Annotated in this window: 98 protein-coding genes and 3 tRNA genes (2 of these 101 cut by a window edge); 44 read left to right on the top strand and 57 right to left on the bottom strand. The window is 35.3% G+C overall.

Annotated elements, in window-relative coordinates:
• From infB to M666_RS07585, 4 genes are all read right to left on the bottom strand, one after another.
• Positions 1-1,903 carry the 5' portion of a translation initiation factor IF-2 gene (gene infB / locus M666_RS07600; RefSeq protein WP_029447147.1) on the bottom strand. Its footprint begins 950 nt before the window's first position, so only the first 1,903 of its 2,853 coding nucleotides appear in the window; its start codon is at positions 1,901-1,903; the stop codon falls past the left edge of the window.
• A 43-nt stretch (positions 1,904-1,946) separates the two neighbouring features.
• Positions 1,947-3,179, bottom strand: a complete 1,233-nt coding sequence (gene nusA, locus M666_RS07595; protein ID WP_024481873.1) for a transcription termination factor NusA — start codon at positions 3,177-3,179, stop codon at positions 1,947-1,949.
• Positions 3,180-3,191: 12 nt separating this feature from the next.
• Positions 3,192-3,653, bottom strand: coding sequence for a ribosome assembly cofactor RimP (gene rimP / locus M666_RS07590; RefSeq protein ID WP_024481874.1), 462 nt, complete (start codon positions 3,651-3,653; stop codon positions 3,192-3,194).
• Between the two features lie 188 nt (positions 3,654-3,841).
• Positions 3,842-3,913, bottom strand: a tRNA-Gln gene (locus tag M666_RS07585).
• Positions 3,914-4,080: 167 nt separating this feature from the next.
• Here M666_RS07585 and M666_RS07580 point away from each other — a divergent pair.
• Positions 4,081-7,455 (top strand): glycosyltransferase family 117 protein, encoded by a 3,375-nt coding sequence (locus M666_RS07580; RefSeq protein WP_029447148.1) that lies wholly within the window; start codon positions 4,081-4,083, stop codon positions 7,453-7,455.
• A 59-nt stretch (positions 7,456-7,514) separates the two neighbouring features.
• Here the strand turns inward: M666_RS07580 and M666_RS07575 are convergent, their stop codons facing one another.
• The 3 genes from M666_RS07575 to M666_RS07565 form a co-directional block, all read right to left on the bottom strand.
• Entirely contained in the window at positions 7,515-7,811 is a 297-nt protein-coding gene (locus M666_RS07575; protein ID WP_024481876.1) for a thioredoxin family protein, read from the bottom strand.
• Positions 7,812-7,904: 93 nt separating this feature from the next.
• A complete protein-coding gene (locus M666_RS07570; protein ID WP_025615945.1) occupies positions 7,905-9,134 on the bottom strand; it encodes a metallophosphoesterase in 1,230 nt (409 codons plus the stop codon).
• Between the two features lie 58 nt (positions 9,135-9,192).
• Positions 9,193-9,915: a copper homeostasis protein CutC gene (locus tag M666_RS07565; RefSeq protein WP_024481878.1), complete on the bottom strand. Its 723-nt coding sequence runs from the start codon at positions 9,913-9,915 to the stop codon at positions 9,193-9,195.
• Between the two features lie 43 nt (positions 9,916-9,958).
• Here M666_RS07565 and M666_RS07560 point away from each other — a divergent pair, with 43 nt between their 5' ends.
• From M666_RS07560 to tsf, 6 genes are all read left to right on the top strand, one after another.
• Positions 9,959-10,948 carry an isoaspartyl peptidase/L-asparaginase family protein gene (locus M666_RS07560; RefSeq protein ID WP_029447149.1) on the top strand — a complete coding sequence of 330 codons (990 nt, stop codon included), beginning with the start codon at positions 9,959-9,961 and terminating at the stop codon, positions 10,946-10,948.
• A gap of 59 nt (positions 10,949-11,007) precedes the next feature.
• Entirely contained in the window at positions 11,008-13,842 is a 2,835-nt protein-coding gene (gene polA, locus M666_RS07555) for a DNA polymerase I (RefSeq protein WP_029447150.1), read from the top strand.
• A gap of 180 nt (positions 13,843-14,022) precedes the next feature.
• Positions 14,023-14,478, top strand: a complete 456-nt coding sequence (rplM, locus tag M666_RS07550; protein WP_024481881.1) for a 50S ribosomal protein L13 — start codon at positions 14,023-14,025, stop codon at positions 14,476-14,478.
• Positions 14,478-14,864 carry a 30S ribosomal protein S9 gene (gene rpsI, locus M666_RS07545; RefSeq protein ID WP_024481882.1) on the top strand — a complete coding sequence of 129 codons (387 nt, stop codon included), beginning with the start codon at positions 14,478-14,480 and terminating at the stop codon, positions 14,862-14,864. Before rplM ends, rpsI begins: the two co-directional genes overlap by 1 nt.
• A 222-nt stretch (positions 14,865-15,086) precedes the next feature.
• Entirely contained in the window at positions 15,087-16,136 is a 1,050-nt protein-coding gene (gene rpsB / locus M666_RS07540) for a 30S ribosomal protein S2 (protein ID WP_024481883.1), read from the top strand.
• Between the two features lie 115 nt (positions 16,137-16,251).
• The gene (tsf, locus tag M666_RS07535; RefSeq protein WP_025615949.1) at positions 16,252-17,211 is read left to right on the top strand and encodes a translation elongation factor Ts; all 960 of its coding nucleotides are present in this window, start codon (positions 16,252-16,254) and stop codon (positions 17,209-17,211) included.
• Between the two features lie 724 nt (positions 17,212-17,935).
• On the opposite strand, the gene M666_RS07530 is transcribed toward tsf, so the two are convergent.
• The gene (locus M666_RS07530) at positions 17,936-19,801 is read right to left on the bottom strand and encodes a M61 family metallopeptidase (protein ID WP_029447151.1); all 1,866 of its coding nucleotides are present in this window, start codon (positions 19,799-19,801) and stop codon (positions 17,936-17,938) included.
• A 182-nt stretch (positions 19,802-19,983) separates the two neighbouring features.
• Between M666_RS07530 and pyrH the strand changes: the two genes are divergently transcribed.
• The 6 genes from pyrH (at position 19,984) to M666_RS07500 (ending at position 27,639) form a co-directional block, all read left to right on the top strand.
• Positions 19,984-20,691: a UMP kinase gene (gene pyrH / locus M666_RS07525; protein WP_025615951.1), complete on the top strand. Its 708-nt coding sequence runs from the start codon at positions 19,984-19,986 to the stop codon at positions 20,689-20,691.
• Between the two features lie 44 nt (positions 20,692-20,735).
• Positions 20,736-21,293, top strand: a complete 558-nt coding sequence (frr, locus tag M666_RS07520; RefSeq protein ID WP_024481887.1) for a ribosome recycling factor — start codon at positions 20,736-20,738, stop codon at positions 21,291-21,293.
• Between the two features lie 169 nt (positions 21,294-21,462).
• Positions 21,463-23,862, top strand: a complete 2,400-nt coding sequence (locus tag M666_RS07515) for an efflux RND transporter permease subunit (protein WP_025615952.1) — start codon at positions 21,463-21,465, stop codon at positions 23,860-23,862.
• Positions 23,863-24,030: 168 nt separating this feature from the next.
• Entirely contained in the window at positions 24,031-25,464 is a 1,434-nt protein-coding gene (asnS, locus tag M666_RS07510; protein WP_025615953.1) for an asparagine--tRNA ligase, read from the top strand.
• A 41-nt stretch (positions 25,465-25,505) separates the two neighbouring features.
• Entirely contained in the window at positions 25,506-26,963 is a 1,458-nt protein-coding gene (gene rpoN, locus M666_RS07505; RefSeq protein ID WP_024481890.1) for an RNA polymerase factor sigma-54, read from the top strand.
• Positions 26,964-27,033: 70 nt separating this feature from the next.
• Complete coding sequence (locus M666_RS07500) at positions 27,034-27,639, top strand: hypothetical protein (RefSeq protein ID WP_024481891.1); 606 nt, start codon at positions 27,034-27,036, stop codon at positions 27,637-27,639.
• Here M666_RS07500 and M666_RS07495 read toward each other — a convergent pair.
• The 8 genes from M666_RS07495 to M666_RS07460 all read right to left on the bottom strand — a co-directional run bounded on the left by M666_RS07495 (position 27,634) and on the right by M666_RS07460 (position 32,850).
• Positions 27,634-28,323 (bottom strand): porin family protein, encoded by a 690-nt coding sequence (locus M666_RS07495; RefSeq protein ID WP_052206647.1) that lies wholly within the window; start codon positions 28,321-28,323, stop codon positions 27,634-27,636. The genes M666_RS07500 and M666_RS07495 overlap by 6 nt on opposite strands.
• 91 nt (positions 28,324-28,414) lie before the next feature.
• Positions 28,415-28,897 carry an ExbD/TolR family protein gene (locus tag M666_RS07490; protein WP_024481893.1) on the bottom strand — a complete coding sequence of 161 codons (483 nt, stop codon included), beginning with the start codon at positions 28,895-28,897 and terminating at the stop codon, positions 28,415-28,417.
• 19 nt (positions 28,898-28,916) lie between these two features.
• Positions 28,917-29,543, bottom strand: coding sequence for an ExbD/TolR family protein (locus tag M666_RS07485; protein WP_024481894.1), 627 nt, complete (start codon positions 29,541-29,543; stop codon positions 28,917-28,919).
• Between the two features lie 12 nt (positions 29,544-29,555).
• Entirely contained in the window at positions 29,556-29,993 is a 438-nt protein-coding gene (locus tag M666_RS07480) for a hypothetical protein (RefSeq protein ID WP_024481895.1), read from the bottom strand.
• 23 nt (positions 29,994-30,016) lie between these two features.
• A complete protein-coding gene (locus M666_RS07475) occupies positions 30,017-30,808 on the bottom strand; it encodes a MotA/TolQ/ExbB proton channel family protein (RefSeq protein WP_024481896.1) in 792 nt (263 codons plus the stop codon).
• 78 nt (positions 30,809-30,886) lie between these two features.
• Positions 30,887-30,974: transfer RNA gene (locus M666_RS07470), tRNA-Ser, on the bottom strand.
• Positions 30,975-31,043: 69 nt separating this feature from the next.
• Positions 31,044-32,075 carry an asparaginase gene (locus M666_RS07465; protein ID WP_024481897.1) on the bottom strand — a complete coding sequence of 344 codons (1,032 nt, stop codon included), beginning with the start codon at positions 32,073-32,075 and terminating at the stop codon, positions 31,044-31,046.
• A gap of 7 nt (positions 32,076-32,082) precedes the next feature.
• Positions 32,083-32,850 (bottom strand): TatD family hydrolase, encoded by a 768-nt coding sequence (locus tag M666_RS07460; RefSeq protein ID WP_029447153.1) that lies wholly within the window; start codon positions 32,848-32,850, stop codon positions 32,083-32,085.
• 36 nt (positions 32,851-32,886) lie between these two features.
• Here M666_RS07460 and M666_RS07455 point away from each other — a divergent pair, with 36 nt between their 5' ends.
• Positions 32,887-33,330, top strand: coding sequence for a retropepsin-like aspartic protease family protein (locus M666_RS07455; protein WP_029447154.1), 444 nt, complete (start codon positions 32,887-32,889; stop codon positions 33,328-33,330).
• A gap of 95 nt (positions 33,331-33,425) precedes the next feature.
• On the top strand, positions 33,426-34,778 hold the full coding sequence (locus M666_RS07450; protein ID WP_029447155.1) for a cytochrome-c peroxidase: 1,353 nt from the start codon (positions 33,426-33,428) through the stop codon (positions 34,776-34,778).
• A 76-nt stretch (positions 34,779-34,854) separates the two neighbouring features.
• On the opposite strand, the gene odhB is transcribed toward M666_RS07450, so the two are convergent.
• Entirely contained in the window at positions 34,855-36,075 is a 1,221-nt protein-coding gene (gene odhB, locus M666_RS07445) for a 2-oxoglutarate dehydrogenase complex dihydrolipoyllysine-residue succinyltransferase (RefSeq protein ID WP_024481901.1), read from the bottom strand.
• Positions 36,076-36,127: 52 nt separating this feature from the next.
• Positions 36,128-38,917 (bottom strand): 2-oxoglutarate dehydrogenase E1 component, encoded by a 2,790-nt coding sequence (locus M666_RS07440; protein ID WP_025615960.1) that lies wholly within the window; start codon positions 38,915-38,917, stop codon positions 36,128-36,130.
• 101 nt (positions 38,918-39,018) lie between these two features.
• Here M666_RS07440 and M666_RS07435 point away from each other — a divergent pair, with 101 nt between their 5' ends.
• Entirely contained in the window at positions 39,019-39,546 is a 528-nt protein-coding gene (locus M666_RS07435) for an alpha-ketoglutarate decarboxylase (RefSeq protein ID WP_029447156.1), read from the top strand.
• Here the strand turns inward: M666_RS07435 and M666_RS07430 are convergent.
• The 4 genes from M666_RS07430 to M666_RS07415 form a co-directional block, all read right to left on the bottom strand.
• Positions 39,543-39,896, bottom strand: coding sequence for a hypothetical protein (locus M666_RS07430; RefSeq protein WP_029447157.1), 354 nt, complete (start codon positions 39,894-39,896; stop codon positions 39,543-39,545). The genes M666_RS07435 and M666_RS07430 overlap by 4 nt on opposite strands.
• Positions 39,897-39,937: 41 nt before the next feature.
• Positions 39,938-41,227, bottom strand: coding sequence for a metal-dependent hydrolase family protein (locus tag M666_RS07425; protein WP_029447158.1), 1,290 nt, complete (start codon positions 41,225-41,227; stop codon positions 39,938-39,940).
• Between the two features lie 83 nt (positions 41,228-41,310).
• On the bottom strand, positions 41,311-42,327 hold the full coding sequence (gene galE, locus M666_RS07420) for a UDP-glucose 4-epimerase GalE (protein WP_024481906.1): 1,017 nt from the start codon (positions 42,325-42,327) through the stop codon (positions 41,311-41,313).
• Between the two features lie 57 nt (positions 42,328-42,384).
• Positions 42,385-43,539, bottom strand: coding sequence for a DegT/DnrJ/EryC1/StrS family aminotransferase (locus M666_RS07415; RefSeq protein WP_029447159.1), 1,155 nt, complete (start codon positions 43,537-43,539; stop codon positions 42,385-42,387).
• 94 nt (positions 43,540-43,633) lie between these two features.
• Here M666_RS07415 and M666_RS07410 point away from each other — a divergent pair, with 94 nt between their 5' ends.
• Both M666_RS07410 and M666_RS07405 read left to right on the top strand, forming a co-directional pair.
• On the top strand, positions 43,634-44,869 hold the full coding sequence (locus tag M666_RS07410; protein WP_029447160.1) for a 3-deoxy-D-manno-octulosonic acid transferase: 1,236 nt from the start codon (positions 43,634-43,636) through the stop codon (positions 44,867-44,869).
• A gap of 381 nt (positions 44,870-45,250) precedes the next feature.
• The gene (locus tag M666_RS07405) at positions 45,251-45,748 is read left to right on the top strand and encodes a heme-binding domain-containing protein (protein ID WP_029447161.1); all 498 of its coding nucleotides are present in this window, start codon (positions 45,251-45,253) and stop codon (positions 45,746-45,748) included.
• 81 nt (positions 45,749-45,829) lie between these two features.
• Here M666_RS07405 and M666_RS07400 read toward each other — a convergent pair whose 3' ends face one another.
• The 7 genes from M666_RS07400 to M666_RS07370 all read right to left on the bottom strand — a co-directional run bounded on the left by M666_RS07400 (position 45,830) and on the right by M666_RS07370 (position 58,006).
• A complete protein-coding gene (locus tag M666_RS07400) occupies positions 45,830-47,467 on the bottom strand; it encodes a sodium:solute symporter (RefSeq protein WP_029447162.1) in 1,638 nt (545 codons plus the stop codon).
• Between the two features lie 3 nt (positions 47,468-47,470).
• Positions 47,471-48,937 (bottom strand): hypothetical protein, encoded by a 1,467-nt coding sequence (locus tag M666_RS07395; RefSeq protein ID WP_226989961.1) that lies wholly within the window; start codon positions 48,935-48,937, stop codon positions 47,471-47,473.
• A gap of 70 nt (positions 48,938-49,007) precedes the next feature.
• A complete protein-coding gene (locus M666_RS07390; protein WP_029447164.1) occupies positions 49,008-50,054 on the bottom strand; it encodes a glycoside hydrolase family 130 protein in 1,047 nt (348 codons plus the stop codon).
• A gap of 61 nt (positions 50,055-50,115) precedes the next feature.
• Complete coding sequence (locus M666_RS07385; RefSeq protein ID WP_029447165.1) at positions 50,116-51,633, bottom strand: glycoside hydrolase family protein; 1,518 nt, start codon at positions 51,631-51,633, stop codon at positions 50,116-50,118.
• A 57-nt stretch (positions 51,634-51,690) separates the two neighbouring features.
• Positions 51,691-53,388 carry a hypothetical protein gene (locus tag M666_RS07380; RefSeq protein WP_029447166.1) on the bottom strand — a complete coding sequence of 566 codons (1,698 nt, stop codon included), beginning with the start codon at positions 53,386-53,388 and terminating at the stop codon, positions 51,691-51,693.
• Between the two features lie 11 nt (positions 53,389-53,399).
• Positions 53,400-54,935 carry a RagB/SusD family nutrient uptake outer membrane protein gene (locus M666_RS07375; protein ID WP_226989960.1) on the bottom strand — a complete coding sequence of 512 codons (1,536 nt, stop codon included), beginning with the start codon at positions 54,933-54,935 and terminating at the stop codon, positions 53,400-53,402.
• An 11-nt stretch (positions 54,936-54,946) separates the two neighbouring features.
• The gene (locus tag M666_RS07370; protein ID WP_226989959.1) at positions 54,947-58,006 is read right to left on the bottom strand and encodes a SusC/RagA family TonB-linked outer membrane protein; all 3,060 of its coding nucleotides are present in this window, start codon (positions 58,004-58,006) and stop codon (positions 54,947-54,949) included.
• 282 nt (positions 58,007-58,288) lie between these two features.
• On the opposite strand from M666_RS07370, the gene M666_RS07365 reads away from it, so the two are divergent.
• Entirely contained in the window at positions 58,289-59,161 is an 873-nt protein-coding gene (locus M666_RS07365) for an AraC family transcriptional regulator (protein WP_024481917.1), read from the top strand.
• Positions 59,162-59,245: 84 nt separating this feature from the next.
• The gene (locus tag M666_RS07360) at positions 59,246-60,181 is read left to right on the top strand and encodes a sialate O-acetylesterase (RefSeq protein WP_029447169.1); all 936 of its coding nucleotides are present in this window, start codon (positions 59,246-59,248) and stop codon (positions 60,179-60,181) included.
• Positions 60,182-60,250: 69 nt separating this feature from the next.
• Here the strand turns inward: M666_RS07360 and M666_RS07355 are convergent, their stop codons facing one another.
• The 4 genes from M666_RS07355 to M666_RS07340 all read right to left on the bottom strand — a co-directional run bounded on the left by M666_RS07355 (position 60,251) and on the right by M666_RS07340 (position 66,121).
• The gene (locus tag M666_RS07355; protein WP_029447170.1) at positions 60,251-60,955 is read right to left on the bottom strand and encodes a FadR/GntR family transcriptional regulator; all 705 of its coding nucleotides are present in this window, start codon (positions 60,953-60,955) and stop codon (positions 60,251-60,253) included.
• Between the two features lie 163 nt (positions 60,956-61,118).
• Positions 61,119-62,642 carry a RagB/SusD family nutrient uptake outer membrane protein gene (locus M666_RS07350; RefSeq protein WP_029447171.1) on the bottom strand — a complete coding sequence of 508 codons (1,524 nt, stop codon included), beginning with the start codon at positions 62,640-62,642 and terminating at the stop codon, positions 61,119-61,121.
• A gap of 22 nt (positions 62,643-62,664) precedes the next feature.
• On the bottom strand, positions 62,665-65,682 hold the full coding sequence (locus M666_RS07345) for a SusC/RagA family TonB-linked outer membrane protein (protein WP_039325338.1): 3,018 nt from the start codon (positions 65,680-65,682) through the stop codon (positions 62,665-62,667).
• 357 nt (positions 65,683-66,039) lie between these two features.
• Positions 66,040-66,121, bottom strand: a tRNA-Leu gene (locus M666_RS07340).
• Between the two features lie 190 nt (positions 66,122-66,311).
• On the opposite strand from M666_RS07340, the gene M666_RS07335 reads away from it, so the two are divergent.
• Positions 66,312-67,703: a dipeptidase gene (locus tag M666_RS07335; protein ID WP_029447172.1), complete on the top strand. Its 1,392-nt coding sequence runs from the start codon at positions 66,312-66,314 to the stop codon at positions 67,701-67,703.
• Between the two features lie 72 nt (positions 67,704-67,775).
• Positions 67,776-68,528: an NYN domain-containing protein gene (locus M666_RS07330; RefSeq protein ID WP_024481922.1), complete on the top strand. Its 753-nt coding sequence runs from the start codon at positions 67,776-67,778 to the stop codon at positions 68,526-68,528.
• 134 nt (positions 68,529-68,662) lie between these two features.
• On the opposite strand, the gene M666_RS07325 is transcribed toward M666_RS07330, so the two are convergent.
• Positions 68,663-69,241 carry a PhnA domain-containing protein gene (locus M666_RS07325; protein WP_029447173.1) on the bottom strand — a complete coding sequence of 193 codons (579 nt, stop codon included), beginning with the start codon at positions 69,239-69,241 and terminating at the stop codon, positions 68,663-68,665.
• 209 nt (positions 69,242-69,450) lie between these two features.
• Between M666_RS07325 and M666_RS07320 the strand changes: the two genes are divergently transcribed.
• The 4 genes from M666_RS07320 to M666_RS07305 all read left to right on the top strand — a co-directional run bounded on the left by M666_RS07320 (position 69,451) and on the right by M666_RS07305 (position 73,583).
• Positions 69,451-69,915 (top strand): hypothetical protein, encoded by a 465-nt coding sequence (locus tag M666_RS07320; protein ID WP_029447174.1) that lies wholly within the window; start codon positions 69,451-69,453, stop codon positions 69,913-69,915.
• 130 nt (positions 69,916-70,045) lie between these two features.
• Positions 70,046-70,411: a BlaI/MecI/CopY family transcriptional regulator gene (locus M666_RS07315; protein ID WP_029447175.1), complete on the top strand. Its 366-nt coding sequence runs from the start codon at positions 70,046-70,048 to the stop codon at positions 70,409-70,411.
• A gap of 2 nt (positions 70,412-70,413) precedes the next feature.
• Positions 70,414-72,327, top strand: a complete 1,914-nt coding sequence (locus M666_RS19955; RefSeq protein WP_029447176.1) for a M56 family metallopeptidase — start codon at positions 70,414-70,416, stop codon at positions 72,325-72,327.
• Positions 72,328-72,482: 155 nt separating this feature from the next.
• Positions 72,483-73,583 carry a DUF4407 domain-containing protein gene (locus M666_RS07305; RefSeq protein ID WP_029447177.1) on the top strand — a complete coding sequence of 367 codons (1,101 nt, stop codon included), beginning with the start codon at positions 72,483-72,485 and terminating at the stop codon, positions 73,581-73,583.
• A gap of 33 nt (positions 73,584-73,616) precedes the next feature.
• Here the strand turns inward: M666_RS07305 and M666_RS07300 are convergent, their stop codons facing one another.
• From M666_RS07300 to M666_RS07245, 12 genes are all read right to left on the bottom strand, one after another.
• Entirely contained in the window at positions 73,617-74,618 is a 1,002-nt protein-coding gene (locus M666_RS07300) for a metal-dependent hydrolase (RefSeq protein WP_029447178.1), read from the bottom strand.
• A gap of 12 nt (positions 74,619-74,630) precedes the next feature.
• Positions 74,631-76,403: a MutS-related protein gene (locus M666_RS07295; protein ID WP_029447179.1), complete on the bottom strand. Its 1,773-nt coding sequence runs from the start codon at positions 76,401-76,403 to the stop codon at positions 74,631-74,633.
• Between the two features lie 265 nt (positions 76,404-76,668).
• Complete coding sequence (locus M666_RS07290; RefSeq protein WP_029447180.1) at positions 76,669-77,028, bottom strand: MmcQ/YjbR family DNA-binding protein; 360 nt, start codon at positions 77,026-77,028, stop codon at positions 76,669-76,671.
• Between the two features lie 54 nt (positions 77,029-77,082).
• The gene (locus tag M666_RS07285) at positions 77,083-77,490 is read right to left on the bottom strand and encodes a Dabb family protein (protein ID WP_024481932.1); all 408 of its coding nucleotides are present in this window, start codon (positions 77,488-77,490) and stop codon (positions 77,083-77,085) included.
• Positions 77,487-78,137 carry a DUF4230 domain-containing protein gene (locus M666_RS07280; RefSeq protein ID WP_024481933.1) on the bottom strand — a complete coding sequence of 217 codons (651 nt, stop codon included), beginning with the start codon at positions 78,135-78,137 and terminating at the stop codon, positions 77,487-77,489. Before M666_RS07280 ends, M666_RS07285 begins: the two co-directional genes overlap by 4 nt.
• Positions 78,138-78,488 carry a DUF4260 domain-containing protein gene (locus tag M666_RS07275; protein ID WP_024481934.1) on the bottom strand — a complete coding sequence of 117 codons (351 nt, stop codon included), beginning with the start codon at positions 78,486-78,488 and terminating at the stop codon, positions 78,138-78,140.
• Positions 78,488-79,237, bottom strand: coding sequence for a cyclase family protein (locus tag M666_RS07270; RefSeq protein ID WP_029447181.1), 750 nt, complete (start codon positions 79,235-79,237; stop codon positions 78,488-78,490). Before M666_RS07270 ends, M666_RS07275 begins: the two co-directional genes overlap by 1 nt.
• A gap of 12 nt (positions 79,238-79,249) precedes the next feature.
• Positions 79,250-80,386 carry a radical SAM family heme chaperone HemW gene (hemW, locus tag M666_RS07265; protein ID WP_029447182.1) on the bottom strand — a complete coding sequence of 379 codons (1,137 nt, stop codon included), beginning with the start codon at positions 80,384-80,386 and terminating at the stop codon, positions 79,250-79,252.
• Positions 80,387-80,483: 97 nt separating this feature from the next.
• Complete coding sequence (gene ruvC / locus M666_RS07260; protein ID WP_024481937.1) at positions 80,484-81,038, bottom strand: crossover junction endodeoxyribonuclease RuvC; 555 nt, start codon at positions 81,036-81,038, stop codon at positions 80,484-80,486.
• A gap of 8 nt (positions 81,039-81,046) precedes the next feature.
• Complete coding sequence (locus M666_RS07255) at positions 81,047-81,523, bottom strand: hypothetical protein (RefSeq protein ID WP_024481938.1); 477 nt, start codon at positions 81,521-81,523, stop codon at positions 81,047-81,049.
• A 163-nt stretch (positions 81,524-81,686) separates the two neighbouring features.
• A complete protein-coding gene (locus M666_RS07250; RefSeq protein ID WP_029447183.1) occupies positions 81,687-83,180 on the bottom strand; it encodes a M56 family metallopeptidase in 1,494 nt (497 codons plus the stop codon).
• Positions 83,177-83,539: a BlaI/MecI/CopY family transcriptional regulator gene (locus tag M666_RS07245; RefSeq protein ID WP_024481940.1), complete on the bottom strand. Its 363-nt coding sequence runs from the start codon at positions 83,537-83,539 to the stop codon at positions 83,177-83,179. Before M666_RS07245 ends, M666_RS07250 begins: the two co-directional genes overlap by 4 nt.
• Positions 83,540-83,751: 212 nt before the next feature.
• On the opposite strand from M666_RS07245, the gene M666_RS07240 reads away from it, so the two are divergent.
• The gene (locus tag M666_RS07240) at positions 83,752-84,267 is read left to right on the top strand and encodes a DUF456 domain-containing protein (RefSeq protein WP_029447184.1); all 516 of its coding nucleotides are present in this window, start codon (positions 83,752-83,754) and stop codon (positions 84,265-84,267) included.
• Positions 84,268-84,269: 2 nt separating this feature from the next.
• Here M666_RS07240 and M666_RS07235 read toward each other — a convergent pair whose 3' ends face one another.
• Together M666_RS07235 and M666_RS07230 are read right to left on the bottom strand one after the other, a co-directional pair.
• On the bottom strand, positions 84,270-84,821 hold the full coding sequence (locus tag M666_RS07235; RefSeq protein WP_029447185.1) for a nitroreductase family protein: 552 nt from the start codon (positions 84,819-84,821) through the stop codon (positions 84,270-84,272).
• Positions 84,822-84,862: 41 nt separating this feature from the next.
• Complete coding sequence (locus tag M666_RS07230) at positions 84,863-85,759, bottom strand: LysR family transcriptional regulator (RefSeq protein ID WP_029447186.1); 897 nt, start codon at positions 85,757-85,759, stop codon at positions 84,863-84,865.
• Positions 85,760-85,844: 85 nt separating this feature from the next.
• Here M666_RS07230 and hutH point away from each other — a divergent pair, with 85 nt between their 5' ends.
• The 4 genes from hutH to hutG are packed head-to-tail and all read left to right on the top strand — an operon-like array spanning position 85,845 to position 91,684.
• The gene (gene hutH, locus M666_RS07225; protein WP_029447187.1) at positions 85,845-87,422 is read left to right on the top strand and encodes a histidine ammonia-lyase; all 1,578 of its coding nucleotides are present in this window, start codon (positions 85,845-85,847) and stop codon (positions 87,420-87,422) included.
• A 41-nt stretch (positions 87,423-87,463) separates the two neighbouring features.
• Positions 87,464-88,723 (top strand): imidazolonepropionase, encoded by a 1,260-nt coding sequence (gene hutI, locus M666_RS07220; protein ID WP_029447188.1) that lies wholly within the window; start codon positions 87,464-87,466, stop codon positions 88,721-88,723.
• Between the two features lies 1 nt (position 88,724).
• A complete protein-coding gene (locus tag M666_RS07215) occupies positions 88,725-90,725 on the top strand; it encodes a urocanate hydratase (RefSeq protein ID WP_029447189.1) in 2,001 nt (666 codons plus the stop codon).
• A 5-nt stretch (positions 90,726-90,730) separates the two neighbouring features.
• Positions 90,731-91,684 carry a formimidoylglutamase gene (gene hutG / locus M666_RS07210; protein WP_029447190.1) on the top strand — a complete coding sequence of 318 codons (954 nt, stop codon included), beginning with the start codon at positions 90,731-90,733 and terminating at the stop codon, positions 91,682-91,684.
• 4 nt (positions 91,685-91,688) lie between these two features.
• On the opposite strand, the gene M666_RS07205 is transcribed toward hutG, so the two are convergent.
• Positions 91,689-92,846, bottom strand: coding sequence for a homogentisate 1,2-dioxygenase (locus tag M666_RS07205; RefSeq protein WP_029447191.1), 1,158 nt, complete (start codon positions 92,844-92,846; stop codon positions 91,689-91,691).
• Positions 92,847-93,028: 182 nt separating this feature from the next.
• On the opposite strand from M666_RS07205, the gene M666_RS07200 reads away from it, so the two are divergent.
• Entirely contained in the window at positions 93,029-93,340 is a 312-nt protein-coding gene (locus tag M666_RS07200) for a hypothetical protein (protein WP_025615999.1), read from the top strand.
• Between the two features lie 34 nt (positions 93,341-93,374).
• Here the strand turns inward: M666_RS07200 and M666_RS07195 are convergent, their stop codons facing one another.
• The 3 genes from M666_RS07195 to M666_RS07185 all read right to left on the bottom strand — a co-directional run bounded on the left by M666_RS07195 (position 93,375) and on the right by M666_RS07185 (position 96,304).
• Positions 93,375-93,956: a hypothetical protein gene (locus M666_RS07195; protein WP_029447192.1), complete on the bottom strand. Its 582-nt coding sequence runs from the start codon at positions 93,954-93,956 to the stop codon at positions 93,375-93,377.
• Positions 93,957-94,181: 225 nt separating this feature from the next.
• Positions 94,182-94,628, bottom strand: coding sequence for a DUF3592 domain-containing protein (locus M666_RS07190; RefSeq protein ID WP_029447193.1), 447 nt, complete (start codon positions 94,626-94,628; stop codon positions 94,182-94,184).
• 398 nt (positions 94,629-95,026) lie between these two features.
• Positions 95,027-96,304 carry an NAD(P)/FAD-dependent oxidoreductase gene (locus tag M666_RS07185; protein ID WP_029447194.1) on the bottom strand — a complete coding sequence of 426 codons (1,278 nt, stop codon included), beginning with the start codon at positions 96,302-96,304 and terminating at the stop codon, positions 95,027-95,029.
• Between the two features lie 270 nt (positions 96,305-96,574).
• Here M666_RS07185 and M666_RS07180 point away from each other — a divergent pair, with 270 nt between their 5' ends.
• Entirely contained in the window at positions 96,575-97,759 is a 1,185-nt protein-coding gene (locus M666_RS07180; protein WP_029447195.1) for a hypothetical protein, read from the top strand.
• A gap of 13 nt (positions 97,760-97,772) precedes the next feature.
• On the opposite strand, the gene M666_RS07175 is transcribed toward M666_RS07180, so the two are convergent.
• Both M666_RS07175 and M666_RS07170 read right to left on the bottom strand, forming a co-directional pair.
• Complete coding sequence (locus tag M666_RS07175) at positions 97,773-98,675, bottom strand: universal stress protein (protein ID WP_029447196.1); 903 nt, start codon at positions 98,673-98,675, stop codon at positions 97,773-97,775.
• Positions 98,676-98,784: 109 nt separating this feature from the next.
• Positions 98,785-99,483: a Crp/Fnr family transcriptional regulator gene (locus M666_RS07170; RefSeq protein WP_024481955.1), complete on the bottom strand. Its 699-nt coding sequence runs from the start codon at positions 99,481-99,483 to the stop codon at positions 98,785-98,787.
• Between the two features lie 120 nt (positions 99,484-99,603).
• On the opposite strand from M666_RS07170, the gene M666_RS07165 reads away from it, so the two are divergent.
• The 9 genes from M666_RS07165 (at position 99,604) to M666_RS07125 (ending at position 108,924) form a co-directional block, all read left to right on the top strand.
• Entirely contained in the window at positions 99,604-102,000 is a 2,397-nt protein-coding gene (locus M666_RS07165; protein ID WP_029447197.1) for a heavy metal translocating P-type ATPase, read from the top strand.
• A gap of 73 nt (positions 102,001-102,073) precedes the next feature.
• Positions 102,074-102,277 carry a cbb3-type cytochrome oxidase assembly protein CcoS gene (ccoS, locus tag M666_RS07160; RefSeq protein WP_029447198.1) on the top strand — a complete coding sequence of 68 codons (204 nt, stop codon included), beginning with the start codon at positions 102,074-102,076 and terminating at the stop codon, positions 102,275-102,277.
• A 2-nt stretch (positions 102,278-102,279) separates the two neighbouring features.
• Positions 102,280-104,481 carry a cytochrome-c oxidase, cbb3-type subunit I gene (ccoN, locus tag M666_RS07155; RefSeq protein ID WP_025616008.1) on the top strand — a complete coding sequence of 734 codons (2,202 nt, stop codon included), beginning with the start codon at positions 102,280-102,282 and terminating at the stop codon, positions 104,479-104,481.
• Between the two features lie 72 nt (positions 104,482-104,553).
• Positions 104,554-104,730: a cytochrome c oxidase subunit IV gene (locus M666_RS07150; protein WP_029665108.1), complete on the top strand. Its 177-nt coding sequence runs from the start codon at positions 104,554-104,556 to the stop codon at positions 104,728-104,730.
• An 11-nt stretch (positions 104,731-104,741) separates the two neighbouring features.
• Positions 104,742-105,692, top strand: coding sequence for a cbb3-type cytochrome c oxidase N-terminal domain-containing protein (locus M666_RS07145; protein ID WP_029447199.1), 951 nt, complete (start codon positions 104,742-104,744; stop codon positions 105,690-105,692).
• A 32-nt stretch (positions 105,693-105,724) separates the two neighbouring features.
• On the top strand, positions 105,725-107,143 hold the full coding sequence (ccoG, locus tag M666_RS07140; protein ID WP_029447200.1) for a cytochrome c oxidase accessory protein CcoG: 1,419 nt from the start codon (positions 105,725-105,727) through the stop codon (positions 107,141-107,143).
• 212 nt (positions 107,144-107,355) lie between these two features.
• A complete protein-coding gene (locus tag M666_RS07135) occupies positions 107,356-107,802 on the top strand; it encodes a FixH family protein (protein ID WP_024481961.1) in 447 nt (148 codons plus the stop codon).
• The gene (locus M666_RS07130) at positions 107,803-108,507 is read left to right on the top strand and encodes a sulfite exporter TauE/SafE family protein (RefSeq protein WP_029447201.1); all 705 of its coding nucleotides are present in this window, start codon (positions 107,803-107,805) and stop codon (positions 108,505-108,507) included.
• 27 nt (positions 108,508-108,534) lie between these two features.
• Entirely contained in the window at positions 108,535-108,924 is a 390-nt protein-coding gene (locus tag M666_RS07125; RefSeq protein ID WP_029447202.1) for a group III truncated hemoglobin, read from the top strand.
• A 56-nt stretch (positions 108,925-108,980) separates the two neighbouring features.
• Here the strand turns inward: M666_RS07125 and M666_RS07120 are convergent, their stop codons facing one another.
• The 3 genes from M666_RS07120 to M666_RS07110 all read right to left on the bottom strand — a co-directional run bounded on the left by M666_RS07120 (position 108,981) and on the right by M666_RS07110 (position 111,742).
• Positions 108,981-109,805 carry a universal stress protein gene (locus tag M666_RS07120; RefSeq protein WP_024481964.1) on the bottom strand — a complete coding sequence of 275 codons (825 nt, stop codon included), beginning with the start codon at positions 109,803-109,805 and terminating at the stop codon, positions 108,981-108,983.
• A gap of 23 nt (positions 109,806-109,828) precedes the next feature.
• On the bottom strand, positions 109,829-111,190 hold the full coding sequence (gene hemN, locus M666_RS07115) for an oxygen-independent coproporphyrinogen III oxidase (RefSeq protein WP_029447203.1): 1,362 nt from the start codon (positions 111,188-111,190) through the stop codon (positions 109,829-109,831).
• Between the two features lie 87 nt (positions 111,191-111,277).
• Complete coding sequence (locus tag M666_RS07110; RefSeq protein ID WP_029665109.1) at positions 111,278-111,742, bottom strand: Lrp/AsnC family transcriptional regulator; 465 nt, start codon at positions 111,740-111,742, stop codon at positions 111,278-111,280.
• 554 nt (positions 111,743-112,296) lie between these two features.
• On the opposite strand from M666_RS07110, the gene M666_RS07105 reads away from it, so the two are divergent.
• Positions 112,297-115,221, top strand: a complete 2,925-nt coding sequence (locus M666_RS07105) for a TonB-dependent receptor (RefSeq protein WP_226989958.1) — start codon at positions 112,297-112,299, stop codon at positions 115,219-115,221.
• A gap of 21 nt (positions 115,222-115,242) precedes the next feature.
• A protein-coding gene (locus tag M666_RS07100; protein WP_029447205.1) for a hypothetical protein crosses the window boundary here: on the top strand, positions 115,243-115,343 show its beginning. 397 nt of this gene lie beyond the right edge of the window; the window shows 101 of its 498 coding nt (coding positions 1-101); it begins with the start codon at positions 115,243-115,245; its stop codon lies off the right edge, out of view.

The raw sequence follows: 115,343 nt of genomic DNA, 5'->3' as shown, positions 1-115,343 counted from the left end.
CTAAAAAGGCTTCAACTACTGTACCTGTAGCTAATTTATCTGGATTAGCTTTTAATTCTAATAATTCTGCCTCCAGCAATACTTTTTCTAATAACTCTTTAACCCCTTGACCTGTTTTTGCAGAAATATCATGAGACTGTATCTTACCACCCCAATCCTCTACTAATAGATTCATCTGAGCAAGACCATCTTTGATCTTCTCTACATTAGCCGTAGGCTTATCTACTTTATTTATAGCAAAAACAATTGGCACACCAGCTGCCTGAGCATGACTGATTGCTTCTTTTGTTTGAGGCATGATATCATCATCTGCCGCCACTACAATAATAGCAATATCCGTAACCTGAGCACCACGCGCACGCATCGCTGTAAAGGCTTCGTGACCTGGAGTATCTAAGAAAGCCATTTTTTGACCCCCTTCTAATGTTACTCCGTAAGCTCCAATATGCTGCGTAATACCACCACTTTCACCAGCAATAACATTTTCTTTACGGATATAATCCAATAAAGATGTTTTACCGTGATCCACATGACCCATTACCGTTACAATTGGCGCTCTTTCTTGTAAATCTTCAGGAGCATCAATTTTTTCTTCTATCGCCTCTTCAATTTCCGCTGAAACAAATTCAACTTCGTATCCGAACTCATCTGCAACAATAGACAATGTTTCTGCATCTAAACGCTGATTCATCGTAACCATTATCCCTAATGACATACAAGCAGAGATAATTTGAGTTGTAGAAACATCCATCATCGTTGCTACTTCGTTTGCCGTAACAAACTCTGTAACTTTTAAGATTTTACTTTCCGCTTCTTGCTTCTCAAGATCTTTTTCTGTCTGCTGACGGTGCTGATCTCTTTTATCTCTTCTATACTTAGCCCCTTTTCCTTTTTTAGATTTCCCCTGAAGCTTTTCTAGGGTTTCTCTAACCTGCTTTTGAACATCCTCTTCAGTAGGCTCAACTTTAGCAACAGGATTAAAACGCTGTACAGGACCTCTTCTATTTCCTGGACCACTACCTGGAGGCCTACTAGGACGATTACCTGTATTTGACTGACCAGGGCCAGTAGTATTATTACTTACAATTCTTCTACGACGCTTCTTTTTATCAGCAGCATCATTCTTAGGAGCTTCTTTTTTCTTCTTAGGTTTTTCGAACTTAGAAAGATCAATTTTAGCACCAGTAATTTTAGGACCAGTAAGTTTTTTATATTGTGTCGTGATTGTTTCAGACTCCGCTGTTTTCTCCTCTTCTTTCGGAGCAACAACCTCTTTAGGCTTAGCTTCTTCCTTTTTAACTTCAGCTTTTACCACTGGAGTTGGAGCTGGAGTAACCGCCTTAGGCGCTTTAACTTCCGGCTTAGGCTTATGCTTTGGCGCTAGGTCTATTTTATCAACTACCTTAAATTTAGGTCTATCAGATGCCGAAGCTTTAACCACTTCTGGCTCTTTTTTAACCTCTACTTCAGGAGCTTTTTGCACCGGCTTTTCAACAGGCTTCTCTACCTCTTTTGGTTTTTCTTCTTCCTGCTTTTTGTTTTCTAAATCTATTTTTCCAACAGTTTTAGGACCAGATAATTCGGCTTTACCCCTAATTACCTGCTCAGCAGCGGCTCTCTTTTCTCTTTCGACTCTTCTATCTTCTTGCTCTTGTTCTAGCTGTTGACGAATTGCTTCTTTTTCTTTCCGCTTTTCTTCTCCAACTTCCTTAGATGCAACTTTTTTGCTCATGTCCGTCTGGAACTCATCCAAAAGAACTTGATACACCTCATTAGAAATTTTAGTGGTAGGCCTTGCGTCCACATCGTGACCTTTGGAACCCAAAAAATCTACCGCCCTGTCGAGTGAAATGTTTAGTTCCCTTAGGACTTTATTAAGTCTTATTGTTGCATTATCTGCCATAAATACTTGTTACTATACTTATAAATTTCTGCTAATATATAGCTTAATCTGCTAATTCCTCTTTTAAGATACGCACAACTTCTACAATTGTCTCTTCTTCTAAATCGGTACGCTTCACCAAGTCATCAACATCTTGCTCCAAAACGCTACGAGCAGTGTCCATTCCTATCTTCTTAAATTCTTCTATAATCCATCCCTCGATTTCGTCAGAGAATTCTGTTAACTCAACATCTTCCTCTACTCCTTCACGGAATACATCTATCTCATAACCAGTCAATTGACCCGCTAATCTAATATTATGACCTCCACGCCCAATAGCTTTAGAAACCTCTTCAGGTCTTAAATAAACTTGAGCTGTCATTTTCTCGTCATCCAACTTTACAGAAGAAACACGAGCAGGACTTAATGCTCTTGTTACTAAAAGTTGTGGATTACTAGTCCAGTTGATAACATCTATATTTTCATTCCCTAATTCTCTAACGATACCATGTATACGAGAACCTTTCATACCCACACAAGCCCCTACTGGATCAATACGGTCATCATAAGAGTCCACAGCAACTTTTGCCTTTTCACCTGGAATACGAACTACTTTCTTAACAGTAATTAAACCATCAAAAACCTCTGGAATTTCCTGAAAGAATAATTGCTCTAAAAATGCAGGTGCAGTTCTAGACATTACAATTACAGGTTTATTTCCTTTTAATTCTACACTTTCGATAACACCACGCACATTATCACCTTTTCTAAAGAAATCTGAAGGTATCTGCTTATCCTTTGGAAGAATAACCTCATTACCTTCATCATCTAATAAGATAACAACTTTATGTCTAATATGATGTACTTCTGCCGTATATAACTCACCCTCTAAATCTTTAAAGTGCTTGTATATGGTTGTATTATCATGTTCATGGATTTTAGAAATTAAATTCTGGCGAAGTGCTAAAATTGCTCTTCTCCCTAATTGAATTAACTTAACTTCTTCAGAAACATCTTCACCAACCTCAAAATCAGGCTCAATCTTACGAGCTTCTGTTAATGAAATTTCTTCATTAGGCTCTTCTACCTCACCATCCTCTACTACAACTCTATTTCTCCAAATCTCTAAATCCCCTTTATCAGGATTAATAATGATATCAAAGTTATCATCAGAACCAAATTTCTTTTTTAGAGCGTTTCTAAAAACATCCTCTAAAATCGCCATTAGCGTTACTCTATCAATGAATTTATCGTCTTTAAATTCTGAAAAAGATTCGATCAGCGCTATATTTTCCATGTTGACCTACAATTAAAATTTTATAATAACTTTTGCTTCTTGAATATCAGAAAAATTAAATTCTTGCTTTTTCTGAACTGTAACTTTACCCTTACCTACTGGCTTTGGTTCTCTAGCTTTCCACTCTAAAGTAATTCCTTGATCGTTCGCTGCTGTTAAAATCCCTTCAAATTTACCATCTAAAGTTTTTACTTCCAACTCTCTACCGATATTCTTTTTATATTGCCTCGGCATAACCATTGGCGTAGTCGCCCCAACAGAAGCTACTTCCAAAGAAAAATCTTCTTCCTCACGATCTAAACTTTGATCAATTGCCCTACTAATTGCTATACAATCTGTTAAATTAACTCCTGCATCGCCATCTAGAATAATATTTATTTTATTAGCAGGCCCTATCGTAAAATCAATCAAAAAAAGTGACTCATTTTCCTTCAAAGCATCCTCTAACAACCCTAAAACTTTCTCTTTAAACATAAACTTAAGCAATAAAAGAGGGGACAAATTGTCCCCTCGTATATACTATTGATTCTTACAGTCTTGCAAATATATAACTTTTTTAAACATTAAGCACATATACTTACGATATAAGATTTAACAATTGAAACAATTTTAAAAAAAAATTCCCTGCTCTTTTCAAAAGCAGGGAATTTATTAAATTTCTGTTGGTCCACAAGGACTCGAACCTTGAATGACGGTACCAAAAACCGGAGTGTTGCCAATTACACCATGGACCATTACCTTTAAAAGCGGTGCAAATTTACAACAAAGTTTGACATCCGCAAACATTTTTAAAAATAAATTTAAAAAAATATTACTTCGAGGTGTTAAACCTTTATAAAAAAATGAATTACATATCTATATTAATTACTAAATTCGCCGTAATTGGTAAAATACACAACACATGTTTTCTAAAAATTTTGAGAAATGGGATTCCATTTTAGGATGGACTGCTTTTTCTATTGCCTTAATAACTTATTGGATTACCGTTGAACCCACTGGAAGTTTCTGGGATGCTGGAGAATACATCACTACTGCAGCAAAATTACAAGTAGGGCACCCCCCAGGAGCACCATTATTGCAAATGATAGGCGCATTTTTCTCCTTATTTGCTTTGGACGATAATGAAAAAATAGCCTTGATGGTTAATTATGTATCTGGAGTTTCTAGCGCATTTACCATCCTTTTCATGTTTTGGACTATTACCAACCTTACTAAAAAAATTATTTCTAAAGACGAAGTAATCACCAATAGTAAAGCAATAGCAATTTTAGGAAGCGGACTTGTGGGATCTTTAGCTTTTACTTTCTCTGATAGTTTTTGGTTCAATGCCGTAGAAACTGAAGTATACGCTATGGCAAGTTTAATTATGGCGGTATTATTATGGCTTGGATTAAAATGGGTAGACAACTTAGACCAACCAAGAGGCGATAAATGGCTTGTTGTTATAGCTTATGTCGTTGGGTTAACTTTTGGAATTCAGTTTATGGGATTCTTAGCAATCCCTTCTATAGGCTTACTTTATTACTTTAAAACCTATAAAACTACTACCGTAAAGAATTTTTTATTAGCAAATATTATTGTGGTTGCCATATTAATGCTCGTCTATAAATTTTCACTAACCTACATTTTGGTAGCATTTGGATGGAGCGAAGTATTTTTTATAAACACCATTGGTCTTCCTTTTAATTCCGGATCTATTATCATGGGTCTCGTATTCATTACGGTATTCTATCTCGCATTAAACTACACACGTAAAAACAACTTTAAAACAGCAAACACCATAGTGCTTTGTCTAATGTTTTTATTCTTAGGATTTTCTTCTTGGATTATGTTACCGATAAGAGCAAATGCAAAAGTTGTTATCAACGAAAATGACCCATCTGACGCTAGATCTTTACTTGCTTACTACAATAGAGAACAATATCCTGGAGTAGATAGCCCTTTTTATGGCGCATACTTTTCAAATGCCTTTGCCGGACCAGGGGAAGACAAAGATGACAAGCCTAAATATGAAAAAGATGAGAAGGCAGGTAAATACATAATTGTAAATAAATACAAGAATGCTACTCAAGGCCCTAATAAAAAACACATCGGGTTATTACCTAGAATGTGGAGCGAACAGCATGTAGAAAACTACATGCGTTATTTTGGCCCTCTAGAATTTAAAACAAAAACCAATAGCCCTGAACTTGCAGAAGCCGTTAAACAGTTGCGCGAAGGATACTCTAAAGGTGAAATTGATGAAGCCCAATATGCACAGTTCCTAAACAGGTTTAGCGAATATATAGAAGTACAACCACCTTCTATTTGGGACAACATAGAGTATATGTTTGAATTCCAATTCGGATACATGTACTGGCGTTACTTCATGTGGAATTTTACTGGAAAACAAAACGACAAACAAGGGCGATATGATGACAACGGAAACTGGATTAGTGGCATCAACTTCTTAGACGAATTACGCCCATCTATAGGCTCTCAAGACAATTTACCTAGTGATATTCTGAACAATAAAGGTAGAAATACCTATTTCTTCCTACCCTTACTCTTAGGGATCATCGGAATATTATTTCAAATAGGAAAAAATCCAAAACAATTCTGGGTACTACTGATATTCTTCCTGTTTACAGGATTGGCTATTCAATTTTATACGAACCCATATATTTTTCAACCAAGGGAAAGAGATTATTCTCTCGTGGGCTCTTTCTACATCTTTGCACTGTGGATAGGAATAGGGGTCTATGGTATATTTGATGCCTTCAAAAAGATCATCACTCCTAAAATACTTGCTCCAGCAGTAACTGTGGCTTGTTTATTGGCGGCTCCATTTTTAATGGCATACCAAAACTGGGATGACCACGACAGATCAAACAGGTTTACTGCTAAAACTACCGCAAAAGCCTATTTAGAATCTACACAATCAGACGTAGGAGCCATACTATTTACGATAGGTGATAACGACACCTTCCCACTATGGTATGCACAAGAAATTGAAGGCTACCGTACCGATGTTCGTGTCATCAATACAAGTTTATTTGCTACTGACTGGTATATTGACCAAATGAAACGTAAAGCTTACGAAAGTGAAGCCATACCTTCTCAATTAACGCACAAACAATACCGCGTAGGTTCAAGAGATGCCGTATACTACCAAAACGTAGATCATCTTTACAATAAAAACATCTCAGAATCTAGATGGGACATTAAAGCATTCATGGAATGGATTGCAAGTGATGAACCTAGAACAAAGCTTAGAAGTGTTTTAGAAGCTTCTTCTGATCAAGACATCAGCAATTACCCTGAGAATACTCTTGACATTGTTTTCTACCCAACAAACCACATTAGAATACCTGTTAATAAAAAGAATGTTTTAGAAAGCGGTTTAGTAAAAGAAAAAGATTCTGCTTTAATTGTAGACTATATAGATATTGAACTTCCTAAAAGCGCATTACCTAAAAACCGCTTACTTATGTTAGACATTATTGCTAATAATGATTGGAAAAGACCAATCTATTTTTCTGGTGGTAGTTTTGATGATGGCGAATATATTTGGATGAAAGATTACCTACAATTAGATGGTTTGGTATACAAACTGGTTCCTATCAAAACTGAATTTGACAAGCGTTCTTACGAAATGGGCAGAATAGATAGCGAATTAATGTATGATATCGTTAAGAAATGGGAATGGGGTAACTCAGGAAGCTCAGACATTTACCATGATACACAAACACGTATTCAAGGCCTATCTTTTAGAGGAAATATAGCTCGTCTGGTTGAAACACTATTAAATGAGAACAAAATAGAGAAGGCCAAAGAAATGATTGATATCGCTGTAACAAACATGCCAGTTGATTATTACGAATACTACGCATTTGTGGAGCCTTTTGTAGACGGATACTATAAAGTTGGAGAAACTGAAAAAGCTCAAAAATTATACACCCAACTAAAAACCAAATACCAAGAACACTTAGAATATTATGCTACTTTACCTTTAAATGAGCAATATGAAAGATTAAATGACATTATTGCTGACATGGAAGCTTACAACCGTAATGTTGATATTTTAATTCGCAATGGCGACCGTGAGCTTGCAGAGAAGGAGACTATTATTTTCAATGAATACATTGACAAATTTAGTCGCTTTGTCAACGGTAGCGAGGATCCAATCTTAAGAGAAGAAACTCCTACCCTTGTAGATCCTGATTTAATAGATAGTAGTCAAATAGACACTACCTATATCCCAGATCCTGTTGTCACCCCCATTACTCAAGAATAATACACATAAAAAAACCGAGACTTTCATCTCGGTTTTTTTTATGCTTACGCTATTCTCTTTTACAAGTACTCGTTCAAAATACCAATTAAAGTATTTGCGTCTTGTTCTCCACTTTGACGCCAAACCATTTCTCCATTTTTGTAAATAATCAAAGTAGGCAAACCCTTAACCCTTAAGGCTCTAGAAAGCTCCTTGTTCTTATCTACATCAATTTTTATTACTTTTCCTTTATCTCCTAAAGCTGCCGCAACATCACGTAGCACAGGATGCATGGAAGTCGATTGCTCATTCCACTCCGCATAAAAATCTAACAACACGGGAGCGTTAGAATCAATTAGTTCACCAAATTTAGACATACTTAAATGTTAGGATTCGTAAATCAAATGTAAGAAAAAATGTTAAAAAAATAATTTCTTACCATTTTTTGTGTTTTCCTTAGCATTTACATTTTAAGCAATTGCTTTCTTTTTAAGCGTAATTACGGTTATTTCTGGCCAAATTCCTACTCTCCCCGGATACCCCAAAAATCCAAAACCGCGATTCACATTTATAAACTGACCAAGCTCTTTGTATATACCCGCCCAATATTTATAACGCCATTTTATAGGGCTCCATTTAATCCAACCCGGTATTTCTATTCCAAATTGCATACCATGTGTATGACCACTCAAAGTCAAATGATAATGATACTCATCATGAATAACCACATCTTCCCAATGACTTGGATCATGACTTAATAAGATTTTAAAATCGTTTTTATTAATGTTAAGTGCTGCTTTTTTTAAATCTCCCGATTTTTTAAAACCGCCTCTCCCCCAATTCTCAACACCCACTAGCGCAATTTTTGAATTGTTTCGCTCTAAATATCTACTGTCATTCAAAATAAGATCAAATCCCATTTCTTTCTGTATCTTCTTTAAATCATCCAGATTAGCCGCCTTCTCTTCCTCTGTATCCCAATCTACATAATCTCCATAATCGTGATTCCCTAAAACTGAAAACTTGCCATCTGGAGCCTCTAGCGTTGAGAACAAAGCCATCCAAGGTTTCATCTCTTCCGCTTTATTATTCACCATATCTCCCGTAAAAAATAAGACATCACTCTTTTGCTTATTAATCAGATCGATAGCATATGAAATTTTAGTTTCATCATCAAAACTACCACTATGTACATCCGAAATCTGCGTAAGCGTATATCCATCAAAATCATCTGGAAGATCATCAAACTCTAAATTATACTTCAACACCTTAAAATTGTATTTCCCTTTATACATCCCATACAACAAAGACCCAAAAGGTAATGCCGCAATACCTAAGGCTACTAAACTCAAAAAACGCCTACGCTCTGGCAACGTAAACTCACGATCTACGCCAAATATCTTTTGATACATTCCAGAAAAAAATCGGAATATATCTTCTGAAAAAAGAAAAAGTATGGTTATCAGTTGAAACGATAATAACGCCAGAAAGAATCCGAAGGCATAACTTTTAGGCCTACTTAAGACCCTACCGTCCGATGAACCTAACGTAAACTGAAAAATAAAATTTCCAACTACTATAAGAGATATAACTATAAATGTATAATACACCCAAGCATGACGAGATGCTGTTTTAATAGCTTGCAGAGAATAAAAACCTAAAACAAGGTAAATGATAACAAAAACCACGAAACGTAACATAATGCCTTTTTTATACAAAGGTATTTTTATTTAGACGAAGCAGTAACCCATTTAAACATTATTTAACCCTTACCACAATATCTTGTATCGTCCTATAATCTGACACCGGTGTTTTATCTTCATCTAAAAAAGACATAGAGCTCATGCTTAAATTTTTCCTATTGGCATTTTTAGCACGTAATGTGACTCCTGAAAAATGAATAACAGAAAAGCCATTTTCTTTAAATAGAAGCGCATTATCTATTTTGATTCCACTCCCTGGCATGATTACACAGTTTACTGCTTTTTGATTAAGAGCACACAACAAGTCTATTCCCTCTGATGCTTTTTTTTGTTGTCCAGAGCTTAAAATACAATTCACCCCTATTTGCTCCAATTGAAATAAAGCCTCATAAGGATCTTCCACCCAATCAAAAGCACGGTGAAATGTAAAATGCACTCCTTTTGATGCCGCTATTAATTGTTGCGTTCGCTCAATATCAATAGAAAAATCTGGCAGTAATACACCTGAAACAATTCCGTCTACACCCATTTCTATGCAATTTTCCACATCCTTGAGCATCACTTCAAATTCTAAATCAGAATATACAAAATCACCACTCCTAGGCCTGATGAGTACATGAACAGGAATCTTAATATTCTCCCTAACCGCCTTTAGCAATCCCCCAGATGGCGTTAACCCTCCAACCCCTAATTCCACACAAAGTTCAATTCTATCTGCCCCCGCTTTTTCTGCATTTATAGCCGATTCTAAAGAATTAGCACAAACTTCTACCAGCATATTCTTATATTTAAAACTCTAAAGTAACCAACAAGACCATAGTATGCAAAGAAGAAAATTTCTTAAAAAATCGACGATTGCCACCGCTGGATTAATTTCAGCTCCTTTAATTGCCTCCTATAAAGAAGAAGAAGATCCAATATTAAATTCAGCCAATAAAAACATAAAGCCCATTGTAATTGCAACTTGGAATGTAGAAAATGCCACTGCAAAAGCCTGGGAAGTTTTAGTAAACGGAGGCAGCTCTTTAGATGCCGTAGAACAAGGAGTTATGATAGAAGAGGCTGATGAAAACAATCAATCCGTTGGTAAAGGCGGAAGACCAGATCGTGATGGCACCGTAACTTTAGATGCCTGTATTATGGATTCTGAAGGAAATTGCGGCGCAGTACTTTGCATGGAAAACATAATGCACCCTATTTCCGTAGCCCGAAAAGTAATGGAAGATACGCCACATGTAATGCTTGCAGGAAAAGGGGCCGAAAAATTCGCTTATGAAAAAGGCTTTAAAAAAGCGCACTTACTTACCGAAAAATCTAAACAAGAATGGTTGACGTGGAAAAAAACTTCACACTATAAACCCATTGTAAATATAGAAAATCATGATACCATTGGAATGCTTGCTATTGATAGCAAAGGGGCTATTTCTGGCGCGTGCACCACCAGCGGTATGGCTTACAAAATTGCAGGACGGGTTGGCGACTCTCCCATTATTGGCGCTGGCCTTTTTATAGATAATGAAGTAGGAGGCGCAACAGCCACAGGAGTTGGTGAAGAAGTAGTACGCACTGTTGGCAGTTTTTTAATCGTAGAACTTATGCGACAAGGCAAATCTCCCCAGGAAGCCTGCGAAGAGGGTGTTCGAAGAATTATTGCCAAAAACAAAGACAAGCTTAACTTTCAAATCGGATTTATAGCGATAAATAAAAAAGGAGAAACAGGAAGCTATTGCATTCAACCCGGATTTAGCTACAGAACCTATTCTGAAGCTGGGCATGTAAATAATATCCCCGAATCTTATATTAAAGGATAAATTAATAAATTGAATTGGATAATCTTCGTAGTTTTGAAATTCTCGAATTGAAAAATAAAATGGCAGAACAAAAAAGACTCTTTCTACTAGATGCATATGCATTGATATTTCGTGGTTATTATGCTTTAATAAAAAACCCTAGAATAAACTCTAAAGGCATGGATACATCTGCCATAATGGGGTTTATGAATTCACTGCTTGATGTTATTAGACGTGAAAAACCCGATCATTTAGCCGTATGCTTTGATAAAGGCGGAAGCGCAGAGCGCACCGAGTTATTTCCGGAATACAAAGCTAATCGTGACGCCACACCAGATGCTATACGTATTGCCATTCCTTATATTCAAGATATTTTAAAAGCAATGCATATTCCCGTTGTTGTTTTAGAAGGCTGGGAAGCAGATGATATTATTGGTACCCTTGCCAAGCAAGCAGAAAAAGAAGATTACAAAGTATTCATGGTAACTCCCGATAAGGATTTTGGCCAGCTGGTATCTGAGAATATTTTTATGTACCGCCCAGCACGTATGGGTAATGGTATAGAAATTTGGGGGATTCCTGAAATTCAAAAACGTTTTGGCGTGGAACGCCCAGAGCAAGTTATTGACTACCTAGGTATGATGGGCGATGCCAGTGACAACATTCCTGGTTTGCCTGGCGTTGGAGACAAAACTGCCAAAAAATTTATAGAACAATTTGGTTCTATGGAAAATCTTTTAGCTAATACTGATCAGCTAAAAGGTAAAATGAAAGAGAAAGTAAAAGAGAATGCAGAATTAGGACTTTTATCAAAAAAGCTTGCTACCATATGTATTACTTGCGATGTTACTTTTAATGCGACAGATTATGAATTAACCATGCCTGATGCCGAAAAAGTTCAAGTATTATTTGAAGAATTAGAATTTAGACGATTAAAGGACCAATTCTTAAAACTATTTACGCCTGAAGGAGAAACTACCAGCTCTGAAGAAGAGATCAGCAAACCTAAAGCACAAACAAAAGAAGCTGGCGTTGGCCAATTTTCATTATTTGGTGGCGACCCAAGCACCGCCTCAGAAACTGTAGAAGATTATTCTTCCAGAAAGACAATCAAAGACATTTCTCATGTATACCAAAGTGTTGCACCAGGAATGGCTATGAAGCTTTTTCTTCAAAATCTATCCAAACAAACTTCAGTATGCTTTGATACAGAGACAACGGGCTTAAACCCACTGACTGCAGAATTAGTTGGTATTGCTTTTTCTTGGGAAGCCTCAAAGGGCTTTTACCTTCCTTTCCCTGCCGATAGAACGGAAGCACAGGAACTCATAGAACAACTGCGTCCATTTTTTGAAGATGAGTCTATTGAAAAAATAGGCCAGAATCTAAAGTATGATATCAAAGTTTTAGACAAATACGAGATTAAAGTAAAAGGAAAATGTTTTGACACCATGTTAGCACATTACCTGATTAATCCAGATATGCGTCATAATATGGATGTTTTAGCAGAAACATACCTAAACTACACCCCTGTATCCATAACAGAATTGATTGGAAAAAAAGGTAAGAATCAACTTAGCATGCGTGATGTTCCCCTAAAGGATCAAACAGAATACGCAGCAGAAGATGCTGACATTACCTACCAACTAGCCCAACAATTTAAGCCAGAACTAGAAGAAGCTAAAACTCAGGAATTATTTGATACTATTGAAATTCCACTTTTACATGTTCTTGCAGCCATGGAATTAGAGGGTATTAATTTAGATACAAAATTCTTGAACTCCTTAGCTGAAGACCTAGATAATGATATTAAAAATCTAGAAACAGCCATTTTTGAAGAAGCTGGAGAAGAATTCAATATTGCATCACCAAAACAATTGGGCGATATTCTTTTTGACAAATTAAAGCTGGTTGCGAAGCCTAAAAAGACAAAAACAGGTCAATATTCTACCGCAGAAGATGTGTTATCATACCTAGCAAAAGACCATAAGATTATTGAAAACGTTTTATCTTATAGAGGTTTAGCCAAATTAAAGAGTACCTACGTAGACGCATTACCATCACAGGTAGAGGAAAGCACAGGTAGAGTACATACAGATTATATGCAAACAGTAGCTGCTACAGGCCGTTTAAGTAGTAACAATCCAAACCTACAGAATATTCCTATTAGAACGGAACGTGGGAGACAAGTACGTAAAGCATTTGTACCTAGAAATGAAGACTATGTACTAGTTGCTGCAGATTATTCTCAAATAGAACTCAGAATTATAGCCGCGCTGAGCGAAGAAACTACGATGATTGAAGCATTTAAAAATGGAGAAGACATTCATGCCTCTACCGCTTCAAAAGTATTTAATGTACCTTTAGACGAAGTAACAAGAGAACAACGTAGCAATGCCAAAACAGTTAATTTTGGAATTATCTACGGTGTTTCAGCCTTCGGATTGAGCAATCAAACAGATTTATCTAGAGCAGAAGCCAAAGAACTCATAGATACCTATTACAAAACCTATCCAAAATTAAAAAACTATATGAGTGGTCTCGTAGATTTTGCAAGAGACCATGGATATGTACAAACAGTATTAGGTAGAAGAAGGTATTTAAAAGACATTAATGGTAGTAACGCCATAGTTAGAGGTGCCGCTGAACGAAATGCAGTAAATGCCCCAATTCAAGGAAGTGCCGCAGATATAATCAAAATTGCAATGATTAATATCTACAATAAACTTAAAGAAGGCAATTATAAGACAAATATGTTGTTACAAGTACATGATGAATTGGTCTTTGATGTTTATAAGCCAGAATTAGAGGAGATTAAGTCGCTAATAAAAGCTGAAATGGAAAATGCTTATACGCTAGAAGTACCATTAGACGTTGAAGTTGGCGTAGGACAGAACTGGCTAGAAGCACATTAGAAAATAGCGTATAAAAATATTTTATTCTGACAGAAAACGGGATAAAAACAAAAGGGAAAAACAGGGTCGTTGAAAAAATAAATAAATTATTTAGAAACAACCATTTGTTATTCAAGTTAATAATTGTACATTTGCACCCCATTAAACGGGATTTAAGTGTTTAATAAATAAAAAAGTACTGTGGACACATTAAGTTACAAAACAATTTCCGCGAACAAAGCAACTGTTGATAAGCAATGGGTGTTAGTTGATGCAGAAGGAGAGACATTAGGTCGTTTTGCTTCAAAAGTTGCAAAATTACTAAGAGGAAAATACAAGCCTAGCTTTACACCACACGTAGATTGTGGAGACAACGTTGTTGTTATAAATGCTGAAAAGATTAATTTGACTGGTAACAAGTGGGAAAGCAAAACCTACGTACGCCACACTGGATACCCAGGAGGTCAAAGATTTCAAACAGCGAAAGAGGCAATGGCTAAAAACCCTGTAAGCATTGTAGAGCGTTCTGTAAAAGGAATGTTACCTAAGAACAAATTAGGTGCTGCAATCTTTCGTAACCTTAAGGTTTATGAAGGAGCTCAACACGGTCAAGAAGCTCAGAAACCAACCGTAATTAATTTAAACGACCTTATATAATGGACGTAATTCACAAAATAGGAAGAAGAAAAACTGCTGTTGCACGTATCTATCTTTCAGAAGGAAGCGGTAAAATCACCGTTAACAAAAAAGAATTAGAGGTATACTTCCCTACTGCTACTTTACAATACAAAGTAAAACAAGCTTTCTCATTAACAAATGTTGAAGACACTTACGATGTAACTGTAAATGTATTTGGAGGTGGTATCACTGGTCAAGCAGAAGCAATTCGTTTAGCTTTATCTAGAGCTATGTGCGAAATTGATCCTGAAAACAGATTGATCCTTAAACCAGAAGGTTTATTGACAAGAGATCCAAGAATGGTTGAACGTAAGAAATTCGGTCAGAAGAAAGCACGTAAAAAATTCCAATTCTCGAAACGTTAATCGTAAAGAGATATATTTTAAACTGTTTATTCAGTTTATACAAAAGTTCATTGAAAACCCTGAAAAATATTTTTTCAGGGTTAAATTTTAAAATCAAGTTGTTGTTGTCCAAGAGTATAACAGCTTTTGGAAACTAGTTTAGCATCTAAATATTAGAGGCCACAAAGAATCGTGCCACTTTAGTATTGCTAATTCAACAGAACGTAAACTAAGTACAAAAAAATGGCAAAAAAAATCGTAGTAAAAGACTTACTAGAAGCAGGTGTACACTTTGGTCACCTAACAAGAAAATGGAACCCAAACATGGCTCCATACATTTACATGGAACGTAATGGTATCCACGTAATTAATCTTTACAAAACTGCTGCAAAATTAGAAGAAGCTAATGAAGCTCTTAAAAAAATAGCAGCATCAGGTAGAAAAATACTTTTCGTAGCTACCAAAAAACAAGCAAAAGACATAGTTTCTGAAAAAGTCTCTAATGTAAACATGCCTTACATCACTGAAAGATGGCCAGGTGGTATGTTAACAAACTTTGTTACTATCCGTAAAGCTGTTAAGAAAATGGCTCATATTGATAGAATGAAAAAAGATGGTACTTTTTTAACTTTATCCAAAAAAGAACGTTTACAAGTTGATCGTTTACGTGCAAAATTAGAAAAGAACTTAGGTTCTATCTCTGAAATGACACGTTTACCAGGCGCTTTATTTATTGTTGACACAATGCGTGAGCACATCGCCGTAAAAGAAGCTATCAAATTAAACATTCCAATCTTTGCTATGGCAGATACAAACTCTGACCCAAGATTATTGGATTATATCATTCCTTCTAATGATGATGCTTCTAAATCTATTGAAGCTATTTTAACTCATGTAACTGAGGCAATTGCTGAAGGTTTATCTGAGCGTAAATCAGAAAAACAATCTGGAAAAGAAGGTGAAGAAGCTAAAGCTGCTCCAAAAGCAAAAAAAGCTGCTGAACCTGCAACAGAAGTAAAAGCTGAAGCTAAAACTGAAGCTGTTGATGATTTGACAAAAGTTGAAGGTATCGGCCCAAAAATTAATGAAATCTTCCAAACTGCTGGAATCAATTCATTCAGTGATTTAGCTGGAAAAACAGAAGAAGAATTAAATGTAGTTTTAACTGCTGCTGGTTCTAAATTTGCTTCTAAAAATCCTGCATCATGGCCAAAGCAAGCTCAAATGGCTGCTGACGGTAAATGGGATGAATTAAAAGAATGGCAAGACAATGTTAAAGGTGGTATTGAGTAAATCAAAACCTCTTAACATTATCCTAGTATAAATAAAATTTTTAATTAACACTATCGGCTAGAACTAATCCTTATAAAGTTTTAGTTTTAGCCTAGTTTTTAAAATCATATATAAAATGGCTAAAATTACCGCCGCAGAAGTAAATAAGTTAAGACAAGCTACTGGAGCTGGAATGATGGACTGCAAAAACGCTTTAGTTGAAGCTGAAGGGGATTTTGACAAAGCTATTGACGTTCTACGTAAGAAAGGTCAAAAAGTTGCTGCTAAAAGAGCTGACAGAGAAAATACTGAAGGTGCTGCTATCGCTAAAGTTAACGCTGACAGTACTGCTGGTGTTGCTATCGTATTAGGTTGTGAAACTGATTTCGTTGGTAAAAACGAAAACTTTATTGCATTGGCTAATCAACTTGCAGATAAAGCTATAAACTTTGATTCTAAAGAAGAATTTTTAGCATCAGATTTTGGTGGAATGACTGTAGCTGAGAAACTAGTTGAACAAACTGGTGTAATTGGTGAAAAATTAGATATCACTGCTTTTGAAAAATTAGAAGCTCCTTACGTAGGTAGCTATGTACATATTAACAAAATTGCTGCCTTAGTAGGTTTAACTTCTAAAAACGAAGAAGTAGGTAAAGATGTTGCTATGCAAATTGCTTCAATGGGTGCAACTACGCTATCTTACAAAGATTTTGATCCTTCTTTTGTTGCTGCAGAAACAGAAGCTAGAATCGCAGTTATAGAAAAAGATAATGAAGAATTAGGTAGATTAGGTAAAACACTTAAAAACGTTCCTCAATTCATCTCTATGAGTCAGTTAACTCCTGAAGTTTTAGCAAATGCTGAAGAAGCTGCTAAAGCGGAATTGAAAGCTGAAGGTAAGCCAGAAAAAATATGGGATAAAATTCTTCCTGGTAAAATGGAGCGTTTTGTTTCTGACAACACTACTCTTGATCAAGAGCAATGCCTATTAGATCAAAACTTCATTAAAGATGAAAAAGTAAATGTTGCAACTTATGTATCATCTGCACAAGATGGTTTAGCAGTAACTTCATTTAAGCGTGTTACTCTAGGGTAATATTCTTATCATACATACTTAAAAAGGGTCACAAATTAATTTGTGACCCTTTTTTTATGTCTTCATTTTAAGAAACTAAAAGACTGCGAAAGTAAATAGAAACCCAACTACTACAGCAGAGGCAGAATAGATCTTAAAAAACTAACATCATCTCACAACTCAGCTATCTAAAAGACTCCCAACAACAGCACTAGGATTTATTACCCCCAAAGCTTCGATAAGGATAACGGCCAACTAAACTATTAAAATAGCTCAGAAAAAGCATTTTTAGCACTGCGAATATCCCGAATACTGGCGGCTATCAAACATTTTAAAATTTATACTTAAGTAACATAGCCGTAGAAAAAGGAATTCATATTCTCAGAATTGAAATAATAAAAGGTGGATTGAATATTAATAGCTGGGCTGCATAGCCTACTCCAATTAGCACCAACTTAATTACGCATTATGACACCGAAAATAAATAGAGATATATTCAAATCCGATAGGAAACGAATCCTTAAAAAATTAAATTAAAAGCACTACGACCTATTCCATATGCTATAATTGATGTGAAGCGTAATAGCCCAGCCTATGTAACCACACATAAAGAAAATAAATAACTATCCTCATCATTACAAATGAAAAATATACCTACAACATAAACAACTACACCTTAGACAACACAAAAAAAAGGAGCGCAATAGCGCTCCTTTTTTTTGTGTTAAATTATACGTGAGACGAACTAGCCCTTCATCCAAATTTGTCTTAATTTCAATTGTGCATCCGTTACATTGTCCTTTGACACGATTTTAGCAACCGTCACCATTGGATTTCCTGCAGCACCAGATAAGGTTAACTCCTCTCCGTCACGATCTACAACAACAGTAACCATCTTATCGGCAGGCCAACTGAAGCTTTGTCCAATAATTGGACGTATTGATTCTAGCGTGATTGCAGTGCCATCAATAGACTTAAACACATCACCCCCTTGTAAACCTAAGCTTGTAAAAAAACTATTCAAAGTAATACCCTCTCTGACAAACACCGCATTATCCTTTGTTTGATCCACATCTATATAAGGAACATTTTCTTTTAAAAAATAGCCGCTTTGCTCTTCTACTGTACCAAGCTCTAAACCTACTTTAGACAAATACACGCTATAATCAATTGGCGTTGCCCCTACCACATGTGTAGCGAAGAAATCTGAAACTTCTGGATAAGTCATCGACACAATCTCAGCGATAAGTGCCTCATCTTTAAATGGAATGGCATCCCCATACTTCTTTGACAATTCTTTTAACAACCATAAAACACTTTTCTCGCCACCACTTAATTCTCTCAAGGTAATATCTAGAGCCATGTTAATTAAAGTACCTTTCTCATAGACATTGGCATAATTATCTTTATAAGGGTCGTCCAGTATATTTTGACTCATTACAGTAAAAGACATGGAGTCATCATAAAGTTTAGCGTTGTTTATTTTATCCATAATACGCTCATAAAACTCTTCTTCACTAATTAAGCCTTGCTGTATTTGAAATAGATTAGCAAAATACTCTGTTGTACCTTCATACATCCAAAGGTGCATTGACATTTTGGGATCATTAAAATCAAAATATTGAATCTCTTCAGAATGTACACTAAGAGGAGTTACTATATGAAAAAACTCATGAGACACTACATCAACCATTGCCTGTTCTAATCTCGCTTGGTCCATTTGCTCGGGCAAGACCACTACCGTTGATGTATGATGTTCTAAAGCACCAAAACCACTTGCATCGTTCTCTGAACCCGCCAGATATAATAAAATATTATATTCTTTAGTACTATTAATAGCTCCCAAAAACGTTTTTTGGGCAGACATCATTTTGAACATTCTATCCTCAAGATCTGAAGCACTGTACAAGCCATTAGGGGAGTACACACTTAAATTCACAGTAATACCATTTACTTCAAAAGAAACAATGTCTGCCTTAGCATATAAAATAGGATTATCCGTCACTTCAAAATAACGACTTGCATAGAAAACATCTAAACCAGGGTCCGCATTTGCATTATTTTCTTTTAAGGAAGTCGCCGCCACCAAAGCAGAAGGATGCTTTATAGCTAATTCATAAGGTATTTCTTTTAAATTATTAAAGTAGCCAACAAAACCATGAAGGTTTAGCATAAAGTTTTCTCCCTTAAGGATGTTAGTTCCTGAAGGAGAAAAAACAGCATGCTCTACTTCCGCTTCCGTATCATAGGTATCATTAACATAATAAGATACGCGATCTAATTTGACCCCATCAGGGATTACCCACGTATTGTCATCTTTTTTAGAAAAAGACAATTCGGCCCCTTTATAATCAAACGCCTTAAATTCATCTATATATTTACCATAATTGTCCGTGCTATACGTTCCAGGAACCGTTTTAGGTATAAAAAACAAGACTTCACCTGCGCTAAAAGCACCTGGGTTAAGCTCTACAAGAACTTTATCCTCTACTACATTAACTAAATCTATTTTAACCTTAACGACACTAGTATCTGCTGCCACTAGACTTTTAGAAGACCCACAAGCCTGCATTAAAAGCGCTAATGCTATTATATATCCTGTCTTTTTCATTTTTATTCTATTCATTTTAAGTACTATCTAACGGTTAATTGTTATTAATTAAACAAGATTATTAAAATAAAATAACAGTACAGAGAGTTTTGAGAAATAATTAGGACCGCAATTAATTAATAATGGCGTATTCTCGTAAATTATTTTGATTATTTTTGCACTAGTTTAAATAAATCCGAACCATGCAGTATAAAAGAATTCTTTTGAAATTAAGCGGCGAAGCCTTAATGGGTGAACGACAATACGGAATTGACCCCAAAAGGTTAGCAGAATATGCTGAAGAGATAAAAGAGGTAATTGACAAAGGAATTGAAGTCGCTATTGTTATTGGCGGAGGAAATATTTTTAGAGGATTAGCCGGAGCAAGTAATGGTATGGATCGCGTACAAGGGGACCATATGGGAATGCTAGCCACGGTCATCAATGGTTTAGCATTACAAAGTGCCCTTGAAGAAAGCGGCGTACAAACTAGATTACAATCGGCCATTCAAATAAATGAAGTAGCAGAACCATTCATCCGTAGAAGAGCAATGCGCCATTTAGAAAAGGGGAGAGTTGTTATTTTTGGAGGAGGAACTGGAAACCCTTATTTTACTACCGATTCTGCAGCTGTTTTAAGAGCTATTGAGATTGAAGCTGATGTAATACTAAAAGGAACTAGAGTAGACGGAATTTACACCTCTGATCCGGAAAAGGATAAAAACGCTACTAAGTTTGACACCATTACATTCAAGGATGTATTAACTAAAGGACTAAAAGTAATGGATACAACAGCATTTACTTTAAGTCAAGAAAATGAATTACCAATTGTAGTATTTGACATGAACAAGAAAGGTAATTTATTAAAACTCCTTTCTGGAGAAAATATTGGAACTGTTGTTGACAACTAGATAGTGGCATATTATATGCAGCAGATTTTAAAAAACTAAATAAAATGAACGAAGAAATTACTTTTATACTTGACAGCACTAAAGAAAGCATGAATGGTACTATAGACCATTTAGTAAAAGCATTTGCAAAAATTAGAGCAGGAAAAGCTAGTCCAATAATGTTATCTAGCGTAATGGTAGATTATTATGGCTCACAAACGCCACTAGGTCAAGTTGCAAACGTAACAACTCCAGATGCCCGTACCATTACGGTACAACCATGGGAGAAAAATATGCTACAGCCTATTGAAAAAGCAATTATGATTGCTAATCTTGGCTTCAACCCTATGAATAATGGTGATTTTGTTATTATTAGCGTACCACCATTAACTGAAGAGCGTAGAAGAGATTTAGCTAAGCAAGCAAAGAGTGAAGCTGAAGATGCTAAAGTTGGTATCCGTAATGCTAGGCAAGAAGCCAATAAAGACATCAGAGCACTTGATGATGCTTCTGAAGATTTAAAGAAAAATGCTGAAGCAGACATTCAAGAGCTTACCAATAAATTTTCTAAGAAAATAGAGGAAGTTTTAGCCGTAAAGGAAGCTGAAATAATGAAAGTATAATTTAAGTATTTCAGTAAAACAATATAAAAGGGCAACTACATAGTTGTCCTTTTTTTGTTTGAAAACTTAAATTTTCCTAAAATCGCACGAAAAGCAGTTATTCCCTTAAGAGATTTCTGTGATTACCCATAATCATTTTCTACCTTTGAGCCAATTTTTAAAAAATAACATGGTTGCGAAATTAACTAAAGGTTTCTGGGCAAAAACCGCAAATATTATTCTAAGAAATAGAATACTTATTTTAATTCTTATTACTGTGCTCACTGTGTTTTTGGCATTGCAATGGGATAAAATGCGATTTTCTAGTTCGCAAGCAAACCTACTACCAGACCACCATCCTGTAAATGTACAATACCAATCGTTTTTAAAAACTTTTGGTGAAGAAGGTAATGTCATGGTCTTAGCTGTAAAAGACTCTTCGCTTTTCACCCCTTCAAAATTTAATAGGTGGAACAAGTTTAGCAAACAACTTGCTGCATTTCCGGAGGTAGATTTTGTATTGTCAACAGACAATCTCCAAGAATTAATCAAAGACACTGTAAAACAGCAATTTGTTCTTCAACCTTTTATCAAAAAAGCACCTACCACCAAGGCAGAAATAGATACCCTCACCTCTCATTTGTTTAACAACCTTCCGTTCTATGAAGATTTAATTTACAACAAAGAGACCAAAACAATTAGAACCATTGTTTATCTAGATAAAGATATTGTAAACACGTCTGCCCGAAAAGATTTTATTCTAGAAGATCTAAACCAATTGGTGAAAAATTTTGAAGATGAAACCAATTTAGATGTACACGTATCTGGGATGCCTTACATAAGAACCATGAATTCCCAGAGTATCATCAATGAAATAGGGAAATTTATCCTAGCAGCTTTAGGAGTTACCTCTTTAATTTTCTTTTTCTTTTTTAGAAGTTTTAGAGCTACTATAATTTCTATGTGTGTTGTAATTATTGGTGTTATGTGGTCTTTTGGTGTTTTAGGCTTACTGCAATATGAAATTACCGTACTTACCGCATTGATTCCTCCACTAATAATTGTCATCGGAATCCCAAATTGTATTTTCTTGATTAACAAGTATCAGCAAGAAGTAAAAAAGCACGGAAACCAAGCGTTATCATTACAACGGGTAATTTCCAAAATTGGGAATGCAACGTTAATGACAAATATTACTACCGCTTCTGGGTTTGCTACTTTTATTGTAACAGACAGTCAGCTTTTAAAAGAATTTGGTATAGTAGCATCCATCAACATCATAGGTATTTTTATACTATCTCTTCTGATTATCCCTATTGTCTATAGCTTTATGTCGCTTCCTAAAACAAAGCATTTAAAGCACTTAAATAAACGTTGGATTGACACTTTTGTTAATTGGATGGAAAACATTGTTCGCGAAAAACGAATTTCTGTATACATTGTTTCTATTTGTCTTTTGGTGATCAGCATTATTGGTATTTATCAAATTGATATCTCAGGAAGTCCTATAGAAGACATGCCTAAGAAAGCAGAATTCTTTCAAGATATTCGCTTTTTTGAACAAGAATTCGACGGAATAATGCCTGTTGAAATTGTCGTAGACACCAAACGTAAAAAAGGAGTTTTAAAACCATCTACCTTAAAAAAGATGGATGAATTAAGTGGACTCATCCATGAAATTCCAGAGTTATCAAGGCCTGTTTCTGCCGTAGATTTAGTCAAATACTCTAAGCAAGCATTTTATAGCGGAATCCCTAAATACTACCAGCTCCCAACATCGCAGGAAAATACGTTTATAATGGATATAGCTCGTAAATCTTCTAGTAATGGAAATTTATTAAAGAGTTTTGTCGATTCTACTGGACAAACGGCTCGCATCACTACCTACATGAAAGATGTTAAAACCGTCCGAATGGAAGCTATTGAAGGTAAATTGAAAGAAAATATAGATAAGATTTTCCCTGCGGAGCGCTACAACGTTTATATGACCGGTAGCGCATTGATTTTCTTAAAAGGAACAAAATACCTAGTAAACAATTTAATAATGTCACTTGCATTAGCAATTGGACTTATAGGCCTATTTATGGCGTATTTATTCAGATCTTTCAAAATGATTATCATATCCTTAATACCAAACCTATTACCGCTGGTTATTACTGCCGGATTAATGGGATTTGTAGGAGTACCTATCAAGCCTTCTACTATTTTAGTATTCAGTATTGCCTTTGGTATTTCTGTGGATGACACTATACACTTTCTCGCCAAGTATCGCCAGGAATTAACCGCTAATAATTGGCGAATCAAAAAATCAGTCTATGCTGCTTTACGAGAAACAGGTGTAAGCATGTTTTACACATCCATTGTATTGTTTTTTGGTTTTTCTGTCTTTACCATTTCAAGCTTTGGAGGTACGGTTGCCTTAGGAGCATTAGTTTCAGCCACCTTGCTTTTTGCAATGCTTGCTAACTTAATCTTACTACCATCATTACTATTGTCTCTAGAGCGCAATATTGCGAATAAAACGGTACTGAAAGAACCACAGATAGATATCTTACCTAAAGAAGAAGATACTTTCAAAGAATCAGAATAAAAAAACAAATTTTATCGTTTCAACTTATAAAGCCTTTTTTACCAAAAAGGCTATATTTGTTATTTAAAAATAAAAATTAATCTTGGTTGAAATAGCTTGAAGTAATCTAATTTACTTTACAAAAAAAATAGAAACCATAAGGCATACGAATAGCAACAAAATTATCAAATGAAATCATACAGCATTAAAGAATTACTTTCTTCAAACCTTTCACTACAAGAAGTTACTGTCAAAGGATGGGTAAAAACTTTTAGAAGCAACCGATTTATTGCCTTGAACGATGGCTCTACAATTAACAATATTCAATGTGTTGTTAATTTTGAGAATTTTGATGAAGCCCTATTAAAAAAAGTATCTACTGGTGCTGCTTTAGAAATTTCTGGTACACTTGTAGAAAGTCAAGGAAGAGGACAGAGTGTAGAAATTCAGGTTAATAAACTGGAGGTATTGGGTGTTTCTGATCCAGATACCTACCCTATTCAACCTAAAAAACACTCTTTAGAGTTTTTAAGAGAAAAGGCACATTTACGCGTGCGCACCAATACATTTGCAGCAGTAATGAGAGTACGCTCTGTCTTGTCATTTGCAGTACATAGATATTTTCAAAATAATGGTTTTTACAATGTACATACACCTATAATTACTGGTTCTGATGCAGAAGGTGCTGGTGAAATGTTTAGAGTATCTACATTAAACCAAAAGAAACCACCTTTAAATGAAGCCGGAGAAATAGATTTTAAACAAGACTTTTTCGGCAAAGAAACTAACTTAACAGTTTCTGGCCAATTAGAGGCAGAAACGTATGCCATGGCTTTAGGGAAAGTATACACATTTGGCCCTACTTTTAGAGCAGAGAATTCTAACACTTCTAGGCATTTAGCTGAATTCTGGATGATTGAACCCGAAGTTGCTTTTAATGATTTAGATGCAAACATGGATCTTGCAGAAGATTTCATTAAAGATGTAATCAATTACATCTTAGAAAACTGCGCAGAAGATTTAAAGTTTTTGGAGCAACGTTTATTGGACGAAGAAAAATCTAAGCCACAAGCAGAACGCAGTGACATGGCTCTTATTGAAAAACTGAAATTTGTTTCTGAGAACAATTTCAAAAGAGTATCCTATACGGAAGCCATAGACATCCTTAAAAGCTGTACGCCTAATAAGAAAAAGAAGTTTAAATATATTATTGACGAATGGGGAGCAGACTTACAAAGTGAGCACGAGCGTTTTCTTGTAGAGAAGCATTTTAAGTGTCCTGTAATTTTGTTTGACTACCCTGCCAAAATAAAAGCGTTTTACATGCGTTTAAATGATGATGGCAAAACCGTTAGAGCTATGGATATTTTATTTCCTGGCATTGGTGAAATTGTTGGTGGCTCTCAACGTGAAGAACGCTTAGATGTTTTATTAGACAAAATAAAAGAACTAGGCATTGACGAAGAAGAGTTATGGTGGTACTTAGACCTTAGAAAATTTGGAACGGCTGTTCACAGTGGTTTCGGATTAGGGTTTGAAAGATTAGTTCTTTTTGCTACAGGCATGGGCAACATTAGAGATGTCATCCCTTTCCCTAGAACACCACAAAATGCAGAATTCTAAAATTACTATAAAATCGTAAGTTCTACAGAACATTAATTTATATGCTGAAACAACATTTATCTTTTAAATTATCGCAGAAGCTTTCTCCTCAGCAAATTCAGTTAATGAAACTGATTCAATTGCCTACACAAGCATTTGAACAGCGTTTAAAACAAGAATTAGAGGAAAATCCGGCTTTAGAAACCGGCAAGGAAGAGTTGGATAATTTTGAGGATGAATTTGAAGATGAGTTTAATGATGAAATAGACAGCGAAAGTATTAATACCGAAGACATTAATATTGATGAGTACCTGAGTGATGATGAGATTCCGGAATACAGAACACAAGCTAATAATTATAGTGCCGATGACGAAGAACGTACGGTACCTTATGCCGCAGGAACTTCTTTTAACCAGTACTTATTAAATCAATTAAATACTATTTACCTTAGTGATGATGAATGGGCCATTGCAGAATTTTTAGTAGGTAGCGTAGATGAAAGTGGGTATATCCGTAGACCCATAAACGACATTTTAGATGATTTAGCTTTCACGCAAAACGTATATACGGAAGCAGAGACCATAAAAAAAGTTTTAAAAACTGTACAAGAGCTAGACCCTCCTGGGGTTGGAGCAACTTCGCTAGAAGAGTGCTTAATCATACAATTAAAGCGTAAAGAAATAACCGCGAGTATTGAGCTGGCGATTGCTATTCTGGAAAAATCTTTCGATCAATTTACTAAGAAACACTATCAAAAGTTAATTCAAAAACACAATATCACGGAAGAGGAGTTAAGGCAAGCTATTTCTGAAATAGAACGATTAAACCCAAAACCGGGAGGTTCTTATTCTGGAAACACCCGAATGATAGAACATATTGTGCCCGATTTTTCTATTAAAATTGTTGATGGTGAACTAGAACTAACTTTAAATGGCAGAAATGCACCTGAGCTACACGTATCTAGAGGGTACAATAATATGCTTGAAGGGTACAAAAACTCTAAAGAAAAATCTAAATCACAGAAAGATACCGTCTTATTTATTAAGCAAAAGTTAGATGCCGCAAAATGGTTTATAGATGCGATTAAACAGCGCCAACAAACCCTATTCATTACAATGAATACGATTATGCAATACCAAGAAGAATATTTTTTGACGGGTGATGAGCGTAATTTAAGACCTATGATTCTTAAAGATATTGCAGATACCATCCAAATGGATGTTTCTACAGTTTCTAGAGTTGCCAATAGTAAATATGTAGACACACCCTACGGCACACGTTTGATAAAAGACTATTTCTCTGAATCCATGAAAAATGACCAAGGAGAAGATGTTTCTACCAAAGAGATCAAAAAAATTCTTGAGAATGTAATTACCGAAGAGGAAAAGAGAAAACCTCTTACCGATGATAAGTTAGCAGACATTTTAAAAGAGAAAGGCTACCCTATTGCACGTAGAACCGTAGCAAAATACAGAGAACAATTAGGAATTCCCGTAGCTAGAATGCGAAAAGAAATCTAATTATTGAAGCTCCATATTCATCATATATAGTATTATGATGCTTCCTATTTCTCATAATACACCCGAATAAATGAAAGCCTTTTTAAAATTCATTGCTTACTTATTTCACCCTGTATTTATTCCGCTATATGGTAGTTTGGTCTATTTTCAAGTAACAAGGAAATACACCTCTTTAGAAATGCAAGTTGGAAACCTGCTACCTATATTTATCTTAACGGTGGTAATCCCAATCATTAGTTTTTTAATTTTAAGAAATATAGGTGTCATCAATTCTATCGCGATGCCGACCATAAAAGAACGTAAATACCCCATCTACATCAGCATTATCTTATTATTCATGATTATCTATAAGGTGATACCTAACAACTACACCATAGAGCTCTATTACTACTTTATAGGCTTGATTATAGCGCTTTTTACAGTTTTAATGCTGTTGTTTGCCAAATTCAGTAACAGCATCCACATGGTAGGCATTGGAAGCTTAATCATGTACCTCATAAATTTAAGTGTACATTTTGAAATTAACCTCACACTATCTATTAGTGTGCTTATTTTGTTTGGCGGACTGATAGCTTCCTCTAGAATTTATTTTAGAACTCATTCTAAATTAGAAATTTTTGGAGGACTTATGTTAGGTGTAACTACACAATTTATAACCTTGAGTTATTGGCTATAGAACATAAAAAATAAGCCCTACTCTAAAAGGCTTAATGGTTATAACCTCACCCGTATCTAGAAGTGTATCTTTTATTAGAAAATCAGAAAGGGAATAATACAAATGAAGGTTAAAGGTATTATAACCAAAGTTAAGTGTAAGTCCATATTGCAAGCGCTCCAAATCTGGGTTTGAAAAACCATCTCTACTTGCATCGGTCACTAATTTTGAGCGAGCACTAAAATTATAGGTAAATTTAACGCCAGAGTAAATTCTAAAAAACTTGTATTTTGTTGGACTTGAGTTACGCCAGCGAAATTCAAACGGCACTTCTATACTATGCATCTCAAACTTACTACGCTTATACAAAGATGCATCACTTTCTGCATAGTAACTAATTACATCGTTTTCATGAGTTACAATCAAATTAGAATAGTAAGAGTTGACCGCATAGCCTAAACCTAGTCCTAACGCAATTGTACGACTGTTATTTAAAGGCAAATCCTTAATAAGGCCAATTTGTAAGCCATAGGAAAAATTACGCTTAAAAACGTCCTGAGGCTTTTCTAGCATAAAATTATAATTGACCCCTAGGTAGAATTGGTCTTCAAGGTAATTTGTATCTCCAGAAGATTTAAAAGAGTTCTCTTGACTCAATACTAAAACTGGTAGTAGAAAAAACGCTACTAAAAATTCTTTCATCATAATTTAAAGATAGATAAACAGCGAGTATAAAAAAAGCGCTTCAAATAAATTTGAAGCGCCTATATACTAATTTTGAAAGAAACTAATCTTACTATCTAAGGTTATCAAAAGCAATACCTTCATAGGTAGTGTAGTTAACCTTTAAAGCATTTACTTTACGTAATTCTTCTTTAATATCAGAAATAATACCCATGTTTGCTTCTCTATCAACTTTCAGCGAAGTAGTTAATACATTTTGCAAATCTTCAGATTTCTTTGCTCTTTCTTGAAGTATGTAAGGACCTACTTCAGAAGGGCTAGAAAACTTATCATTCAATTGGATTTTCGCCTCACTACCAAAAACTTTTTGGTATTCTTGAGTTGGTGCTCCAACATAAATAGTGATTACACGGTCTTTTTTCTCTAACTTCTTAATTTCACTTGCTTTAGGAAGATCATTCTGAACTTTTACAGAAGTATCTTTCATTACCGTAACGGTCATAAAGAAAAACAGAAGCATAAAAACGATATCTGGCAATGATGCAGTTGAAACCGCAGGGATATCACCATCTTTTTTCTTGCTAAATTTTGACATATCTTTTTAACTTTTACGATTAATTACCACTTGAAGTTTCAGCTTCAGAGAATTTCTGAGGAAATAATTCCTGTATTTTCTTTACTCGTTCCTTTAAAACTGCTTTAGCTTCATCAGAAGTTTCTGGATTCAAATACTCTGCTTCCATATCTGTGAAATTACGTTTGTAAAGTCTTTGAGACTCTCTGTTACGTAATTCATTATAAGCTGCTACAATTTCATTCTGAACTGTAATATAAACTCCGTATTGTGTTTCTCTATCATTCTTTAAAGAAATAATAGCTTTGCTAGGGTTATCAGAAGATGCAATATCTTTTTTTCCCATACAATAGTTACAATACTCTTCGGTGCCTTTTGCAGCTCCTCCGTTATCAAGAAAAGCCATAGCTTTTTCTTTCAAACTTTTTATATCTGCCAGTTCATCCTCAACTAAAAGTTGACCATTTTTATTGATGTTAACAGTAAAAATATTCTTCTCCTTAATAATTGGTGGTGCTTCCGTAGGCGGCTCTAAAGGTGGCAACATACGATCTAAACCTGCATCTGTTTCAATAGTAGTAGTTACTAGGAAAAAGATTAACAGTAAGAAAGCGATGTCTGCCATAGAACCGGCGTTAACCTCTGGTGGTGCTCCTCTTCTTGGCATAGTTATATTTTATTATTTGTTAAACATTTTTTTCACACCTGGCAATACCATTGAACCTACAGCAATAATCGTCAATATGAAGAACATATTTAAGAAGGTACCAATAGTTTTAATAGTACTTTCATCCGTAAGGATTCCAGTCTTCTTCTCCATAGCTTCAATACTAACATCTGTTCCGCTAGCGAAAACATATGATAAAATTGCTACTACTATAAGACCACCTACTCCAATAAGAGTTCTTTTAAGGCCTTCTGGTGAAGAAAAAACATTTTTTAATCCGAAGAACAAACTAGCAAATACAGCTATAGCAAGTAAGATAAATGTAATAATGAACATAAAATTCATTGATCCATTACCTACAGTAACTTCAGATTCTCTTGCAAGCATTACCCATAAGACAAGTCCTATGACGCTGAGTGCGATTAATATTATTTTAATTATCTTATTCATTTTACTTAAGTATTAAGTGCGACTTATTTTTTGTGATCTACCAACATATCAATCAAAGAGATTGACGAATCTTCCATATCGTTTACAATACTATCGATCTTAGCGATAATGTAATTATAAAAAATTTGAAGAATAATAGCCACAATAAGACCAAATACCGTTGTCAATAACGCTACTTGAATATCACCTGCAATAAGTGAAGCACTTAAGTTACCAACAGCTGCAATTTTCTCGAAGGCCTGAATCATACCAATTACAGTACCCATGAAACCAAGCATTGGTGCAATAGCGATAAATAAAGATAACCAAGAAACGTTTTTCTCAAGTTGTCCCATTTGAACACCTCCGTAAGCTACAACCGCTTTTTCAGCAGAATCGATGCTTTCACCAGCTCTATCTAAACCTTGGTAGTAAATAGAAGCAACAGGTCCTTTTGTATTTCTACAAACTTCTTTAGCAGCCTCGATACCACCAGAAGCTAGTGCATCTTCAACTCTTTGCTTTAATTTTGTAGTGTTTGTTGTTGCCAAGTTTAAGTAAATAATTCTTTCAATAGCAACTGCTAAACCTAGTATCAAACATAAAAGTACGATACCCATGAAGCCAGCTCCACCTTCAATAAATTTTTCTTTTAATACTTGAACAAAACCTCTTTCTGCTTCTGTCGCTGCTGCATCTTGAATCATTGTTGCTGCAGTCGCAATAGTTGCGGATAGGTTAGAAGTAATTGCATTTGCATTTACTTGAGCGTTAACAGTATTTGTGTTACATACAAATAACCCAGCCACTGCTAGGATAGAGAATAATCTTTTCATTTCTTTCAAACTTAAATTAGATTAGTTAATGGGTTAAAGATAAAAAATTTTTACAATTAAAAAATTAAAAATTAAATGCAGAGAGGAAGGGATTCGAACCCTCGATACCCTTTTGAGGTATACACACTTTCCAGGCGTGCGCCTTCGACCACTCGGCCACCTCTCTATTATTCAATTTTTCAAGGCGTCGAATTAACAAAAAAAAAAGTATTAAATAAAATTTCCAACGTTAATTTTAAACCATCTCTCCTCGCAAAGATGTTTCAAAAACAGTTTTAAAGAGCTTATTAGAGATTCCATTACCCAACAAATACATCAACTTAGTAATAGCTGCCTCTGTTGTAATATCCTTACCATTAATAACTTGCAGCTTCTGCAAATGCTCACTTGTTTCATATTGCCCCATAATAACACTCCCTCCAGAACACTGTGTAACGTTAATAATATGGATTCCTTTTTTTATTGCTTTTTTTAAATTTTCCGTCAACCAACTATCCGTAGGAGCATTTCCAGAACCATAAGTTTCAATAATAACCGCTTTCAAATCTGGTGTTTCTAGAACAGCACGCAATAAATGTTCATTAAAACCCGGAAATAATTTTAAAATAGCTACATTATTATCTAAATTTTTGTGAACAATTAACGTTTTTTTCTTTTTTGGCTTCAATAAATATTCCTTAAACACCTTTAAATGTACTCCAGATTCTGCTAATGGAGGATAATTTAAGGAACCAAATGCCTGAAAATGTTCTGCACTAAACTTAGTGGTTCTATTTCCTCGATACAATTTGTATTCAAAATACAGCCCTACTTCCTGAATTACAGATACCCCTTTTGCTTGTAAAGCGGCAATTTGAACGGAGGTGATTAAGTTCTCCTTAGCGTCCGTGCGTAAATCTCCAATAGGCAATTGTGAGCCCGTAAATATCACAGGTTTGGTCAAATTTTCTAGCATATAGCTCAATGCAGAAGCAGAATAACTCATGGTATCACTTCCATGAAGCACTACAAAACCATCATATTGAGCGTAATTATCTTCAATAGTTTCTGAAATAGACACCCAATGACTCGTATTAATATTAGAAGAATCTATAGGCGTTTCAAAAGAATGACTTGAGATCTCACAATCTAATTGCATTAATTCTGGAATATTTTTCTTTAGCTTACCAAAATCAAAAGCCCTTAAAGCTCCCGTTTTGTAATCTTTAATCATTCCTATAGTACCACCCGTATAGATTAAAAGTATTTTAGTTTTCTTAGTCATTATAACTTATTTATATTCCAAATACTTCTTTAGAATTAGTTGTTGTTATTGCCGCAATATCTGCTATTGACTTATCATATATAGTCGCCATTTTTTCCGCTATATTCACAAGGTAGGCACTTTCATTTCTTTTTCCTCTAAAGGGTGTTGGCGCCAAATAAGGCGCATCTGTTTCTAAAACAATATGCTTGAGGTCTATTTCTTTTAAAAATTGATCAATCTTACCATTTTTAAAAGTAGCCACACCGCCAATTCCCAATTTCATATTATAGCCAATAGCCTTTAACGCTTGCTCTTTAGAGCCCGTAAAACAATGAAAAATTCCGAATAAATCATCCGCCTTTTCTTCTTCCAAGATTTCAAATACTTCATCAAACGCATCTCTACAATGAATCACGATGGGTAGTTTTTCTCTTTTAGCTATTTTAATTTGCATCCTAAATGCCTCTTGTTGTTGCTTGAGAAAGGATTTATCCCAATACAAATCAATTCCAATCTCTCCTATTGCATAATAGGTATGCTTCTTAAGCATCTCCTCAATATGCGCTATTTCTTCTAAATAATTTTCTTTGACATGTGTTGGATGCAATCCCGTCATCAAAAACATATGGTCTGGAAAAGCCTGCTCTAATGCAATCATAGATTGCGTATAGGCAGAATCAATCGCAGGAATAAAAAAACGTTCTACTCCTGCTGCTATAGCATTTTTAACAGCCAAATCTCTATCCTCATCAAATGCTTCACTATATAAGTGCGTATGCGTATCTGTAAATATCATGGTACAAAAATAGCCTTATCTTTATCAAAAAAAACCGTGAAGAGTCTCAAAAAATTTTTAAAAGAAAAAAAATACTTTAAAATACCCCTAGTTTTAACCAGTACCAACCATTTTGAGATCAAAGCCAAAATAAATAATATAGAAGGGCGTTTTATTCTTGATACTGGCGCTTCTAATACCTGCGTAGGTTTTGACAAAATAGAATTATTTAATTTAACTTCTAAAGAATCTAGCATAAAAGCCGCTGGTGCGGGCGCAACGAACATGGAAACCTTAATTTCTACTAAAAACAGTATTGAAGTAGGGAAATGGAAACTAAAAAAATTGAAAATTGTACTTTTTGATTTAGTTCATGTCAATGAGGCTTTAACCAATCATAATGCCCAACCTGTTGACGGAATTATTGGAGCCGACTTATTAAAAAAAGGAAAAGCGGTAATAGATTATGACAAAAAAGTACTTTACCTAAAGCAAAAATGAAGATTACCTAAATTTTAAGCAGAATACCCCACAACAATATTGTAAACAAAAAATCTTATCTACTTTTATACCAAACATTTAACCTCACCATTACTATGCTTATATTATCCCCTGTAAAGAAAATCGGCTTTCTTTTAGCCTTTAGCCTTCTCGCAAGTTGCGCAACAGAAAATGACTATACGGAGATCACCACAGAAGCAGAAGATCAAGAATTAAAATCAACACTAATAAAGCTTTCTGGAAGTTTAAATTACTATAAATTACCGAATAGCACAGATTATTCTAAAATACCAGCCGACCCTAAGAACCCGATTACAGAAGAAAAAGTTGCCTTAGGGAAATTATTATTTCATGAAACGGGAATTGGTTTAGATGGAAAAACAGAAACCAATAAAGAAACCTACTCATGCGCCAGCTGTCATCATAGTGCAGCAGGCTTCCAAAGTGGAATTCAACAAGGTATTGGAGATGGCGGTATGGGTTTTGGCACCTTTGGTGAATCTAGAATCATAGACCCACTATACACAGAAGACATGATTGATGTTCAACCGATAAAATCTCCAACCGTTTTAAATGCTGCTTACCAAAAACTCATGCTCTGGAACGGCCAGTTTGGAGCCACGAGCAAAAACATAGGCACTGAAGCCAATTGGACCGAAGGCACTCCAAAAGCAGTGAACCTTCTTGGTTTTGAAGGAATTGAGACGCAGGCGATTGCAGGACTTTCTGTTCACAGAATGACTTTAGACAAGACTTTTTGCGACTCTAATCACTATAGCAGCCTATTTGACAAGGCTTTTCCAGAAGTAGACATCACAGAAAGATATTCTTTGGTATATGCCGGTCTGGCAATTGCAGCATACGAAAGGACAATTTTATCTACCGACACAAACTTCCAAAATTGGATTAAAGGAGATGCAGACGCTATGACTTCCGATGAAAAAAAAGGAGCTATTCTATTCTTTGGAAAAGCAAAATGCTACCAATGTCATAACGGACCCGCACTAAATTCTGAAGAATTTTACGCTTTAGGAATGAAAGATTTAGAAGGTCCTAACGTACATGGCATCATAGATGATGTTACTAAAAAAGGGCGCGGAGGGTTTACCAATAACCCTTCTGACAACTATAAATTTAAAGTTCCGCAATTATACAATCTAACTGATGTTCATTTCTTTGGACACGGAGGAAGCTTTACGTCTGTCCGAGATGTGATCGCCTATAAAAATGAAGCCTCAAAAGAAAATGCTGAAGTAGCAGCGTCAGAATTATCTGGAAAATTCACTCCGCTAAACTTAACCGAAGAAGAAATAGATTTTTTAACTGTATTTATAGAAATAAGCTTATCTGACAAAAACCTCAACAGGTATGTACCAAGTACATTACCAACAGGACTTTGTTTTCCTAATGCAGATCCTACTTCTAGAGAAGATATGCATTGCAATTAAAAACACAAGCACAATAAAAAAGCCCCAAGACTGTAATAATCTTGAGGCTTTTTTTATAGTTTAAAACTGTATTCTATTACAACTCTAAAGCTTTATTTGTATTACCATCCATTAGTAATTCTACTGGATTCTCTAAAGCTTCCTTAATTGCTACTAAGAAACCTACAGATTCCTTACCGTCAATTATTCTGTGATCATAAGATAATGCTACATACATTATCGGTGCCGCAACTATTTCTCCATTACGAACAATAGGACGCTCTACAATATTATGCATGCCTAAAATTGCACTTTGAGGAGGGTTAATAATTGGAGTTGATAACATAGAACCAAATACACCACCATTAGTGATCGTAAATGTACCCCCTGTCATTTCATCAACAGTGATCTCACCTTCTCTAGCTCGAATAGCTAAGCGTTTTACCTCTGCTTCTACCCCTCTAAAGGTTAAGTTTTCTGCATTTCTAATCACAGGAACCATTAATCCTTTTGGACCAGAAACTGCGATACTAATATCACAGAAATCATAGGTAATCATTTCTTTACCATCAATCATAGAATTCACGGATGGGTAAAGATCTAAAGCTCTAACTACTGCTAATGTAAAGAATGACATAAAACCTAAACCAACACCATGCTTGCTTTTGAAAGCTTCTTTATATTGATTTCTCAATTCGAAAATTGGAGACATATCTACTTCATTGAACGTAGTTAACATTGCCGTTTCATTCTTAACGGAAACTAAACGTTCTGCCACTTTTCTACGTAGCATTGATAATTTAGATCTACTCTCTCCTCTTTTACCACCTGTTGGTGTTCCCATAGAAGGAACTGCTTGAACAGCGTCTTCTTTGGTTATTCTACCATCTTTACCAGTACCTTTAACCGCACTAGCTTCCATTCCTTTTTCTGCCAATATTTTCTTTGCCGCTGGAGACGCTGCTCCAGATGCGTAGGTTTCTTTTGCTTGCACAGGCTGTGGTGCTTTCTTCTCTTCTTTTGGAGCTTCTTTCACTTCCTCTTTTACAGCAGCTGCTTTTGAACCTCCAGAAGGTTTTTCAGCGCTTGTATCAATTAAACAAACAACTTCACCAACAGCAACAGCATCACCTTCTTCTGCTTTTAAAGTGATAATACCACTTTCTTCAGCAGGCAATTCTAAGGTTGCTTTATCTGAATCTACTTCTGCTATTGCCTGATCTTTCTCTACATAATCTCCGTCTTGAACTAACCAAGCAGCAATTTCAACTTCCGTTATAGATTCCCCTGGTGAAGGAACTTTCATTTCTAAAATCATTATTGTATAATTTTAATTTTTAACCTGTATCTTTTTTTCTTTCTTTACTAGCCTACTTACGGATCATGTTATCTTTTGACTTATCAAAAACATAATCTATAACTTCTTGATGACGACGTTTGGAACGCACTGCACTACCGGCTGCTGGTGATGCATAAAAACGTCTTGAAGCTACTCTTAATGTACTTGCTTCACTAAAGTGCATCATAATATGACTCCAAGCTCCCATGTTTCTAGGCTCCTCTTGTGCCCAAACAACATCATCTGCTTCAGCATACTTTTTCATAATTGCCTTCATTTTCTGTGCTGGCAAAGGAAATAACTGTTCTACACGAACTAAGGCCACATCTTCTCTAGTATGTTCTTCACGTGCAGCCAGTAAATCATAATAGAATTTACCAGTACAGAATACCAAAGTTTTTACCTTTTTAACATCGGCGGCAGCATCGTCTATCACTTCTTGAAAACCACCTGTTGCAAATTCTTCTATAGAAGAAACAGCTTTTGGATGACGTAATAAACTTTTTGGAGTAAACACTACCAAAGGTTTTCTAAAGTTAGCCTTCATTTGTCTACGCAACAAGTGAAACATGTTAGCCGGCGTGGTAACATCTGCTATAAACATATTATCACTAGCACAAAGTTGCAAGAAACGCTCCATACGCGCAGAAGAATGTTCTGCACCTTGACCTTCATAACCGTGCGGCAATAACATTACCAATCCGTTTTGCAACTTCCACTTATCTTCAGCAGCAGAAATATACTGATCTATCATGATTTGTGCACCGTTGCTAAAATCACCGAACTGAGCTTCCCAAATAGTAAGTGTATTAGGACTCGCCATAGCGTATCCATAATCAAAACCTACCACTCCATACTCTGAAAGGTGTGAGTTAAAGATATGAAAATCTCCTTTTTTACCCTCTACAAGGTTTAAAGGAACAACCTCTTCTTCACTATCCTCTACTTTTACAACGGCATGACGATGTGAAAAAGTACCTCTTTCTACATCCTGCCCAGACATTCTAACTCCAAAGCCTTCTTGAAGTAAAGATCCGTAGGCTAAAAGTTCTCCCATAGCCCAATCTAAGCTGTCATTCTCGAAGAACATTTTTCTACGATCTTCTACAAGCTTATCTACTTTGCGTAAAAACTTTTTACCCTTTGGTAAGCTCGTAAGAGAGTTTGCTATTTGCGTAAGTTTTTCTTTTGGATAAGAAGTATCAATTGGCTTTACCATTTCATCTTCTTGAACACTTACAAAACCTTTCCACTCATCTGCCATAAAAGGTGTGATGACTGTTTTATCTTCTTTACGAGAATCTTCCAATTCTGTTTCAAGAGAATCTTTATATTCTTGTTCTAATTTACTAATATAGTTTTCATCTATAATACCTTCTGCGATAAGTTTTGCCGCATAAATATCTCTAGGATTTTCATGCTTAGCAATTGCCTTATAAAGTTTTGGTTGTGTAAAACGAGGTTCATCACCTTCATTATGACCATACTTACGGTATCCTAATAAATCAAGAAACACATCGCGTTGAAAACGCATTCTATATTCTAAAGCAAATAAAGACGCATGTACTACCGCTTCTGCATCATCTGCATTAACATGCAATACTGGACTCAAGGTTACTTTACCAACATCTGTACAATACGTAGAACTACGTGCATCTAGATAATTAGTGGTAAAACCAATCTGGTTATTTACTACCATATGGATAGTACCTCCAGTTTTGTACCCGTCTAAGCTAGCCATTTGAATTACTTCATACACTAAACCCTGACCTGCAATGGCAGCATCTCCATGCACAACAATAGGCAACACTTTAGAAAAATCATCTTTATAGTGCGCATCTTGTTTTGCTCTTGTAATACCTTCAACAACCGCTCCTACAGTCTCTAAGTGAGATGGATTAGGAGCAATGTTCATTTTTATTTTATTTCCATTATCAGACATTCTATCTGAAGTCCAACCTAGGTGATATTTAACATCTCCGTCAAAAATTACTTGCTCATAATCTTTACCATCAAACTCACTGAAGATATCTTTAGCTGCTTTACCAAAAATATTAGTAAGCACATTGAGTCTACCTCTATGCGCCATACCCATAACAAACTGCTCTACTCCCATTTCTGCTGCACGCTCAACAATAGCGTCCAATGCAGGAATAAGCGACTCGTTACCCTCTAATGAAAATCGTTTCTGACCTACATACTTGGTATGCAAAAAGCTCTCAAAAGAGATGGCTTGGTTTAATTTTCTAAGAATATTTTTCTTACGTTCGTTATCATAGTTAGGGTGGTTATCATTGACATTTAGCCAATTCTGAATCCATTCAATACGTTCCGGATTTCTGATATACATGTATTCAACACCTATGGCATCACAATAAATGTTTGTTAAATGCGAAATAATTTCAGTTAAGGTACTTGGCCCTATTCCTAAAATTTCCCCTGCTGTAAAAACAGTATTCAAATCTCCAGATGATAACCCGAAATTTTCGATAGCAAGCGTTGGCTCATATTTTCTTCTTTCTCGAACCGGATTTGTTTTTGTAAACAAATGTCCACGAGATCGATATCCATCGATTAACCGAATAACCTGAAATTCTTTTTGTAGTGATTGTGGCATTTCTGAAGTGCCAGATGGTGCAGCAACATTATTTGGTGTTACTGGCAAGTCAAGTTCATCTAAAAGACTCTCTTGGCCAAAATCAAATCCTTGAAAAAATGCGCGCCAACTAGGCTCAACACTATCTGGATTAATCAAATACTTGTCATATAACTCTGCAAAAAATGAAGTATGCGCAGCGTTTAAAAAGGAATATTTATCCATAAATAATTTTCTCTTCCCTGTGAATAAAATTTAATCAAAAATACAACATTTCAAAAATCTAGTCCTATATTAGATCGTAATATTAAAGAAAAATAACAATTATGAATTTTTTGACTGATTTGCGCTTAAAAAAATGGCAATTGATTTTATTTTTTGCGTTTTCATCAGCGCTAACGTTTTCGCAACAGACAAATTCTGGTGAATTTTGGGATAATGTTCGGTTTGGAGGCGGAATTGGTTTAGGGTTCGGCAACAATTATTTTAACGGCTCTATTGCCCCAAGTGCAATTTATCAAGTCTCTGAACGATTTGCTGCTGGAGTACAGTTAAATTTTAGTTATGCTACTTTTAATGATAACAAACTTACAGCGTATGGCGGAAGTTTAATTTCATTGTACAATATAATTCCTGCCATTCAATTATCTGGTGAATTGGAACAATTGAGAATAAACAGAACCACTTCCTTTAGTGATGGAGATTTTAAAGATAATTACTGGAGTCCTGCCTTATATTTAGGAGCCGGATATGTAAATCGGAATTTTACAGTAGGATTAAAATACAATATACTTCATGATGATAAAAGTATTTATTCCGATGCGCTAATTCCTTTCGTTAGAATTTATTTTTAAGCATATTTCTGCCTGAACCACACTTTTTGAAATTCTCGTTGTAATATAAAAAAAGCAACTTGATTGGATATGTCTACCACATCTGTTTCCTGAATACTTTTTACTTTCTTCTCAGGAACATCTATGATGTATAACAGATTTAGATAATCCGTAAAACGCTCCATCATCAACCTATAAACTTTTTGATGCAAAATTGTTTTTAAGTTTTTGGGGTTCACCTGAAAAGGTAGGTCAATATCAATATTAGCCAAACCAAAATCTTTTGTCAATTGCACAACAAGATTTTGATATAGACCACTTGCCACCGATTCTGATAAAAGCGCGTTGCTATCTGTAAAATTAAGCATCATACTTTATGTACGAAACAGAAGCAGTTTTTGGTTCTAGCAAACTAGGGTTTTAACTCATTTTTATAAACTTGCCCCTCTTTCATGACAAAGGTAATTTTTTCTAATTGCGATATATCCTGAAGCGGATCACCTGAAACCGCAACAATATCCGCAAAATACCCAGCTTTTACCAAACCCACTTCATCCGCTATTCCTAACAACTTAGCATTTGTAACCGTTGCAGATTGCATAGCTTCAATAGCTGGCATCCCTGCTTCTACCATATACCCAAATTCTTTCGCATTTAAACCATGAGGATATACCCCTGCATCTGTTCCAAAGGCAATCTTCACTCCTTTTTTATATGCTTTCGAAAATGTTCCTTGGATTAACGGCCCTATTTCTCTAGCCTTAACCGCGACTACTTCTGGAAAATATCCTTCAATCTCGGCCTTCTCTGCTACTTGTTTCCCTGCTGTAATTGTAGGCACTAGATACGCATCATACTGCTTCATTAATTCCATCGTTTCATCACTCATATAACTGCCATGCTCTATTGTCTTAATACCGCCTTTTATAGCTCTTTGCATGCCTTCATCTCCATGCGCATGCGCTGCAGTTAACATACCATAATCATCAGCAGTTTGCGTAATTGCTTTTATCTCATCAATTGTAAATTGCGGATTTTTACCATTCTTAGCCACACTAAGAACCCCACCTGTTGCTGTAATTTTAATAACATCTGCACCATCTTTATACCGCTGCCTAACCGCTTTTCTACCTTCTTCTGGAGAATTAACCACGCCTTCTTTTGGACCAGGATCCCCGGTAAACTCATGGCTTCTACCATTTGTAGGATCTGCATGCCCACCCGTAGTAGCGATAGATTTACCTGCAGTAAAAACTCTAGGCCCTACTACTATTCCTTTATTTATAGCATTTCTAATTGCTATATTTACACCAGAACCTCCTAAATCTCTAACTGTAGTAAAGCCCGCCATTAATGTTTTCTTAGCAAAAACGGTAGATTTAAAAGCAATATCTGCTTCATTATCTGTGAAACGCTCTACATATGTTCTTGGGTTAGATTCGCTTTCTATATGCACATGCATATCTATAAAACCCGGCATCACCGTACTTGCTCTCAGATCGATCACCACATCTGCATCACCACCAGAAACAAATCCTTTTTTTATCTCCTTTATTTTAGTACCAGATATAACTACCGTTTTTTCTAGCCATACTTTACCAGACTCCATATCTATAATTTTACCACACTGCAGGTACGTATCTTGTGCGTTTAAAAAAGTAGTAAAAACTAAAAGGAGAACAAGAGTGGTTATTTTTTTCATTTTGCGGTGTTTTTATAAACAAATAGAGCAGAAATATACATATATTTCTGCTCTATTGTTAAAATTTATAGTTTATTCTCAGCCTAAGCCCTAACCTTTTGCTCCCAATCCCAAGCAGATTTCATGGCCTCATCTAAGGTAGATTCTGCTTTCCAACCTAATTCATTGTTTGCTTTTTCGGTGTTCGCATAAGCCTCTGTAATATCTCCTGATCTACGTGGTACAATTTTGTAATTTAATTTCTTACCTGAAACCTTCTCAAAACTTTTTATCACCTCCAGAACAGTACTTCCCTTTCCGGTTCCTAAATTAAAGACTTCATAATTCGCTTTATTTTTAGCTTCAAAAAGCCTTTGCAAGGCTACCACATGCGCTTTTGCTAAATCTACCACATGAATATAATCACGCACACAAGTACCATCTGATGTAGGATAATCATCTCCAAACACAGACAATTGATCACGTAATCCCATTCCTGTTTGCGTAATAAAAGGCACTAAATTTTGAGGTACTCCAATTGGTAATTCTCCAATTTCCGTACTCGGATGCGCTCCCATTGGATTAAAATAACGCAATGCAATTGCATTCAATGAAGGAACAACTTTACAGGTATCTGATATAATCTCTTCACCCATTTGCTTTGTATTACCATAAGGAGATTCTGCCGTTTTTACGGGTGCATCTTCTGTAATCGGCATTTTATCTGCTTGGCCATAAACCGTACAGGAAGAACTAAAAATAAAGCTAGCCTTATCTTTTTTAGATAATTCTTTTAAAAGATAAACTAATGTTCCTATATTGTTTTCATAGTACAATAAAGGCTTCTCCACACTTTCTCCGACGGCTTTAGAAGCTGCAAAATGAATTACCCCTTGAACATCTGTATGCCTTTTAAAAAAATCTTCAACCTTAGATTTCTCTTTCAAGTCTATTTTTTCAAATAAGGGTTTCTTTCCAGTTATAGCCACAATACCATCCAGTACTTTTTCTGATGAATTAGATAGATCATCAATGATTACCACTTCAAATCCTTTGTTCTGTAATTCTACAACGGTGTGCGAGCCAATAAAACCCAATCCTCCGGTAACAAGTACTTTCATTTATATTTTATTTAATGATTATAATTCTATGAAATCAAATTTACTATTAAGCTTTATTTACGCCTTAACAAAATCGATAACAGTCTTTGTAATAAAGCTAATCTGCTCTTCATCAAGTTCTGTATGCATTGGTAATGAGATTACTTCTTTCACCAATTGATTGGTAACCGGGAAGTCTGCATCATTATAACGATCATCTACATATGCTTTTTGTTTGTGTAGCGGAATAGGGTAATAAACACCACAAGGAATTCCTTTTTCTGCTAAGTGCTTTACTAACTCATCGCGCTTACCATTGGTGATTTTTAAGGTATATTGATGAAAAACATGACAGTCACAGGTATCGCATATGCCATCACAGCCATTTACCGTAACTGGGGTAACGATCGCCGATTCATTCTTAAATGCAGCAGAATATTTGCGAGCACTATCTCTTCTCTTTGCATTATATTGATCAAGCAACGGAAGCTTTGCACGCAATACTGCCGCTTGCAAACTATCTAAACGAGAGTTTACTCCAACCACATCATGATGATAACGTTCATACATTCCGTGATTCACCACACCTCTTAAGGTATGCGCTAAAGCATCATCATTGGTGAAAATAGCCCCACCATCTCCGTAAGCTCCTAAATTCTTAGAAGGGAAAAAAGATGTCGCTGCTACATGACCAATACCTCCTGCTTTTTGTTTTGTTCCACTCTTTGAAGTATATGTTGCACCTATAGCTTGAGCATTGTCTTCGATTACATAAAGATTGTGCTTTTCTGCAATTTCTAAGATTACATCCATATTTGCACACTGCCCAAAAAGATGAACCGGTACAATAGCTTTAGTTTTTGGTGTTATAGCACGTTCTATTGCCGCTGGGTCTATATTGAATGTATCTGGCAAGACATCTACTAAAACAGGCGTTAATTGCAATAAGGCTATTACCTCAACGGTAGCTGCAAAAGTAAAATCGGCCGTAATTACCTCATCTCCTGGCTGCAACCCAAGACCCATCATTGCTATCTGCAAGGCATCTGTTCCGTTTGCACATGGAATAACATGCTTTACATCTAAATATTCTTCTAATTCTTTTTGAAAACTTTGTACTTCAGGTCCGTTTATGAACGCTGAAGTTTCTAAAATTGTTGTAAATGAAGCATTTACTCGTTCTTTGATGGCTTCGTATTGACCGTTAAGATCAACCATTTGAATTTTTCGCATCTTATATCATTAGAACTGTAAAATTACAAAAAGTCCCTAAAGCACCCAATGTATTTATATAAAGAAGCGTAATTTAGCCAAAAACTATTCTAAAGTGCATTTTATTTACAGTTGCTCCGTTTATATTGCTGCCTTTTTCCTTAGGGTTTTAGCTCTATTTATTCCTAAGCTAAAGCTATTTGTAAATGGAAGAAAGGACGTTTTTAACATCTTAAACAACGGACTAACTAAAGAATCCCCAGTTATTTGGATACACACCGCATCTCTAGGAGAATTTGAGCAAGGGTTGCCAGTAATAGAAGCATTAAAAAAACACTATAAAGACTATCAAATACTAGTTACTTTCTTTTCCCCTTCTGGTTACGAGGTAAAAAAGAATTCGTCCGCAGCTCATCTAATTACTTATTTACCCTTAGATACAAAACACAATGCAGCAGCATTTATAGCAACAGTAAATCCCGTACTTAGCATATTTGTAAAATATGAGATTTGGCCCAACTATTTAAAGGAATTAGAAAAAAGAAAAATTCCGACACTATTAGTCTCTGCCATCTTCAGTAAAAGACAAATTTTCTTTAAAGGCTATGGTAGTTTTATGCGAAAAAGCTTATCCGCTTTCTCCCATTTTTTTGTTCAAGACCAAAATTCAAAAGATTTATTAGCGTCTATTGGTCTGAAGAATTCAACTATTAGCGGCGATACGCGCTTTGATCGTGTTTTAAAAATCCTAGAACAAGATAACACCTTAGAGTTCATGGAGAAATTTAAGCAAGACCAGCAATGCTTTATTGCAGGTAGTTCTTGGCCCGAAGACGAAGCCATTATTGTTGACTATATAAATACCACAAACGCCAATTTAAAATTTGTTTTTGCCCCACACACCATTAAAAAAGAAGCCATACAGAAACTAGCAAACGCTATTCAAAAGAAAACTATTTTATATTCTGAATTGGCTGATAACAACCCATCTGACTACGAAGTGCTAATTATAGATACTATTGGCATACTTACCAAAGTATATAGTTATGCTGATATTGCTTACGTAGGGGGTGGATTTGCAACAGGCCTACACAATACTTTAGAGCCTGCTGTATTTGGTATCCCTGTTTTGATTGGCCCTAAGTTTTCTGGCTTTAAAGAAGCTGAAGATTTAGTTGCCCTCAAGGGTGTTATCAGTATTTCTGACCAAAAAAGTTTTACCCTTGCACTTGACCAACTGGTTTCTTCTCCAAAATACTACAAGGAAACAGGAGAAATTAACACCCGTTATATTACCAAAAGAAAAGGAGCTACAGGCTCAATTATGGATTACATCAAAACGCTGCACTAACGCTTCGTTTAAAAAGAGACCACGTACCGTTCATCGATTATCGTTAGTAATTAATTGAAAATTAGCTATTTATTTGCTACATTTAAACAAAACAAGATCATTATGGAAGATGTTACCATTAGTACGAGAGTACTCAACGGATTCCTAACTCTTATGGTTGGTGTTTTAGTATGCATTCTTATAGGAGTGGTTGTTTGCTTGATTTTAACAGCACTCGGAATCCTATAAAAAATACTACTACAAATATGAATTATACACCTACTTAAAACTATTGAAAATTTAACTAAAAGCCCTTTTTCGGGGCTTTTTTTTATTTTGCAAAAAATGTGTTTATCTTTAGATTACATAATCATACAATAACCCCTCAATAAAACTAACTTCATGCTAAAAAAAATACTAATTGGCCTTGGGCTAATCTTTGTAGTGCTTCAGTTCTTTCGTCCAGAAAAAAACACTTCCAACGATATGACTCATGATATTTCTACAGCCTATGAAATTCCCGAAGATGTAAATCACTTGCTAAAAGTATCCTGCAATGATTGCCATTCTAACAATACCGAATACCCTTGGTATGCAAATGTCCAACCCGTAGCATGGTGGTTAAATGATCATGTAGCGGATGGAAAAAGACATCTAAACTTCTCAACATTTACCAAGCTACCTATAGCCGTTCAAAACCACAAATTAGAGGAAACCATAGAAATGGTAGAAGAAAAAGAAATGCCATTAGCCTCTTACACTAATTTTGGTTTACACTCGGAAGCCAATTTAACTGATGAGCAACGTGAAAAAATTATTCATTGGGCAAAAGCACAAATGGATGTTTTAAAGAATAATTATCCTGCAGATAGCTTAATCATGAAACGTAGAAAGAAATAGGTGTTTGCATTCTTATAAATTTAAAAATCCCACACCATACCAGTGTGGGATTTTAAATTAACTCCACTCAACCGTACTTTTCTAATAAAACAATCCGTACATAACAAAACAGGCTATAACTAACAAAATAGCTTGCACTCTAAAATTCTTATACCAAACTATACCTTTTAATTCTTTGGTTTCGTCTATCCAAATTTGCTTTGTCCACGTATTTTCTGCAACCTTATCTGCAGGTGGTGGCGCAGTTGCTAAACTAACAACTACAGAAACAACCAAACTTATAATTAGTAACACAGGCGCTAATAGCAAAAAGTGAATATCTATTTTAACGCCTAATATATATTTTAACGTCATGATTGTTGCTGCAACAGCTAAACCCGCCATAAGACCACTAAAAGCGCCTTTAGCATTGGCTCTCTTCCAGAACAAACCAATGAAAAAGGTACCCACAATGGGCGGTGCTAAATAAGAAACTATTTCTTGGTAATACGCAATAAGCGAATCAAACCTTTGAATATATGGAGCCCAAATTACAGCAATAATTAAAGTCACTATTGCTGTAATTTTACCTACTCTTACCTTTTTAGCGCTAGTCGCAGTTTTATCTATTTTACTATAAAAATCCATAGTAAACAAAGTTGACACAGAACTAAGTGTTGCACTTAGCGTAGATGTTAATGCAGAAATCATTGCCGACAAAATAATACCAATAAGGCCAACGGGTAATAATTTAACAATAAGCCTTGGGTATACTTGGTCTGTATTTATACCGTATTTTTCTTTTAAATCGATGCCACTTATTAATTCATGCGGCAAATTCTCTACTCCAAAAAGGTTTATGCCACGAGCGATTAATCCCGGAATTATAAAAATAAACAACGTAAATAGATACAAAAACCCTACTAACAACACACCTTTTCTTCCGTGGTCTATAGATTTTGCAGACAATACACGTTGTACCATAACTTGATTGTTAGCCCAAAAGTAGAATCCTAGAATAGGTATACCAACCCACATCCCTAGCCAAGGTACTGTTGGGTCGTCTAGAGGTCTTGTTAATTTTAACCAAACGCCATCGTTAAATTTATCTACGAAAGATTCCCATCCGCCAATACTATTAATAGCGTAGAATGATAAGATTGAAGAACCAATAATTAAAACAGCGGCTTGTATCATATCTGCATTAATGGCAGATGATAACCCGCCAATAATAGTATAACTACCAGCAACGGCAGCCATCCCTATAATAATCCAGATAATTTCTACTTCCGGAAAAATCATTTTAATAATTAGCGCCCCAGTATATAATGTTGCTGCTGCATCTAAAAAAACGTTTCCTATAATGGTTATAAAAGAGAAGTAGGTTCTGGACTTACCATCAAACCTACGCTCTAAAAATTCCGGCATTGTAAAAATTCCAGATTTTATATAGAACGGAAGAAAGAACATTGCAAAAAAGACCATTATTAAAACCGATATCCAGTTGTAATTAAATACTGCAATGCCGCTTATAAATCCTTCTCCAGAATGCCCCATTAGGGTAGAACTAGATACACTAGCGGCAAATAAAGACAACCCAACCATTGGCCAAGTTAAATTTCTACCAGCTAAAAAATAGTCGTCAGAATTAGTACTTTTTCCGTTCTTTAAAGCCCACCAAATAATAAAAACAATGTAGAGAACTAGAACGGTAAGGTCTGTATAACTTAAGTTACTCATAATTTAATAGTTGTAGGTTGTGTAAAGTAATACGCTTTTTGCAGGAATAGTTATTTGTTCTGATCCTGACGTAAAACTTAAATTGTTTTGTACCGCTTTAGGAAAATTGTTGTTATCCACAGGTCTATTGTTTTCACTGTATATAAATTTTTTAAAGCTTTTGTTTTTTAGGTTTTTTGTGTCTAGTATAAAAGTTGCTTCTTTATCACTATTGTTAACCACAGAAAAAGTAAAATGATTAGTTGTAGACCAACCAGAAACCATACGTACTTTGTCTATGTCTAATCCGGTAGTTTTTACAATTTTCATATCGTTTGTAAAGTACCTTGTTAAAATAGACCACGTATAAAACCAAGGTCTTATGTCTTCTTCTGTAGCATCACCAGTTAGTTCTTTGCCAAGAATATTCCACATTCCCCATTTTTTAAGCTGATTTTTTTCTCCGGTATCACCATTGGTATGCATGGCATCATCTAATCCCCAGGCAATAACAGCATCAAAACCACTATTCATAGACTGTATTAGAACATCTGCCATATCTACACCATAGTCATAATCATAAATTGATAATTGACTATCTGGACTTGCAAACGGATCTGCTTTATACCTTTTTATATTGTCGTCTACGTATTTTTCAAACCCTATTTCTCCTAAAATAAAAGGCTTTCTAGCAACGCTATCAGCAAAAGATATCATAGCTGTATAGTGTTTTTCAAAATCACCAGAACGCACAAATTCTTTAGTAGGATAATCATGCACATCGTAAGCAGCTAAAACATCTTTTAATTGCAAAACAGATTCCTTTGCCCACTCTGCACCAGTATACTTAGATTTATCATTGTTAAATGGCGTAGCATCTGGACCTATTACGTGCACTGGTGTTTTAAGCTTTTTAGATACAAAAGCACTATCTAACTTTTTAACTCCAAGTTTCCACTCGTCCCAATTACCATCTATAGAAGACCAATAACCATTAGGTTCGTTTACTAAATTGTAATATTTAATACAGCTATAGCCCTTTTTGTTTATTAGATAATCTACGTGTTGTGCAATGCTATTTAGCCATTTTGGATCTGTAGCACCGGTAAAAGTATTTTGCATTTTCAGGTCTGTATCATGCACTTTGTAAGGTTGCCCCCATTCACCAAGTATAACTTTTATATCGTTTTTTTGACAATAGTCTAGCAGCTTGTATAAAGCGTGCATTTCCTGATTTTCAAAATTTAGTATAGGTTCTCCGTTTGTATCTACGCCTTCTAAATACCTCCAATTTGCTTGGTCTAGTACACGTACTATTTGGGGTTTCATATAATCCAACCTTTTAAAAACGGTCTCCCATTTTTCCTCCGTCATGAGTAAGCCCCATTCTGCGTCATCTGCATCTGCGTGTGGGTACGCAGACCACTCCACTCCGTTGCCAATAAATTCGTCAGAGATAATGGTATTGGCTTCAATTTTAACTAACTCCACCTTTTTTACCGTTTGGCAAGATGCTAGCGGTAAAAAAAGAAGAAGTAACATATAGTTAAATAGTTGCTTTTTAAGCATTCTTTAATTCGTTTAATAATTCATCAATATTACAAGTTGCAAGACCTACATACCTGTCTGCAGCACCATAATATACATATAAAGTATCCTCAACAATCATATTTCCGGTGGGAAAAACACAACCCTTATAAAAGCCATCAATTTCATAATCGTGCTCTGGTTCCATAATCCAATTGGTTAATCTAGATTTTACAATTGTTGGATCTTCTAAATCTAAAAGAGCCGCACCAACACGGTAGTATCCTAGTCCACCATTTTCTACACCATGGTATATAATTAGCCACCCGTCTTTGGTTTTTAAAGGAGGAGTACTACCACCAATTTTTTCTTCCCAAGTGCCATTTATACCCGCTAACAATAATGTGCTTGGTTCTTCCCAAACCATTAAGTCATCAGAAAAACGAAGCCAGATAGAAGGCTTGTCGCAACCGTACTCTTCACCAATCCATTCTTTTGGCCTGTGTAGCATTGCAAATTTTCCCTTTATTTTCTCAGGAAAAATAATAACATCTCTATCGTCTAAATTACTCTGAGTAATTCTACCTAAGCGTCTGTATTTTTTAAAATCTTTGGTTAATAGTAAGCCCGAGTTTGCAATGTTATTTTTTAAAACCAAAGGTGCGTCTTTATCACAATCTGGCAATAAAATTTCATCGTGATCAAAGTTCCAGTATTGCCCTGGAGGATGAGGTCTGTAGGCGTAAGTAATGTAAAATTCGTCTCCAAATTTTACAATTCTAGGGTCTTCTACTGCGCCCATATCAGGACCATCTACACTTGGACTAAAAGCTGGTTTGTTAGAAGTACGCGTAAAATTAATACCATCTGTGCTAGTGGCTAAACCAAAACGTATTTGATGTTCTTTATCGTTTCCAGCAGCTCTATATAGCATATAAAATGTACCCTCTTCATACCAAACTCCAGGGTTACATACTACTAAGCTTTCCCAGTCGTTTGCTGGATTTGGACTTAAAACTGGGTTGTTTTTGTTTTTTATTAGGCGTAATAATCCTGTTTTGTTTTCTTCTACAGTATTCATTCTAATTTTTATTTCCTTATTTATAAATTATGTTGATTAATTTAGTACTTGAACTTATAGATTACTCCATATTCGTAAATAGAATAAAAGACTCCCCTTCTAGCGTCATTTTTACACCGTCTTTAAAGTTTAGTTCTACGTTATTTTCCATTGGTGTAGCAAAACCATTTTCGTCTACTTCACCAACAAAAGAACCGTCTGCATTGGACTTGTAACTGTATTTATTTGCTGTAATACTTCCTATAAAATCAGATTTTAAATTAAGCTCATACGTTGAGTAATGTGAATTAACAATGGCAATTGTTTGCTTACCATTGTAAGTACCTACTACTGCGCGTAACCCTTTTTTATTAGGTAATTCTACGTTGTAAATATCACTCCCAGCAGGAAAAAAACGCGTTAATAATGATACAGGGTAGAAGTATGGTCTTATAGCTTCATCTGCAGCATTACCTGTATGCTCTTCTCCTAAGATGTTCCAGAATCCCCAACGTTTTAATTTATCAGATTGGTAATCTCCATTGTCTGGACTGTTGTACATAGCATCATCCATATTCCATACCAGAGAACCAGAATATCCTTCGCGCATTGCTTGTATTAAAGCATCGGCCATATCTATACCGTAAAATGCTTTGTAAATCATCATGTTAGAATCTTCTCCAGCATATGGGTCGTTTGCAATTGCTTCTTCGTTTTCTAACTTTAATTGCGCATCTACCTCTGTGTATTTAAAGCCTATTTCACCCAACACAATACGCTTGTCTGCAGGCGTTTCCTTTTTGTAAGCTCTAAGCATTTGTGCAAATTCGCCATCACGTATTAATTGCTGTTGTGGATATACGTGAATGTCATACAAACCAACATTATCTCCTAAATCTGCTTCCGTTTTTGTAAACCAATCTGTTTGGCTAGCTGTATTAAAAACAGCAATATCTGGACCCATAACTTTTAGGCTAGATAAGCTGTATTTTTTCATCTCTTCTAAGTAGGCTAGTTGTACATTTTTCCAAATGTTGTAATCTCCTTTAGTACTAGACCAGTCTCCATTAGGTTCGTTAATAATGTTTATTGTTTTAATGTTTGTATAGCCTTTTTCGTTTACCAAATGATTTAAGAATTTTACAGAGTTTTCAATCCAACTCATATCTATAGTGCTAATATCATCAGTAGAACTATGTCCCCATTCGCCAAACGTAATTTCTATATCGCGGTCTTTTGCGTAGTCCAACATTTTAAAAAGCGAAACCGTTTTTGTTGTCTCGTCATACGTACCATTATTGTCATAAGACCAAGCAGGATTTGTCACAATTCTTAAAAACGGAGGGCGCATAAAATCTATACGCTTAAATAAGGTGTTCCAATCTGCATCACTAAGTGTTTCTGTTCCTAGCCAAGTTGGTGTCATTTCATAACCACCCCATTGTGCACCGTTACCCACAAAGTCTGTAGAAACCAATTCTTCTGTAATTACTACTTCTCTATTTTTTTCTAGGGAAGTAAATGCTGGTTCTTCATCGTCACAACTTGCTGCAATAAGTAACATTGGTAATATAGCGGCGAATATATTTTTTACTGTCATTTTTTATTTCTTTAGTATTATTGTGTCATCTTACCTTTATGGCAAGGTGACAATCTATTATTTGCTTAAATTATACCACATCTTGTTAGACATATGTGCTGTTTCTTCGTAGCTGTAATTGGTATCGGTCCAGTTGTATAATTCTGATAAATACTCTACCTCTGAGGTTATGGCAATTTCGGTTTCAGAATTAATTTCTAGTGTTAAAACAAATACAGCTCCTGCGCTATCTGTAATAGTTACTGTGTCACCAACAAGTTCCCAAGTTCCTGTGCCTGTAGGTACTTTTCTAAATCTGCTATTGAATTCGGTTTCTGGCCAGCTAGTGTCATCAGAAATAAAGTTACCGTGCTCACCGTCTGCACCGGAATTGTTTTCATATGTTCCGTAAGGGTTGTCTCCGTTTTTACCTTCAACAATAAATGAAATTGCATTATCTAGTTCTTTACCTGCGCTAGGTAAATAATTGTTCAATAGTTCGGTTTTGTCCCAGCCCCAAGTTTCCCAGGTAAACATATCACAGTAAACGCCAATTTCGGCAACGGTCCAAGTTCCTGCAATAGAGACATCACTTAAATCTACATCTATTTGTAGATTAATAGTCCAAGTAGCGATTTCTCCTGTTTCTGAAGTAACATTTATTGTAGTTGTATTTGCTGTTGAAAAATCTAAAGTGCTACCAACACTACTATCTGTAGTTGCAGCGTAAGACAGGTTTAAACTAGTAAGTTCTATAGCAGAAATATTTGCACCATTATCTGCTATTTTAACTGTAACTTTTTTAGCATCGTTATCTATTTGTGTGTCGCCTACTTGATCTGCAACAGTTAAGCCTGTAATGCTATTACCTGTTTGTATTACACGTTCTTTTGTTAGTGTATACCACGTTAATTTAGACATATGAGCTAGTTCTTCATAACTCCAATCCGTATCTGTCCAACTAAAGTTTTCAGCTAAGTAAGGAACTTCAGTTTTTAAATTAACCTCGTTAGTTGCGGTAAGCAATTCTAAATCTAGTTCGTGCTCTACTTTATTAGCGTCTGTAATAATTACTTTGTTACGTTCAAAATCTCTTAACCAAGTACCATTACCAGTTGGTACTTTTCTGAATCTAGAATCAAAGTTCCATCCTTTACCAGCATCGGTATAACTACCAAAAGCACCATCATCACCAGCATTATGCTCATACTCCCCAAAAGGATTTCCTTTAGCATCTGCACCTTCTACGGTAAAAGTGATTTTGTTGTCTAGCTCTGGGTTTAATTCTGCTAGGTAACCAAACATACTTTCGTTCTTTTCCCATCCCCAGCTTTCCCAGGTAAACATATCGCAATACATACGTATATCACCAATGTACCAAGTACCCTCTAAGTCCGACTTAAAAGGAAGCATTGTAACCTCCCAATCTAAACTATTGCCAGCTCCAGATGCAACAGAGATGGTAGTTGTACCACTACTTAAATCTAATGTTGTACCCTTTTCATTTGCAGAACTTGCACCGTATGATAGCTCAATATTTTTAATTTCTACCTTAGATAAATCTGCTATATTTTCTGTTTTCGCATAAATTTTAATTTTTGCATCATCAAAATTACGTTCTATAATAGCTGTTCCTATTTGACCTTCTAGTAAAATAGAAACCACGTTGCGTTCTTTTTGCCAATCTGTTCCCTCTACATCTTCTAGAGGATTTTCTGTACAAGCAACAAAAAATAGGGCTAGTACCACAAAGTAAATGTTATATAATTTTTTCATTACGCTATAGTTTAGTTGATGTTAGGGTTTAAGTCTATTTCACGTTGTGGAATAGGATAAAAAGCAACTGCTTCTGGAGAAAGACCTGCTGCTTTAGTAACATTGCTTTGCACTGTGTTTGTGCGTCTAAGATCCCATAGGCGGTCTCCTTCATAAGCAAGTTCTCTTTGGCGTTCTGCTACAACAAATTTTCTAAAATCTACTTTAGATAAGCCACCAATACTAGCCAATTCTGTTGCGTTTGCTCTACTTCTAATTTGATTGTATTGTGCTAAACCATCTGCATTGGCAGTAGCTTCTGCATATACCAACTGTATGTCTGAGTAACGAATTAAGTATGGTCTTGTACTTGTTTTATCACCCTCAAATAAAGGATCTATGTATTTTCTTGTAAAAGGATAAATTACTGTGCCATCTGCAACAGAGCCTATTGCAACACCATTTTGGTTGTATATTTCTGAAACAAATAAATCGGTTTTGCGTTTATCATCCGCAGCATAAGAAGAGAACAACTTATCTGAGGTTTGAAAAACACTCCACCCATCATGTGTTGGAGAAAAAGTATCGTCTGTATTTTTTAGATATACTGTTGCACCATCTATATAAGGAATAAAGTATTTAGATAGTTTAGAGTAATCTCCTTCTTGTGTACCAGACCTGTCTAACGATAATATAAAAATATGCTCAGGTCCGTTAGGAGAGTCAACATTATAAATGTTTTGAAGATCAGTATCGTGACTATATTCCCCTTGATTGTTTAGAACCATACCTGCATACTCAGCAGCTTTAGCATATAAAACATCTACATTTTCTGAAATGGCATTGTATTTAGGAACACCACTTTCTTTGGCAGAAGCAGCAAATAAGTACACTTTAGAAAGTAATGCCTGTGCAGCAACTTTATCTGCGCGCCCAGTAACTCTGTTTATTTCTAAATTGTCTATAGCTCTAGTTAAATCGTCTATTAAAAAAGCATATACCTCTTGCATATCTGCAGGTAGTGTAGCTGTTGTTTCGTCTAACTTATCTATAAGAGATTTTTGTAATGGCGCTAAACCAAAAGCTTTTACGGCATTAAAGTGGTTGTAGGCTCTTAAAAATAAAGCTTCGCCAAGTATGCGTTTTTCGTCTTCTGGGTTAAACCCTTTGCCTTCTATATTTTCTATAACTGCATTGGCACGGTTTACAGCAATATAAATAGATCTGTAATATTGTGTTAGTAATTGGTTTTGAGCAGTAACCTCCCAATTTACAAATGCTTGTGCATCTGCACCCTCATCTGCTTTTACATCACAATTATCTGATGCCAATTCTGTAAAGTAATAAGTGACTGGAGCATAGCTCACAAGTGTAAGTGCATCATAAGCATATAAAATAGACGCCTCTGCATCTTCTATGGTTTTATAGAAATTTTCATCAGAGTAAAAACCAGTAGGCTCTACATCTAAGCTTTCGCAAGAAGTAACACCAGTTACCAGAGCAAGTCCCACTATTAATCTTTTAAAGTGCTTCATTTTCAATTCGTTTATTATTGTCAATGTTTTCATTTTAACTGAATTTAAAAGGTTAATTCTACGCCTAAAGTCCAGTTTCTTAACTTAGGATACCCACCCCAGTAAATACCATCTCCACCTAGTTCCGGATCATAACCTTTGAAATCTGTAAGGGTGAATAGATTGGTACCGTTCATAAAAATTCTACCTTTTTTAAGCCAAGCCGTTTGTAAGTCTTTTATAGTATAGCCTACAGATAGGTTCTGTAAGCGTAAAAAACTTCCTTTTTCTATAAACCAATCCGACATATAAATAGTGCGGCCATCTCTTAAGCTTGGGTAATTGTTGGTTGTGTTATCTTGCGTCCAACGTAATGGTGTATTACTTGGCTCACTAAATGCTTTAGTATTAAAGACATCTTGACCAATACTACTGTTAAAAAAAAGTGAGAAGTCAAAATTCTTATAGCGTGCATTAAGATTAAAACTCGCTATGAAATCTGGATTAGGATTCCCGATTATAGCACGATCATTCTCATCAATAACGCCATCTTCATTTAAATCTTTGTATTTAAATTCTCCTGGTTGCGCTAAATCACCCGTTAGCCCCGCGGCTAATCCTTCAGCTTCAGACTGTATAATACCATCTACTTTATAACCATAAAAAACATTTATAGGCTGCCCAATAGCTAAAATATTAGGGATAGAACGGAAAGCTTCTACTTGATTACCAGAGAACTCATACTTAAAACCAGTAAGCGCATCTGTATTTAAGCCTGACGCAAGCGCATCTCCAAGACTAACCACTTTGTTTTTGTTTTTTGAAAAAATCACCATGGCGTCAAGACCCCAATCTTCTTTAGCAACAATAGCTCCATCTAGTGTTAATTCAACTCCTTGATTTTCTATTTCTCCATCATTAACCCACATTTTGTCATAAGAAGAAGAGGGAGAAAGTAAACGTTCACGCAACAAATCTGAGGTTGACTTTTTATAGTAATCTGCTGTGATTTTTATTCTGTTATTCAAAAATGCAATATCAGCCCCTATATTAAATTGTGCTGTAGTCTCCCATTTCAAATCTGGATTAGGAATACCACCCCAGGTTTTCTTACCACTTTGGCTATCCTGACCTACTACATATCCAGGACCAATTGTTGTTTGCCAACGACCATTTACATAGTATTGATCTTGTCCGTATCTACTATTAATTAAATAAGGAGAAATACCTTGATTCCCAGAAATACCATAACTAGCGCGTAGTTTAAACTCATCAAAAACATTTAAATTTTCAATGAAGCTTTCTTTATGCAATTTCCAACCCAAGGCCCCAGAAGGGAACATTGCCCATTGATTGTTGGCTCCAAATTTTGAAGAACCATCGGTACGCACGGTAAAGGTTGCTAAATATTTGTCTTCATAAGAATAATTTAAACGCCCCAGTCCAGAGTACATCACCGTTTCAGATAAGCCGTTCGCCACAGATTGCTTTTCGGGATTACCCGCGGCGAGGTTACCATTCCCTAAAGATTCATTTAAAAAATCATAAGCTTTTAAATCAGAAGTTCTAGCTTCATATCCTTGATATGAGAAACCAGCCATGGCAGTAAGACTATGTTTCTCTTTAAACGTATCGTTAAACGTTAAGAACGTTTCCGCTACAGTTTCACTGCTCTCCCAATTACTAACACCTCCAGAACCATTATTAAAAGTACCATCCTCTGTATATTTTTTGGGATTATAATAGTCCGTAATAGAACGACCAAATTTATGGTTTACTTGAGTTTTTAATTTTAAAGTCGGAATAAATTGAATCTCTACAAAAGCAGAACCTATAAAATCTAAAAACTTGTTTTTATTGGTTCTGTTTTCAGTTAATGCAATAGGGTGCGAATAATCTTGTGACCCTGCTAAAAAATAATCATTAGAAGGATTTCCTTCCAAATACACTGGAAAAATAGGATTACGCCAGTATGCCAATCCTCCATTATCATTTCTATTTCCTTTAGAATAAAGAACATTTCCTCCAATGGTAACTTTATCATCATAAATTTTATGAATAACATTAAGATTAATGTTCAGTTTTTCATAATCATCATCTATGTACACTCCTTCATTTGTATAGTAAGTTGTACTTAAACTAAATTGAGTTCTATCTGTCTGACTCCGTATAGCAAGATTGGTATTATTAGATACCGGATCGCGAAATACTACATCATCCCAACGTGTATTATAAGACCAATCACCATTCTTTAACTCTCCTACGGAAGGATAATACACCCCGTTTGCATCTCTAGCACCGATATATATGGGCGTAAAACCACCATTTACTCTACTTTCGTTGCTTAGCTCAGCCATTAAAACTGGATCCCTCCATAAATTCAAATCAGAAGTAAACCTTGTAAACGTATTTTGCTGAGAAACGGTTACCTCAGTACTATGTTTTGCCCCCTTTTTTGTGGTGATTATGATCACGCCATTTGCTCCTCGAGAACCATAAATAGCAGCAGCAGAAGCATCTTTTAACACTTCCATGGAGGCAATATCTTGAGGAGATATTTGCTTTAAATCTCCGGCATAACCAATTGGAAAGCCATCTACAACCACAAGAGGATCATTACCACCGCGTAAAGAACTCCCCCCTCTAATTCTTACAACCGCACCTGCTCCGGGAGTATCTGAAGCTGCGACAACTTGCACACCCGCCACTTGACCTTGTAGCAATCCATCTATAGAGTTTGATGGTTTTGAAGGAATATTATCCATTTCTACAGAAGTTACGGATCCTGTAAGATCACTCTTTTTCACAGATCCATACCCCACAACAATAACTTCCGAAAGCTGTTCAAGATCCTCTTCTAAGATTACAGTAATTGCAGCACCTTCCGAAATAGGAATTGTTTGAGTTACAAAGCCTATATATGAAACTACAAGCTCGTTATTGGAACCACTCAATTCAATAGAAAAATTTCCGTCAAAATCTGTTGTCACTCCGTTTGCCGTAGAACCACCTTCCATAATGGTTACACCAAGCAAAGGAATTCCGTCGTTAGATTTTACTGTTCCGGTTACCTTAATTTGCGCTGCTCCTGAAAAGCTTAAAATTAAGAAAACAATAAAAATCATACTTTTTTGAAACTCATACCTCATTAGTTCATGATTTTTTTAGTTAGTAATTAAGTTGTTGACAAAATAATAACATATCCTTAACCTTAATTTTGTAAATCATGTTGATTAATGATACTAATATGAAAAAACACCAAAAAAACATCAACAGGAAGTTAGAAAAACAAAATATATAAGATAATTTATAGTTATATTTATTTAATTTGATAATTTATAAGACTATATATTTATAATTTAATATATTTTATATCTTATTTTGAGAAAACACACTATGATACTTTTATGAACAAAGAAGCGCGTATTTTAAGAGAATTAGTCCCTATATCTGAAGATGATTTCTTTATTGTCTTAAATCATCATTCTGCTAAGTTTGATTTTCCGATACATTTTCACCCAGAACTAGAACTCAACTTGGTTCTTAATTCATCAGGAAAGAGAATCATAGGAGATTCTATACAAGAATACACAGATTGCGATTTGGTTTTGGTTGGTTCAAACACACCACACGCTTGGACCGGAGAAGATAAGAACACAAAAGCGCATGTTGTTACTGTTCAATTTCATCAGAAATTCTTATCAGAACTAGCACTAAATAGAAAACTCATGCTTCCTATCAGGCTACTTTTAGAGAAATCTAAAAGAGGAATTTTGTTTTCAAAAGAAACCCTTACTGTTTTAAAACCAAAAATATTACGTTTATCTGAGTCTCAAGACTTTGACTCCCTACTAAATTTTCTATCCATTTTATACGACCTATCTATTGCTCGTAATACAAAAACATTAGCAAGTCACTCTTATGTAGATCATTATACCATTCACAAAAGTCGCAGAATAGAAAAAGTGAATACCTACATTAAAGAAAATTTACATCAAAAAATACTTCTTAAAGAGGTTGCTGGATTGGTTAATATGTCTGAATCTGCCTTTAGTCATTTTTTTAAAAAAAGTACCAACTCATCCTTCTCTGACTACGTTAGCGATTTACGTTTAGGGCACGCAGCAAGGTTACTTATAGAAACGGAACGTTCTATCAACGAAATTTGTTATGACAGTGGTTTTAACAACATCTCAAACTTCAATAGAACCTTTAAACGAAAAATGGGATACACTCCAAGTTATTTTAGAGATCAACAAAAATTGATTACAAAACACTAAAATACTATTAGCAATCAGCATAAAATACAAAGTAAAAGCTTCTATAAAATAATAAATTTGAGTCTACAACAAAAGGAACTATTCATGATACATCTTACAACTACACTACAAAGAATCACTTTTTTTCTAGGCTTAATTTTTGTAACTCATTTTAGCTTTAGCGCAAACAAAATAAATGATCTAAAAATTCAGACAACAACCCCAGGAGATAGCACAAAAGTAACTCCAGAAATTGATGCAAATTTTCATATCTACCTATGCTTTGGCCAATCTAACATGGAGGGTTCTGCTACTATAGAGTCTCAAGATACCATTAGCAATACTCGTTTTCAAATGCTGCAGTCTCTAGATTGCCCCAATTTAAACCGAACCAAAGGAAGTTGGTACACTGCCGCCGCACCACTTACTCAATGTTATACAGGATTATCACCTGCAGATTATTTTGGAAAAAATATGATAAAGAATCTCCCCGATAGCATCACAATTGCTGTGATTAATGTAGCCGTAGGTGGTTCTGATATTAGATTATTCAATAAAAAAAAATATCAAAAATTCACAGATACATATCCTGAGGATTGGTTTCAAAATAAAATTATAGATTACGGAGGAAACCCTTACCAACACCTAATAGATTTAGCTAAAAAAAGCCAAAAGAGAGGAATAATTAAAGGTATTTTATTGCACCAAGGCGAAACAAATAATGGTGATACCAAATGGCCAACTTACGTAAAGAAGATCTACCGAAATATGCTTAAAGATTTATCATTAAAAGCAAACCAAGTTCCTTTATTAGCTGGTGAAGTTGTACATAAAGATCAAAATGGTTTACTAGCCGAAATGAATACAATTATACAGACCTTGCCAAAAAGTATTCCTACATCTCATGTCATTTCTTCTAGGGGATGCGGCGCTAAATCAGATAGAACACATTTTAATTCTGAAGGAATTAGAGAACTTGGGAAACGATACGCAATAAAAATGCTATCCCTTCAATATAACCTAGTCCCAGCTCAAAATTAAGGCTTTAGAATTACAAGCGATGTCTCTATGAATAGCGAATCAACTTTACGCTAGCTTATGCCCTAGGTTTTATTTAATTTCATTACAGAAGTCTTTCAGTATTTTAAAATGCTCCTCCATGGCACTTACTACTAGCTGAGAATCCTGATCTTTAATGGCATTAAAAATTACCTCATGTTGATTCACTTCGCGCATGAAGCCATCCTCATCACAAACCCGTATTTTTTCAAAGACAGATATAATTTTAGGTGTAATTTGTAACATCAAAGCATTAAGTGTACTATTACCGCAGGCTTTTGCAATGGCCAGATGAAAAAGTAAATCCTCCTCTAGAGCATCCTCCCTATTTATCATTTTAACCTTGTACAGATGCAGAGCTGCCTCAATATTCACTAAATCCTCTTCCGTTCTTCTTTGAGCTGCCAAAAAACTAGTTTGGGCTTCTAACATTAGTCTTGTTTCTACTAAGGTTTTGAAATCTTGTTGTTTCAATCCAACAATACCTTCCATAATTCCTTTCAAAGCTACTTGTCCAATATTTGCAATAAAAGTTCCAGTCTTTGGAATGGATTTTAACAATTCATAATGCTCTAGTTTAGCAATAGCCTCTCTAACGTTTCTTCGGCTTACCTTGAACTTTTCAGACAATTCTCTTTCCGATGGCAACTTATCGCCAGGCTCTAAATTCTTGTAAAGAATAAATTCTTTAATCTTAGAAATAATTGCATTCTGATCATTAATGCTATCATTTACTCTTATTCTATTTGACTTCATCTGGAAATGCTTAAATAATTTAAACCTAGTTATAAAATCCAACAGCAATCACCCTACCTCTTTAAACTAAAAAAATTTACTGATCTAAACTTTAGACCAGTAAATTCTTAAAATTAACTCAAAAAAAAGAACATAGTCAACTCAAACTATATTTTGTCATATTTTAATACCCAGGAGTTTGCGTTAAATTAGGGTTTCTAATAATCTCATCAGCTGGTATTGGAAGTAAATAATCTTGAGCTGGATCAAATCCTGGCTTTACTCCTTCAAATCCTGAAGCACCAAATACTTCACTACCTAATTTTCTTCTAGCAATATCATACCATCTAATACCCTCGAAAGATAATTCTAATCTACGCTCTTCTAATACATCATTAACAGTAACTGTCCCAGTGATATCTGCAGGCACAGCACTCGCACCTGTATTTTTCCATGAACCACCTGATCTAGCTCTTGCTCTAACCTCATTTATATACGTTGTGGCTGATGCATTATCTCCAAGCTCTACTGCTGCTTCCGCTGCAATTAATAACACTTCCGCATAACGCATCATAGAATAATTATAACTTGTAGCCCTACCGTTTCCATTTGCAAACTCACCTGGGAACCTTGTATACTTAGCGATATATGGCTGATTTACATTTCGGTCATCTTTAGAGGCTGAAATAAAATCTGGATAAGAAGTAAGCTCTCCATCAAAAACTGCTGTATCATCTAAACTTACTGCCCTTCTATAATCGCCAGCATCCCAACTCGTGTAAACTCCTAGAGCCGGTGCCATAATAGACCAACCGCCACCGTTACCATACTGCTCATCTCCTCTTAAACCAGACATCGGACCTAATTGATCGTTCCCCGCATTACCATCTCTGAAATTATTAAAATCTAAGACAAAAATTGGTTCTTTTGATGCGTCAATTTTAGTGGCATCAAATAAACTTTGATAATCTGGATCCAATTCCAAATCATAGATTCCTTTGTTATCAATAACTTCTTTAGCCTCATCATAAGCCTTCTGCCATTCTCCCATAGTTAAATACACTAAAGATAAGTATGAACTTGCCGCTGATTTTGCAGGTAAAGATCTTGCCACCTGAGTATCTGGCAACCATGCCTTAGCAAACTCTAAATCTGCAATAATATTAGCATAGACCTCATCAGCCGGAGTACTTGATATAACTTTTGATTCTTGCACATCGGTTACAGGTGCATTTAAATAAGGTATAGCTCCAAATTGCCTTACCAAATGGAAATACATAAATGCTCTTACGAAATACGCTTGCGCCGTGATTGGATTTTTTACATCATCTGCTACATCAACTAGCTCAGCTCCTGCTATAGCTTGATTAGCCGCTCCAATAATTTGATATGATCTTGGCCAATAGGTGTCAATCATTAAATTATCTGTCAATACGGTAAAATCATCATGCTGTTGTCTCTCTACTTTTGCTGCAGGATCAGCTATAGCAACCATATCACTACGCAACATTAAAGTGGTAGGTAATTTTCTACCCCAAAAGTTCTCATGAATCATATGACCATAAGCCCCATTGACTGCAGTTTGAATATCCGTTGTAGAACTAAAAAAACTTTCAGGAGCTAGCAGCCCTTGCGGATCCTCTTCTAAATCTGAGCATCCTACCATTGATAAGCCTATCAATAAGAATAAATATTTATATGTTTTCATTATATATGTTTTAAATTATTGATTAAAATTTTAAATTAAGGCTAAAATTCACCGATCTAACTGTTGGGTAATTTCCAAAATCAAAACCTTGAGTGGTATTACTCTCTCCTGTACTTTCACCGCCACCACCAAAATAACTTGCTTCTGGATCTAGGCCAGAATATTTAGTGAATGTTAATAAATTTTGAGCACTAACAGATAACCTAAGATTATCTACCCCTAATTTCTCAACAAGATCTGAAGGGAATGTATATCCTAAAGCAACATTCTTTAATCTGATGTAACTTCCATCTTCTACAAAACGTGAAGAAATTTCTCTGTTACTATTATTTCCAGCTCTAGGAATATTAGTATCTGTATTTGTAGGAGTCCATGCATTTAAAATATCTGTAGTTGCGTTAGAATCACCATTAAATAATTGAACATTAGTTAAGTTAAAAACTTCACCTCCTTGAGAACCTTGAAAGAAGATGCTTAAATCTATGTTTTTATAATTAAAGTTATTTGTAAATCCGAATGTATAATCTGGGTTAGGATCACCAATTATTTTCTGATCATCAGTGGTAATTGTTCCACTACCATCTATATCTGTAAATAGTGGATCTCCCGCCGCCGCGTTAGGCTTAAGAGCTGTACCAACTGGCACGTCACCACCTTGGTAAACCCCACGATACTCATGACCCCAAAACACACCTGCCGCTTCGCCTTCTCTTAGAATATGAGTACGGCCTTGTCTAAGATAACTTGGTGCCGCATCTAAAAACACATCAATACCATCAATTAATTTTACAACTTCATTTTTATTCGTCGACCAATTAAAATCTGTAGTCCAACTAAAGTTATCTGTGTAAATATTTTTTGTGCTTAGAGAAACTTCAAATCCTTTATTATTAACTTCACCTACATTTCTTATACTTGCTAAAGTTGCAAAACCTAAGTATTCTGGCTGACTTGCATCTGCTAAAAGCAGGTCTTTAGTATCTATATTATAATAATCTAATGCTAATGAAATTCTATTACTAAACAATCCTAGATCCAACCCTAAATTTGTTTGATAAGAAGATTCCCACTTCAAATTTGCGTTCGCAACTTGATCAGGTGTAACTGCATTTACAGTCTGTCCGTTCGTAACAGCATATAAGTCTACAAATCTAGCTAAGGATTCATAAGCACCGATAGCTTGATTTCCTGTAACACCATAACTAGCTCTCAATTTTAAGTTAGAGATAGTTCCATTATTAGCTAAAAACTCTTCATTAGACACTTTCCAACCTATCGCACCTGAAGGAAAGATGGCATATTTTTCATTTCTAGCGAAGTTTGAAGCACCATCACGTCTTACTGTAGCAGTTAACAAATACTTATCATCGTAATCAAAATTTAATCTTCCAAATTGAGATAAAATTTCTTGCTCCGTAAATGATGATGAAGGCGCTAATGGAGTTGAAGCTCCTCCTAGATTATAATAAGAAAAACTATCAGAGATTAATCCTTCTGTACTCGCTGAAAATCTTTCTGAAGTATTTTTTTGGTAAGAATATCCTCCTAATAAATTTAGGTTACCTTTTCCTATGGCAGCGTTATAGGTCAAATAATTTTCACTTAATACTGTAGTTTGCTTTAAGTTACTATAAGACGCTCTACCTCCAGCTGCTCCTGCCTGTTCAATTAATGTAGAAGGCTGAAAATCTCCCAACGTCTCATTAATAGTACTGAAACCAAATGTAGTTTTAAAAGCAAGGTTTTCAAAAATATCATAATTAGCATAAAAATTAGTTCTAAAATTATCTGTTTTAGTATCGATAATTCTTTCATTAGCTATAGCATAAGGATTATCTATTCTATCACCAATAGCACTTTGCACCGTATTAAGACCATCTTCATCTATAGGACCAATATCTGGAGCAAATCTAAACATCAAAGAAATTACATCATCTCCACCAGCATTAGCCGTAGAACCTGTAGATTGTGTTGCAACCCCACCTTTATCACCTCTACTTCCAAAAAGGTTAAGACCTAACTTCAATTTATCAGTTACTTGTGCATCTACATTAGAAAGGAAAGATATTTTTTCAAAATCAGAATTAATTATAATCCCCTCCTGCTTATAATAATTCGCAGAAGCATAAAAATTGATATTTTCACTACCTCCTGAAAAGGAGAATTGGTGATTTGCTGTACTTCCTGATCTGTACAATAGCTCTTGCCAATCTGTATCTTCACTACCCTGAATATACCCAGGATTAATCGCTTGCTGATATGCTGCAAATTGATCTGCATTTAATAAGTCTAATCTATTCGCTGTATTTTGAACTGAGTAAGTAGAATTAATTTCAACAGTTAATTTTCCGCTTCTACCTTTTTTTGTAGTTACCAAAACAACACCGTTTGATCCTCTTGAACCGTATATTGCCGTTGCAGAAGCATCTTTAAGAACCTCCATAGACTCAATATCATTAGCTTGAGGCATTGTTGCGCCTACAAAACCATCGACAACAATAAGAGGTGAACTATCTGCATTGATCGAAGTATTTCCTCTAATCTTAATTGCTATAGGAGCACCTGGCTCACCACCATTATTAGACTGCACCACCACACCAGCAGCGCGCCCTTGTAGCGCCTGTTCAGCATTTGCTACAGGGAATGCGTTTAATTCTTCCGATTTCACAGAAGACACCGCTCCTGTAATGTCACTCTTTTTCTGAGACCCATATCCTACTACGACCACTTCTTCTAACTGACTAGCATCTTCTGCTAATACGACTGAAACAGTTTCTTGTCCTGTTATAGAAATCGATTGCGTAACGTACCCAATGTAAGAAAGTTTAATTACATCACCACGTTTTACCTTTAACTGAAAGTTACCATCAAAATCTGTAGCGGTACCTGTAGTACTATTAGCGACCAAAACATTTACGCCTGGAATTGGCACATTAGCCCCATCTAATACTGTTCCGGATAACACGTATCCATCTTGTGCAAATAATGACATATTGAAGACCAATACGATCATTGCCATTAGTTTAATTTTTAATTTCATCTAAAATTTCATTTTAATTAATAAAAGAAGTTGAGTTCTCCTATTGGTACACCAAACTGGTGAACCAAACTGGTGTTCCAAATATATGTTATTTTATTCTTAATTTTTAAAAAAAATTATCAGCTATTTAATTTTCCTATTCTAATTTTCTTGAATCAACAGTAAACACCTATGATTATTGAAGGTGCAGCAATTAAAATAAAAAAGTTAAATTTTGAAAAAGTTAAATTTTAATACTTCTTTGAAGAGCTTTTGAGCTTCAGGATAGAAAATAATGTACTTGGACAGCCATACATGGGAGGAAAAATTGGAAATAAAAAAAGCCTCTCGATTTCTCGAAAGGCTTTTTTTACGTTGTACAGGCGGAGAGACTCGAACTCTCACACCTCGCGGCACTAGATCCTAAGTCTAGCGTGTCTACCAATTCCACCACGCCTGCATTTTTTACTTCAGTAGGTACATCTCGATATTTTGAGATCTCCTTACCTTCAAAAAAGTTCCTTTTGGCTCGTAAAATATTTCTATTTCTTTCGCTAAAGGAGTGCAAATATAAAGTAAAAATTCAATTTAGAAATACTTACTTGAAAAAACTTCTTTTTTGTAGCTTTATACTCGACTAAAAATAACAAATGGAAGCAATAAAAAATTACATTTCTGAACACAAAGAACGTTTTATTTCTGAACTTATAGACCTATTAAAAATCCCGTCAGTAAGCGCAGACACTGCGTTTACGCAAGATGTATTAGATACTGCAGATGCCGTAAAAAAAGCTTTAACAGATGCTGGATGTGATGCTGTAGAAATTTGTGAAACAGATGGCTATCCGATCGTTTATGCTGAAAAAATTATAAATCCAGCCCTTCCAACCGTACTTGTGTACGGTCATTATGACGTTCAACCGGCAGATCCAATCAATTTATGGACCTCTCCACCTTTTGAACCGGTCATCAAAAAAACAGACAAACATCCGGAAGGAGCAATTTTTGCTCGTGGTGCTTGTGATGATAAAGGGCAGATGTATATGCATGTAAAAGCAATGGAATATATGGTAAGAACAAACCAACTTCCTTGTAATGTAAAATTCATGATTGAAGGAGAAGAAGAAGTTGGTAGTAGCAACTTGGCCATTTTCGTTGCTAACCATAAAGAAAAACTCGCTAATGATATTATTTTAATATCAGATACTGGAATGATTGCTAATGATGTTCCTTCTATTACCACGGGTTTACGTGGCCTAAGCTATGTTGAAGTGGAGGTTACCGGCCCTAATCGCGATTTACATTCTGGTTTATATGGTGGTGCTGTTGCAAACCCTATCAATATTTTAACTAAGATGATCGCTAGTTTACATGATGAAAACAATCATATTACTATTCCTGGCTTTTATGATAATGTAGAAGAGCTATCTAAAGAAGAGCGCGCCGAAATGGCAAAAGCTCCTTTTAGTCTTGAGAATTATAAAAACGCATTGGATATTGATGCCGTTTATGGTGAAAGTGGCTATACGACCAATGAACGTAATTCTATTAGACCTACTTTAGATGTCAACGGAATTTGGGGTGGTTACACAGGCGAAGGCGCAAAAACAGTTATTGCTAGCAAAGCCTATGCTAAAATATCTATGCGTTTGGTACCAAACCAAGATTGGAAAGAAATTACTGATTTGTTTAAAAAACACTTTGAAAGCATAGCGCCTAAAGGTGCAAAAGTAGTCGTAAAACCACATCATGGAGGTCAAGGCTATGTAACTCCTATTAATACCGTTGGTTATCAAGCCGCATCAAAAGCATATGAAACTACCTTTGGAAAAAAACCAATCCCACAACGTAGTGGCGGTAGTATTCCAATTGTAGCGCTTTTTGAAAAAGAATTAAACAGTAAAACTATTCTTATGGGCTTTGGCTTAGATAGTGATGCTATCCACTCGCCTAATGAGCATTTTGGGGTATGGAATTATTTAAAGGGAATAGAAACAATTCCATATTTTTATCAATACTATACAGAATTATTTAAAAAATAAGAATGCGAATAAAACCTTGTTAACTCAAGGTTTTAGTAGTTTTTACATCAATCGGACATAAAATAAAATACTATGGATACAAATTTAGCAGTGCTTATAGATGGCGACAACATTCCTTCTGCCCAAGTAAAAGAAATGATGGAAGAGATTGCAAAGTATGGCAACCCTACAATAAAGAGAATCTATGGAGATTGGACCAAGCCTAATTTAACCAAATGGAAAAATTTATTGTTAGAGAACGCAATTACTCCCATTCAACAATACGGGTATACCACAGGTAAAAACGCCACAGATTCTGCCATGATTATTGATGCCATGGATATTTTATATTCAGAAAAAGTAAACGGCTTCTGTTTGGTTTCTAGTGATAGTGATTTTACAAGGCTCGCTACACGCTTACGAGAAGCTGGCATGAAAGTTATAGGTATTGGAGAAAAGAAGACTCCCAACCCGTTTATTGTGGCTTGTGATAAGTTTATATATATTGAAATTCTAAAATCGAAAATAGAAAGTCCAGAAAGCGATACCGAAAAAGACGATGCCAAAGACACGGTAGACAAAATCACTAGAAAAGACATACAACTTATAAAAACAACCATCTCTGATGTTTCAGATGATGATGGTTGGGCTTTTCTAGGCGATGTCGGGAGTTTGCTGCAAAAGAAACAACCTAATTTCGATTCCAGGAATTATGGCTTTGACAAGCTTACACCACTTATTAAATCTATAGATATTTTTGAACTTGAACAACGTGAAAATTCAAAAAGCAGAAACAAACTAATTTTTGTACGGATCAAACAAAAGCACAATCCGAAAAAAAAATAGTTAAAATAAAAAGTCCGTTCTCTTATGAAAACGGACTTTTTTTATGGCGTTACCTAAAGGTCGGGCTATACGTTACAAGTCCTCACCGTAAAAACGGCTGCGGGCTTTTCACTACTATCCCTAACGCAATTAAATTATAATTTTTTTACATATTTTGTTATGATGACAGTCATTGTTGGGCCAACTTTACCTTCTATGTACTCTGCATTCTCACGATCTAAAGATATTCTACGTACCGCAGTTCCTTGTTTCGCAACTTGACTAGAACCTTTGATTTTTAAATCCTTAATTAAAACAACACTATCGCCATTTTCTAAAATTACCCCATTAACATCTCTATGAATAATCTTATCGGCTTCTGCTAGGCCTTCACCTGTAGCTTTAGCAAACTTTAACGCTTCGTCATCAAGATAAATCATGTCTAATAAATCCTTAGGCCATCCTTCTCCTTTCAAACGCGAAAGCATTCTCCAAGCAACCACTTTAACCGTATCAAACTCACTCCACATACTATCATTTAAGCATCTCCAATGGTTTGGATCTGTATTGTCTAGATTCTCAATTTGATCTACACAAACACCACAAGCCAAAAGACTACTATCTATACCGCTTATAGAAACAGGTGGAACTTCATATACCTGTAAATTATCTGTTGAAGTACATAACTCGCATTTATTGCCGCTTCTTTCTATCAATTCTTCTAGTATGCTCATGGTTCTAATTTTTATCCTTGCAAACTTAAAAAAATTGACGAGAGTAGTGGCACTTATTGTCTCCCTAATAATACAAATACCGTAATATTTCAAAAAAAACAAAAATAATCACAGAACATATTCGATGAAATACATCATGATATATACTATAAATCAAATAATAGCGCTTAATAAAGATAGTTAATCAACCTAATTTAAATTTTAAACCAATGAAATTAAGCACATTACTTACCTTCGGACTCCTGTTCTTAGGGTTAAATGCAGCAATTGCAAAAGCAAGAATCCCTATTCCTTACGGAGAGGCTCAAAAAATCGTTAAAGTTACCGACTTACCTGACACAGAAGAGTTTCAGTTAGAAGATGGTAGGTATTTTGATATTGGTAAGATGTACACTATTAGCCATATTGTTTGGCTTCCTTACAGTAATACAGATGCCATTATTACAGGTTATGTAGATGATGAAACTTACGTTGAGTTATCTCCTGAAGAGCTAAAAGAAATTGCAGCAATTGCAAAAGTTGAAATCCCAGAAACGGTTACAGCATCATTTTTTGACCGTCTAGGGGGTAAAATAATTTTAGGCCTAGTGGGTCTTGTTATCCTTTATGGGATATATGCTTCCTACTTTGGAAAAGATGAAGAAGAAGCTACTGAAGAAAAATCAGAAGAATAACGATTATTACAGCATATTTAAAATCCATTCCTAATCGAATGGATTTTTTTTGCTTATTATTTTAAACCTCTACACTTGTAGAATTACAATATTTATTCTATGTTTGTAGAGCACAAGAAAAATTACAAGAATGCAACTTTCAAAATCAGAAGAAGAATTAATGAATATACTATGGAAGCAGAAAACCGCTCTCATGAAAGATTTGTTAGCATCTTATGAGGATCCCAAACCTGCCACCACTACCATAGCAACACTGCTAAAAAGAATGACAGATAAAGGGTTTATAGCCTATAAAACATTAGGTAGGTCAAGAGAGTATTATCCACTGGTAAAAAAGAAAGATTATTTTTCTAAGCATGTAAACGGACTCATAAGGAACTTTTTTAACGACAGTGCTAGTCAGTTTGCATCATTCTTTACACAAGAAACAGAACTTACCAAAGAGGAATTGGAAGATTTGAAGGCCTTAATAGACCGCGAACTTAAAAAGAAGTAATTATGGGAATATATCTTATAAAAGTTACAGCATGCTTAGCCATCTTTATTGTTTTCTACAAACTCGTATTAGAAAATGAAAGCATGCACACTTTCAAACGGTTTTATTTAATCTGTTCGCTGATCGCTGCTTCCATAATACCTGCTGTATTATTTACGGAATACATCTATATAACTCCAGAACCTGTACTGAATACCTATGTATCAGAAATCAATTCAGACGAAATACCTGTATTTTATCAAAAAACAGATTATTTAACACCTACTCTTTGGACAATTTACGGACTTGGCGTCTTAATTTTTGGTTGTAAATTTTGTAGTAACCTATTTAAAATAGGTACTCGCATAAGAAGAAACCCTAAAATTAACTATGACCGTAGTATTCATGTATTGTTAGAAGAAAGACTATCACCACACACGTTCTTCAATTTTATTTTTCTAAACAAACAAAAATTTGAAGCCCAAGAAATTCCTAAAGAAGTACTATTACACGAACAAGCACATGCAGTACAAAAGCACAGTTTAGATGTACTCTTCATTGAACTAATGCAAGTCATTTTATGGTTTAATCCATTTGTTTATTTGTTTAAACGAGCCATCAAACTAAATCACGAATTTTTAGCGGACCAAGCAGTACTACAAAAAGGTGCTGAATTATCAAATTACCAAAATATATTACTGGCATTCTCATCAAATGCTCCAGAAACTCAATTGGCAAATGCCATTAATTATTCATCAATCAAAAAACGATTTAACATCATGAAAAAAACAACCTCAAAAAAAGCCATTTGGCTCCGCAGTTTATTAGTCCTACCCATGTTCGCACTTGCATTGTACAGCTTTAGCGAATCAGAAATTATACAAATTGACAAAAGCCTTGAAAACTCTACTTCTTCAAATCTTCCCCCAGAAAACTTACAAGAGCAGAAATCAGATTCCATACAATATAAGTACATCGAAAAACCAAACGCACCAAATATTCAAGATATAGCCAAATGGAAAAATAGCTTCAAGTACGCCCTATGGATTGATGGAAAACATACTAGTAATAAAGAATTAGAAAATTATAAATTATCCGAATTTGTACATTATTCTTCCAGCTTTATTTACAATAATGCACGATCACAGCAATTCCCACAACCTTATCAAGTTAGTTTATTCACTAAAAATAAATTTAAAAAACAATTCACTACTAATAATAGGGAACTTAATATTCATATAAATAAAGCTGCTCAAATTTTAGTGCAAGGCGAATTAGTTTCAGTTCTCGGCTTAAAACAGCACTTATCTAAATTAAATACGGACTTATCAAAGGAAGAAAAATCTGAAATAGTTAGAGGATTTATACATGTTCGTTTAGAGACACCAAAACAAGCTGTTAAAAATGTGTCCAACATTTTAGAAGAATACGGTTGCGTTACAATTGATATCGTAGGACAGAAAGAGCAGCAAGACGGCGCAACCATAAAGCAACTAGCAACATACAATACCATAGCCCGAAAATACAATGAGATGAATACATCTACCATGAGAATTAAAAAAGGAGAAGTAGATCAAATGACATACCTCTATACCATCATGACTGACGATCAAAAAAAGAATGCAGAGGCTTTTCCTGAATTACCACCGATGCCCGAACCACCAATGCCGCCTTCAAACCAAAAGATTGGTAAAGGCGAGGTTAGTGCGATTCCAGCACCACCTGCTCCGCCAGCACCACCAAAGAGTCCGTTAGACCACGTTATTGAAATGGCTAGAAAAAATGCCAACTTCTACTATGAAGGAAAAGCAATAACTTCAGACGAAGCTATAGATTTAATTAAAAACAATAATAATTTAAATATAGATACTAGAAATATAGGAAGTAAAAACCCTAGCGTGAAAATTTCAAAAGAGCCCATCCTCATTAAAAACTAAAAACATTCATTCAAAAAAAAGCCTTCTAAACGGAGGCTTTTTTTTATTAAAAACCACCGCAATGAAACGCCTGTAGCACCATAGCACTAGTTTAACATAATTTTTCAAATAGAATTTGTACATTAGTTACTCATCAATCAAAAATCAAATTAATTATGTTACAACGTTTTTTTATCCTGTGCTCAGGAGCCGATTCTGAAATACTGGCCGAATGTTCTCAGGGAGAACGAAATAAATATGCAGGAATAGGAGCTACGGTATTTTTTACCGCCGTAATGGCATTTATTGCTAGCAGCTATGCCTTATTCACTGTTTTTGACAATATCTATACAGCTACTTTCTTCGGACTCGTGTGGGGATTACTAATCTTTAACTTAGATCGCTTTATAGTTTCTACTATTAAAAAAAGGGATAAGTTTAGTAGTGAGCTCTTGCAAGCAACACCGCGCATTATTTTGGCCGTCATTATAGCTATTGTAATTTCTAAACCGCTAGAAATGAAAATTTTTGAGAAGGAAATTAATCAAGTCCTTTTAGAACAAAAGAACGAATTGACACTAGCTAATAAAGATCAAATTGCGCTACAATACAATCCTAGTATTGATGCCTTACATACAGACATTGAAGCCTTAAAAACAGAAATTACAAATCAAGAAGCAGAAACTAATGCCTTGTATGACACTTACATTTCTGAAGCGGAAGGGACCGCAGGAACAAAACTTTTAGGAAAAGGCCCAGTATACGCCGAAAAAAGAGATAAGCATGATGCAGCACTAAAAGAACTCAGAGAACTAAAGGAGACTAATGCTGTTAAAATTACTGATATAGAATCTCAGATTGCCGCTCTCCAAACAGAATATACCACTTCGGTAACAAATTCTCAGCCTATTATTGACGGTTTTGATGGCCTAATGGCCAGAATTACCGCATTAAACAAACTACCGTGGCTACCATCATTCTTTATTTTTTTACTTTTTCTTGCTATAGAAACTTCGCCTATCATTGCGAAACTGCTATCGCCTAAAGGTACTTATGATTATAAATTGGAAGAAGAGGAAAGTGTCGTTAAATCTTGGGTGACTCAAAAAGTGAAGCAACGCGATTTACTTGTGGCTACCGATGAATCATTAAATAATAAAATTTATGCAGACCTTGCGGAAGAACAAGCCATCTACGATTACAAAAAACAAAAAGTAGAAGAATTACTTAAACTACAGGCAGATTCATTTCACAAGCTTCAAATGAAAAATCTTTAGTAGTGTATGGTTGTCGGTATGACCACACCTAAATTAGTTCCCTAAAATTCGGTTCCAAAGCTCCTGCAGTAACTTTTTAGCATCCCCCACATTTTTGGGGGTTTCTTTTATTTCCAAATCTCCCTCTTTATTCGTGAGTTGATATTTAAATGCAAAATCTTGTTCTTTAGGATCCATGCTCATTAAACCAAATCTGAGGTCATTGAAAAACAATTGTCCATTATCTTTTGTTATAATATACCATCCTTCTGCAATGCGCTCTAAACGATTTACTTTATCATTATTCTTTAAATCTCCTAATAGCTCATGATGTTTTGGATAAGTTTCAAAAGAGATGGGCTTTGTATCAAAAAACGAGTAATTGGCAATCAAATAGGCTTCTTCTGTATCCACATTTGCAGTCCAAAGTATCGTATTAAACGGACTAGGTCTCGTATCAATTTCAATATAAGAAATACCTTGATTTTCTAGAGCTGTTGTAAATTTCTGATAGGTCACAGCTTTTAACACCAGCGATAGCAACAAATAGGCGGAGCTAATGATTAATCCCCAGTTGTTGTACTTCCTACGCTTTACAGAAGTTCTTTTTTGAAACATAGCCAATACCAACAATACTAAAAAAGGGAGGGTATATAAAGGATCTATAACAAATATATTCTGAAACGCTAAACGGGTTTTAAAGGGCCAGAATAGTTGTGTACCCCATGTTGTGAAAGAATCTAAAATAGGATGCGTAAATAGCCCCCAAAACATTAACCAAGACCATTCTTTCCAGCTTGCTTCTTTCTTAGGCAATAGTTTAAAAACTAACCAACCGAAGACGGGTGCAAATAGCACTGAGAAAAAGATAGAATGGCTAAACCCACGGTGCCATTCTATAGCAGAAATCGTATCTGTAAAAAAACGTGTGAATACATCTAGGTCTGGAATGGTACCTGCAATTGCTCCAAAAAGCATGGCTTTATTACCTACTTTCTTTCCTAAAACAGCTTCTCCTACGGCAGCACCTAATACTATTTGCGTTAATGAATCCATATAAACTTACAGTTAATCTACGATTTGCATTTTCTTTAATAAAAAAGAAGCATTCATATTCTGGCAAATTCCGTCTTTAAATTTATAATCAAAATGTAATTCATCGGCTATGATTTCGGCATCAAAATAATGATTCTTCACTTGTGGTAAATCATTAGCAGCCTCACATAAACTTAAATCATGCGTAGCGATAATACCCGTAGCTTTTCCTCCAATAAGCTTTTCCACAAATTTTCGAGATCCTATAGCCTTATCGGTACTATTGGTACCCTTTAATATTTCATCTAGTACAATAAAATAGCGATCTGTTTTTATCTCATCTACGATAAACCTAAGCCTCTTTAATTCTGAAAAGAAATAAGACTCGTCATCTGTTAGAGAATCTGTAGTACGCATACTAGTAATTAACTTAATAGGAGTGTAGGTAACTGACTTTGCACACAAAGGCAAACCAACGTTAGCCATGACTATTTGTAGTGATACTGTTCTCAAAAATGTACTCTTACCGGCCATATTAGCTCCCGTAATGATAAAGAATTGCTCTCTAGCAATATGGATATCATTTAATACACTTTTTTCAGGATTTAAAAGTGGATGTCCTGCCCCTACGGACTCTAACACTACATCTGTAGTACTGAGTATTGGGAAGGTATACGTTGGATGGTTGTATGCAAAATTTGCCAGGCTATTATAAGCATCAAAGAAAGCAATGGTATCAAACCAGCCTTCTATCTTTTCACCATGTTTAGAAATCCAATCTTCAATTTTGTAAGATTGATACACATCCCAAAGCATAAAACCATTGGCGAAAATTCCGAATAACATATTATTACGTTGATCTAAAGCATCTAAAATTTTAGAAAACTCTTTCAGTATAGCTGATGTTTTTTCAGATTCACTTAAAATGGTAGCGCGTTTTTCCTTTAAGAGCTTCGTCTTAAATTCTATCTTCTCTATTTCAAGAATTAATTTTTGATATTGATGGAATGTTGTTTGAATCCTCCCAGTATCATTTGATAATTTATTTACAGCCTTTACATAGAATCCAGAAATAATGAGACCCACTACAAAAACGGCTAATAGAATAAAGAAAGATAATGGGATTACAAAATACCCAATTACTGCTAAAGCCGAAATACCCCCAAAAATTAAGGGTAGCATTTTTATGGACTTTGGCAAAAAACGTTTGTATTCTTTAATCCAATCGATAATGGCTTGGTAAGCTGTTTCCGTTTTTACTAATGATGCTACTGCCGTAAATTCTTGACGCCAATCTGGTAATTGAGAAAGCTCTTTGATTGCTTCCTGCTTTTCCTTGATTCCCGTAATTTCATTTGCTACAAATAAAGAGGCTAAACGTTCACTACCTTGAGGCAATACGGTTCTATTTAAATATTGGTAAAAAGAACCTTTACCAAATAAATCTATATCCTGACTAAAATAATGCAACGGATCTTTAAACTCGCTCCCATCTGGTTGCTCATGAAAATCTCGATCCAATAGTTTAATTTCTGTTTCATTAATATGCAATAGAGCTAAAATTTTATCACGTTTATATTGCAAATTAGTATGTCTAGAAACCAGAATTAAAAATAAAACAATAGCGATTAATATAATTGCTATAACTGTCTTGGGAGTATCATAAAATAATGTAATCCCTACAATCATGAGTATAAACACTACTAACCGTAAGATACTTGACCGCAACAATTGCGACTTAATGCCTGATAATTGTTTGTTTAAACCTGTTATTTTATCAGAATAGAATGACTTTAAAGCTTGCATTGAAGAATTGTAAAATGAAACACAAAGATAGGTTATATTCAAAAATAAAAAAGACCAGCTTTCGCTGGTCTAATCACCTATAGTGCTCGGGGGGAACTAGCTACAAGTAAGATTTGGGATGTCTTATATATGTTTAGTGTTTTGCTTCATAACTGATGTAAAGGTATTGAAGCACTACTCCTAAAATTTTGAAAAACCGACCAATATCTTATGAAGTGTAGACGAACAGCAAATATCTGTAGATAAACGTTTTTCTTGGATAGCTTTATTCTAAGGAATCCAACGCTTGTTTTAGCTTTTTAGTAAACTTAGCAACGACCAGATCGTAGGAATGATCTATAAGTTCTGTTGTAAGTTTTGGCGGAACACGCTCTAGAAGCAAGGTGTTCCAATGTATTTTACTCATATGATATCCAGGAATAATTGTCCCATCATATTCTACCCGTAATTCAAGTGCCCTATCTGGGTCACATTTTAAATTAGCTTGTGCAGGTAATCGCCTTAAAGATGATAAGGCAAACATTTTACCCATCACTTTAAAGACCAAAGTATCCTCGTCAAAAGGGAATTCTTCTGTAACTCCCTTTTTAGCCATACAATAGGATCTAAATACTTCTATATTCATATCTATAGCATTTATAATATATCCTAAAAGCCTAGTCTCACTAGATACCTATTTCTATAAACTTGCATCTTTAGAATCATAGACAATCACCTTATTCCAAAGCGCACTAGATTCTTCTATAAATACTAAATGAGGCGCTTCTTTTTGGTAGGCCTCTTGAGCTTCTGCAGACTCAAAAGTTACAATTAAAGAATATGTAAAAGAACCGTCTACCACCTCTCTACTAGCTCTTGGAGGTTTTCCTATGAACTTTGTCTTAGCATATTCAGAATGGTCTAAAAACTTACGTAAAGAAGTTTCAAAAGCCTTACAGTCTTCTTGACTGTCTGGATTATTTAACCAAAAGAAAACGGTGTGTGCAAAATTAGAATCAAATGTGTCCATGGTAGTTGCTGTTTGTGCGTGGGTAAAAAATGAAAATACTAAAAATATACTAAGTGCAAAAGTGTGTTTTAATTTCATGACTCTAAAAATCTAGTTAATTTACTTTTTCGTTCTGATAATTGTTCTTTCGCATCAATTTTTAATGCGGTGTAATCTAATTTCCAACCAATAGTTTCTACAATAGATTCTATTAATAGTATAGCTTCTAAAGCCTCACTACGCGCAGTATCCATCAAACCACTTTCTGGAATTTTATCCCGGATATGCTGTTTTACTTCTTGATTTAAAACGGTAAGATCGTCTGGTGTAAATGAATTAAACATTCCATTTTTAATGTCATAGAAATCTAATTCTGGTTCTATTGACAGTATCTCTGGCTCTGGAAAACTTTTAAGTAATATCGTTTTTCGTTCCGTATCCGCATTCAGTATTAATTTCTTTAAATCATACCCTATTTGAGCTTTTGCATTAATTACGATTAAAGCTTTCTTCTTACTAGAAACAAGACTTAAAAAACGTTCTTTTGTGTTCTCATACCTATAAATTTCTGCAAAATCGCCTTCCACGGTAATCAGCTTACAAACACTTTTAATTTTTTCTAATAACACATGCGATTGGACTTCCGTGAGCTCTTTACTCTTCTTTTTTCGGAATAAACTAAACAACCAATACGTTGCAATAGCTCCTAAAATTAGCCCTAATATAGTGTCAAAAATATTATCCATTTATTTTCCAATTTCACCCAAATGAGTGTATTTAAATCCCTTTTCATATTTTAAACCATAACCAAAAACACGATCCATGGCCGCGTGAGAAAACAATATTACTCCCGCTAATTGCCACAAAGGTATGGCAAGGTAAACACCTAGTAAATAGATGGCAACGGCTATTCCTTTATGATGAAAAACATTATAGGATATTGCTCCTATTTTGTTACCAAACAAATAACCTATCATGCCAAAGTCTGGGGTTAATATTAATAATAAAAACCACCACCATTGATAATTAAGAAGGCTAAAAAGGTAAATACCTAATACCAGCATAGCTATTTCTTCAACTTTTATTGTGTTCTTCATTACTCCTCTATTTTAAACAGCACGGGTCTACTAGGACTTGCATCATTCTCAAAAGGTGCCACTTGAAGATTTAAAAAGTACAAGCCGTCTTTAATCGCATTAGCCACAAAAACAAATTCTGTTATCGTTGCATGCTTGCGCACAAGACCACTCGTATTCCAAAAAGCATTGTGCCCTAATAGCGCCCCTCCGTCTTTTTCTTTATCTATCGATGGCAAATCTACTAACAAATGATTAACACCTAATTCCACAACATAGTTCACTGCTTCTTCTAGCAAATATGGAGGATTAGAATTAGAATATTGTCTGTTTAATTTTTCTTTTAAATTAGGTAAAGTTCTAATTACCAATGCATCTCCTTTGAAACCTTTTAAGGCGTATTGCAACTGTTTTTTAGAGATGACAAAGTCTTCATTTTGTTTTTCTGGAGCAATTGTGACTACCGATGCTAAAAAGAAGAAAGCTTTTAAATTCTGATTTACAGAATGAAACTCTGCTGTAATATGCCCTACACATTCTGTATGCGTTCCATGTGCATGCGGATTAAACCAAATATCATTAAAATTTGTCGATGCACCTTCTGTTACTTTCCCCACAAAATCTCCTGCCGTATGCGGTGTAATTTTAGGCGGCTCTGTATACCATGCATTTACATTGCTAGTTTCTCCACGAAGTGGAATTGAAATATCTAAAGGTTTTGAAAAATCTATAGAATACGATTTTTTTTTATGGCTTATGGTCGCTTTCAAAAATGGTAGTATTTACTCTGACAAGTTAATCATAAAAAGGTCAGACGCAATTCCATCTGCTAAAAATTTTCCTTTTTTTGTTGTCACTAAAGTATCATTTTCAACCACCAACACCCCTTGTTCTATATGCTTTTCTGCCTGTTTCAAGAGATAATTATAGTACTCAATACCAAATTCTGATTGAATTCTAGTTAAAGAAACTCCCCAGATGGTGCGCAAACCTGTCATTATATATTCATTATAACGGTCTGTTTTAGAAAGCACCTCAACCTCCATAGGAAGTTGATCTATTGCCAACGCATTTATATATTTTGCATTATTATTGATATTCCATCCTCTACGAATACCGTCATAGGAGTGTGCCGATGGCCCTACACCAATATATTTTTTACCCAACCAATAGGCCGTATTATTTTCCGAATAAAACCCAGGTTTCCCAAAGTTTGATGTTTCATAAGCATCAAAACCATTTTCTTCCATTTTTTGTAGAAGACTATTAAAATGGATTGAAGCAATTTCATCATCTAGTGGTTTAATAAGCCCTTTTTTTATAAAATTTGCCAAAGCTGTTTTTGGCTCTACGGTGAGTGCATAACTAGAAATATGAGGTATACCAAAAGACAAGGCGGTTGCAATATTCTCTTCCCATCGCTGGTTACTCATTTCTGGCACTCCGTAAATAAGATCAATAGAGATATTGGAAAAATACTGCGTTGCAAGCGCTAAAGATTTTTTGGCTTCTTGTGCATTATGAGCACGGTTCATCATTTTTAAATCTTCCTCAAAAAAAGATTGAATCCCGATACTCAAACGATTAATAGGACTTTTAGAAAGTGCTATTATTTTAGCTTCCGAAAGATCATCTGGATTAGCCTCTAAAGTTACCTCAGGGTGGTCTATTACAGCATAATGCGTATAAACTGTCGCAATAATCTCTTGTATTTCCTCTGTGGTTAATACAGATGGAGTACCTCCTCCAAAATAGATTGTAGCTACAGCATCATTGTTAAATTCATCTTTCCTAAGTACTAGCTCTTTTTTTATAGCCGTGATCATTGCCTCTTTCTTCCCCATACTTGTGGAAAAGTGAAAATCGCAATAGTGGCAGGCTTGCTTGCAAAAAGGAATATGAATATAGATACCAGACATGTGTTCGTGTTGCGTAATTATTAGCAGTTAGCGTTGAATTTTTTTGGGCTTCAAAATTGAAAAATAAGCTTCTTTTTAAAGAGAAGATTATGACTATTTATTTTTTTACTCTTTTTTCATTTTGTTTTACAAACGCATCCCAACCGGTATAACTTTTGCCAACTTCTATACGTCCTTCATTATAAAAATGGCAAACGGCAGCGGCCAAACCATCGGTACTATCTAAGTTTTTAGGAAGTGTCTTCAGGCCCAACATGCTCTGCAACATTTTAGCAACTTGCTCCTTACTAGCATTACCATTTCCTGTAATGGCCATTTTAATTTTTTTAGGAAGGTATTCTGTAATGGGAATATCCCGAGACAAACCCGCAGCCATCGCTACACCTTGGGCTCTCCCTAGTTTTAACATAGATTGCACATTCTTACCAAAGAAAGGGGCTTCTATGGCAATTTCATCAGGATGATAGGTATCAATCAGCTCAATGGTGCGCTCAAAAATAAGTTTAAGTTTTACATAAGGATCAGTGTATTTTTGTAATAGCAACTCATTCATCTGTAAAAACTCCATTTTTTTATTCATCACTTTAATGAGTCCGAAACCCATAATAGTAGTACCGGGATCTATCCCTAAAATAATTTTTTCGTTAGCCAAGAGTAAATTTATTTGGTATTAAGTACAATGGGAATTCTAAATTTTGCACGTATTGGAATTCCTCTTTTTAGTGCCGGTGATGCTTGTGGTAATGTAAGTAAACAACGAGTAATTACCGCATCAAACTCTGGTATTTGTTCTTCTACTATCGCATTATGTTCAATATCTAAAACAGAAACTGCGCCCATTTTGTCCATTAAAAAATCTACATAAAGGGTATCTAATACTTCTTCTTTGAGTACAAATTCAAAACCCTCTAATGAAGTAGAAAAATGTCTAAGCAAGGTTTCTTGGAAACATTCTATATTTTCTTCTTTCGAATCTGTCTCATCACAATTTTCAAAAAGAGGAAATTGATCTACTTCATTGAAGTTAATTTCTTGCAACTCGCGTGTCACCAATTGCTGTGTTTTCTCTTCTTTTGTAATGAAGAGATCACAAGAAACAACTAGAAAAAATATACATAAAATTAATACTATACGCATGTGCGCTATAAAGTTTGTGGAAAATTACGATATTTTGAGTTATTTAATTGACTGTAAAGCGGATTTCCTTTTTTAGTGCTCATCATTACCTCTTTTTTGAACAACAAAAAAGCCAAAGAAATTACTTTGGCCTTCATGTTGTCTTCTAATTTAGGTGCTAATTTTAGTGCAACTTAAAGGTAATAGGAATAGAAAACGGTACCCGAACTACTTTCCCGTCTTGCTTACCAGGTGTCATTTTTGGCAATAAAGAAATGATACGTTCAGCCTCGTCTTCTAAGATTTTATCAGGACCACGCATTCTTAAACCTGCAATATTTCCAGTTTCATCAATTATAAACATAAGGTTTACTTTACCCTGAATTCCTTTTTCTTGAGCTTCTGTTGGGTATTTAAAATTGGCAGTAATATGCGCAAACATTTTATCTTGGAAACAAGCCCTATAATCTGCAGCATCTTCACAACCTGGAAAAACAGGAACTTCATCTACAGTGGAAAATGGCACATGTACTCCTTCATCATATTTAATTTCTGAGTTCGCATTTTTGTTAGGATGAACTTCCTTCTCCTTATTTACATTTACAGACTCAATTCCTTCTGAATTCGTCTTTATCATTATTTCCTTTCCTTGTGCATCTTTTATTGTAAAAAGTCCGACTTTTTTATAAGCGTCAACTTCATTAAAGAAATTAGTTTGCGCCTTTTTCTCCTCTTCAGATAAATTATCCAAGTCCCCTACTTCCAAGAGAAACTCATCAACAGAAGACATCTTTAAAGAAGAAGAACTTTCTACCTCATCTGTCTTTACCTCACTCTCACAGGATGTGTAGCATAGCATTCCTAAAACTAAAGGGACTAGCACTACATACTTTAACTGAAATACACGCTTTGATTTTGATTTTTGTAACATAACGATTCGTTTTTTGATTAATGATGATTTAAAAAATGGATTGATAAATGAAATATTTTCTGTTTGAAAAACTTGAGACAACAACAGTTGGTATTGTTCTTTTTTGTGGGTTTTAGAGACCTGAGCATCCGCTATAAACTCATGTAATTCTGATATTCTATTTTGGTATACATACACTAAAGGATTGAACCAATTGATAATGCGGAGCAGTTCAAAAAAGACCAAGTCATATGAATGCCCTTGACGAATATGAACCAATTCATGCGCTACAATGCTCTCATAATCCTTATCTAATACTTTATCTCCAAGAAATACAGATTTAAAGAAAGAAAATGCAATTTCACTATTTCTGATCACGATTTGTGTAAAATCATTTAAATATTGAATGGTGCCCTTATCCTTTAATTGTTTTATCTGATATAATTTAAATACAAAGATGAATGTTGCGATGACCATCCCGGCTATTAATACAATTGTAAACCAACTTACTAAATCATTAGTTCCTGAAACCCCAGAGACCTCAAGATCATTTCTATTCCATAAAAACTCTGGATAGCTAAAAGTAGTTTCTGACACTTTCGTTTTTAACGCTTCAATTTTCACCCAAGGCAAAACTAGCGACAAAACATATGTACCAATAAGGTATACTCTGTTCCATTGAAAAAAGGTTTCCTTTTTTAGAAAAAGATCATAAACGATTAAAAACAAAAGCTGAAAAGCGATGCTTTCTAAAATATACTGTATCATTTTTCCTCCTTTTTAATTTCTTTTAATATCGATTCTAGTTCGGATAAATTCATATCATTTTTTTTCATGAAAAACGACACCATACTTTTAAAAGAACCTTGAAAATAACCATCTACGAGCTTGTTGATAGATTGATTACTGTAGTCTGCTTTCTTTAGTAAAGGAAAATACAAATAGCCTTTCCCCTCTTGTTCATGATTTACAAAACCTTTACTCTCTAGGATACGTACAATAGTAGATACTGTATTGTAAGCAGGTTTTGGTTCTGGCAACTCTTCAATAATAGCCGCAACATTGCACTTTTCTAGTTGCCACAATACCTGCATTACCTCTTCTTCTGCCTTTGTCAATTGTTTCATGTATCTTGAACTTATTTCAGTGTCTATTGACACTGGTTAAACACTTAAATTAGTATCCGACTATCGAACTAAAAACAGCTTTCAACTAACTTATTAGTTCAAATATAACTAAATAATTAGTTCAAACTAACAAATTAGTTGAAAAACATAAAAAAATTATGTTGATGTAACAAAGCATCGTAATTTTCGTCTCACTAAACAAACACCCTTAAATGGATATTGCGTTACTACTCTTTGGTTTCATTTTTATGCTTGCAGGTATCATCGGAAGCTTTTTACCTGTGCTACCTGGCCCACCTATAAGTTGGTTAGGACTTCTACTCCTATTTTTAACAAGCGTTATTCCGCAAGACTGGTGGTTTTTAGGCATCACTCTGGCTATTGCACTATTTGTTTTTGCTTTAGATTATATTATTCCTGCCATGGGAACAAAGAAATTTGGCGGTAGTAAAGCGGGGATGATTGGTACCACTTTGGGACTTCTTGTCGCATTACTTTTTCCTGTATTGGGTGTATTCGGGATTATAATTTGGCCTTTTGTGGGTGCTTTTCTGGGAGAAATATTAAATAAAGCCGACAAAAAAACCGCTCTTAGAGCGGCTTTTGGGTCTTTTTTAGGGTTCATAACAGGAACCTTTTTAAAATTTATGGTGTCTATTGTATTTTTAGGACTCTTTATAGCTAAGGCTTGGGAATACAAAGAAGCACTTTTTCCTTACTTTAAATAGTACTACAACCAAACAGTTTTATCTTCAATAGAGCCTCTAGCAGAATCTGGTATTTCTTGAGAATAATTCCCCATATAGAAAAAGCCTAAACATGCTTCTTCATGGTTCATTTCAAAGAAATCTCCCATATGCTTTACTAAAGCTGGAGAGCTCCAATAGGCTCCTATGCCTAATTCCGTACATGCCAACCACATGTTTTGTACCGCCATTGCAACTGCGGCTACCTCTTCCCATTCTGGAACACTTTTCATAGGATCGCGTTGCATGCAAATAGCTATTATAGCAGAAGCCTTTTTAGGGTTCTCTATAATTTTCTTGGCTTTAAATTCTTTCGGACTCGGATCTGTCTCTAAATATTTTAAAGAAAGGAACAAGCCTAATTTTTCTAGTGTCTCCCCTTGCATAACCTTAAATCGCCAAGGTTCTGTTTTTCGATGACTAGGTGCCCAATTAGCTGCTTCTAATACTTTTAAAATATCTTCCTTAGCAATAGGTGTATCATTATATTGAGCCGGAAAAACCGATCTTCTCTTTCGTATCACATCAAATATCATAGCGTCAATTTTTTAATTCTAACAAAGTTAATTCTTATTCATTACTTCAAAGACTCCCTTAACACTAAATTTAAACAATGCTTAAGGGTAGGGTTTCGGTTGTCTTTTTTCCAAATAACGGACAGCTCAGCACGCTGCTTTATTTTTTTTAATTCGATAAATTTCACCCCCATATCAAAACCATATTGCAGTGATGTAGGTACAATGGCAATACCCAACTTATTCTCCACCAATTTAAAAATGGTTTGTGCATGTACCGATTTGTGAGAAACGCTAGGGGTAAATCCTGCGTCTTCACAAATACTCATAACGGTATCAAAATACAAGGCACTATAATCCTGTGAAAACAGTATAAATTCTTCATCAGCAAACTGATTCATCTTTTTAAAATTATCCGAATTAATAGGATGCTCTTTTGGAAGCACGAGAGAAAAAGTGTCTTGCATCACCGTTTCAATACCTAAACCATCTGGCACTCTTGCCAGTCTTACAAAACCAATATCTAAAGTATCTTTTAAAATAGCATTTACTTGAGCCGTATTAGAAAGTTCTTCTAGAGTGGTCTTTATCTGCGGGAAACTGTCGCGTAACTTAATCAACAAATCTGGAACTACGGTTTGCATGGCCGACCCTAGAAATCCAATCCTAATCTCCCCATAGTCGCCATCAGAAATCAATTTTAATTGCTTTTTTGTAACTTCTAGATGGTTTACAATAAACTCTACTTCTGCTTTAAGGTATTCCCCGGCTGGAGTCAGCGTTACTTTTTTCTTATTCCGAACAAACAAGGGAGTTGCTAAAATTTCTTCCATCTGTTTAATTTGCCTGCTTAATCCAGGTTGAGAAATACATAGCTTTTCTGCAGCTTTTCTATAATGTAATTCATCGGCTACTGCCAAGAAATAATGAAAATGACGCAACTCTAATTGATAACCCATAGTTATTGAATAGTGATATATATAATATTGGTAATTATCAAACTTAATCAATAATTTTATAAGATTCAATTTCTGATTTAAAACTATGGCATCTAAAAAGACTTTTAAACTTGGGGAAGACTGGCTTACTGCAAGCATCACACTTTCTATTGCAAAAGGAGAAACCCCTATCGAACTCTCCAAGAGTACAAGAGAAAAAATAAATGCAAGTGCTCAAATCGTAGCCAATATTGTAGCAAAAGGTAAAGCTGTATATGGTATAAATACAGGGTTTGGACCGCTTTGCACTACCAAAATCTCAAAAGAAGAAACCAAAGTTTTGCAATCCAATATTTTGAAAAGTCATAGTGTAGGAGTTGGCAACCCCATTGCTACAGATATTGCAAAGTTGATGTTAATTTTAAAAGCACAGTCTTTAGCCAAAGGGTATTCTGGTATTTCAGAAACTACGTTAGACCGGATCCTTTGGCATATAGACCATGATGCCATTCCTATTGTGCCATCACAAGGTTCTGTTGGTGCCTCGGGAGATTTAGCACCTTTATCTCATTTATTTTTACCCTTAATTGGTTTAGGGAAAGTAAACTACAAGGGGATTGAAATTGAAACCTGTGAACTTTTTAAGCAAACAGGTCTAGCAGCTATAGATCTTGGACCAAAAGAAGGTTTAGCGCTGATTAATGGAACACAGTTTATTGCTGCACATGCCGTAAAGGTCGTTGAGAAGTTACACAGTTGCCTTTCTCAAGCAGATATTATTGGCGCCATGATGATTGAAGGTTTGCAAGGTTCTGTAAAACCATTCTTTAATGAATTACATGCCTTACGCCCCTATAAAGGAAACATTCACGTAGCAAAACGTATTAAACGATTATTAAAGGGCTCTGAGATTATGGAGGATCATATTGATTGTGATCGGGTTCAAGACCCCTACTCTTTACGTTGTATGCCTCAGGTACATGGCGCTTCAAGAAATGCTTGGTTGCATTTAAAAGAATTAGTAGAAGTTGAATTAAATTCTGTGACGGATAACCCTATAATTATAGATGAAGAATTGACCATTAGTGGAGGTAATTTTCACGGTCAACCTTTAGCTATGGCCTTAGACTATGCATGTTTAGCAGCTTCTGAACTAGGAAATATTTCTGATCGAAGAATTTATTTGGCCTTAGAAGGCAATAGTCCTGGTGTACCTAAACTGTTAATGAAAGAAACCGGCATCAATTCTGGTTATATGATTCTACAGTATACCACTGCAGCTTTAGCCAGTGAGAATAAAGGTTTATGTTTTCCTTCTAGTGCAGATAGCATTCCTACATCATTAGGACAAGAAGATCATGTAAGCATGGGATCTATAGGCGGTAGAAAAGCATTGCAAGTTCTTGAAAATGTAGAAAAAATATTGGCGATAGAATTATTAACTGCCGCACAAGCTTTTGAATTTAGAAAACCCATGAAATCAGGTATTTTTCTGGAAGCAATACATACCGCTATTCGTGAAAAAGTAGCTTTTGCAGATAAGGATCGTGTTTTTTCTGATGATATAGAAAAAGGAATTCAAATGATTAAAGACCAAACCATTATTCACGTTATTGATCACATCAGCGAAAAAGAAGGGATTTCTCTAAAAACGAAATTCACGCATGAATTTGAAGTATATTAAAACAGCCTTTCATTGCCCTGAAATTTAATAAAATACTATCCATGAAAAAATTGAAACTTATAGGTCCCTTTAAACAATTAATTACCATGACAGGCTTGCCCTTAAAAGGTGCTTTGTCTAATGCGCAGCTTGTCATCATTGATGATGCAGGAATGCTGATAGAAGACGGAAAAATAAAAACCATAGGATTGTTTAAAAATATGGCAGTAGACGCAGATAATGCAACAACAGAGATTACAAGTCTGCAAGGAAATCATGTGTGCTTACCAGGTTTTATAGATGCCCATACACATATTTGTTTTGGTGGTTCTAGAGCTAAAGATTATGCCATGCGTAATGCAGGCAAGACCTATTTAGAAATTGCTAAAGCAGGCGGTGGCATATGGGACACTGTAACACAAACGCGTAAGGCATCTACCGAAGAATTGATTAAAAAAACCATTAAAAGAAGCAAACAACATTTGAAAAATGGGGTTACCACGCTAGAAGTAAAAAGTGGCTATGGCTTATCTGTTTCCGAAGAATTAAAAATACTCCGTGCTATTAAAACTACGAATGCACAAACTCCACTAGATCTTGTACCTACTTGCTTGGCGGCACATATGAAACCAAAAGATTTCTTGGGGACAAATACAGCATATTTAGAAGAAATAAGCAGCACCCTTTTCCCCATTTTAAAAGAAGAAAATTTAAGCCATAGAATAGATGCTTTTATAGAAGAAAGTGCTTTTTCTAAAGAAGAGATCAGGCCTTACTTTAAAAAAGCTAAAGAGATGGGTTTTGACATTACCGTACATGCTGATCAATTCTCTACAGATGGTAGTGCCGTTGCAGTAGAATTTGGAGCCCTTAGTGCCGACCATTTGGAAGCTTCTACCGATAAAGAAATAGAACTACTTTCAAAAAGCAATGTAATTGCCACCGCCCTTCCCGGTGCTTCTATAGGTTTAGGCTGTGCATTTACACCTGCCCGAAAATTATTGGACGCAGGTTGTTCCGTAGCCATTGCTAGCGATCACAATCCCGGTTCTGCTCCTATGGGCGATTTGCTAACCCAAGCTGCAATTCTTCAAACGTTTGAAAAACTGAGTAATGCCGAAGTATTAGCAGGAATCACTTATCGTGCCGCAGCTGCCTTAAACCTAACAGACCGCGGGCAATTAAAAGAGGGGTTACTAGCAGATTTTGTATTGTTTCATACCAATGATTACAACGAAATTTTATACAACCAAGGTTCTTTTAAACCTTGTATGGTTTTTAAAAATGGTGAACTAGTCTTCGATAAACATAAAACACATTAAGATGACATTTAAAGAACAAATTCTTCAAGGCCTTCCGAATGAATTACCTTCTAAAAAAGAATACAATTCGGCCCTTAGTCACGCTCCAAAAAGAAAAGATATTCTTTCTTCTGAAGAAAAGCTATTAGCCATAAAAAATGCTTTACGTTATTTTCCAAAAGCTTGGCATCGAGAATTGGCCCAAGAATTTGCCTTTGAATTGTCTACATACGGAAGAATCTACATGCATCGATTCAAGCCCGAATATACCATGTACGCGAGGCCCATTGATGAATATCCCCATACCTCAACACAAGCTGCAGGAATCATGTTAATGATTCAAAACAATCTAGATCCTGCCGTAGCGCAACATCCCGAAGAACTAATTACCTACGGTGGCAATGGCGCTGTTTTTCAAAACTGGGCACAATATATTTTAACCATGCAGTATTTGGCTACCATGAATAATGAACAAACCCTTCATATGTATTCTGGCCACCCGATGGGGCTTTTCCCATCTTCTACAGAAGCACCTAGAGTTGTAGCCACCAATGGTATGATGATTCCTAATTATTCCAAACCAGACGATTGGGAAAAATACAATGCCTTAGGCGTTACGCAATATGGTCAAATGACTGCAGGCTCTTATATGTATATTGGACCACAAGGTATTGTACACGGTACTACCATTACCGTCATGAATGCTTTTAGAAAAGTGCTGAAGGCTGATGAAAATCCGGCTGGGAAAATATTTTTAACGGCAGGATTAGGCGGCATGAGTGGCGCACAACCAAAAGCAGGAACCATTGCTGGTTGTATTACCATCTGCGCAGAAGTAAATGCTTCTGCTGCAAAAAAGAGACATGAACAAGGCTGGGTAGATGTTCTGATAACCAATTTAGATGATTTGGTGGCAAGGACTAAAAAAGCACAAGAAGAAAAAGAAGTGGTTTCCATTGCGTTTATAGGAAATATTGTTGCCGTTTGGGAACGATTTTATGACGAGAACATATTTATCCATCTAGGATCTGATCAAACTTCATTACATAACCCGTGGGCAGGCGGGTATTATCCGGTAGCTATTTCTTTTGAAGAGGCCAATGAACTCATGGTAGATAACCCTCTTATTTTCAAGGAGAAAGTTCAAGAATCATTGCGAAGACATATGGATGCCATCAATAAACATACGGCAAAAGGAACTTATTTTTTTGATTACGGTAATGCTTTTCTACTGGAAGCTTCTAGAGCTGGAGCAGCGGTTATGGCCAAAAACGGAATCGATTTTAGGTATCCGTCTTATGTGCAAGATATTTTAGGACCCATGTGTTTTGATTATGGTTTTGGACCTTTTAGATGGGTATGTACTTCTGGTAATCCAACCGATCTACAAAAAACAGATGCCATAGCTCAGCGGGTTTTAGAAGACATAAAGAACACCGCTCCTGCGGAAATTCAACAACAATTACAAGACAATATTACTTGGATCAAAGAGGCTAACAACAATAATCTTGTAGTAGGATCCCAAGCTAGAATTTTATACGCAGATGCGGAGGGAAGATCAAAAATTGCGGATGCTTTTAATACCGCTATTTCATCTGGAGAAATTTCTGCCCCTATTGTTCTAGGAAGAGACCATCATGATGTGAGTGGTACAGATTCCCCCTTTAGAGAAACCAGTAATATTTATGACGGCAGCAAATTCACAGCAGATATGGCCATACAAAACGTTATTGGCGATAGTTTTAGAGGTGCCACTTGGGTTTCTATTCATAATGGCGGTGGTGTTGGCTGGGGCGAAGTTATCAATGGAGGATTTGGAATGGTCATAGATGGTTCTAAGGAAGCTGCTAAACGATTAAAAAGCATGCTTTTCTATGATGTTACCAACGGCATTGCCAGAAGAGGTTGGGCTAGAAATAATGAAGCCTTGTTTGCCATTCAACGAGAAATGGATAGAAATCCTGAATTAAGAGTCACATTGCCTAACTTAGTAGATGACAACCTACTTAAGAATTTATATTAATACATATGTTGGCATACAAAAAAACACCCCCCGAATTATGGTCTGGTAGAACCTCTGAACAAAAACTTTATCTGCACGAAAAAGTACACTGTGGTACTATTGATGAAATTGAAATAGCGGAAAATCAAAAAACAATTGTCTTATTAGGCTATGCGTGTGATGAAGGTGTAAAAAGAAATCAAGGTAGAATTGGCGCCGTAAATGGCCCAGACACTATCCGGCAATCCTTAGGCAAATTTCCAAACCATTTAGAGGATGATTTTCAATTTATAGATTGCGGTACAATTCTATGCCCAGAGGGTAAAATGGAGCAAGCCCAAGAAGATTTATCTCAAACCATAGCGCAATTACTATCCTTGAATACGTTCCCTATTGTATTGGGTGGCGGACATGATATTGCTTTCGGGCATTACCAAGGCATAAAAAAACACCTAGGAAATAAAAAAATTGGGATTATAAATTTTGATGCACATTTTGATTTAAGATTGAATACTGCTGGGAATACTTCTGGCACTCCGTTTTATCAGATTGCACAAGAATGCCAAAAAGAAGGTGCCGTTTTCAATTATATGTGTTTAGGCGTTCGCAGAGATGCAAATGATAAAACATTATTTGAAACAGCCGATTCTTTAAACGTAAAATATCTAGAAACGGCACATTTTAACATGCACTATCTAGAGCACGTGCAACTCATCTTAATGCAATTTATCGAAGATGTAGATCATGTCTATACTACCCTAGATTTAGACGGATTTTCATCTGCCTATGCTCCAGGAGTCAGTGCACCTTCGCCCATGGGTTTTGCCCCCAATATTGTATTGGAAAGCCTCAGAGTAATTATGGATAGTAAAAAACTAATTAGCCTAGATATTGCAGAAATGAACCCTACCTATGATAGCGATGGACAAACGGCTAAATTAGCCGCTTCACTAGTGCACTATGTGATGCATCACAAATAACAACCTATTCCATCCATGATTTATAGTACTTGCCATCATCAATATCTAAAGCCGCTTGTGTTAACTTCAGTGGTTTAAAGGTATCAATCATAACCGCTAATTCTTCGGTCTTGGTTTTTCCGATGCTAGCCTCGTAGGTTCCCGGGTGCGGACCGTGAGGTATGCCTGCAGGATGCAATGAAATATAGCCTTGATCTATACTTTTACGACTCATAAAATCACCATCTACATAATACAATACTTCATCAGAATCTATATTAGAATGGTTGTAGGGTGCTGGTATTGATTGTGGATGATAATCATACATTCTAGGCACAAAAGAACACACCACAAAAGCGCTGGTTTCAAAAGTTTGATGTACTGGTGGCGGCTGATGCACTCTCCCTGTTATGGGCTCAAAATTATGGATAGAAAATCCGTAAGGAAAATTGTAACCATCCCAACCTACCACATCAAAAGGATGCGTTGCATAGGTCAAATGGTGTAATTGTCCTTGCTTTTTCACTTTCATTAAAAATTCGCCTTTTTCGTCAAATGATTGTAGGTTTTCCGGTAGTTTAAAATCACGCTCGCAAAATGGAGAATGTTCTAAATGCTGACCGAAATAGTTACGGTATCTTTTAGGCGTATAAATAGGGTGGTAACTTTCTGTCACCAAAAGTCGATTCTCCTCAGTATCAAAATGTATTTGATAAATCATCCCACGAGGTATGACCAAATAATCGCCATATTCAAACGGAATTTCACCAAGCATAGTCTTTAGTGTGCCCGTACCTTTATGAATAAACAATAACTCATCTGCATCTGTATTCTTGTAAAAATACGTCGTCATCGATTTTTTAGGTGCTGCCAACCCCACATGTACATCGTTATTAAATAGCACCGTAACTCTACTCTCTAAATAATCATCTACAGGTTGCACTTGAAAGCCTTTTAATAAGCGCGACTTAATATTGTGCTCTACTGCTGCTTTCGGAGAAATATCAATAGACGCTCCCACTTCTTTTATTTGAGTAGGTCTGTGTAAATGATACATTAAAGAAGACATTCCGTCAAAACCAATGGTGCCAAACAATTGCTCATAATGCAAAGTTCCATCAGGTTTTTTAAAAATAGTATGTCTCTTTTGAGGTATTTTCCCTTGTTTATGATACAGCGGCATCTTAGAATATCTTTATTTATCTCTATAAAATTACAACATTTTTAAAACAAAAGAAGGCTATTTACCTTCATTTCATAACAGTAATCTACTTTATTGGCTTACGAAGCAATAATTAAATGAACTGCGTCAATGCATCCAGAGAAGAAAATAGAGCTTGCTACATCAAATTAAAAACAATAATCATGGAAAAGAGCAGAAATAAAGACGTCGTAGCAACAAAAAAATACAATTCTAACGTAACTGAGGATGATTTACAGGCTTTAGGAAAAAAAGGTCTAAGCATGGATACAGGTGATGATTCGCTATTACAAGACCGAAAAGACCGCATTGATTTTTCTGGTGAAGACCTAGATGTCCCAGGAAGACATGAAGTAAATTTAACCCCTAATCTAGGCTTAAAAGATGAGGAAAACAGCCTTTTTGGGCAAGGAGGAGATGATAAAGAGAACCTTGAAGAGTCTAAGGGTGATACTTTTGATAGATCTGGCAAATAAGGTTAGAAGTCTAGTACATACGTGAGGATAGGTGTTAGTTGGTTTTGCACATTCCGAGTTTAACAACACCTATTCCTTTCTCGTTCAAAAAACGTAAATCGACAAAAAAATAATTTCCCATCATGAGATTGAAATTAGGGGACTTATCATTCGACTGTTCTGGAGATTTCACTTGAGCTCCGTTATCCTTAAAAACATAAATTGTTAGGTGTTTTTGCTGATATATTCTCATCCTAAAGGTAATTTCATTAATAGGAAGGCCCGTTATGATATACTTATAATCACTGTCGCGATAGTTGAAAGTTGTCGTTAATTGAGATGAAAACTTAGACACGTCTTTATTCTTATGATATTTTCCTTTGAAATCAAAAGGCTCTATACTTAAATAGAGTTCATCGTTATAAGAACTTAACTCCTTATCATACAAATCTACCTCAACATTTTCTCGAAACATAAACCCCTCCACATTTACCTGATCAAAATCAATAGTAAATGATTCTTGATTCTTCAAAAAATGGGTGAGTTTACGTGCTGTATTTCTCTTTTCTGCTTTAGAAAAAAGCTTATAGATTACAAATACGACTACAATTAATACTGATATTATTAGTTTCTCCATAGCCACTTAGTTAGTGTTGTCTCGATAATTTAAAGTTATTTAAAAAAGATAATCTTGTAGACTATTTCCACAATATCTCAAGATTAGAATATGGAGAATTCAACTCTCTGCATTGTAAAGCCCCCGACTTAGTGGAACAAGAAAGATTAAAAAAGCTACATTCTACTCAAAATATGAAAATAGTATGGGCACGAGTTTAATATCCGCAGGAAATGTAGGATATCATCACTTAGAAGTTAAATTAGTAATAACATCATAAAGTGCATTCCAAACAAAAATTATTCCAAACAAACCAAATAAAAGTGTTAAGCCCCACATATCTAAGAAAAAGCTGGCAATCCGAGCTTCGTTACTTCTTCCTGTAATATAGCGTACTTCAACTTCGTCTCCTATTCTATCTGTAGTAAAAGAACTTGAACTGGAAGAGCGAATATAAACATTTGCCCCTCTGTTATCAACGAACAACACTTGAGTGTACCTAGTATCAGAAGAACTATCACTAGTATTTGTATTATAAGCCACCTCAAAGCCGCTTATATATCCTGTTGTAAGTTCTGAATTTTGAATAAAATTTACCGTTCCAATAGTACGACTTATAGCAAAATAAAGAAATGTGCCACCGGCAAGTAAAATTAAGCAGAATACACTGGTAGCTACTACGTCTCCTTTCATTTAAAGTTGAATTTATTATTCCCGATTAAGAAAAGCTTTTTTTGTGAATGACTACTTTGAACAAGTGCGCACAGCAAAATTATTTGCTCCATATAAAATTATAAAGCCCGCTAAAAATAAAATAATTCCACATACTTTCTATACTTTATTGGTCTTTCACGTCTGAAAGCTAGTGAATTTTCTACGAAACTTAGGTTGTCGTCAAATTAAGGAAAGGAAATTATAATAAATTTTAAGGAGTAGAAACAAAAAAAGCCTCCCAAATAGGAAAGCCTTTCATCGGTTTCATATTCTTTTCACAAAGAATAATTTACCACAACTTGTACTTTTTACAAAGCACAACACAACTCTGCAAATATAGAAAAGGTTTTCTAGATATTACAACTTGTTAGACTTTTTTAGTCTTTTGTAGTATACGGGCGTACGATTAAACGCGCTGCTTTATCGTAGTTTATATAATTGTATGCCCAGTTAAAAAATACAATCACTCGGTTTCTAAAACCTACCAGTGCCATTAAGTGCACAAACATCCAAATAAACCACGCTAGGAAGCCGCCAAATTTTAGTTTTTCTAAATCTACTACCGCCTTATTTCTCCCCACGGTAGCCATCGTACCCTTATCATTATATTTAAAAGCCTTCAATGGCTTATTCGCTAAAAGATTTCGTAAATTCTTAGCTAAATTTTCTCCTTGCTGAATAGCGGGTTGTGCTACTTGCGGATGTCCTTTAGGAAAATCTTCTGTCTCCATATAAGCAATATCTCCTATAGCAAAAATGTCATCATAACCATCTATTTGATTGTAGCTATTTACTTTATACCTGTTTAGTCGCTCCATTAAACTGTTGGCGTCAAAACCAGCAATAGCCGCTCCGGTTACACCTGCCGACCATATAAAGTTTTTAGACTGCATGCTGGTTCCATCCTTGAGCGATACCGTTTCACCATCATAATTAGTTACTATCGTATTCAAATGAATGTGTACGCCTAACTTATTAAGAAACTCCGTTGCTTTTTTAGATGCTATTTCACTCATTGGAGGAAGCACTCTTGGCCCGCCTTCAAACAAATGAATTTGCATTTCTTTAATATCTAAATGCTTATAATCTTTAGGAAATACATTTTGTTTTAACTCTGCTAAAGCACCTGCCAACTCCACCCCCGTTGGTCCCGCTCCAACGATACAAAAATTGAGCAATGCTTTACGTTCTAGCTCGTCCAGAGTGTCATCTGCTTTCTCAAAATTCTGTAAGATTAGGCTTCGGATATTCAAGGCCTGAGGCACCGTTTTCATCGGCATCGCATTATTTGCGATAGTCTCATTATTAAAATAATTTGTTTTTGTTCCTGTTGCGATTATGAGATAATCAAAAGAAATTACACCAATACTCGTAACTACTTCTTTTCTTACAGGATCTATTTTTTCTACTTCCGCCAAACGGAAATAAAAATTATCAAGCTCTTTTAAAATTTTCCGAATAGGATAAGCGATAGAATCTGGCTCAAGGCCGCTTGTTGAAACCTGATATAATAAAGGTTGAAATGTATGATAATTATGACGGTCTATCATGACAATTTGTGCCTCTAAATCTTTTAGCTTTTTAACTAAAGATATTCCTGCAAAACCACCACCAATAACCACAATTCTCTTTTGATCTGTATTTGGAAGATTCATGATCCTAATTTTTATCAAAATTAAGAATTCTGACGGGTTTCAACCTTTAATAAAAGTCTTGTAACAAATTTTTATGATGGCGCTATAAAAAGCTTTTTATTAGGTCCAGAACACTTCTTTCACGTTTCGTATGTACACTAGTTAAAAAGTCATTAAAAAAGTTGAACAACAGCAGCTATATTCTTTAACGAAATTAAAAGTCACTAAGCGTGAATCCGCAAGCGAAACTTTTGTTATCCCGTAGTTTTGTCATCAAACCTACCCAAGCTTATGCGTTTCGGAAAATATAGTTTCATAATTTTAATCTTTATGTTGAATAGCTGCCACAAAGAAACCGAAGAAATCATAGCACAAGCTACAGTTCCTTCTGTTGCTTTAGCTCCAACAGAAGCCACTCCTGAATCTACCCATGATGCGGCAACAATCCAAGCTATTCTTTGGGTGAGCACTATGCAAGACAAGAACGGTCTTTTTGAAAGTAGTGAATATTCAAATTCCGTATCGCTTTATGACAATGCTTTAGCCATTTTATTATTTACCGCACAGAACGATTTTGAAAAGGCAGAAAGAACACTTGATTATTTTAATGCTAAGGTAACTACAGAATTAGAACATGAAAAAGGTGGCTTCTATCAATTTAGAAATAAGCAAGGTGAAAATGCCCGTAGAACCTGGTTGGGTGATAATGCTTGGCTCCTAATTGCCATCAATAACTACCACCATCATGCCAAGAATCAGAAATACAAGGTAATGGCAGCGGCGCTTACCAAATGGATTATTTCCTTACAAGATAGTGATGGAGGTCTTTGGGGCGGATATGATACCGATGGATCCAGAATTCATAAAATCACCGAAGGAATCATCACAGCTTTTAATGCGGTTGAAGGGTATGATACTTTTCATAAGAACATATTAGAATACCTTAATATCAACCGTTGGGATGCCACTGATAATGTGCTAATCGCTTGGCCAGAAAATCCAACCTATAATTATGCCTTAGATTTACACACCTTGGGTTATGGTATTTTGGAAGATTATAATACTACTGTCTTAGAAAATGCAGCGCGATACACGACAACACAAACGGCAACAATTTCTTTAAACACTATTACGGGATATTGTTTTGATGAAGATAAAGATGTCATCTGGTTAGAAGGTACTTCTCAAATGGCGGTAGCTTTTTCTACAGCGAAAAAAACTACTGAATCACAAATGCTGCTTGCCGAGATTGAAAAATCATTTATCAGCAGTAATTTAAATGGCAATGCAAAAGGCATCCCGTACACTACCAATCACGGAACGAGTTATGGCGCTGGAATTTTATGGGACAATGCCGATTTAACTCCAGCACTCTCGGCTACTATTTGGTACATATTTGCTAAACAAGACTTTAATCCGTTCACCATCCAGAAAAGTAAAAACGTCCCTCATGAGGAACGTTTTTGGCTAAAATAATTTAAGTATTATTTTAAGTCAATGAAAGATTTTTTTTAGCGTGTTCTTGTTTATGCTTAGACGGATTATTCATCCCTAATTCTGGTATTACTAAAAGCGGAATTTGAGAATGAAAAGCTAATTGTTTCACGACAGATTCTCTTGTAAGTTTTTCCATGTAACTATGTTGGTAATTTAACATTGCTAAAAGGTGAATATCTAATTCATCAGAAAATACTTCTAAAGTTTTAGATACAGAATTTACTTCTGATACGGTATGTACAAAGTGCTCTACTTCTTTGAAGTATTTACGAAGCATGTTTAAATTAAACTGTTGTAATTCTGTGAGTGCCTTTATCTCATGTTGTACATGTACAATTCGGATAACAGAATTAAATGTCTTGGCTAAACTTACAATTGGCTCCAATTCTGATTGTGAATAGAACCTATTAAAATCCGTGGCAAAAGCAATCTCTGTAGGCGTTTCAAATTCGAAATATTCTGGTATCGCTAAGACAGGACAATTTTTTACGGCTTTTATTACCTTCACCGCATTACTCCCCATAAATACTTCTGATACACCAGAAGCACCTTTGGTTCCTAGGATAACCACATCAATATCAAACTCATCTACCATTTCTTTTACTTGGTCTGTCAACAAACTAAAAGAAGAGACCATTTTATAGGTATGCAAAGGGTTTGAATACTTATTTAGAATTTTAGATAAAACCACTTTTAACCCCTCTTTAGAATAATCTTCGATCACTAAAGCTTCATCTAATAATGTACTCGCCATAAACCTACTATTTGAAATCGCAGGAGTATAGGTATTCAACAAATAAAAAGTGCAGGGTTCATCTTTATACAATTCAATAGCATACGTAATTGCATTCCACGCGTTGCTGGAAAAATCTGTAGGGAGAAGAATATTTTTCATTAGGTTGTTTTTATCTTGATGTAAAACTAAAATAAGGAGTGCGTTTAAAATATGATAATTATCAGCTTAGGATTAAAACACTTCCAAAATAAAATAGCGGCATGGTGCACTATTTTTCCATTAAAGCTCTCAGAGCTGCCTCATTGATAATGGCTATTTTTTTGCCTGATGTTTTAATCAATTTATCTTTTTTAAATTCTGATATGACCCGAATACAAGACTCCGTAGCCGTCCCCACAATATTGGCAATTTCTTCTCTAGAAAGGGCAATACTCATAAAGCCTTCATGATCTACTCCGAAACTATTTTGCATGTATAAGAAAGCCTCCGCTACACGTTGTTTTACAGATTTCTGAGACATATTAATAATCACATCATCTGCCTCTTTTAAATCATGAGCCATATGACGTAAGACCTCAACGGCAAAATTAGGATTTGTGTTTAAGGTATTCATGATCCCTTCTTTTGGTATAAAACATACCTGAGTATCATTCACGGCTATAGCACTTAAATTTGCTGATTCTTCTGAGATTACAGAACGCTGACCTAGAAGGTTTCCCTTGGTGGCCAATTTTACAATTTGGTCTTTTCCATTAGAACTAAGCTTAGATAATTTTGCCACACCATTACGGATACAAAAGACACCATTGAGTTTTTCGCCCTCTTTAAAAATAGTTTCTCCTTTTTTTACCCTCTTAATGCTTTTAGAATCGGAAACCTTTTTTAATTCTTCTTTACTCATAGCCCTTAGCGCATTAAATTGTCTAATTGCACATTGCTCACACCTTACTTCTGCTTCGTCTACCATAGTACCGTAATTACCTAACGCCACAAAATTAATACTTCGTTAGATCTATAAACATGATAAAAGTCATATTTTAAGTAGTCGTCACTTTCCATCTTTGCACTAGGTATAAAGCAAATGATTATGAGTACAAATGATTGTTATCACTGTGGTGATGATTGCACTGCAACGCCACTGTTTTTCGATGAAAAAACATTTTGCTGTAATGGTTGTAAAACCGTTTATGAAATATTTTCTAGTAATGATCTGTCCTATTATTATGATCTACAGTCTGCTGCTGGCAGCACTCCAAAAGCAATTGAAGGAAAATATGATTTTCTCGATACGGAGACTATTGTTGAAAGACTAACGGAATTTACAGACAATCAACTTCAAATAGTAAACCTATACATCCCTAATATTCATTGTAGCTCTTGTATTTGGGTACTTGAAAATTTAAATAAGCTCAATCCTGGCGTTAGCAATTCTCAAGTAGATTTCCCCAAAAAAATGCTTCGGATTACTTATTCCACGGAAAAATCATCCTTAAAAGCTGTTGTTCTACTCTTAGCACATATTGGATATGAACCGTATATCTCTTTAGATGATTATGATAATAAAAAGAAAACCATAGATCGGAGTTTACTTTACAAGCTAGGCATCGCAGGTTTCGCCTTTGGAAACGTTATGTTTTTATCCTTTCCAGAATATTTTGATTTATCCAGTAATAAAACCAACGGTGGCGATTTTTGGCTGAACCAATATGAAGGCCTTTTTAGATGGCTTATGTTTAGTTTTTCTTTACCGGTCGTATTTTATGCTGGAAAAGATTATTTCATATCTGCTTATAAAGGCTTACGGTCTAAATTATTAAATATAGATGTCCCTATTGCTTTGGGTATTTTGGTGCTGTTTGTACGTAGCACCCTTGAAATAATTTTTGATTGGGGACCTGGCTTTTTTGATAGCTTAACCGGACTCGTTTTCTTCTTACTTCTTGGGAAATTTTTTCAACAAAAAACCTATTCGTTTCTTTCTTTTGAACGCGACTATAAATCTTATTTCCCCATTGCGGTCACTAAAATTTTACCCAATGGTAAAGAAGAAACAACGCAGATCCATACGATTAAAAAAGGGGATCGTTTACTGCTCAGAAATGAAGAACTAATTCCTGTAGATGGCATTTTAATAACCGGAAATGGCAAAATTGACTATAGTTTTGTAACTGGAGAATCTGAACCGGTATACAAGAATTCAGGAGATAAGATTTTTGCAGGTGGAAAACAATTACACGGTGCGATTGAAATGAAAGCCTTAAAAACTGTTTCCCAAAGTTACCTCACACAATTATGGAGTAATGCCGTCTTTCAAGAAGACAAAACCAGTAAATTTCAAACCATTACCGATAGCATTGGAAAACGGTTTACCATTTTTGTTTTAAGTATTGCCTTTACCGCTACTGCCTTTTGGTTATTTCATGATAGCAGTAAAGCGCTGAATGTGTTTACGGCAGTGCTTATTATTGCTTGCCCTTGTGCAATAGCACTAGCATCGCCTTTTACCCTAGGAAACATGTTACGTATTTTTGGTCGGAACAAGTTTTACTTGAAGGATACACAAACTATTGAGCAGTTGGCGCAAATAGATACCGCTATTTTTGACAAAACAGGAACCATTACAACCGCTAAAAAAAGTACGGCAACCTACGAAGGCTTAGAACTCACAGAAGAAGAGGAATCGTTATTAAAAAATACCTTAAGAGCATCTAATCATCCTTTGAGTCGTAGTTTATACGACCTGCTTTCTGCTCAAAATATTATTACCCTTGACGAATTTGAAGAACATGTAGGCAAAGGCATTATCGGCGCAAGCAATAATAGTAAGATAAAGGTAGGTTCCGCCAGTTTTGTAGGTAGAGAAAACCAAAATGAAATAGAAAATACGGCAGTACATATCAGCAGTAATGCTGCTTACAAAGGCTGCTTTATTTTTAAAAATCAATATAGAGAAGGGGTTTCAAAGTTATTTGAAGCAATGAGTCAATCGATACAATTGGCCATACTTTCTGGTGATAATGAAGGAGAGAAAAAGCGCCTAGAGGCATTACTTCCTAAATTAACGCCATTGTATTTTAATCAAAAACCTGAAAATAAATTACAATTTATAAAATCACTGCAAGAGCAAGGTAAAAAAGTAATGATGGTAGGTGATGGCCTTAATGATGCCGGCGCCTTAGCACAAAGCAATGTGGGTATTGCTATCTCTGAAAATGTGACAATATTTTCTCCTGCTTGCGATGGTATTTTAGACGCTACCAAATTTGAAGAGCTATACAGCTACATACTAGCTTCTAAGAAGGCTATGAAAATTATAAAATGGAGTTTCGTATTATCATTGGCGTACAATGCCGTAGGACTTTATTTTGCGATTACAGGACAATTAGAACCCGTTATTGCCGCCATCTTAATGCCCTTAAGTTCTATTAGTATTGTAGCCTTTACAACTATTGCCACCAATATATTAGGCAAAAAATTAAAATAAATAGTAAAACCTGATAAATGTCATTTTATAGGCATTAGCAACCCCGTAGTTTTACACCCGAATTCAGGTAGGTATGAGTGTCATTTACATTTTATTAGCAATTAGCATCTTGGTAGCTATTGTCTTTTTTATCGCGTTTATCGTCTCGGTAAAGAGTGGTCAATATGACGATTCCTATACCCCATCGGTACGTATGCTTTTTGAAGACGAACTAGTTAAAAAAACACCCAAAGAAACTAAAGAATCGATCCAACTAAATAAAAGTTTAAACAATTAATTATGGAATTACAGCAGTTTTATTACGACAACAAAGTCGTTAAAAAATTCCTCTACGCAACCATGTTCTGGGGAATTGTAGGTATGTCAGTAGGGCTACTTTTGGCCTTTATGTTTATTTTTCCCAATGTAACTGATGGTATTTCATGGTTGAGTTTTGGTCGTTTAAGACCACTACATACCAATGCTGTTATTTTCGCATTCGTTGGAAACGCCATTTTTGCTGGGGTCTACTACTCTACCCAACGCTTGCTAAAAGCACGTATGTACAGTGACTTTTTGAGTAATTTTAATTTCTGGGGATGGCAATTAATTATTGTAGCTGCCGCCATAACATTACCATTAGGTTATAGTTCTTCAAAAGAATACGCGGAATTAGAATGGCCAATAGATATTGCCATTGCGGTAGTTTGGGTTGCTTTTGGAGCTAACCTTATTGGAACCATGATTAAAAGAAGACAACGCCACTTATATGTTGCTATCTGGTTTTATTTAGCCACTTTCGTAACTGTAGCGGTACTTCATATTTTTAATAGTTTGGCTTTACCTGTAAGTGCTTTTAAAAGTTATTCTGCTTATGCAGGGGTACAAGATGCATTAGTACAGTGGTGGTACGGTCATAACGCGGTAGCATTTTTCTTAACAACGCCGTTTTTAGGATTAATGTATTACTTTGTTCCTAAAGCTGCCAACAGACCCGTCTATTCTTACAAGCTATCTATAGTTCACTTCTGGTCTTTGATCTTTATTTATATCTGGGCAGGACCACACCATTTATTATATACAGCACTACCAGAATGGGCACAAAATTTAGGCGTAGCATTCTCTATAATGCTTCTGGCACCATCTTGGGGTGGTATGATCAACGGTCTATTAACGCTAAGAGGAGCTTGGGATAAAGTTAGAACAGATCCTACCCTTAAATTCATGGTCGTTGCAATTACCGGGTACGGTATGGCAACCTTTGAAGGCCCAATGCTTTCTCTTAAGAATGTGAATGCCATTGCCCACTTTAGTGATTGGATTATTGCGCACGTACACGTTGGGGCATTAGCATGGAACGGATTCTTAACTTTTGGTATGATCTATTGGTTAGTTCCAAAAATGTTCAAAACTAGATTAGCGTCTATTGGCCTAGCTAATTTTCACTTTTGGATTGGTACTTTAGGGATTATACTTTACACCTTACCAATGTACGTAGCTGGGTTTACACAAGCCTTGATGTGGAAAGAGTTTAACCCGAACGGAACGCTAGTGTACGGTAACTTCTTAGAAACAGTAACAGAGATTATGCCTATGTATTGGATGCGTGCCATTGGTGGTACCATGTATATTATTGGTGCATGTGTTATGATATATAATGTGGTACTTACCATTAAAGCAGGTACTGATGTTGAAGATGAATTAGCTGAAGCTGCTGCATTAACCAAAGTATCTAAAAGAAGAACAGCGGGAGAAGGTTTCCATACCTGGTTAGAACGTAAGCCTGTACAATTAACCATCTTAGCAACTGTAGCTATCTTAATAGGAGGTGTCGTACAAATTGTACCTACCATTTTAGTAAAATCTAATATCCCAACAATAACGAGTGTAAAACCATATACCCCGTTAGAGTTAGAAGGTCGTGATTTATACATCAGAGAAGGCTGCGTTGGTTGTCACTCACAAATGGTAAGACCTTTTAGAAGTGAGGTAGAACGTTATGGAGAATATGCCAAAGCGGGAGAGTTTGTATATGATCACCCATTCTTATGGGGAAGTAAACGTACGGGTCCAGATTTATTACGTGTAGGAGGTAAGTATTCAGACAACTGGCATTTAAACCATATGTATGATCCACAAAGTACCTCTTCAGGATCCATTATGCCATCTTATTCATGGTTAATTAGAGACAAGCACGACCGTAGCGATATTCAAGATAAGATGGAAGTGATGGTCACCCTAGGGGTTCCTTATACTGAAGATGAAATCGCGAATGCCAATAAGAATATGGACGAGCAAGCAAGTAAAATAGAGAAGAATTTATATGCTGATCCCGACTTTGCAAAAACATATGAAGCAGATAAGAAATATGCTCAAGAAAATGGTCAAGAATTCATTGAAATGAAAGACCGTGAGATTGTTTCCCTTATTGCTTATTTACAGCGCTTAGGTACCGATATAAAAATAAAAGAAACAGGTGAGTTAATCCCTGACTCAGAATAATAAAATTGACGATTAAGAGGTAATTAATATGAATTACTTATCTCTTAATTTTCTCCTAAACTAAAAGAAATCATGTTCAAATTCGTAAAAGGCTACATGGAAACTATTGATGGTGTAGCTATCTACCCTATCATCTCATTATTAATCTTCTTCATCTTTTTTGTCGTGCTTTTTGCGTGGGTTTTTACCGCCTCAAAAGAATACATAAGTGAAGTGAGTGAATTACCATTAGAAAAAGACAACCAATAAAACTAAGTATTATGAAAAATAAATCACTTTGGTGGATAAGAGTCCCGGCACTATTCTTCCTCATCTTCGGATTGATGGAATATTTTATAGACTCTGGAAAACAACCCGCAATAATAGCGTACCCAATTACCCAATTCTTTATGGTATTGGTGCTTATTATTCTTATTGCCATAGAGCTTATCTTAAGCTCTATTGAAAATGTGATGTTTCAAACGCTTTCAGAAGAAGCAAAAGAACGTTACTTGGTCTCTAAAGCAGAGAAGTGGGAATGGAAATGGGGTAAAGAAACGTACAAAAAAATGTTAGGCTCCAAACCAATGGAGGCCGAAACTGAAATTATATTAGATCATAATTATGATGGCATTAGAGAACTAGACAACAAGTTACCGCCATGGTGGGTGTATCTGTTTTATGCAAGTATTGTCTTCGCAATTGTGTATCTGTTACGCTTTCATGTCTTTAATGATTACACACAGATTACAGAATATGAGCAAGAAGTTGCTACTGCTAAATTAGAAATAGAGGAATATAAAAAAACAGCTAAGGATTTAGTTGATGAAGATTCTGTAGAGTTATTAGCGGAAGCTTCTGATCTTTCTGCTGGTAAAAAAATATTTGAATCAAACTGTGTCGCTTGTCATATGGCAGATGGTGGCGGTGGTATTGGCCCTAACCTAACCGATCAAAATTGGATTTTAGGTGGCGGTATTAAAAATGTTTTCCATACCATATCTGAAGGCGGTAGAGACGGTAAAGGTATGATTGCATGGAAACAAACACTGAAACCATTAGAAATAGCACAGGTTGCTAGTTATGTTTTAACCGAAATAAATGGGAAAACACCCGCTAATCCAAAAGCCGCAGAAGGTGATATTTGGGTTGATCCTAATGCTTCTGCGCCTGCTCCAGCCACTGAAATACAAGAGCAAGTTACAGACTCAACCAGCGTAGTAATGAATTAAACAATTGATTAAACGCTTTAAATAAAATAAAGATGGCTCAAGACAGTGATAATTTCAGAGATTCTATAGGTACCATTAATGAAGATGGTAAGAGAGCTTGGGTTTTTCCAAAAAAACCAAGTGGTAAATTTTACCAGTACCGTAAATATGTAAGTTATTTTCTTTTAGCATTTTTAGTTGCTTCCCCATTTGTGAAAATAAATGGAAATCAATTTTTAATGTTTAATGTTTTAGAAAGACGCTTTAATATTTTTGGATTTCCGTTTTGGCCGCAAGATTTTCACCTGTTTGTAATCTCCATGATTATTGGCGTCATCTTTATTGCCTTATTCACCGTTGCCTTTGGTCGTATTTTTTGTGGATGGATGTGTCCACAAACCATTTTTTTAGAAATGGTTTTCCGCAGAATTGAATTTTGGATTGATGGAGATCGTGGCGCACAGATTAAATTAGATCGCCAAGAATGGAACGCTGAGAAAATAAAAAAACGTGTTTTAAAATGGATAATCTTTTTTATAATATCGTTCTTAATTGCCAATGTATTTTTAGCTTATTTAATTGGTAGCGACCGGCTGATACAATATATAACGGATGGTCCTGGGCAACATGTGAGCACCATGATATCTTTATTGATATTTACCGCAGTATTCTATTTTGTGTTTGCTTGGTTTAGAGAGCAAGTGTGTATTATTGCTTGCCCTTATGGCAGAATGCAAGGCGTGTTATTAGACAATAAATCTATTGTAGTCGCCTATGATCATAAACGTGGTGAAAATGAAAACGGTCGTAAAAAATGGCGAAAGAATGAAGATCGTGAAGCCTTAGGAAATGGGGATTGTATTGATTGTTTTCAATGTGTAAATGTTTGCCCTACCGGGATCGATATTCGTAATGGTACGCAATTAGAATGCGTAAACTGTACGGCTTGTATTGATGAATGTGATACCATTATGGAAAAGGTAAATCTTCCAAAAGGGTTAATACGTTATGCTAGTGAAGATGAGATTGTTAAAAAAGAAAAGTTCAAGTTTACTCCTAGACTAAAAGGATATACGGCCATTTTAGTGATCCTTACTGGAGTTCTAATTGGGATGCTATTTTTAAGAAACGACATAGAAGCTAATATTCTAAGGTTACCAGGGCAACTATATGAACACAAGGAAGGAAATATCATTAGCAATGTGTATACTTATAAGTTACTAAACAAAACCAATAAAGATATTGATGATGTTCATTTTGAGCTTATTTCTCACAAGGGTACTATTAAGTTAGTGCGTCATGAAGACTTTATCGTTCCTGCACAAAATTTAGCCGAAGGAACACTGTTTATCGAGATTAATAATAGCGCCATTAAAAGTGATAAAGAAAGAATAAAAATTGCAGTATACAGTGGTGATGATTTGATTGAAACTACAACAACAGCGTTTTTAGCTCCAAGGAGCTATAAGTAAAATGGTTGAGGGTGATTTCAAAAATTTGAGACGGAAAAGCAATTAGTGGTATTCTAAAAACCAACTTTTAGAAAGGCATCCATTTAAAAAATAAAATATTAGTTCGAGTGTTTTTAATGCCGGTAACCAAACATAAATAGCATCAAGAACCGGTAGTAAAAACAGAATTCTATCTAAAAACTAAGGAGTACTTAACGCAAATAAAAAATATCATGAAAATTAATTGGGGAACAGGTGTTGTTATTGCTTTTGTTTGCTTCATAAGCTTTATCTTATTTTTTGTCATTCGTATGAACATGGATGATAAAGCAAATCATGATTTGGTTACTGAAGAATACTACCAAGAAGAAATTGGCTATCAGAAAGAAATAGATGCGGTTAAAAACGCAAACCATAATTCAAAAAAAATAAGCCTACAGAAAACTGCTGAAGGCCTAGAAATAAGCTTTCCTGAAAATTTAAACAATAAAGAAATTAAAGGTACAGTGTCCCTATACAGACCTTCTAATAAACACCTGGATTTTGACTTTCCAATAAGTCTATCCGACTCACATTTGCTCGTACCTGACAAACGTTTATTGGAAGGTCGCTGGGACATTAAAATTTCTTGGGAATATCAAAACGAAGAATATCTTCACAAAGAAAAAATAACCTACTAAATGTTTATATCAGCAATCATATTAGGCCTTATGGGTAGTTTTCACTGCGTTGGTATGTGCGGACCCATTGCTTTTATGCTCCCTGTTGATCGAACAAATACTTTTAAAAAATTCTCGCAAATATTCGTCTATCACATAGGACGATTATTAGCTTATGGAACATTAGGATTAGTTTTTGGTTTGCTAGGCAAAGGTTTGTTTGTCTTTGGCATGCAACAAAAGTTATCTATTGTTATCGGTATTCTCATGATTACTATAGTGCTGTTACCGCATAAATTCATTAGCAAATACAACGTTTCTAAACCCGTATATCGTATTATTGGAAAAGTAAAGAATCGTCTGGGTAAAGAACTAAAGAAAAAAACAGCAGATACTTTTATTACTATTGGATTTCTAAACGGGTTTCTTCCTTGCGGATTAGTTTATATGGGACTGTTTGGGGCAATTGCCATGGGTAGCCCTTTAGAAGGCGCCCTATATATGGTTTTATTTGGCGCTGGCACTATCCCTTTGATGACCACAGCCATTTATTTTAGTGCGCTACTAAAAGGTACCGCAAAACAACGCATCCAAAAATTAATTCCTGTTTTTGTAGTCCTCATTGGTGCTTTATTCATCTTAAGAGGATTGGGCCTAGGCATTCCTTACGTATCACCAAAGCCAGTAACAGAAGTAGTATCTTCCACAATGGAATGCCACAACTAAATACGCACTTTAAAAATCTACCAAAAAATGCAACAGAAAGAAATAGAAAATAGGGCTGATGTAAGTATATTGGTACGCAGTTTTTACGCAAAAGTAAGAATAGACAAAATACTTGGACCCATATTTAATGGCATAATTACAGATTGGGAAGGCCATTTAGAGCTTTTAACAGATTTCTGGGAGACACAGTTCTTTTTAAAACGAAAGTATCACGGTAACCCAATAAAGGCACATAATGAGGTGGATAAAAAAATGAGCTATGGCGTTACGCCAGAGCATTTTGGGTTATGGCTTAATCTTTGGTTTGAAACTATAGATGAATTATTTATAGGAGACACTGCTTTTATTGCCAAAAATAGGGCACGCCAAATGAACAGTATGCTGTACATGAAAATGTTTGAAAATAGACCTAAATAAAAAAGGAGCACTATGCAAAGTGCTCCTTTTTAGGTTTGACAAACAAATCAACTTAATTAAATTTTAAATGTTACCACGGGTATTGTTGAGTGATTTGCAACATCTTCTCCTATGCTTCCCATGAAGAAGTGAGATATCCCTTTTCTACCGTGGGTAGGTATCCCTATAATATCTATGCCTTGAGATTCTGCATAATTAATCACACCCATTTCTACAGTGTAATCATTATATATTTTCACATCAATAAAGTCTGGCCCCACAAGACTGGAGAACTTATCTATTTTAGCAGTGATATCTTCCGTACTCAAGAAGTTATCTCCAGGCGTATTGATATATACAATATGAAGCGTTACAGAAAACTGATCTGCTATATATTTTGCACGTTGGTAAGCATTAATATTTTCTTCTTTTAGATCGCAAGCAAATACCATCGTTTTAGGTGTAAAATCATCCAATCTATGTTTTACAACTAGCACAGGAACTTCCGAATTACGAACAACCTTTTCGGTATTAGATCCTACAAAGATTTCCATGATACCATCAGTACCGTGAGAACCCATAATGATCATATCTGCGTCATTTGCTTCCGCTACTTCATTTACTTCACTAAATACTTTAAAATGCTTTATAATTGGCTTTACCTCAACATCTTTTAAATAAGGCTTATTTAAAAAATCTGAGAAACGTTTTTCAGCTAATTTTAATAAGAATACGGTTTGCTCAGGATGAGCACCTTCTGCTCCCGTGATATAGGCCTGATTCAACTCTAACATATGCAGTGCAAAAATTTTAGAATTGTGTTTCTTAGCTAATGAAACAGCTGCCTTTAAAGCGTTTTCCGATTGTATCGAAAAGTCTACTGGTACAATAATATTTTTCATAGTTTATACTTAAGAGGTTAAATTTATATGGTCATAGAAAAGAGCCTAGTCTCAGGCGCTTTTCGTTGTAAATGCATATCAAAAGCCATACAGATATTTCTAATAAATGGCCTTCCTTTTTCAAGCACAGTAATTTTACCGGCATCCATTTGTAATAAATCATCTGCTTGCATTTCAGCTAATTTATCAAAGGAGATACGAAGCTCTAAATCCTGAATCTCTTTTGCTGTAAAAACGGTTTCGAATTTGCACATTAAATTTAGAATATGTTTTCTAATTATGGTGTCTTCATCCGTTAAAATATGACCTCTATAAATAGGAATAATTGCATTCGCTACTAAGTGCTCATATTCTTCCAAGCTTTTAACATTTTGAGCAAAACTATACCAACTGTCACTAATACTAGAGGCTCCTAAACCTACCATTAGTTGCGTTTTTGATGCGGTATAGCCCATAAAATTTCTATGGAGCTCACTACTAATCATTGCTTTATATAGACTATCTGTTTTCAAAGCAAAATGATCCATACCAATTTCTTCATAGCCTACCTCCGCTAAGCGTTTTTTACCCGTTTCGTATTGCATGCGTTTTTCTTCTGCCGTAGGCAAATCAGCATCACTATACCCGCGCTGACCATTTCCTTTTAACCATGGCACATGTGCATAGCTATAGAAAGCCAAACGGTCTGGCATTAATGATTTTGTTTTCAAAATGGTTTCTTCTACATCTACTATAGTTTGATGCGGCAATCCAAAAATAATGTCATGCCCAATAGAGGTATAGCCAATTTCTCGAGCAGCTTCCGTAACTTTTTTTACATTTTCAAAAGGTTGTACTCTATGTATAGCTTTCTGCACTTTTTCATTATAATCCTGTACACCAAAACTTACTCTTCTAAAACCAACAGTATATAAAGCCTGCAAATGTTCCTTGGTGGTATTATTAGGGTGTCCTTCAAAACTAAATTCATACCCATCTGCCTTATCTGCTATTTTAAAAATACCTTTAATCAGGTATTCCAGATTATCTGGAGCGAAAAAGGTGGGTGTGCCTCCTCCCAAATGAAGTTCCTTTACTTTTGGCTTTTCAGAAAATAAATTACAATACAATTGCCACTCCTTAAGAACTGTTTTTAAATATGGTACTTCTACTTCATGACGTTTAGTAATGCGTTTATGACAGCCACAAAAAGTACACATACTTTCACAAAAAGGTAAATGTATATACAAACTAATGCCTTCGGTGCTGTTGCTCTCATCAAAACTCTGAATTAAGGTAGACTCCCATTTTTTACCTGAGAAATTAGCTATATCCCAATAAGGAACTGTGGGGTAACTTGTATATCTAGGACCGGGAACGTTATATTTCTGAACTAAAGTGCACATGGCTATTGTATTTTCTACAAACCTACTATTGTTAGAAATGAAAAAATATGATAATTGTCAGCTCAAATCTATTAGTAAAGCAACGCTCTATTCTGTGCAGAAGCTAATATGCCGGTTCACATTTTCCTCAATAGATATAAAAGTTTCTATAGCACTAATACCACTAATAGTAAGTATTGCATTTTGGTACACATTTCTATAGTGCTCAGAATCTCTAGCATGCATCTTCACAAAAATGTCATACTTCCCTGTGGTATGATTTACTTGAACCACTTCCGGAATTCTCTTCAATTGTTCGATCACCAATTTGTAAAGTCCTATTTCTTTTAAAAAAACGCCAAGAAACATCGTTAAATTCCAATCCATTTTAGCATAATCAATACTCAATGTTGCCCCCTTTATAATTTCCAGATCCTTCATTTTCTTAATCCTCATATGAACAGTTCCCGGTGAAATTTTTGCTTTCTTGGCCACCTCTGTAAAAGGCATTTGAGCACATTCAGATAAAATTTTCAATAATGTATAATCTACGGTATCTAATTTATCCTTCATTTTAATAGTGTGTTTGGGGTTAAAAAATAATTATATCTATAAACGAACTCACAGGAAATGTGTTAAAATTATTGAAGTAAAATCAAACATATCAATATATACATGAAAATAAATTAAAGATTATATAAAAACAATAATTATAATTCAAATAACACCACTATCCATTATCATATCAATAAGCAAGACACCTCAAAATTTTTAATATCCTAAAAATGAATATGAACCCCAGAATATCAATGAATCAATTTTATAGGGAAAAAAAATAGAAAATCTAAAAAATCAATAGATTTAAGCATGAAAATTAATTATTTGTTGGTTTTTAGCAAAAACAATAAATTAAATTCACTGTTTTAGCTCTTTTACTGATTTTTATTTATCAATAACAATAATTAATATTGAGCTAATAAAAAATACACTTTTTATTGCACAGTAAAGTTTCCGGAACTTTTCTTTTTTAGAATTTAATAATACCTATTTCCTATACCCCTTTTAATCACGAGAATAAAAAGGAGCGTATTCAGGGTATTATGTTAATAACCAAAAACCCTCTGAAAATGAAGAAATTCTTTCTATCACTACTCCTATGTAATACGCTACTAGTAGTAAACGCCCAAGATATTGACATCAAAGGCAAAATCATTGATGATTTAGGCGAACCCCTATCCGGAGCTAATGTTATAATCAAAGGCACCTCAAAAGGAGCTATTTCAAATTTCGATGGAGAATTTAGCATCATAGCACCACCCACCGGAATTCTATTATTTTCCTCACTAGGCTTTGCCTCCAAAGAAATTAAAATAAATAACAGAACCTATATATCTGTACAACTTGATGCATCTGCACAACAATTAGCAGGCATGGTGGTAGTTGGTTCTAGAGGACAGGCCAGAACAAAACTAGAAACCGCTTCTCCTGTAGACGTCATTAGTATTGCTACACAAAGTATTAATATGCCACAATTAGGTTTGGCCGAAATGTTAGTAGCATCGGCACCCTCTTTCAGTGCTTTTAAATCTCAAGGGGGAGATTTATCTTCTTCTGTTGACCCTCCTACATTAAGAGGTTTGGCACCAAACCAAATGTTGGTATTAATTAACGGAAAAAGGAGACATACCTCTGCACTGTTGGCGGCATCGCAAACCGGCAGTCCGGCAAATGCTGTAGACATGAGTTTTATTGCTCCTGAGTCCATTGATCGTGTAGAAATTTTAAGAGATGGGGCCTCTGCTCAATACGGATCTGATGCTATTGCAGGAGTAATGAATGTCGTATTAAAAAAAGGAACCAATAAATTTAGCGGTAGCTTAACTATGGGTGGTTATCCAAACAAAGCTCCAGATTTGAGCGACACTGATGTGAGTGAAGAAAGTCAGGCTTTACTTTCTGATACTGAAGCAGACGGTTTAAATTACCAACTATCTACCAACTACGGTATAGGCTTTGAAAATGGCGGGTATCTAAATTTAACAGGAACCTATAGACAAGCAGAAAAAACAATTAGACCTAATATTAGTGATGCTACACCGTACGGTGAAGCTTACTTAAACAACCAAAGAACCGATACTCAAGGAAATATAATTATCACCAATCCTGAATTGATAGCGGCACAGGCTTCAGGCAATACAGCATTAGCTTCTGATCTTACTACGGATGCAGGTTTAATGGCTGCTCGTGGATTAACCTCAAAAGATTTTTCTACCTATGCAGGATCAGCAGGGTCTAGACTAGGTGTTATTTCATACAACATGGCGCTCCCTATTTCTGGAGAAACAGAATTCTACTCTTTCGGAGATTTTGGATACAAATACACAGATGCATTTAGTTGCTTTTTTAGAAGACCTGCTCAAGCAGATAGGGCAAATTTTGATTTATACCCTAACGGATTTAGACCACAAATAGAAACCACCCAAACAAACATAGGTTTTACAAGTGGTATTGAAGGAAAACTAGGTGATTTTGATTTTGATTTTAGTAATACCTATGGGCGTAATAAAATGACCTATGATATGTTCAACACTTTTAACGCGAGTTTACAATCTGCATCTCCTACCGCCATGAACCTTGGTACACACAGTTTTTATCAAAATACAATGAACTTTGATATTTCAAGATATTACGATGATATTCTTTCCGGATTCAATATCGCTATTGGTACAGAATTAAGGGTAGAAAATTATAAAATTCTGGCAGGGCAAGCAGAAAGTTATGAAGCTGGTGATGCAGGAATATATACTGCTACAGAAGATAACGAGGCGTTAATTGGTCCTGATGGATTTCCGTTAGAGGATCTTAATTCTGAACCAATTGTTGATGTTAATGGAGACCCCGTAATACTAGAATATGCTGGGGTAAGCCAATCTTTTAATAAAGTATACAGTCCGAACTGCCAATGTTTTAGAGGTTTTGCACCAGGTAATGAAAGTGATGCATACCGTTCTGTAACTGCTGCTTATCTAGATATGGAATTAGATGTTACCAAAAAATGGTTTGTAAGTACTGCATTTAGAACAGAAAATTATTCCGATTTTGGAGGCGTATTTACAGGGAAATTTGCTACTAGATATTCCATCTTTGATAATTTTGCTATTAGAGGTTCTTTTAGTTCTGGTTTTAGAGCGCCTTCATTGCAAGAATTAAATTACTCCCATACCTATACCTTTTTCGTTGGTCTAGACCCATTTGATGGCACTTTATATCCAAATACAAGTACTGCAGCTAAAGCTTTAGGTATTCCTAAGCTTACCGAAGAAAAGTCTACCAACCTAAGCATTGGTTTTACTACAAAATTATTCAATAAACTAGAACTTACCGTTGATGCCTATGCTATTGATATTAAAGATCGAATTTTTGAAACCAGTGAGTTTGATGCTAGTGACGCTCCTGTTTTAGAACCAATTATAGGGTCAGGACTTGCTGCGTTTAGAATTAACGGTGGTGACGTTAAAACAAAAGGAATCGAAATTGTAGCCAATTACAATGACCGTATCGGAGATGGCATGTTAGGACTAATGGTATCAGGAGTTTTCAGAGAAAACACTTTTGAAAATTCTAATGTTCCTGATCTAAACACCGTACTTTCTGATGCAGATGTAGAAGGAAAATATGTAAATAGATCTAGTATTGGTCAATTTGAAACGGGCACACCAAACACTACTTTAATTGGTTCTGCAACCTACAGCCTAGGAAAATGGTCTAGCATGTTAAGAGGTAGTTTCTTCGGCGAGGTTACCACCTTAGACAATACACTGAATGACGCTGGCCTTTATGACGATCAAACTTTTTCTAGCGAATTTATTACAGATATAGGAATAACTTATAAAGCAACTGAACATATTAGTTTAACAGTTGGTGGAAATAATATTTTTAATAATTACCCAGATATTCTTATCGCCGCAAATAGAGGATTCTATTTGTATTCTAACTACCAACAAGGCTCTAATGGCTCCTATTATTTTGGCAGACTAAGCTTTTCTTTCTAATTAATTAAAAAAGATATCACGATGAAGACCTATATAAAACAAATAAGTATCCTATTTTTCTTGTTAATCATCACTTCTTGCGAATCTGATAAACTCGAAGCAATTACAACCGCTGCAGATGG

Source organism: Cellulophaga baltica 18 (genome assembly GCF_000468615.2).
GTDB lineage: Bacteria > Bacteroidota > Bacteroidia > Flavobacteriales > Flavobacteriaceae > Cellulophaga > Cellulophaga baltica.
This window is presented reverse-complemented; position numbering and strand designations above follow the sequence as displayed.

Coding starts and splice junctions, on each gene's coding strand:
- rpoN (WP_024481890.1), top strand. CDS start 25,506: ATGCTGAAACAACATTTATCTTTTAAATTATCGCAGAAGCTTTCTCCT.
- M666_RS07530 (WP_029447151.1), bottom strand. CDS start 19,801: ATGAAAAAGACAGGATATATAATAGCATTAGCGCTTTTAATGCAGGCT.
- M666_RS07500 (WP_024481891.1), top strand. CDS start 27,034: ATGAAAGCCTTTTTAAAATTCATTGCTTACTTATTTCACCCTGTATTT.
- M666_RS07385 (WP_029447165.1), bottom strand. CDS start 51,633: ATGACAGTAAAAAATATATTCGCCGCTATATTACCAATGTTACTTATT.
- M666_RS07195 (WP_029447192.1), bottom strand. CDS start 93,956: ATGGAGAAACTAATAATATCAGTATTAATTGTAGTCGTATTTGTAATC.
- hutG (WP_029447190.1), top strand. CDS start 90,731: ATGTTGGCATACAAAAAAACACCCCCCGAATTATGGTCTGGTAGAACC.
- M666_RS07435 (WP_029447156.1), top strand. CDS start 39,019: ATGAATTTTTTGACTGATTTGCGCTTAAAAAAATGGCAATTGATTTTA.
- M666_RS07170 (WP_024481955.1), bottom strand. CDS start 99,483: ATGGTAGACGAAGCAGAAGTAAGGTGTGAGCAATGTGCAATTAGACAA.
- M666_RS07230 (WP_029447186.1), bottom strand. CDS start 85,759: ATGGGTTATCAATTAGAGTTGCGTCATTTTCATTATTTCTTGGCAGTA.
- M666_RS07180 (WP_029447195.1), top strand. CDS start 96,575: ATGCGTTTCGGAAAATATAGTTTCATAATTTTAATCTTTATGTTGAAT.
- M666_RS07130 (WP_029447201.1), top strand. CDS start 107,803: ATGTTTATATCAGCAATCATATTAGGCCTTATGGGTAGTTTTCACTGC.
- M666_RS07570 (WP_025615945.1), bottom strand. CDS start 9,134: ATGTTACGTTTCGTGGTTTTTGTTATCATTTACCTTGTTTTAGGTTTT.
- M666_RS07370 (WP_226989959.1), bottom strand. CDS start 58,006: ATGATTTTTATTGTTTTCTTAATTTTAAGCTTTTCAGGAGCAGCGCAA.
- rimP (WP_024481874.1), bottom strand. CDS start 3,653: ATGTTTAAAGAGAAAGTTTTAGGGTTGTTAGAGGATGCTTTGAAGGAA.
- M666_RS07475 (WP_024481896.1), bottom strand. CDS start 30,808: ATGAAAAGATTATTCTCTATCCTAGCAGTGGCTGGGTTATTTGTATGT.
- hutH (WP_029447187.1), top strand. CDS start 85,845: ATGGCATCTAAAAAGACTTTTAAACTTGGGGAAGACTGGCTTACTGCA.
- M666_RS07460 (WP_029447153.1), bottom strand. CDS start 32,850: ATGATATTTACAGATACGCATACGCACTTATATAGTGAAGCATTTGAT.
- M666_RS07300 (WP_029447178.1), bottom strand. CDS start 74,618: ATGGATTCATTAACGCAAATAGTATTAGGTGCTGCCGTAGGAGAAGCT.
- asnS (WP_025615953.1), top strand. CDS start 24,031: ATGAAATCATACAGCATTAAAGAATTACTTTCTTCAAACCTTTCACTA.
- M666_RS07330 (WP_024481922.1), top strand. CDS start 67,776: ATGGATACAAATTTAGCAGTGCTTATAGATGGCGACAACATTCCTTCT.
- M666_RS07315 (WP_029447175.1), top strand. CDS start 70,046: ATGCAACTTTCAAAATCAGAAGAAGAATTAATGAATATACTATGGAAG.
- M666_RS07165 (WP_029447197.1), top strand. CDS start 99,604: ATGAGTACAAATGATTGTTATCACTGTGGTGATGATTGCACTGCAACG.
- M666_RS07355 (WP_029447170.1), bottom strand. CDS start 60,955: ATGAAGTCAAATAGAATAAGAGTAAATGATAGCATTAATGATCAGAAT.
- M666_RS07405 (WP_029447161.1), top strand. CDS start 45,251: ATGCTAAAAAAAATACTAATTGGCCTTGGGCTAATCTTTGTAGTGCTT.
- tsf (WP_025615949.1), top strand. CDS start 16,252: ATGGCTAAAATTACCGCCGCAGAAGTAAATAAGTTAAGACAAGCTACT.
- M666_RS07325 (WP_029447173.1), bottom strand. CDS start 69,241: ATGAGCATACTAGAAGAATTGATAGAAAGAAGCGGCAATAAATGCGAG.
- M666_RS07430 (WP_029447157.1), bottom strand. CDS start 39,896: ATGATGCTTAATTTTACAGATAGCAACGCGCTTTTATCAGAATCGGTG.
- frr (WP_024481887.1), top strand. CDS start 20,736: ATGAACGAAGAAATTACTTTTATACTTGACAGCACTAAAGAAAGCATG.
- M666_RS07380 (WP_029447166.1), bottom strand. CDS start 53,388: ATGAAAAAATTATATAACATTTACTTTGTGGTACTAGCCCTATTTTTT.
- M666_RS07255 (WP_024481938.1), bottom strand. CDS start 81,523: ATGCGTATAGTATTAATTTTATGTATATTTTTTCTAGTTGTTTCTTGT.
- galE (WP_024481906.1), bottom strand. CDS start 42,327: ATGAAAGTACTTGTTACCGGAGGATTGGGTTTTATTGGCTCGCACACC.
- M666_RS07285 (WP_024481932.1), bottom strand. CDS start 77,490: ATGAAATTAAAACACACTTTTGCACTTAGTATATTTTTAGTATTTTCA.
- M666_RS07515 (WP_025615952.1), top strand. CDS start 21,463: ATGGTTGCGAAATTAACTAAAGGTTTCTGGGCAAAAACCGCAAATATT.
- M666_RS07295 (WP_029447179.1), bottom strand. CDS start 76,403: ATGCAAGCTTTAAAGTCATTCTATTCTGATAAAATAACAGGTTTAAAC.
- M666_RS07335 (WP_029447172.1), top strand. CDS start 66,312: ATGGAAGCAATAAAAAATTACATTTCTGAACACAAAGAACGTTTTATT.
- rpsI (WP_024481882.1), top strand. CDS start 14,478: ATGGACGTAATTCACAAAATAGGAAGAAGAAAAACTGCTGTTGCACGT.
- M666_RS07350 (WP_029447171.1), bottom strand. CDS start 62,642: ATGAAAACATATAAATATTTATTCTTATTGATAGGCTTATCAATGGTA.
- nusA (WP_024481873.1), bottom strand. CDS start 3,179: ATGGAAAATATAGCGCTGATCGAATCTTTTTCAGAATTTAAAGACGAT.
- ccoS (WP_029447198.1), top strand. CDS start 102,074: ATGAGTGTCATTTACATTTTATTAGCAATTAGCATCTTGGTAGCTATT.
- hemW (WP_029447182.1), bottom strand. CDS start 80,386: ATGTCTGGTATCTATATTCATATTCCTTTTTGCAAGCAAGCCTGCCAC.
- M666_RS07560 (WP_029447149.1), top strand. CDS start 9,959: ATGCAAAGAAGAAAATTTCTTAAAAAATCGACGATTGCCACCGCTGGA.
- M666_RS07490 (WP_024481893.1), bottom strand. CDS start 28,897: ATGTCAAAATTTAGCAAGAAAAAAGATGGTGATATCCCTGCGGTTTCA.
- M666_RS07150 (WP_029665108.1), top strand. CDS start 104,554: ATGTTCAAATTCGTAAAAGGCTACATGGAAACTATTGATGGTGTAGCT.
- M666_RS07450 (WP_029447155.1), top strand. CDS start 33,426: ATGCTTATATTATCCCCTGTAAAGAAAATCGGCTTTCTTTTAGCCTTT.
- M666_RS07495 (WP_052206647.1), bottom strand. CDS start 28,323: ATGATGAAAGAATTTTTAGTAGCGTTTTTTCTACTACCAGTTTTAGTA.
- rpsB (WP_024481883.1), top strand. CDS start 15,087: ATGGCAAAAAAAATCGTAGTAAAAGACTTACTAGAAGCAGGTGTACAC.
- M666_RS07440 (WP_025615960.1), bottom strand. CDS start 38,917: ATGGATAAATATTCCTTTTTAAACGCTGCGCATACTTCATTTTTTGCA.
- ccoN (WP_025616008.1), top strand. CDS start 102,280: ATGGAATTACAGCAGTTTTATTACGACAACAAAGTCGTTAAAAAATTC.
- M666_RS07580 (WP_029447148.1), top strand. CDS start 4,081: ATGTTTTCTAAAAATTTTGAGAAATGGGATTCCATTTTAGGATGGACT.
- M666_RS07320 (WP_029447174.1), top strand. CDS start 69,451: ATGAAATTAAGCACATTACTTACCTTCGGACTCCTGTTCTTAGGGTTA.
- hemN (WP_029447203.1), bottom strand. CDS start 111,190: ATGTGCACTTTAGTTCAGAAATATAACGTTCCCGGTCCTAGATATACA.
- M666_RS07425 (WP_029447158.1), bottom strand. CDS start 41,227: ATGAAAAAAATAACCACTCTTGTTCTCCTTTTAGTTTTTACTACTTTT.
- M666_RS07190 (WP_029447193.1), bottom strand. CDS start 94,628: ATGAAAGGAGACGTAGTAGCTACCAGTGTATTCTGCTTAATTTTACTT.
- M666_RS07415 (WP_029447159.1), bottom strand. CDS start 43,539: ATGCGAAAAATTCAAATGGTTGATCTTAACGGTCAATACGAAGCCATC.
- M666_RS07365 (WP_024481917.1), top strand. CDS start 58,289: ATGAACAAAGAAGCGCGTATTTTAAGAGAATTAGTCCCTATATCTGAA.
- pyrH (WP_025615951.1), top strand. CDS start 19,984: ATGCAGTATAAAAGAATTCTTTTGAAATTAAGCGGCGAAGCCTTAATG.
- M666_RS07105 (WP_226989958.1), top strand. CDS start 112,297: ATGAAGAAATTCTTTCTATCACTACTCCTATGTAATACGCTACTAGTA.
- hutI (WP_029447188.1), top strand. CDS start 87,464: ATGAAAAAATTGAAACTTATAGGTCCCTTTAAACAATTAATTACCATG.
- M666_RS07175 (WP_029447196.1), bottom strand. CDS start 98,675: ATGAAAAATATTCTTCTCCCTACAGATTTTTCCAGCAACGCGTGGAAT.
- odhB (WP_024481901.1), bottom strand. CDS start 36,075: ATGATTTTAGAAATGAAAGTTCCTTCACCAGGGGAATCTATAACGGAA.
- M666_RS07110 (WP_029665109.1), bottom strand. CDS start 111,742: ATGAAGGATAAATTAGATACCGTAGATTATACATTATTGAAAATTTTA.
- M666_RS07375 (WP_226989960.1), bottom strand. CDS start 54,935: ATGAAAACATTGACAATAATAAACGAATTGAAAATGAAGCACTTTAAA.
- M666_RS07305 (WP_029447177.1), top strand. CDS start 72,483: ATGTTACAACGTTTTTTTATCCTGTGCTCAGGAGCCGATTCTGAAATA.
- M666_RS07120 (WP_024481964.1), bottom strand. CDS start 109,805: ATGAAAAATATTATTGTACCAGTAGACTTTTCGATACAATCGGAAAAC.
- M666_RS07250 (WP_029447183.1), bottom strand. CDS start 83,180: ATGATACAGTATATTTTAGAAAGCATCGCTTTTCAGCTTTTGTTTTTA.
- M666_RS07345 (WP_039325338.1), bottom strand. CDS start 65,682: ATGAAATTAAAAATTAAACTAATGGCAATGATCGTATTGGTCTTCAAT.
- M666_RS07485 (WP_024481894.1), bottom strand. CDS start 29,543: ATGCCAAGAAGAGGAGCACCACCAGAGGTTAACGCCGGTTCTATGGCA.
- M666_RS07200 (WP_025615999.1), top strand. CDS start 93,029: ATGGAAAAGAGCAGAAATAAAGACGTCGTAGCAACAAAAAAATACAAT.
- M666_RS07290 (WP_029447180.1), bottom strand. CDS start 77,028: ATGAATATAGAAGTATTTAGATCCTATTGTATGGCTAAAAAGGGAGTT.
- M666_RS07205 (WP_029447191.1), bottom strand. CDS start 92,846: ATGCCGCTGTATCATAAACAAGGGAAAATACCTCAAAAGAGACATACT.
- ccoG (WP_029447200.1), top strand. CDS start 105,725: ATGGCTCAAGACAGTGATAATTTCAGAGATTCTATAGGTACCATTAAT.
- M666_RS07215 (WP_029447189.1), top strand. CDS start 88,725: ATGACATTTAAAGAACAAATTCTTCAAGGCCTTCCGAATGAATTACCT.
- M666_RS07400 (WP_029447162.1), bottom strand. CDS start 47,467: ATGAGTAACTTAAGTTATACAGACCTTACCGTTCTAGTTCTCTACATT.
- M666_RS19955 (WP_029447176.1), top strand. CDS start 70,414: ATGGGAATATATCTTATAAAAGTTACAGCATGCTTAGCCATCTTTATT.
- M666_RS07280 (WP_024481933.1), bottom strand. CDS start 78,137: ATGGATAATATTTTTGACACTATATTAGGGCTAATTTTAGGAGCTATT.
- M666_RS07390 (WP_029447164.1), bottom strand. CDS start 50,054: ATGAATACTGTAGAAGAAAACAAAACAGGATTATTACGCCTAATAAAA.
- M666_RS07240 (WP_029447184.1), top strand. CDS start 83,752: ATGGATATTGCGTTACTACTCTTTGGTTTCATTTTTATGCTTGCAGGT.
- M666_RS07565 (WP_024481878.1), bottom strand. CDS start 9,915: ATGCTGGTAGAAGTTTGTGCTAATTCTTTAGAATCGGCTATAAATGCA.
- M666_RS07235 (WP_029447185.1), bottom strand. CDS start 84,821: ATGATATTTGATGTGATACGAAAGAGAAGATCGGTTTTTCCGGCTCAA.
- M666_RS07135 (WP_024481961.1), top strand. CDS start 107,356: ATGAAAATTAATTGGGGAACAGGTGTTGTTATTGCTTTTGTTTGCTTC.
- polA (WP_029447150.1), top strand. CDS start 11,008: ATGGCAGAACAAAAAAGACTCTTTCTACTAGATGCATATGCATTGATA.
- M666_RS07145 (WP_029447199.1), top strand. CDS start 104,742: ATGAAAAATAAATCACTTTGGTGGATAAGAGTCCCGGCACTATTCTTC.
- M666_RS07575 (WP_024481876.1), bottom strand. CDS start 7,811: ATGTCTAAATTTGGTGAACTAATTGATTCTAACGCTCCCGTGTTGTTA.
- M666_RS07360 (WP_029447169.1), top strand. CDS start 59,246: ATGATACATCTTACAACTACACTACAAAGAATCACTTTTTTTCTAGGC.
- M666_RS07245 (WP_024481940.1), bottom strand. CDS start 83,539: ATGAAACAATTGACAAAGGCAGAAGAAGAGGTAATGCAGGTATTGTGG.
- M666_RS07125 (WP_029447202.1), top strand. CDS start 108,535: ATGCAACAGAAAGAAATAGAAAATAGGGCTGATGTAAGTATATTGGTA.
- M666_RS07185 (WP_029447194.1), bottom strand. CDS start 96,304: ATGAATCTTCCAAATACAGATCAAAAGAGAATTGTGGTTATTGGTGGT.
- M666_RS07480 (WP_024481895.1), bottom strand. CDS start 29,993: ATGAATAAGATAATTAAAATAATATTAATCGCACTCAGCGTCATAGGA.
- M666_RS07275 (WP_024481934.1), bottom strand. CDS start 78,488: ATGAAGAACACAATAAAAGTTGAAGAAATAGCTATGCTGGTATTAGGT.